This window comes from Psychrobacter sp. Sarcosine-3u-12, assembly GCF_002836005.1.
Taxonomy (GTDB): domain Bacteria; phylum Pseudomonadota; class Gammaproteobacteria; order Pseudomonadales; family Moraxellaceae; genus Psychrobacter; species Psychrobacter okhotskensis.
Window position 1 is genome coordinate 1 of sequence record NZ_PJBY01000101.1, and the last position, 115,343, is coordinate 115,343.

Genomic DNA, 115,343 nt, shown 5'->3' on the forward strand with positions numbered 1-115,343 from the left:
AAAAAAAGATGCGGTTTTTTATTTGCTATAGATTTGGCATATATAGTCAGTGAAAAGTAATATCGAACCATCACGCACTGCTGATATCCATTTTTGTTGCTTGCTGTGCCTGCGCAGACAGAGGCGACAAAAAATTGATATCAGCAATACCGTCGCGATTTTAGGATATTTTGACTATATTTATGGATTTACTAAAAAAATGACAGGTTATTATTTATAGACAGTAGGATCTTTTGATGCCGCATGATCTGTAGATGGCTGCTCTGCCGAGGTATTAAAAAAGGTCTGAGTGACGTTCTGCTTTGCTTGCTGCCAATAGTCAAATTGCTGACAAGTCGCCTCAAGATTACCTTGCCAAACGGGTATCTGCCCGCACATGGTTTTGATACGTTTTTGATTGGGGTAGGGCAAGTTTTGCGCCGCTTCGGCCGCTTCATGAGCCGCAACTCTATCATTGCATACCAAAGCAATGTCGCAACCAGCTTCAATCGCTGCTTTGACGCGCGCGCTAACATCCCCAGCTGCTTGCGCGCCTGCCATAGATAAATCATCAGAGAATAGAACGCCATCAAATTTTAGCTCATCACGGATGATGTCTTGCAGCCAAATTTTAGAGAATCCCGCTGGCTTGTTATCTACCTGTGAAAAAATCACGTGCGCTGGCATCAACGCATCAAGCCAAGGCAGCGTTTGGGCGAACGGCTGCATGTCACTGTGCATAATCTCATCCAAACTGCGGCTGTCGATCGCTTCTGATACATGAGAATCAGGAGCGATGGCGCCGTGACCGGGGAAATGCTTACCAGTGGTTGCCATGCCAGCCGCTTTCATACCGCGCATAAACTGGGTCGCCAAAGCCGTAATGGCTTGCGGCTGCTGATGAAAGCTACGGTCACCAATCACTTGGCTAATACCGTCTGTGTCGAGTACCGGTGCGAAGCTCAGATCTATGCCCACGGCCAGCACTTCTGCTGCCATTAGATAGCCACAGTCATAAGCGCAGCTAAGCGCACGGCTAGGATCTTGATTAAATAACTCACCCAGTCGCCCCATCGCGGGCAATGGGGTAAAACCTTCACGTAATCTTGCGACGCGCCCACCTTCTTGATCAACACCGATCAAGATATCGGCGTTGTGGTAACGTATATCGTCACACAGTGCGCGCACTTGCGCGGCATCTTTGACATTTCGGCCAAACAAGATGATCCCACCAACTTGGGCTTGTTTGATTAAACTCACATCTTCAGCAGTCAGTGCGGTACTATCAATATCAATCATTAAGATGCCATACATCGCGTGATCCTTATTATGTTATATCAGTCATCTATTCTAAAGCCATTATTGCATCAATCAGCGTACAGTACGGTCTGCCTAACTGCACGCAATTTCCTTTGTAACAGAGGCAAATAGAATCGACTATTCAGTGTTATATTATGAGCTCAGCGCACCATCAACCAGGGTAAATAAGCGCAATAATCACTCACTATTATCGATATATTATGACAGCTATTGTGAGCTGCGCATAATCTACTGGTTAAATTGACCGAAATGAATGACCGATATCTGTCAAGCAGCGAGCAGCAGCCATCGCTAATAAATATGCTAGAAAGTTTGGTATGTACCGAGGTAAAGTGTAATATTGCTTATACAGATTGAGACAGTTGCACATTTATGCTCATGCTAGTATTGATTGATTTTTTGCAAGACGTTGGCAGTATTTTGTTCAACGATTAATATGATAAAGCAGTCATTTCATTAAGTAAAAATATCATTACGTAATAGCAATGCTGAAGTCTTATAGTCATTCCACTATAAAAGTATTACAGCGTTAACCTCGCTTGAAGTATCACATATACATCTACACTCGGTTGCCTTGTACTACTTTTAAATTGAATCGACTATATAAAGTATCTTTTTTGGCAGTTGTCAAATTCATAACAAGGTTAATGCAATATAAAGTGAATGCCATAAAGATGGTTTGTGAAAAATCAGCGCTGTAAGAGAATAACTAAATTTGATGCATAGGGAATGACCAAGCAAATTCTTTCGATGAAAATTAATAATACTTTTAACTTAAAATAACTAGGTAGATATGATGAAAAAACAACCAGCACAGTGGTTACTCAGTGCAGCGTCAGTGGGCATCGCCGGTCTTATTCTTACTCAGAGCTACGGTACCGCAGTGGCAGATACCAACACCGAAGGTTTCGTCCAGACACCTGAACAAAAAGTCACCACTCGTCAGGTCGCCGCCTTGCTGGATCGCAGCCATTATCTCAATCAGTCTCTCGATAGCAAAACAGGCAGCGAAATTCTGTCTATGTATATTGATAGCCTTGATCCAAACCATACCTTGTTTTTGCAATCTGATGTTGATGAGCTAAAGAAAAAATATGCCGCCGAGTTCGGTGATCGCCTCAAACGTGGTGATTTGTCTGCAGGGGTAGAGGTATTTGAGCGCTATCGTAAACGCTCGAACGAATATTTTGCCATGGCAAGCAAAATGCTAAAGACGGATCTGGATTTGACCAGCGATGAGACCATCGTCCTTGACCGCGAAAAGCTTAGCCATTTTAAGACCAAAAAAGAACAGCGTGATTATTGGGCGCGTCAGCTGAAGTTTCAGCTGATGAGTATTACTTTGGGTCAAGAAGATGAAAAAGCCAAAGAGCAAGTTTTCTTAAATAATCCAGACATCACTCGTGGTCAGGATTTGATCCGTAATGATGAGCGCACGCCCAGTGAGATTTTGCTCAATCGTTTGTCACGTCAACAAGAGCAGTTTAAGCGTCTCAAAGATGACGAAATCATGGAGACTATCTTAAACACAGCGATGCTGACTTATGATCCGCACAGCAATTATTATGCACCTATTCAAGCGACAGAGTTGCAGATTCAATCCAGTCTACAGTTAGAAGGCATTGGTGTTTCTATCCGGCCAGATCGTAAAAACCCAGACTATACACGCATCGTGACCTTGGTAGATGGTGGGCCAGCGGCAAAAACGGGACAGATTAAGCCCAATGACTTGATTATTGGTATCGCCAAAGACGGCAAAAACATGACCGATGTAGTCGGTTGGTCGACGCGTGAAATCGTCAGTCTCATTCGTGGTAAGCGCGGTACTTCAGTCACGCTCAAGCTACGTCAGGCCAGCGCACCAGAAGCCAGCGCCCGTACCGTCACTGTGGTGCGCGATATTATTCAGCAAGAAGAATCAGGCGTTACCCAGCGCGTCGTAGAAGTACAGCGTCCGAATATCGATAAAACACCCAAGCGTATTGGCGTCCTTGAGATACCAAGCTTTTATTTGAACTATCAGGCGCGCCGTAACGGTGAAGATTATCGCAGTGTCAGTATCGATACCGAAAAAGCGCTCAAAGAATTAAATAAAGAAAACATCGATGGCCTCGTGGTTGATTTACGCAACAACCCTGGTGGCTCGTTAGATGAAGTGGCCAAAATGCTCGGCTTCTTTATTAAGAGTGGTCCACTGGTCCAAATCCGTGACAATCGCGGCAACATCCAAGTATACCGTGACGACGATGGTGGCGAACAACTCTATGACGGCAAGATGGTGGTCATTACTAACTTAGCGTCTGCCTCTGCAAGTGAGATTTTTGCTGCCGCCATTCAAGATTATGGCCGTGGTTTGGTGGTTGGCAGTACCACAACTGGCAAAGGCTCTGCCCAGATTCAGCTGGACAATTTAGCCTTGGGTTCAGCGACCTTAACCCAACGTAAATTCTATCGTATCACCGGCGGCAGTACGCAGAATAAAGGCGTAGTCCCCGATGTCGAATTGGTTAATATCTATGACGATGCTACCTTTGGCGAGCGGGCACAGAAAAAAGCGCTGCCTTGGGATACCATCAAAACCGCGCCTTATAAGCCTGAAGGTAAATTCACTAGCGATACGTTAGCGACGCTGAACCAGCAGTCTACAATTCGTCAGCAAAAGGATCCACAGTTTATTTACTTATCTGCGTTGAATGACATTCGCGATATGGATGATGAGAAAAAGCCTGTCAATCTCGATATCAATAGCCGCCGTGCCAAAATGCAGCTAATCGAAAAGCGTTCATTAGAAGCGGAGAATAAGCGCCTCATCGCTACAGGTGAGCGTCCGTATGCCAACTGGAACACTTATCAGGCGGCGATGGATGCGAAGTTTGAAGAGCGTAGTCAAATGAAAGCCAATGAGCGTCCAGAGCTACCTGAAGACGAAGCTTTTATCAATGAAGCGGCTTATATTATGCTCAGCGCTGATTCAAAAGCAACGGTTAGCCCTGAAGAGAGTCTATAGCAGCCGTATATGAGCGAACCATAAAAGCGGTCATATAAACAACCATGTAAGCATATGCTTACATGGATTGACGCTTCGACCTCTTACTAACCTTGGGTCAATCTGCGATTATAACTGTACGGCACGATTGAACGAAACAGTTCATTGATACTAGGGATTGGTATCTTAAAGATCGCATCAGGGATAGATGGTTTGCTAATTAGGGATAATAAGGCTGGATGCCTGCTAGTTATAGGATGCCTCGGGATTAGGTATCATGTAGCGTTAACATGGATGGTTGGTGATAAAAGCCGCATAGCGCTCGTCGTTATGCGGCTTTGTTACGTTTGGGATAAAGTATTTTTATAGATAAGCCGTAAAACATAAAAAAAGGCCAGTAGACGTATCTACTGACCTTTTACGATAAACGACAAGCTTCATCGTACTCGCTTATCGTTTAAATGTTTTCTAATACTCAAATAGAGATTAGTGCTCAACGCCGCCTGCGCCATGGACATGGCCGTGGTTTAGTTCGTCTTCAGTCGCTGCACGTACTTCTTGAATTTCAACATCAAATGTCAAACGCTTACCAGCTAGTGGATGGTTGGCATCAACGACCACTTCGTCATCATTTACTTCAGTAACCGTCACCAACATTACTTGGCCACCGGCTTCTGACTGGAATTGCATACCAGGCTGGATGTCATCAACGCCTTGGAAGTTATCGCGTGGCACATGCTGTACCGCTTGTTCTTGGTATTCGCCGTAGCCATCAGCAGGCTCAACGACAGCGTTTACTGTTTCGCCAGCAGATTTGCCTTCTAGTTGTTTTTCTAGGCCTGGGATGATGTTGCTGTGACCATGTAGATAAGCAAGTGGCTGACCTTCTGGTGATTGGTCAAGCACGTTGCCTTCGTCGTCTTTTAGTGTGTAATTGAATTTGACGGCAGTGTCTTTTGCGATAGTAGTCATAAGTTATCCTAAATATATCTGTGTAAAAAATTAAATACGGTTGCAATAAACCTAAAAAAGCCAATCGGCAAGCCAGATAGCCACGTCATTAGTCAATTATCATCAGTTTATTAAAGTAACTTTAGCAGTTAGCATCTTTAATTGCGATGGCTCACATAACTTTCAAGGGAAAAGTGATAAAAAATGCAAATTAATATCATAATTTATGAAAATAAACGTTGTTTTCTATCATTTACAGAGTAGCGTGCTTGTTTTTTCTGGTTTGCCCGTTGCGTTTTCGGTTAAGGACTTCTACCATAACGATAAAAATAAAGATGAGAAAGACGATGAATTCATTTACCAATAAAGCTGATATCAATAGTTCTAACACCGACACTCCCAATAATAAGTCAATAAGTACGACTTCAATCAGTGAGAATGCTGAAATCGTAGCCGATAGCAGTTATCGATTCGATTTTGAGCGTTTTTATGAGCACTTAGTAGATGTGTCGCTTACCTTTACAGCAAACGTAGACTCACCAAAGCTGTGGTTGCCAGCATGGATACCGGGTAGCTATCTGATGCGCGAGTTTGCCCGCAATATTACCGCAGTACATTACCAAATCACTGACGACAATAATAAGAGCGTTGAGATACAGCGCGCGGTAAAGACAGACAAAAATACCTGGCAATTACCAAAAGTTAAAGCACGGCAGACCGTAGACGTCCATTATGAAGTCTACTGTTATGACTTGTCTGTGCGCACCGCCTACGTCGATCAGCAGCGCTTATATGGGAACTTTACTTCTTTAGCGCTAGCGGTAGATGGGCAAGAGCAGACGCCTATACAAGTAAGCTTGATAGTGCCAGCCACATTTTTTGCGGATAAACAAGAAAGCCGTGTGCTCTTAGCTTGTGGTCTTGAATCTACCCATTTACGACTTGATGGGCAGCAGTGCTTTGCACTACAGGCAAACAGCTATCACGAGCTGATTGATTATCCTTTTGAAATCGCTGAACAGGACAAATTTGACTTTATTGTCCAAGATAATGCGCATCAGACCCTACCTCACCGTTTTTATCTGTCGGGTAAGCATAGTGCCAATATGGGCAGGTTACAGCAAGACGTCACCCACATTTGTCAGACGTATCTCGATTGGCTGGGTGATGCACCATTCAATGACTATACGTTTATGACGTTTGCCAGTGGGCAAGACTACGGAGGTCTTGAGCACATCAATTCGACCAGCCTGATTACCCCGCGTCGCGACTTGCCCAGTATTGACGAACCCAAAGTACCCAGCAGCGATTATCAGCGTTTTTTAGGCTTGTGCAGCCACGAGTACTTTCATGCGTGGTGGGTCAAAACCGTACGCCCCGATGTCATGTTGGATGTAGATTTGCGCCGCGAAGCTTTTACACCGCTGCTTTGGGTATTCGAAGGTTTTACCTCTTATATCGATGATTTTATGTTGCAAGCGTCAGGGGTGATTGATAAACCAAGTTATCTCAAATTACTGGCTGAACAAATCAATCGTTACTATCAAACCCCTGGACGCGCCTATCAAAGTGTCGCTGAGTCGAGTTTTGATGCATGGATTAAATTATATCGTAATGATGAAAACACAGGTAATGCTGGGATCAGTTACTACAATAAAGGCGCATTGGTGGCGCTTTGTTTAGATTTAACTTTACTCGAAAAGAGCAACGGTCGTTATCGGTTATTTGATGTGGTCAAGGCTTTTTATAACCAAGCAACGCAGAATGACAACCGACGGATTGGTATCAGCAGTGCCGATATGGGCAAAGTTGTCGGGCAATTTATGGCGCTTACTGACTGGCAAGAGTTTGAGCGCCGCTATGTCAATGGGGTGGAAGAATTACCCATTGAAGCATTATTAACGGCAAACGGCATAAAAATACATGTTAATAGCAAAGAAACTGCCGATAAGCATGTGCCTTGGGGTATGCGCTGTAGTGAGACGCCAGCTGGACTGAAGGTCAATCGCGTGACGCGTGACAGTGTGGCTGCCAACGCTGGTATATCGGCGCATGATGTCATCATCGCTATTGACGGTATCAAGGCAGACACCAAGCAATTAGCGTCGCTTATTAAAGCAGAGCGTGAGGTTGAATGTTACCTGTTTCGTCGCGATGAGTTGATGTGCGTCAGCGTACTACCTAAAGCGGTGCTTAATAGTGCAAAACAGCAGAGCATAGACGACAAAACCTTTCCGCACAAAGTAAGCTTGTACTTAGCAAAGACAGAGTCATTATCAGACGATAGTAGTGACCATTCAACCGTACAGCCAAGCTGGCAGGTATGGCTTGATGTCATGGCACGTCAACAAGCGTAAATAGAGCAGTTTTAACATACTTTGAACCGTAGCTATGATTCAATATGTCCGAGTAAAAACAAAAACCCCTGCTAAGCATTTATGATTAGAAGGGGTTTGATGTGATAGCTTGTACATTTATCGGTACCGATTGAACCATATTCAATTTAGATAGCAGGTTGCTCAGCAGGCGCTTTAGTGGATGCCTCATTTTTAACAGTAGCGTCATTGCCAACAGTATCGTTACTAACAGCGTTGTTATTAACCTCGGCGGTTTTGTTAGCGGCAATCCAGTTTTGCATGCGTTCAATTTCAGACTGCTGGGCATCGATGATATCTTGAGCCAATTTGCGCATCTCGGCATCAGTACCGTACTTGAGCTGTATTTTTGCCATGTCTACAGCGCCCATGTGATGGGGCAACATACCTCGTGCAAACGCCATATCAGGGACAGGGTCAGCGATACCTAGCATCATGTCATCATGCATTGCATCCATGCTCTTGGCATAAGCTTGCTGCATCGCTTGAGTATTAGGCTTGGGTTTAGCTGCATCGGGATGGCCAGCGAGCCATTTATTCATAATGTCTATTTCAGCTTGCTGCGCCGTTATGATTTCTTGCGCCAGCTCTCGCATGGCGGCGTCAGTACCATACTTTAGCTCGATTTTTGCCATGTCTAGGGCGCCGCGATGATGTCCCAGCATACCTTTCGCAAAGGCAGTATCAGCATCGTTATAGACCATGCCGATCATCATCTCATCATGCATTCTCGTCATTGACTTGGTGTAGTCTTGGAGGATATCCGTCATTTGCATCTCATCCGCCATTGCATCGCCACCTGTCATATCGTGACCTGCGTGAGCATCCATGTCCATGCCTTCATGATTCGCAGGCATCTCAGTCGATGGTGTCGCCACTTTTTCTGTAGGCATCCCCTCATCGTTCTCGGTTGCTGGCTGACAAGCGCTCAGTATAAGTGCCGCAGCAATGCTGGTGGCGAACAAGGCGAAACGACGCGAAGGAATCATGACATATCCTTAAAAGAGACAAGAGGAACAATAAATAGAGGCAAAGTCAAAGTACGCCACTAATATGGCACTAAGGCAGTGAAGTGCTGAATCTTAGCAGATAAACCTTACCAGTTCGAGACGCTATGTTTAACAGGTCGTAATATATTTGCTCGATTTCATGACTGAGCTCTCTCAAGCAGATACGTGTGTCGATTTATCCATTATCTTATTTATCTTATTTATATTATCTGTTGTTGCTATCTATACTCGAACACGTGATAGTTGGTAGATATTATTCATAAAAGTGATAATTAATGTTAGGGTCTGTTGAACATTCAAATATTAGGACTGCTGATCGCTAAAATCGCATCAAACCTTTTATCAAATCAGGCGTAAACCGACGATAATGTCGAGACCTTAGCTAGGTTTACAACAATGTTTGGGGTGATTTTAGTATCAGCCTTTCAGGGCAGGGCTATTTTTTGCCAATACATGGCGAAATTGTCTAACCTAGAACGACTAGTCGTCAAAAATTTCACTGCGTATTGTCTAAAAAATAGACGCTGCCAGTACCACATTTGAATGTTCAACAGACCCTCATAATACCGACATCAACATGATGTTAGGTTCGATTAATTATGAACACCCAATTCTCGCAGTTTTGCACTGTCTAAATGGATACGCACAAACTCACCAACTGCCAGTTCTCCCAATTCAAAGCCTGCCACTGACCAACGAATAAGACGCAGACAAGGCAAGCCAACATGCGCCGTCATGCGTCTGACTTGACGATTCTTACCCTCATAAATCGTCAGCATCAACCATGATGTGGGTATGCTTTTACGCTCACGAATAGGCGGGTCACGTTGCCAAAGTGGCATCGGTAAATCCTCTTCACTAAGCTGTTTGATGTCGGCAGGCAGAGTTTTACCATCTTTAAGAATCACGCCTTGTCGAAGCTTATCACGTTGCTCGGCAGTAGGAGTACCTTCAACTTGTACTAAATAAGTCTTACCTTGTTTACGTCCAGCATTGGCTTTTGGTGGATGAGTAATAGCTTTATTAACCCTGCCATCACTCGTCAAAATCAGTAACCCTTCAGATGTCGCATCTAATCTGCCAGCAACGCGCAAAGACTTATCCGTGAAATATTCCGATAGGGTGGTGTGGTCGTTGTTGCTGTCATCACGGAACTGACTTTGCACACCGTAAGGCTTATTAAACAGAATGAGACTGGTGGTCGACATAAAATAGCATTTCCTAAATAAAGATATTGATAAAGCATGAAAGGTAAGAATTAGACCGATTATGAAGCGGCTGATAACTTAATTAACGCTATTGTAATCAAAAAAGAACACACAACAAATAATGTATTAACTTATCAGCCATAGCCTATGAAGGTGCGCTTTTATGTCTACAGTAAAACCATGTTATAATAGTGGTATTTATAATATTGATACTTGCACATGAGTTATGCGCTAGAAAAATTGTTACGCAGCCCTTTATCTTAGTACAATGATTAGGATAGCACATCAGATTTTTACAGTTACCTAGGCTTGTAAATTATCAATAATTATTAAGTTTATATAAAGTATTTTTGTTATTTTACTTATTTTCATAATTTTTTTGCTGATGTTATTGTTAACTGGCTTTTCTTTTCATTGCTGCCTATGGCTATTATTAAAATTTTTTTCAATTTTTTATGTTAAAGCATTGAGTGCCATAATGTGAGTTCAGAATGGATTTGCAAAATGCCCACATTTAAGAACCGTAAATATAAGATCGTAAGTAATTGATTTTTTCTCGCTTAGCTAAAGACGTGAATTACGTATAACTATAACCACGCATAGCCATAATAAAGTAGCGCAAGCATAATGGAGCGCCTAGAGTACCAATGAAACTTGCGACATCCAACATACAACCAAGGAGTTTTATCCATGTCATATGATAAGGTTATCGTACCTAGAGACGGCGAAAAAGTAACCGTCAACGCTGATTTATCGTTGAATGTCCCCAATCATCCCATTATTCCCTTCATTGAAGGCGATGGAATTGGGGTAGATATCACTCCGGTCATGGTCAAGGTGGTTGATGCTGCAGTTGATAAAGCTTACCATGGCAAAAAGTCCATCATTTGGATGGAAGCGTATTTGGGCGAAAAAGCGGCCAAAATCTATGATGGTGACTACCTGCCAAGCGAAACGCTAGAGATCTTAAAAGATTACGTGATCAGTATCAAAGGGCCATTAACCACGCCAGTAGGCGGCGGCTTCCGCTCATTAAACGTCGCTGTGCGTCAAGAGCTTGACCTCTATGTATGCCAACGTCCCGTTCGCTGGTTTGAAGGCGTGCCAAGCCCCGTGCAGCATCCTGAGCTGACGGATATGGTGATATTCCGCGAAAACTCAGAAGATATCTATGCCGGTATCGAGTGGAAAGCGGGCAGTGATGACGCTAAGAAAATCATCAAGTTCTTAAAAGAAGAGATGGGCGTGACGAAGATTCGTTTCGACGATGACTGCGGCATTGGCATCAAACCTGTATCCAAAGAAGGCTCGCAGCGTCTAGTGCGTAAAGCCATTCAACACGCTATCGATAACGATTTGCCGAGTGTGACTTTAGTGCACAAAGGCAATATCATGAAGTTCACCGAAGGCGCGTTTAAAGACTGGGGCTATGAATTAGCCGCAGAGCGCTTCGATGCAGAGTTGTTAGATGGTGGCCCTTGGATGACGATGAAAAACCCAAAAACGGGTAATGACATCATTATCAAAGACGTCATTGCTGATGCCTTTTTGCAGCAAATTCTGATGCGTCCTGCCGATTATTCTGTCGTCGCCACGCTTAACCTAAACGGTGATTACATCTCTGATGCCCTAGCGGCTGAAGTGGGCGGTATCGGTATTGCACCGGGTGCCAACAAAGGCGGCGCAATCGCTGTCTATGAAGCGACTCATGGTACTGCGCCTAAATATACTGGTCAGAACAAAGTAAACCCCGGCTCGTTGATTCTATCGGCTGAGATGATGTTACGTGACATGGGCTGGACAGAAGCCGCTGACCTCATTATCAATGGTATTCAAGGCGCTATTGCTAATAAAACGGTCACTTATGACTTTGAGCGTTTGATGCCTGATGCTATTTTGCTCAGCACTTCTGAGTTTGGTAAAGCAATCATTAAGCACATGGATGCCTAGTCATCGCTTTATGATGAGCTAAAAGCAATTTAATATAAGCTGTTGAAAAAGCCATTTACAATCATGTAGGTGGCTTTTTTATGGTGATTTTTTTATGGTGATTTTTTTATGCTGATGTTATAACTATGGTCAAGGAATTTTAGAATCGCTACGATACTGCTGATATCAATTTTTTGTCGCCTCTGTCTGCACAGACCCTATATAAGCACTATTACCTTTTTATCTACAGACAATAAAAAACACCCCACAACTCTATCGAGCTGCGGGGTGTTTTATTGTTTTTAACTGACGCTAGCTGCAAAAGTAACGTTACTTAAGGCTAGCCAGTTAAATCTATTACAACGATGCCAACGCTTCATTGAATAAGGTGCTTGGACGCATGACTTTTTCAGCCAATGCTTCATCTGCGAAGTAGTAGCCTTTGATGTCTACCGCTTTGCCTTGAGCATCATTAAACTGTTTAATAATGGCGTCTTCATTGCTTTCAAGCTTTTGCGCTAGCGGGGCGAATTGCGCTTTAAGATCTGCATCTTGGTCTTGTGCGGCCAGCTCCTGAGCCCAGTACATCGCCAGATAGAAATGGCTACCACGGTTATCTAACTCACCGGTTTTACGTGACGGTGATTTGTCATTTAGCAGCAACGTTTCAGTGGCTCTATCGAGCGTATCTGCTAAGATTTGCGCTTTAGCATTGTTATCGTTTTTGGCCAAATGCTCCAATGACTCCGTCAAGGCTAAAAATTCACCCAATGAATCCCAACGTAAATGGTTTTCTTCTACCAGCTGCTCAACGTGCTTGGGTGCAGAACCACCAGCGCCAGTTTCGAACAAACCGCCGCCTTTCATTAATGGTACGACTGATAGCATCTTAGCACTGGTTCCTAACTCGAGAATTGGGAATAAGTCAGTGAGATAATCTCGTAGAATATTACCTGTGGCAGAGATAGTATCCAGACCGCGAGCGACGCGCTCTAAGGTATAACGCATGGCGCGCACCTGTGACATGATTTCAATGTGCAGACCGTCAGTATCATGGTCTTTCAAATACATGTTAACTTTTTTGATTAGCTCGTTCTCGTGCGGACGGTACGGGTCTAACCAAAAGATGACGGGAGTATCTGACTCACGCGCACGGCGAACGGCAAGTTTCACCCAATCTTGGATAGGCTCATCTTTGACTTGACACATGCGCCAGATATCGCCTTTTTCTACATCTTTTTCAAGCAATACTTCATCGGTATCAATATCTACAATACGGGCGATACCGGTAGCGCTAGACTCAAAGGTTTTGTCATGTGAGCCATATTCTTCTGCTTTTTGTGCCATGAGGCCTACGTTAGGAACCGTACCCATGGTGGTTGGATCAAAGTTACCATGCCATTTGCAGAAGTTGATCATTTCTTGATAAATACGGGCGAAGGTAGACTCTGGCATGACGGCTTTACAATCATATAGTTTGCCATCAGCGCCCCACATTTTACCACCGTTACGAATCATCGCAGGCATTGACGCATCGACAATAATGTCACTTGGCGAATGGAAGTTGGTGATACCTTTTGAAGAGTCAACCATCGCTAGACGTGGGCGATGCTCTTGGCAGGCATGCAAGTCTTGCTCGATCTCTTCACGTTTAGAGGATGGCAGAGTAGAGATTTTGTCGTATAGATCAGCCATACCATTGTTGACGTTAATGCCTAATTCATCAAAAAAAGCACCGTGCTTGTCAAATGCATCTTTATAATAAATTCTAACCGCATGTCCAAACACGATAGGGTGCGAAACCTTCATCATAGTGGCTTTTACGTGCAGTGAAAACAAGATACCAGCTTCGCGGCAGTCTTCCATTTCTTGCTCATAAAACTCTAGTAGCGATTTTTTGCTCATGACCATCAGGTCAATGACTTCTTTATCAAGCAACGCAATTTTTGGCTTCAATACTTTCGTTGTACCATCCTCAAGTAACAGCTCCATACGCACGTTACGGGCTTTATCTAAAGTTATCGACTGTTCGCCATCATAAAAATCACCGCTGTGCATGTGTGATACGTGGGTACTTGACCATTGCTTCCACTCGCCCATAGAATGCGGATGCTTGCGCGCAAAGTTCTTAACGGCTTTCGGCGCACGGCGATCTGAGTTGCCTTCGCGCAGTACAGGGTTGACCGAACTGCCTAGACTTTTACCATAGCGCTGACGAATTTCTTGTTCTTCGTCGGTTTTTGGATCTTCTGGAAAGTCAGGGATAGCAAAGCCTTTGCTTTGTAGTTCTTTGATACAGGCTTTTAGCTGCTGAACAGAAGCACTGATATTTGGCAGTTTGATAATGTTGGTGTCAGGATCTTGCGTCAATCGACCAAGCTCAGCTAGATTATTAGGAACGCGCTGCTCTTCACTTAAATACTCTGGAAATTCAGCCAACACACGCGCGGCAACAGAGATATCAGTGGTTTCCACCTCAACCCCTGCGGTTTGGGTAAAGGCTTTGACAATAGGTAAGAAGGACAAGGTTGCTAGCGCTGGGGCTTCATCAGTTTTTGTATAAATAATTTTTGACATTATAGTAGTGTATCCCTTTAGGCTGTAGTTAATATTAATGCTTAAATCAATGGGTGCTTCTATAGAGACTCTCTGCGATAGTGGGCCATGCTTGGAGCAAATGTAACATGAGTAATCTTTTGGAGAGCCTCAAGGCAACTTAAAAATTTCTGTCGCTAACTGTGGTGAATCAAAACTAAAAATAGTACGTTGAGACAGTATTGTGATTCTCTACACAAAACTGGCTGACTAACAGCAGATTATAGTTGACCCACTATAGATCCAAGGCGATGTCAATCTCGCATAATGAACCAATTGTACTATTTTTATTCATATCTCATGTATACAAATTATATTAAGCTAATAATAGCCTTATTCTACCAGTCATGAGCGTTGATATCATCTTTTCTATACAATTACCGTTCTTTAAACCCTGTTTTTTGAGTCATCAGGTAATAGCAATTAATAGATATATCGTTCACCCTATCATTTATAAAAATAGTGTGCTCATTAGCTGAAAGCGCTCAATTAAAAATAGTACGGCTAGTTTCGTAAAGTCATCTACATTCGTGTGGCTGGCTTTTTTTATGCTATTTTGATATTAAGGCGTGCTACGTAATTTTCAAGAAATATGGCTATTTTTGCAAATTGTGACAGCAAAAGCGCTGATATTTGGTAGGCTAAACCCTTAAGAAAAAACAGTGTGGGTACTATGACTTTACAATATGCGCTACTCAGTGATACCAGTTGGCAGAGCCAAGCACAGTGGCAAGCGCCAGATACTCCTTTTATGTCATTTGATTTTTGGCAAGCGCTTAGTGATACTGGCGCAATTGGTGAGCGAGCAGGCTGGCTACCTATTTATATCTTGGTACATCGGGTAGAGGGTACTCAGAATGATGCCGTAGCAGAATCGGCTAAGTTGAGAGAGGCAGCACTGGCAGACATAACGCATCCGGTAGCCGTCATGCCCGTGTTCATAAAAGGTCATCATCAAGGTGAGTTTGTATTTGACCATTCGTGGGCACAAGCTTATGCTCAATACGGTCTCGATTATTACCCACGTCTGGTGACAAGTGTCCCTTACACCCCGATTACCGGACAGCGCTTGTGGTTAGCAGAAGGCGAGAGCTTAACTGCAGACATTATAAAGACGGCGATTGCTGGCGTTGATGATGTCGCCCAGCAAGTAGGCGCGTCGGGCTGGCATGGATTGTTTGTCACAGATGAGCTGTCCTCGCTTGCTATCAACTCTATGCCGACTAAGATTGATATAGAAAAGGCGCTCGCCGCCCAAAAGAATGACTTAGCGAGCAAACCTATTGGCTCGCCTATCGCTATGCCTACTACCACTATCATTGAAATGCCGATACTTGAGCGTCAAGGTTGTCAGTTTTTATGGCAAAATAAAAACCTTAGCCAAGACAGCCAGCTATTTATGGATTTTGAAGGATTCTTGGCGACATTAAAAGCTAAAAAACGCAAGACTATTCGGGCTGAGCGTCGCAAGGTCAGCGAGCAAGGCATTAGCTGTCAGCGTAAGTGTGGTAACAACATCACGGATGAAGACTGGCAAGCGTTCTATCATTGTTATGTGATGACTTATGCAGTACGTGGGCAAAAGCCATATTTGACCCTTGATTTTTTTATGGCGCTAGCCGACAGCATGCCTGAGCACATCATGTTGGCGCAAGCCATGGATGCCGATGGTGAAATCATCGCGAGTAGCTTATTCTTATACGATAAAGCGGACAGCGACAATGTTGATGATAATGCTACCTTGTACGGCCGCTATTGGGGCGCGCTCGGTGAGTATGATAGCTTGCACTTTGAGCTTTGTTATTATCAAGGGCTTGAGTTTGCTATCGAGCAAGGTCTGACGTATTTTGACCCAGGTACGCAAGGGGAGCATAAACTGGTGCGTGGTTTTATTCCAACGACGACGCACTCGCTGCACCGTATCTATGACCCACGTTTTGTGCCAGCGATTGCAGATTTCTGTCGCAAAGACCGACTATATATGGCGCAGTATCGTCAGCAAGCCTTTGACGCACTACCATTTAATGCCGATAATATGCCTCAGTTTGATGCCAATAAGTGATATTAATAAGTGATTGGCTTAACGTGCCCAGTAATAGCGAATTTGCAACCTTCCTCTATCTATATGTCCAACATTAGCTGTTAATTATGTCTAACAATCAATTGTCTTGTCCTACCCACTTATCAGCTCCTACTGAGCTCTTGCCATGGCTCAATGCTGAAGGTTCTCTGACTGCGATGCTTGAGGTAAAAGCGGGTCAGCCGCTACGTGTCGAGCGTAGCTTTGAAGGTTATCGCTCATTGTCATTGGCACAAAAACGACAGTTGGGTGTACGAGGCGCTATGCTAAATCGTCCGATGCTGGCGTGGGTACGCGAGGCGCAGCTATATGGTAATGATGAGCAACCATGGGTCGAGGCACAGAGTATTTTTCCGTTACCCAGTCTCAAAGGGCGCGCCCGTCGTCTGCAACAGTTAAAAGGTACGCCCATCGGATATGTGTTGTTTAAGCGCAGTCGCACCTTGCCCAATCAGCGCTTTATCCAACACACGGGCGCAGGCTGGCAACGACAAACACGTTATGATTGGTATGGGCGCACGCTACTGATTAGCGAAACGTTTTTAGCTTCATTTTTAAAATGAGCGCGCGTTACTATATAAGTTAGGATATTAATAAAAATATTGTTTTAACCGTATGGGTGAGCCGCCAGTAAATACTTTATTTTATTGGCTATTTATCTGCGTGATATCGTCATTTAAATTGCTCAGCTTGCTGTGAGGTTTTTTTGCGCTCGCAGTACAAATTTTCATGTTACACTTAATCTTTAGCGATGATATCGATGCATTTATATGTCGAATTTATTGCCTATAATGGACAAGTTAATAACAAGGCCAATTGCCTTTGCTTGCCTATTTTACCTCCTTTTACTACTCGCTTCTTTTTCATAAACACTACCATTAACGATAGCCACTACCTAGGACATCACTATGTTTAAAGATATTTCTATCAAAGAGTTTGATCCAGTACTTGCTGAAGCCATGGCCGCAGAAAGCGTTCGTCAAGAAAATCACATCGAGCTTATCGCTTCAGAAAACTATTGCTCGCAAGCAGTGATGGAAGCACAAGGCACTGACCTGACCAACAAATACGCTGAAGGCTATCCTGGTAAGCGTTATTACGGTGGTTGCGAGCACGTCGATGTGGTTGAGCAATTGGCCATCGACCGTGCAAAAGAATTGTTTGGCGCAGAATACGTCAACGTCCAGCCGCATTCTGGTAGCCAAGCAAACTCGGCTGTTTTCTTAGCATTATTAGACGCCAATGACACCGTGCTTGGCATGAGCCTAGACGCAGGTGGTCACTTGACGCACGGCGCGCACATTAACTTCTCAGGTCTGAACTACAACGCCGTACAGTATGGCTTGGTCGAAGGCACTGGCCTTATCGATTATGACGAAGTTGAGCGTTTGGCAAAAGAGCATAAGCCAAAGATGATTATTGCTGGTTTTTCAGCGTATTCACAAGTGGTCGATTGGGCGCGTTTCCGTGAAATCGCGGACGAAGTCGGCGCTTATTTACTCGTAGACATGGCACACGTGGCTGGTCTTATCGCTGGTGGCGTTTATCCGAGTCCAGTACCGTTCGCTGATGTCGTGACAACTACGACGCACAAAACCCTACGTGGCCCGCGTTCAGGTATGATCTTGGCTCGTGATGAAGTACTTGCCAAAAAGCTTAACTCTGCCGTATTCCCAGGCAACCAAGGCGGCCCGTTGATGCACGTTATCGCGGCAAAAGCGGTTTGCTTTAAAGAAGCGTTAGAAGATAACTTTAAAACCTATCAGCAGCAAGTGGTCAAAAACGCCCAAGCAATGGCAAAAGTTATCCAAGAGCGCGGTTATGAAATTATCTCTGGTGGTACTGAAAACCATCTAATGCTTATCAGCCTAGTCAAGCAAGAAATGACCGGTAAAGAAGCAGACAAATGGCTTGGTGATGCACATATTACGGTGAATAAAAACGCCGTACCAAACGATCCAAAATCACCGTTCGTGACGTCTGGTATCCGTATCGGTACGCCAGCGATTACCACTCGTGGCTTCAACGAAGCGCAAGCAAGTGATTTGGCAGGTTGGATTTGTGATGTGTTAGATAGCCGCGGTGATGAAGCCGTCGCTACTGAAGTACGCGGTAAAGTAGAAGCGATCTGTAAAGAATTGCCAGTTTACGAAAAAAATCAGTAATTTTTGTTTGAGCAGTGTTAAACGTTGGTTAAAATAGAAACCGCTTAGCTTTTGCTAGGCGGTTTTTTTGTTAATCAAGATTGAGATATTCGGAGAGTATTCTCAACCTTTCTCTAATGTTTGAAACATCATTGGTACCATGCTGAGAAAGCCTGTCATATTCAAGTAAATCATAGTCAGCATCTTCATATTTTATTTCTGCAAGCTTTCTATTATCTTTGACTGATTTATCAAACTCATAGAGTTCAACTCTTCGAATGTCTTTACCTAATTGAATGGATTTTTTAAACAGTAAGTAATAAACAACCATAATACCTTGAGTTCTCAGCAAGTCATCTTTATCAGAAAAAACAGTGTTCATATTTTCTAAGACACTTGTTACGTTAGCTTGGAAACAAGAAACCTCATCATATCTTTCTTTATAGTTTTTGACCATACTATCTAGATATACTTTTTTAGTATCAATTAATTTATTGTGTTCATGACTTGAAGTTTCAACAAGTAGAAATCTTGCAGAGACTTCCATGTGTTGATACCGTGAATTTCTGAATTTAACCTTTTTAATAAATAATGGATGTTGTGAGATTTCACGAATGGCCGATACCATAGCTCCCCCAAACGCATTTCTTTTTTCAGCAGAATTCAAGGGCACAGCTTCATTAAGTCTAGAAAACATATCTTCAATTAAGTCAATATCATCAGAGCTAACACCTATTATAGGTAGAACGAAAGAATCAAATTTTATTTTTATTTTTGGATGTTTTTGCGCTATATCTTGATAGGTCATTCCAGCTAATTTTAGACTTTCATCATCTTGATACTCAAAGTCATCAGATAATGGAAAACCATTATCCATAAACCACCAAATAGTTTCTAACCGCTGTCTACCATCAATAATAGAGTATTGTTTCCCTGTTTCTTTTTTTTCTTCTCTAGTGAATTTATGAAAATATATTTTAGGTATATCGTAATCATTAAGAATCGAGTCAATCAAAAGCTTTTTCTTCTCGAGAGTCCAAACGCTTCCGTTTCTTTGATACTCTGGTGATATTTCAATCTCATCTTTTTCAGAAAAAACTCTTAAAATTGTAGTGTTTTGCAGAGGGCTTGTTTCAATATAACTCATTTCATCTTATCCTTAAGTAATAGTCCAATACTAGAAAGCTCTGGGAAAAGAGAAAATCTATTAAAGCTTAATAGCTCTAACTCTTTTTTTAATCTCAACTTACTCTCTTTAGGTATCTTATATTTGAAAATTTGTTGGTTAATGTCGCAGTAATCTTCAAGTGGCTTATCTTTTAAATGATGAATAGTGAAAACGCCTTGTTGAGCTTGAATTCTAGCATTATTTCTAGTAGCTATTGTCGCAATAGGATTCATCTGTATACGAGAGTTTCTTAAGCTTTGGATTCCATAGTTTGTAAGATGAACATCATCAAAAGATGGAATATAATACTTATTTTCATCCTCAATATTTGCAAGTTTATTTAACTCGATGGGCTTAAGCATCCAAAGAGTACCATCACTGAGTAAGTGGTCTTCTTCAGATATTGCGAAATATAGAGAAGCTAAAGCACTTTCAGACCAATCTAGCAATCTAGTCTGCACTCCGTAATGCTGCATTAAAAACATCCAATCAAAATCGCTCTTAGGACTCGTATCTATAAGCATTGATGCGGATTGTTTAAACCTAGTTAGTAGTATTTCTTCGCTTATTTTCTTACTGCTACGAAATATTCCAGGTAGTAACTTCCAATCAAAGCAAGCCTCACCTCTAAACCATACATCTTCATCGTAATCACCAATATCTTGGTTTAAGTTTTCAATTAAGCTGCCAATTGATGTAATTTCTTTTTCCATGTTTTTTCCAGATTTCTATAAAACTTTGTTTAGATTCAATGCTCTGTTATCAGTATATCCTATAAGCTTTGAGTGTTAACAAAAATATTACTTCAGTGAAGGTAAAACTAGATCTAAGGAAGCCTGAATAACCAATAAAAAGGCTGGGCTACGATAGCGTAGCCCAGCCTTATTCAGGTTAATTCGACTTTATTGCTTATAAAATTACATAAACGGCAACTTGGTAAATATCTGCAAGATCGTCGCGTTGACGATATCAACGAAGAAAGCACCAACCATCGGCACAATTAAGAACGCTTTAGGCGAGGCCAAGTAGCGATCCGTTACCGCCTGCATATTGGCAATCGCCGTCGGGGTTGCGCCCATACCAAAACCACAATGACCCGCTGACAGCACGGCCGCATCGTAGTCCTTACCCATGACTCTAAAGGTAATAAAGTAAACATAGATAATCATAATCAAGGTTTGCACCAGCAAAATAATCAGCACAGGGCCCGCTAAGTCAGTCAACTGCCAGAGCTTCAATGATAACAGCGCCATCGCCAAGAATAGACTCAAGGACGCATTACCAATGACATCGATAGCACGGTCAAACATATCAAAGTTGAAGACGATAGTTAACGAGTTACGAATAATTACCCCAGCCGCTAGCGCCCATACGAACGTTGGCAGTTGGAACCAAGTGCCTTCTGCGACGATGGTCATTATGTCGGCGAAAGCTAAGGCCGCCGCAAACAGTGCTAATGATTCAATCGTAGATGAGGCGGTAATAAGGCGGATGTTATCAGGTTTTTCAAACATCTCTTCCTGTCTATGATCCCCATCTTCGGTATGTTTGGTGCTGTATAACGACTGTTCGCCAGCCAGTTTTTCGACATCGCTTGGGTTTGGATTAGCCGGAGTCGGTTTTAGACCAAGACGTTGAATCAAGCGACGAGCGACAGGTCCACCAATGAGACCACCGGCCACCAAGCCATAAGTGGCAACAGCGATACCAAGTGTCGTCGCACCGACCACGCCATACTCTTCTTCTAATACCACGCCCCAAGCCCCTGCCGTACCGTGCCCACCAGTGAGCGCGATAGAACCAGTCACCAGTCCAAGCAAAGGATCGAGTCCCAGTGCGCTCGCCATCGCGACGCCAACGACGTCCTGCAAAATGATAAACACCGAGACCACAACCGTGAAAATAAATAATGGCGAACCACCGGCTTTTAGTCGTCCAAAATCGGCACTGAGACCAATAGAGGCAAAAAACATCAGCATAGTCGCTGTTTGCAGACCTTGATGAAAGTTGAAACTGTAGCCCCAAATTAAGTTAAGCGCGTAAACAATCATCGCGGCGACCAAGCCACCCACGACAGGCTCTGGAATATTAAAATCCTCTAATACCTTGATTTTTTTAATCAAAAAACGTCCGAGTAATAGCACGAACGTTGCCAAGATCAGCGTGTAATATCCATTTAAAGTAATTTCCATGAGTTGATCCTTTTTACAAATATAAATTAACCTGAATGTAGGACAGAATCAGTGCTGTCTTACATTTAGGTTTTTTCAATAAGGCACTAAAGCATGTCATCGATGACACACCCCAAATTATTTATCTTTACTCGATACCACAATCCATAACTGCGGCTTACCAAAATCTCTATACGCATCTTCGATGATACTTTTAAATATAGTAAAGTCTTCAGTATTTATGTTTTTTACCCTTGTTAAATCAAGCTTTAACTGCGTGACCTCGCTATCGGTTAAGCAGTCCCATGCACTGTCCCAGTTATGCGAAAAGTAGCTAGGAAAATCACAGGCTTTAGCCAAACTGACTAAAAGTGCGCGCTTATCAAGCACCTCATCGAGTGGAATGTCGATAGCGTGTGCAGGAACAAAAGCGATGTCGTTAAGCTCGCTGTTGGCTGAGTCAATATAATAAATGGCGTCACTCATCTTAATTCACCTCCAGTTTGCTAAAGCTATCATAATGGTCCACCGTCAAATAATAAATGGTCGGCGGGTTGCCACCGGTGACAATGCGCCGCGCCCCGCGATGAGAAACGCCAGGGGTAGGGACGGTATATTCGTGATAGTAGCCTTGCGACTGAGCAGGTAGTAGGCCTTCGCGATTATAGAACGTCGTGCCATCTTTATTTGGATAGGGAAACGGCCCGCCTTGCTTTATCAGCGCAATGGTAGTGTCAATCTGTGCATCACCAGTAATGGCTGACGTCTGTGCTTGACCCGCTGCTATAGAGGAAGTCTGTGATATGGGCGTCGACTGAGCATTGTCAGCAAGAAGGGTGGATTTTAGATCGGCAAAGAAATAAACCGCTACCGCTATGATCGCAATCAAACTAAATAAAGTCGAGAGCGGGCTTTTTTTCTTTTGATGACCACGACTCTTTTTAACATTATTATTTTGAGTCGTGTGGCGTTTATGCTGCTGGCGGTCTCGTTCAGTATTATTGGAGGAGCGGGCAGCAGGTGTGATGTCTGAGGTTTCTAAAATACTCAAGTCGTTGGAAGTGACTTCAGTGGCGCGCAATTGGTTTTTGTCATTACGCTGACTATGAAAATAGACACGTTGGCCTTCGCTGATGGGCTGTGACAAGCGCACTGTACTCACATGAAAAAACACGTCTTCGTTTTGATTGTCCACATCGATAAATCCATAGCCTTTATCTTGGTTCCAGTGCTTGATTTTGCCACTTTGCATCAGTATGTCGTCCTCTAAGCTTCCTGTTTTTATAACTCATAAAAAACGCCAGCAATTAAGCTGACGTTTTTTTTGGATTATACGTTAATTTAGACGGTAGATGATAGGGCGGAGCGCAATAAATTAGGTGCGTGTCTCACCATGACCATAAACGATCCATTTTTGTGAGGTCAAACCTTCTAGTCCAACAGGACCACGCGCATGAATTTTGTCGGTTGAGATGCCAATCTCTGCACCCAGACCATATTCAAAACCATCAGCAAAGCGGCTAGAGGCGTTAATCATCACGCTGGCTGAGTCTACTTCGCGGATAAAACGCTGCGACTTGGTGTAATTATCCGTAATGATGACGTCGGTATGATGACTGCCGTGAGTATTGATGTGTTCGATGGCCTCATTAATGCCTGATAATACTTTGATCGCTAAGATAGGCGCAAGGTATTCGGTATCCCAATCCTCAGCAGTTGCGGCAGATAAATGACCAGCAAGCTTAGCGTTGTCATTTAAGATGGCTTGCGACTTATCATCGAGGCGTAGTTGCATGGCATCATCGGCTTGAATAATAGCTTCAGCGATTTTTGGTAATAGCTCACCCGCGACTGATTCATCGACCAAGAGGGTCTCCATGGTATTGCAAGTACCATAGCGATGGGTTTTGGCATTGACGCTGACTTTGATAGCAATCTCAGGATCGGCATCACTGTCAATAAAGGTATGGCAGTTACCATCTAGATGCTTAATCACAGGAACTTTGGCATCGCGGCTAATACGCTCAATCAAACCCTTACCGCCGCGTGGCACGATTACATCGACATATTCTGTCATCGTAATCAGCTCGCCGACAGCAGCGCGATCGGTCGTTTGTAGTACTTGCACACTGTGCTCAGACAGTCCGACTTTTTTTAGACCTTCTAAGATACATTTGGCGATTGCTTGGTTGGATTCGAATGCTTCAGAACCACCGCGCAATATAATCGCATTGCCCGACTTTAGAGCAAGAGAGGCGGCTTCCAATGTGACGTTAGGACGCGACTCATAAATCATACCGACCACGCCGAGTGGTACACGCATTTTGCCCAAATGAATCCCTGATGGCTGGTAAGTCATGTCAGTGACTTCGCCGATAGGATCAGGTAGCGCCGATACGTCTTTTAAACCTTGTAGCATACCGTCGAAGCGCGCATCGTTTAGCTCTAGACGGTCAAGCAAGGCGGCGTCTAAGTTGTTTTTTTGACCATTGTCCATATCGATTTTATTGGCAGACAAAATATCCTGTTTGGCATTCATCAGGACGTCATAAATCGACATCAAAGCAGCATTTTTGTCACCCGTATTGGCCGCAGCTAAAGCACGTGATGCGGCGCGCGCTTGTTTGCCAACAGATTGCATATAGGCGGTAACGTCTGTGGTGTTCGATTGACTCATAAATCTTTTTCCTTATATTTCTAATTTAACGATTCGTAGACTAAGTAATGATAGACACTCAATTTTTATCAAAGAGTTACTTCTATCAAATCATTGCTTTGATCAAATGATCAGTTTTATTAAATCATTATTTCTATTAACTGATTAAAAGTAACAAAAATAACTAAAGTAGCTGCAAAAATACCTAAAAAGGCAGAAAAACTGCCAAATATCATCAATAGTCTACAAAAAATGGTTCTGAGCGCGATTATGGCGCTATGTCATTTAACATAGAGCAGATTAGGTCGATAGTAAAGTTGAATTTGTGAACAGAACCCGCTTTACAAAGCGCTTATAGAGGTTTTTCATAGTGAAATGGTTGTAATTGCTAACCTAAAATAAAACGATATGAGTGTCATTACAAAACGAATTGATAATTACGTGTTTTTAACAGAACTGCGCTGCAATTACTAAGGACGCCAGTGTCGATGGTCAGTATAGTAACGACTAAGTCTACAAATTGTTGACTATCAATTTATCGATTAACGAGCATGGAGAAGGACAATGGCTATCATTAATGACAAGAATGACAAGGGTAAAAAATGGTTGTATGCCACGCTAGCCGCTGCAACTTTAACGCTAGGCGCTTGTGCTGATAAAGAAGCAACAACGGCTGAGGCCGGTACCGCGACTGACGCCCAAGTCGAAGTCGAGCAAGGCGCCACTGGTGTCTCAACGGCTGACAAAGCGACAGAAAATGATATAGCCATTGCTAGTGCCGACGATGAGGCTATGGCAGTGGGCAATAAAGATGATGTGGCTGTCGCGTCTGCTGATGACGACGTATTAGACGGCTCTGAACAACAAGAGCACGTCTCAACCTATTAAATGAGTACGTCAAAAATCGTCTTAAGACGTCAGGTTGAAGTATGATGACTCGATGCTCAGATAAAACAACGTCTTGTACGCTAAAGTGATAAAATAAAGCCCAGCGCTTAAATGCAGTCTGGGCTTTTTTGTGCCAGTCATTTATTGGCTGATTCATGAGCCAATGCTGTGCAAAGTTTGCGTTTTCTCTGCATTATAGGAGACAATACCTCTCTTATGGCACATCAGTCATCGCGCTATCATATAAAGCGGTCTATAGAGCATTGATTTATACTATATATAGTGCTGTTTTTTATTCTCGTATTCACTCATATTTATTGGAAGTCTGCTGAACCATGCTTGATATTGCAAAAAATCCGACTCGGCCTATCGCCTTAGATTTACAAGACGTCCATAAAAGCTATGGCTCATTGGCAGTACTAAAAGGGGTGTCGCTCACCGCCTATGATGGTGATGTGATCTCTATTTTAGGCTCGTCTGGCTCTGGTAAATCTACCTTATTGCGCTGTATTAATCTGCTTGAAAAGCCCAATCAGGGTCGTATCATCATTGGTAACGACGAGCTGATGTTAAAGCCCAGTAAATCAGGTGAGCTTCAAGCCGCAGATATCAAGCAATTAGAGAGTTTGCGTGCGCGGGTGGGCTTCGTCTTTCAGAACTTCAACTTGTGGCCACACAAAACGATTTTGCAAAACATCATCGAAGGGCCAACGCAAGTTTTAAAGATTAAAAAAGATCAAGCCATTAGCGATGCTGAAAAACTGCTCGATAAAGTGGGCCTGCTGGATAAAAAAGACGCTTATCCTGCCAATTTATCCGGTGGTCAGCGCCAGCGCGTCGCTATTGCCCGTGCCCTTGCTATGCAGCCACGAGTATTATTGTTTGATGAGCCAACGTCAGCGTTAGATCCAGAGCTGGTGAATGAAGTACTGGCAGTCATGCGTGAATTGGCAGAAGAGGGGCGCACCATGCTAATCGTCACTCATGAGATGCGTTTTGCCCGTGAAGTCTCCAGCCAAGTCGTATTCTTACATCAAGGAATCGTTGAAGAGATGGGTACGCCCGAACAAGTCTTTGACAATCCTACCTCTGAGCGTGTCAAAGACTTTATGGCATCGCATCGTCAACACCTATAACCACTGACGCTTGACCAATAATATTTAGCCAATGACATTTAGAATGATGATGCATTCCGATAAAATGCATCGTCGCTCATAGTGATTAAGCTTTTATTGCACATGGGCTTATGCTGCGCAAACTGCTGATTGGTAAGTACCGTTGACCATTTATTACCCAATAATAACAGTCGGTATGCAAAACGTTTGTTTTTGATATTTTACTCAGGTATTATCAAAAGGTTGACAGGCGGTCGTTAATAACGGTTGCTTGCATTTTCTGCTATCTATATTGCTTGTCTGGCAGGGAAGTCAGAGAACAAAATATCAGAACCCTAAAAAACCCATTAGAACTTAAGGAATGTATGATGTCGAATTCTCGCCTATTATGGTCATCGATGACCGTCACTGCAGCGTTAATGCTGAGTGCTTGTAGTCAACCTGCTGATGAAACGGCTGCTACCAACGCCGATGCGCCAGCAGCAGAAACGGCTGGCAAAACCATTCGTATCGCAACCGAAGGCGCTTACCCTCCTTTTAACTACACCAATGCCGATGGTACGCTGGCCGGTTTTGATATTGACGTTGCCAATGCCCTGTGTGATCAGGTGCAAGCCAAATGTGAAATCGTTGCCCAAGATTGGGACGGTATCATTCCGGGTTTGTTGGCACAAAAGTATGATGCTGTGGTCGCTGGTATGTCTATCACCGCTGAACGCCAAGAAAAAGTCGATTTCAGTGAGCCCTATTTTGCCAATACTATGGTATGGCTGACCGATACCAAAGGCAGCTTTGATCCGATGGCAATCAAAAACCTAACCCTTGGCGGTCAACGTTCAACGACGCCAGGCGCGTACCTACAAGACAACTATGAAGGCAAAGACGGCAACACCGTCAAGCTTTATGACAATTATGACAATGCTTATTTGGATCTAAAATCTGGACGTAGCGATGCGGTATTGGCTGAAAAAGTCTCAGCCAAGTCATGGTTAGCAGACAATACTGAAGGCTTCGGCGTCGTTGGTGATGAGATTGATAACGACGATAATATTGCTATTGCTGTCCGTAAAGGCGACCCACTCAGAGACGAATTTAACAAAGCGCTTAGCGAAATCCGTAGTAATGGTGAGCTGGCACGTCTTGAGCAAATTAACTTTGATCAGTAAGCGTTGATGAATAAGCTTTAACGAATAAGCGTCGATCAACGAATAGTGGGTTAATACACGGCTGGTAAATATATTAAGGAATAGCAAACATGACCATTTCAATGACATCATTAATGACCAAAAAAGCCTTTTGGTTTGCGCCGCTCAGCGCTGCCATGCTAATGCTAGCAGGGTGTAATAATAGCTCAGCACCAACAGACAGTGCCGAAGCTGATGCGGCAACTGATACACCGTTGAACATCAAAATCGCCACCGAATCAAGCTATAAGCCTTTTAGCTACACAGATGCCGATGGCAAACTGATCGGCTATGAGATTGAGCTGGTCGATGCACTATGTGCGCAAATGAAAGCAGAGTGTGAAGTCATCTCCCAAGATTGGGATGGTCTGATTCCGGGACTGAATGCACAGAAATTTGATGCGGCCATCGCAGGGATGTCAATCACCCCTGAGCGTAAAGAAGTCGTGGAATTTAGCGACCCTTACTTCCACAGTGGCATCATCTTAATCGGTAAAAAAGGTGATGATATTACAGTAGAGTCACTACAAGGTCAGCCAGTCGCTTCACAGCGCTCAACCGTTGCGTCACAGTACTTGCAGGACGAACATGCCGATGCCGATGTCAAGCTTTATGATACTCAGGACAACGCTTATCTAGATCTCACCTCAGGTCGTGTACGTGCGATGATGTCTGATAAAGTAACGGGTATTGACTGGCTAAAAACGGAAGCGGGCAAAGACTACGAAGTCAAAGGTCAAGAGATCAGCACCAATGATGACGCCATGGGTATTGCCTTCCGTAAAGGTGATCCACTAGTTGCCAAATTTAACGCAGCATTGGCAGAGCTAAAAGCCAATGGCACCTATGATCAAATCACTGGCAGCTATTTTGGTACTAGCACAACGGCTGCTGCACAAAAAACAGCCGCTAATGGTAGTGTTGAGCAAGTGGTTGTCGTTGATGAAGGTAATGTCGATGCCAATGCAGTGATTGCTGAAGAAGAACAAACAGAAACGGCAACCAACTAGGACGAGTTTGGCCTAGGGCATGTCCTAATATGAGACACGCCCTAATAAAAGGCAGGCGTTGTTTTACTAAGCTGTTTTCTACTGTATAAATATCAAGGATGATCATGAGCCACTATCTTATCCCAGCCCTCAATATGACTCGTACCTCAATCAGAACGCTGGTAACGACCAGCCGCTGGTCTATGCCGCTGTTGGGCATGGCTGCTGTCTTTACTTTAGCGGGTTGTAACAACAGTCAAAACAGTGCTGACGACAGCAACTCTGCAGCTAATGAGACCACTGAGACCGCAACTGCGGCGACAGAGGAGGTGCTACGTATCGGTACTGAAGGCGCTTATGCTCCTTTTAACTATACCAATGCAGATGGCACACTCGGCGGCTTCGATGTGGATATGGCCAATGCCCTTTGCGATGATATGCAAGTCACCTGCGAGATTACTGCCCAAGACTGGGATGGTATTATCCCTGGTCTCAAGGCTGGTAAATATGATGCCATCGTCGCGGCGATGTCAGTGACCCCTGAGCGTGAGCAACAAGTTGCCTTTACGAATCCTTACTTTAGTAATACGTTGGTTTTTTTGGCCAAAAAAGACAGCAGCTTTGAGCCAAGCAACAGCGATGATATCAATGCGCACTCGATTGCCGCGCAGCGCTCGACCATCTCTTCGCAGTGGTTAGAGAATACGTATCCAAAAGCCAATATGAAGCTCTATGATACCTTGAGTAATGCCTTTTTAGATTTGGGTTCCGGTCGCGTTGATGCAATGATATCTGACAAACTACCGGCGTTAGAGTGGCTTAGCTCACCCACAGGCAGTAATTATGTGCTAAAAGGTGATGAGATTGATATTAATGATAACTTTGCCATAGCGGTGCGTCCTAATGATGAGGCACTACAAGCAAAGATCAATCAGTCATTAGCCAATCTAAAGGCCAATGGTACTTATGACAAAATCAATCAAAAGTACTTTGCCGTGCCAGCCGCTAGTAACAGCATAGTTACGGACGCTACGTTAGAAAATACTGAGCAGCCAGTGGTAGATAGCACCGCGCAATAACCGTTTAATATAAATATTATCGTAAGGTTTGAAACTTTAGTATTAATAACGAGGACATTACTATAATGGTGATGTCCTTTTTTATTGTTTTATAGAATGCCTTATAACCTTTTGTGTAATAATTTGAACGCTTCGATGACATCTTGCTGATTGAATCAATATTGAGGGTCAACTTTGGTCAAATCTTGCTTATTTATTTTCTTTTTGTAGAGATAAGTGGCGATTTAGGGCGCGCTTTTACGTGTCAGTATTAACATAGCGGCGAGCGAATATGATAAAATCGGCGCTCATTTCTACTGTGTCAATTACCGCTTCTATGATGGTATTAATCTGTTGTCGTGCTATTAAACAGATTGTCCGTATCAATTTGATATAAAATACGGTTATAGGCAGCGCTCAGCTATTGATGCTGATTCTTTTAACTCATATTTTGCTAATATTGCTAATATTGCTAATATAAAGAGACTGAGTGGATAATTGTGTTTGATTTACAAGGATTTGGCGCGCTTCTATTAAGCGGCGCTACCGTCACCATACAACTTGCCATGACCAGTTTAGTCATCGGCATGTTTTTAGGTCTGCTCGGTGCCACAGCTAAGCTGTCAAATATCTGGCTGCTACGTAAGCTTGCGACTGTTTATACCGCCACGATGCGCGGGATTCCTGAGCTGCTCTTGGTGCTGTTTATCTATTATGGCGGTTCTATACTGCTGATGAGCATTCTCAAAAAGTTCGGCTATAACGACTATGTCGAAATTAGTGCTTTTTGGGGCGGCGTCATGGCGTTGTCGATTGCTTTTGGTGCCTATGCGACTGAAATTTTTCGCATGTCGATTCAAGAGATTCCGATAGGCCAACGTGAGGCGGCGCAAGCGATAGGCATGCGTCCTTTTCAGACCTTTTATCGTATTACCCTACCGCAAGTATGGCAGATTGCGCTGCCCGGATTGGGCAATCTATTTTTGGTGTTGCTTAAGGACACGGCGTTGGTATCGGTGGTTGGTCTCAAAGATATCATGTATCAGTCTTCGCGCGCGGCGCAGTCAACACAGCAGCCGTTTACTTTTTATATGGCGGCGGCGATTATCTATCTGGGTTTAACCGTGCTGATTACGGGTTTTATGATGTGGCTTGAATGGCGTGCCAACCCAGCGGCGCGCTATGCTAAAAAGCTGAGTCGTCAATCCGTTCAACGTCAATCGACCATAGGATAGAGGAGAGATACTATGGATTGGAATTGGCAGGTTATTTTTGAGCATATCCCTGACTTACTAGGCGGCGCGGTTTTGACCGTTCAGCTTGTGGTCATCTCAGGTATTATAGGACTGTTCTTTGGTCTGATTTTAGCGCTGTTACGACTGTCTAAAAATTGGGTGGTACAGATACTGCCCTTTTTATATATCTTCTTTTTCCGTGGCACGCCACTACTGGTGCAGATATTTTTGATTTATTATGGTCTTGGTCAGTTCGAAGCGGTACGTGATTCATTCTTATGGGAGCCAGTGCTGAGCCAAGCCTATTGGTGTGCCATCATTGCCTTCACGCTCAATACCAGCGCTTATTTGGCAGAAATCATTCGCGGCGCGATTCAAAACATTCCCGTGGGCGAGCTCGAAGCTGCTGATGCGATTGGGATGTCAAAATGGCAGAAGCTGACTCGTATTACCTTACCGCGTGCTTTTGGCATTGTGATTCCCGCTTACAGTAACGAAGTTATCTTTATGCTAAAGGGCAGCGCTCTGGCGTCAACCATTGCTTTGATGGATATCACGGGCGTTGCTCGTACGATTAGTGCCCGTACTTATACCTTGATGGAATTGTTCTTTGCAGCCGGTATCGTCTATTTGTTGTTATCGTGGGTGATCTTATTTAGCTTTAGACTGTTTGAAAAAAGAATGAACCGTCATGCCAGCTATGTGCCACCAGATGTGATGACCAATACGATTCCTTAATGATTTATTATTAAAGTGATTTATCGCTAAAGTCATATTGGATAATGCTAAATTTGCCAATAAAAATTTCCATAATTTTGCTGTGAGAATCTAGTATGAGCCAATCACCACATATGTCACTAGTCGATGCCATTGCCGCAAATGTCAATGATGATGACGGCGCTGCGAGTGCCAATCAGAGCTTACGCGCACCCATCGGAAAGGTCGTCTGCGTCGGTCGTAACTATGCCGCTCATGCTCACGAATTGGGTAATGAGGTGCCAGCCGCGCCCATGCTATTTATGAAACCCGCCTCTGCGGTGGTCTCTATTCGTCAAGGCGTTATCCGCCCAAATCCAGAAGTATTTGGTGAGACCCATTACGAAGCAGAGTTATGCGTTCAGCTGTCAGCTGACCTGTCGGCTGCGACCATTGGGCAAGCTCAGCAGGCGATTGGTGGCGTGACCTTAGGACTAGATTTGACCTTGCGTGACTTGCAAACTGAGTTAAAAGAAAAAGGTCATCCATGGGAGCGTGCCAAGTGTTTCGACGGTGCTTGTGTACTCGCTGACTGGCTCGATCCACAAGCGTTCGGTGACTTTACCGATGTGCACTACCAACTGACCATCAATGACACGCTTAAGCAAGATGGCGAGAGCGCTTTGATGTTGTTTCCGGTTTATGAATTATTGGCCAATATCAGTCATGCGTTTAGCTTACAAGCAGGCGATGTCATCATGACTGGTACGCCAAGCGGCGTTGGGATATTGCATGCAGGTGATAAGCTCATGCTAAAGTTGGGCGCACATGAATGGCAGGCGCAAGTACAATAAACTTGCTAAAATTAGTCTCAAGTATGAAGTATCAAAAATCCCAAGTTAACGCTTGGGGTTTTTGTTTTATCAGTGTCTATAAAAGCTGTCCATCAGCCATTCTTTATCAGAAATATTGTCATCAAACTGTCATCTGGCTTTCAACGTACTGTAATAAATGCTCGGTAGACTTAAGCGTAATTCGTATTGTTGTGGCGGACAAAATACCGCCGCAACGAGCCTTTTTATGCCAATCCAGCCAACAGCAAGGTGACTGATAATGACCGTATTGAATAATAAGCAACTGCTTGCCCATGAAGTCGTTGAAGACTCTAATCCTACTAATAATATTGACTTTCAAACCATTATTAGCCGCCGCTTGAACCGCCGTAGTATCTTAAAAGGTGGCACGGGATTGACGGCTGCTGCTTTTTTTGGTGCGCTGCCGTTGGTTGGCTGTAGTGACGACGATGACAGCAATACTATCAATAATAGCGCAGGCAACAATGCTGCTATTCCTGCACAGGGCGATCTTAAGCGTCCGGAAGCCTTGAAGTTTACCGCAGTAGCGCATTCGACTGCCGAAACGATGAGCGTGGCTGAAGGCTACAAAGCGGAGATGATATTACCACTGGGTACGCCGCTCATGTCTGGTATCGATGATTGGAAAGACAATCGTGAGCAGTCTGCCGAGTCGTTCGAATGGCGCATGGGTGACAACCATGATGGTATGTGGTTCTTTGGCAAAAAAGGCGGCGCATATGATGCCAAAGCGTCAGACAATGGTCTGCTGGTCATGAACCATGAGTACGTGAATAGTAGCGAGCTTAGCCCGTTTGGCTACTATGTGACTCAAGATAATGATGCTGCGCCGATATTCCAGAACCGTCGCCTCGCGAGCGATGTACGCCGAGAGGTTAATTGCCATGGCGTTGCGGTGGTTGAGATGAGTCGACGCGCCAATGGGATAGGCTATGAGATGGTGACTGATTCAAAATACAATCGCCGTATTACCAGTAGTACCACGACGCAATTGGCGGGGCCTGTTGCTGGTTCTGATTTGGTTAAGACCAAATTTGACCCAACCGGTTTTCAGACTCGCGGCATCAATAATAATTGTGGTGCAGGGCTGTCACCTTGGGGCACGTATCTGACCACCGAAGAGAACTTCCTAGGGGTATTCGCGCGTGGACAAGATGCCAGTCAATTGAGTGCTGAACATAACTATGGTCGTAAGCGCTATGGGGCAACAGAGAACTTTGCTGGTTTTGAATATTTATGGCATACACCTGAGGCCAAAGACGCCAAAATCCCTGACGAATTCTCACGTTGGGACATGACTGCCGTTGGAGCAAGCGCTGCCGATGATTATCGTAATGGCTTTAATACCTTTGGTTATATCACAGAAATTGACCCGTTTGAGCCGCAATCCGTACCACAAAAGCGTACCGCACTAGGGCGTTTCGCGCATGAAAACTGTGCCTACGCGCCTGTTGAGCAAGGCAAGCCCGTGGTCTTTTATATGGGCGATGATGCGCGCGGTGAGTATATCTATAAATTCGTCTCCAAAGCCACATGGTCAAATTCGGATATCGGTGGCGGCCTAAAAGCTGGCGACAAGTATATGAACGAAGGCACGCTCTACGTCGCGACCTTTAATGAAAATGGTCGAGGCGAATGGAAGGCACTTATTCATGGTCAAAATGGACTGGACGCTTCTAATCGCGACCTGCCTTTCAATGGACAGGATGAGGTTTTAATCTTTGCCCGTGCTGCTGCTGACGCGCTAGGTGCAACCAAGATGGATCGACCTGAATGGGTGTCAGTTAGCCCCATGACTGGCGAGGTATACGTGACCTTGACCAATAATAAATATCGCGGCGAGCGTGACGACCAACCCGTTTCAGCGTCCAATCCGCGCAGCTATGAAGCAGGTGGCAAAGCGCGTGGCAATGACAATGGGCATATCATCCGCTGGGCAGAAGCGGGCGGCGATCATGCGGCAACGACCTTTGAATGGGATATTTATCTGTTTGCTGCGCCTAGTGGTTTGTCCGCAGAGAATTTATCGCAGTTAAATGCCAGCAATGATTTGTCCTCGCCAGACGGCTTATACTTTGACCCACGTGGTGTGTTGTGGATTCAGACCGATGATGGTGCGTATACCGATACCACGAACTGCATGTTACTGGCGGCGCTACCGGGCAAGGTGAATGATGGTGCGCTGACCACCACTTCGGCTGGGCAACAAACGCCAGTCGGCATGCTTGCTAGTGATAACAATATCAAACGTTTTTTCGTTGGTCCTGAGGGCTGCGAAGTGACAGGTATTACCATGACGCCAGATTTTAAAACGCTGTTTATCAATATTCAGCATCCTGGTAATACTTGGGGCGCCATCGCTGGTGGCAGTACGCCACGTTCAGCCACGGTCATGATTACGCGCGAGGATGGCGATGTTATACTGGCCGAGTCCTTTATATAAGCGATTAACTATATATAACAAATTTATAAAAAATTAATCAGTCAAAAAAATCCCAAGTAATGGCTTGGGATTCTTTTGTTTTTATGAGATCAATGACATCGTCTAAGGCTTATCTCTATAAAATTATTAAGTTATTTGTCAAGAAACATACGCGAAGGTCAAATCATTCCCTTCTATTTAGCTCATTTAAAGGATAGTATGTAAAACTAACCTTTTTGCTGAATGTTTCACTATTATGAATCGTCCAAATTTATCTTACGCTGATGGTGTTATCCCTGATAGCGCTAACAGCGATGCCCGCAACCGCCATGAACTTGAGGCGCATTTCGTCTCAGACGATAGCATGCCGCTGCATGGTGATTTGTACGAGCAAATAGACCAGCTTGAAGCCATCGATGTCGATGAGTTGGTCAAACTATTGGCAGATGATAATAATGCGACAACGTCGCGTGAGCCTATCTCGTTGGCTGATTTTTTTGAGGGCTTAGCACAGCTGGCGACGATGGGGGTGGTTGAGGTCACTGAGATTGTAGAAGCCATCCACCGCGAAGTTATCTTGCGTCCTTTGGGGCGTTTTAACGAAGGCAATGTTAACAATTGGCAACGTGGTATCACCGGACGCATCTATGGCACGATACGCCATATCATGCTGATGGTGGGCAATAATCTCGCATCGGTGCTGCGTATCTACAAAAACATCATTAGTCAAAAAAGTGCGCGACCACTACCAGATTCGTTAAAAAAGCTGGTCAATGTCCTCAATGGTGTCATGGGCGATCACCTCGTGAATAATGGTAATGCGCTTGCGGTGCCGATGGTGCTATACGACAGAGACGGCAATCTACAACGTGACGCGCTATCAGGGCGTGTCGCTATTTTGTGCCATGGTCTATGTATGAGTCACTTAAGCTGGCAAGCTCAAGAAAATAATGACTTAGGCGCGGCCATTCATACCAGTCAGCCTGATACCACGGTTCTGTACTTGGACTACAATACTGGCCGACGCATCTCACGCAGTGGTCGTAAATTCTCGCAATTGCTAAAAGACTTAGTGGATAACAATCCAAACATCAGTCAGATAGATCTGGTCGGGCACAGTATGGGCGGCTTGGTCGCTCGTAGTGCACTGTTTTATGGTCAGCAAGAACGCTTGGATTGGGTCAAACGGGTGGGCAATCTTATCACGTTAGGCTCGCCGCATCATGGGGCTGTCCTTGAGCGCATCGGCAACCACGTCCAAGATATTATCGCCAAGCTACCCTTTGCAGGCTCACTTGCCAAGTTAGGCGATATGCGAAGTGCCGGTATTATTGATCTGCGTCATGGTAGCATTCGGGATGCTGATTGGAAGTCTCTAGAAGGTCGTAGCGTGCTACCACAAGATTTCCGCCATCCTGCACGGCTGCCAAGTGGTATCAAAACATATTTTGTCGCTAGTGCCTTGGTCGAGACTCATTATGATTCAAAGATGACAGATTTACTTGGCGATAGCTTGGTATCGGTCGCATCAGCGCTAGGCGAGGATGATGCCGAGCATGCGTTATTTGTCCCAGATGGTCATAAAGCGGTGTTTTATGGCGTCAATCATATGAACTTAATTCATAGTAGAAGGGTGCGTGAGCAAGTCGTTGAATGGTTGCTTGATAATGGAAAAAGCGATTATGCTGGTAGAACGCGCATATATTCTTATCCTAGGAGTTTAGATATAGCGGTGTAGAAAGGTACTGAGCTGTTATTCGCAGTCATTTATCATTAAAAAAACTCATCCATTATTAGGGCATGTCCTCAATTCAAGCGCTTGTCTCTAAATGGGCTAAATCTTGCCAAGTATCGTCAAATAGCTGATTAATATCCCGATATTATTTGCGCTATTTTCCTCATTTGACGGCAGTTTATCTCATTTTTATGACCATTTTTAAAATGAGGACACGCCCTAATGACTCTGTTAAAAAACAAAAACCCCTCAAGCAGCATACTTGAGGGATTTTTATAATAATTGGTTTGCATTAATACAAATTAGTCAGCAAATACTGCTGCGACATCGTCTTTATTAAATTTATAAACTTCACCGCAAAAGCCGCAATCCATCTCAAACGTACCGCCTTGCTCTTCGACGATCTCTAAGGCTTCTGCTTCACCGATTTGCTCAATCGCCATTTCACACTTCTCGCGTGAGCAGGTACAACCAAATGCCAAAGCAACAGGATCGGGCGCTACGACGTTTTCTTCGTTATATAAGCGATAAATAATCTCGTTGGCATCCAGCGTGGTCAATTCTTCTGCTTTTACTGTACGAGTTAGCACACTTAAACGTGTCCACAAATCATCATCGATGCCCGCGTCTTCGTTTTGCTCGACCTCATAGGTTTCCTCAGCCGTACGCGGTAGCATCTGTACTAAAATACCACCTGCCTGTAGGCCATCAGACGCCAAGTTAATCAGCGTTGGAATCTGCGCAGATTGCTTTTGATAATGCGCTAAGCAGTCAGCCAAGTTGTCATGACTGCGCTCGACGATACCTTGGTACGGCTCGCCGCCATCAGGCTGGATATTGATAAACAATACGCCTTGTCCCGTCGCGCCCAACTCAGCAAAGGCTTCTTTGGCATGGGTCATATTATTCCAAGCTTGCACTTGTTCATCGGTGTCGCCTTTCCAGCTGGCAAGGGCGCGGATGATACCGTCTTGATCACATTCTGCCATTGCCCAATTGAGCAGGCTATCGCTGTCTGATGATTGCAGTTGAATCGATAGACGACCATTGATTTTAACGGTGCTGATCAGCAAACTTGCCGCTGTCAGCATTTCACCCAATAAGCGTTTTAGCGCTTCAGGATAAGGCTTTTGGGCAATGGTGCTCGCATAGCTGCGTGATAGGCGCACCACGTCACCGCGTACGGGCGAGTCTTCGATAAAAAAGCGTTGGCGGATATCGTTATCAGTAGGGTTGCCAGCAGTTTGGTTGTCCACATTTGGGACTTGAGTATCTTGGGTCATAAGTCATTTGTAGTATTAAGAAGTTGTTAGCTTTATGGGGATTGCTCAGGATTTATCAATCGTATTTACTCGATTGCTTTAAAGTCTGAAGACATTTATTTAGCATAAATGTCATTATTAATTAACCTGATGTTTATCAATATGTCTGTCATTGTGTACTTCAATGTATCTGTTGATATTTCTTGCAATGGCTGGCTTTCATTCAATCGTTGCGTCTTGGTATAGCACTTAAAAATGAAAGTCGTCGTTTCATTAAAAAAAGTTTACCACCATCCGCAAATTTGTTGTACAGTAACATTAAGTTGCATTATGATAAATAACAGCAACAACTGCACGGATGCAGGGCGATACTGTCAAATCAATAAGCTTCATGTCGCTCAAGTATCCTTTCAATATTGTGATAAAAGGATGTATCTCATGACCTACTTATTCTCTAAACCGTTGACTCTGGTTGCGTTTATGGCATTAGCCCTAACGGGCTGTAATAATAGCAGCCAAACCACTGACGAGTCAGCAGCAGGCGATGCGACCACCACAGAAGCGGCAGCAAATCCTAACGGTACGCTACAAAAAATCAAAGATTCAGGCACTATCGTCGTCGGTCACCGTGACTCCTCTATTCCATTCTCTTATATCGCTGATGATCCTAATCAGCCTATCGGCTATGCCCATGATTTAGAAATGAAAGTGGTGGAAGCGGTCAAGCAAAAGTTAAACATGCCCGATCTAAAAATTCGTTATAACCTGATCACCTCACAAACCCGTATCCCATTGGTACAAAACGGTACGGTAGATTTCGAATGTGGCTCAACGACCAACAACGAAGAGCGCCAAAAACAAGTAGCGTTCTCCAATGGTTTCTTCGAAATCGGCACTCGTCTATTGACCAAAAAAGATTCAGGTATCAATGATTTTGCTGACTTAAAGGATAAAACCCTAGTCACCACGTCGGGTACGACCTCAGAGCGTTACATCCGTCAGTACAATGATGATAATAAAATGAATACCAATATTATCTCAGCAAAAGATCATGGCGAAGGCTTCTTGATGCTAGAAAACGGCCGTGCGGATGCCTTTATGATGGACGATGTCTTGCTGGCTGGCGAAAAAGCCAAAGCAAAAAATCCTGATGAATGGGTCATCGTCGGTGAGCCACAATCGTTTGAGATCTATGGTTGTATGATGCGTAAAGATGATCCTGAGTTCAAAGCCGTGGTCGATGAAGCGCTTGCCAATGTTTATAGTTCTGGTGAGATTAATAGCATCTATGACAAATGGTTCTTGAACCCAATTCCACCGAAAAACGTCAATCTAAACTTTGAGATGTCAGACAACTTAAAAGCTTTGATTGCCAATCCGCATGATAGCGCTCAGCCTAAAGCTGCGACTGCGCAATAACGTTCCTTGTCCCACCACATAGCTTGCTGACGTGCTCAGAGTCATAGGTAAAACCCATCTGGCGCGTCGGCTTATCAATCGCTGCTCGGAGAGCCAACCATGAATTATAGCTGGAACTGGGGTGTGCTCTTTGAGCATACCGGTATCGGTAGCGAGCTTTATATCCATTGGATGATGACGGGTCTTGGCTGGCTGCTATTGATTGGTAGTATTGCTTGGACAATCGCCATGGTCGTCGGTACCGTCTTTGGTATCATGCGCACCTTACCCAATAAGACCGCGCGGACGATCGGTACGGCGTATGTGACGTTTTTTCGTAATATTCCTTTGCTTGTCCAGCTATTTTTTTGGTTCTATATCGCCCCCGGCTGGTTGACACCAGCGATACAGGACTGGTGGTATCGGGACCTATCGCCCAACACTTCAGCCATGCTTTCAGCCAGTATTGGTCTTGGTTTGTTTACCGCCGCTCGTATCGTCGAACAGGTACGGACAGGTATCGAGTCATTACCCCAAGGGCAGATCAATGCCGCTTACGCGCTGGGTTTTAGTATTCCACAAGTCTATAAAGAAGTGCTGTTACCGCAAGCCTTCCGCATCATTTTGCCCCCGCTGAGCTCAGAGCTGACCAACTGTTTTAAGAACGCGTCTGTCGCTTCCTTAGTGGGGGTGATGGAGCTGATTAGCCAAACCAAAACCATCAGCGAGTATACGCAAAATAGTATTGAGATTTATACGTATGCGACGATTATCTATTTAGTATTTAACCTGTCATTGATTGCCATTATGGGCTTTATTGAACGCAAACTGCGTGTGCCGGGGCTTATTGCAGGGAGTCAGAAATGAGTATGATGACCGAACTTGCTACTGCTTATCCTGGTCTCATGGGCGGTATGCTCATGACTTTAAAAGTACTGTTTTTGGCGATTGTTGGTGGCATCAGTTTAGGCACGGTATTGGCATTGATGCGCTTGTCAGGTATCAAAGCGCTTGAAATACCAGCAAAGTTATACGTTAATTACTTCCGCTCTGTACCATTGTTATTGGTGCTGCTGTGGTTTTATTTTGCGGTACCGATGATTTATTTTTGGGTAGCAGGTAAGTACCTACAGCTTGATGCCGCTTTTGCTTCTTGTGTCGTCGCCTTTATGATGTTTGAGGCCGCTTACTTTTCAGAAGTGGTGCGTGCTGGTATCCAATCGATTGGTAGTGGACAGGTTAATGCCGCTAAAGCCTTGGGCATGACTTATGGGCAGACCATGCGCCTTGTGATTTTGCCACAAGCATTTCGCAAGATGCTGCCACTGATTTTGCAGCAGTGTATTATCTTATTCCAAGATACGACGCTAGTTTTTGCCATTGGTTTGACGGATTTTTTCCGCGCCGCTTACGTTCGTGGTGAGTTGATGGGTCTATTGACGCCTTATATTTTAGGTGCTGGAGCAATTTACTTTATCATCAGCTTGAGCGCCTCTATCGGCGTGCAGCAATTACAAAAGCGCTTAAGGTTTTAAGCGTTTTAATCAAAGCTTTTTAGTTGAATAGGTTGAGTCTGATACTTTTACTAAAGTACTTTTATTTAATAATGATTACCGAACATAATGTGGTTAGGAGCCAGTGATGAATGAGCCAGTGATAAATAGTGCTGACACTTATACAAATGACTTTGGCGGACTGGTCACAAATAATGGTCATGCGACTGATGAGATGGTCATTGAAATAGACAGTGTCAGTAAGTGGTATGGCGACTTTCAAGTGCTGACTGACTGTACCGCTCATGTCCATAAAGGCGATGTCGTCGTGGTCTGTGGTCCATCAGGTAGTGGGAAATCAACCTTGATTAAAACGGTTAACGGACTTGAGCCTTTCCAAAAAGGACAAATTATCGTTAATGGTATCTCTGTTGGCGCACCTAAGACTAATTTACCTAAGCTGCGTAGCAGTGTGGGAATGGTATTCCAGCATTTTGAGCTGTTTCCGCATTTGACCATTATCGATAATCTGACGGTCGCGCAGATTAAGGTATTGGGTCGTAAAGAGAGCGAGGCCAAACAAAAAGCCATGGCCTATCTTGACCGCGTCGGACTGACGGTACAAGCCGCGAAATATCCTGCGGAGCTATCTGGCGGTCAGCAGCAGCGGGTGGCGATTGCGCGGGCCTTGGCGATGGATCCGGTAGCCATGCTATTCGATGAGCCAACCTCTGCGCTTGATCCAGAGATGATTCAAGAGGTGCTCGATGTGATGGTAGAGCTGACCCGTGATGGTATGACCATGATGTGTGTGACCCATGAAATGGGCTTCGCCAGTCAGGTCGCCAACCGGATTATCTTTATGGATGAAGGTCATATCGTCGAAAACTGTAGTAAAGATGAGTTCTTTGAAGGCGCAAAAAGTGAGCGCGCGCAGATGTTCTTGTCAAAGATTCTCAATCATTAGAGATGGCTACTAAAAACAGCTACTTTGTTATTTGAACCTTTTATAAGTAATATTTATCAATAGCGTCTATTAATAGGCGCTTTTTTTGTGCCCACAGCATATCAGTAGATTTATATAGGACTGACTATATATGAGTGAATGGCTGTTTACTGATACAATAGCAGCCAATATGTCAAAAATTAAAATAATTTATAAACGATATTGGAGCTAATATGAGTGTAGAAAATTCATCAGTAGTGGCGAGCAATCCATCGGCAGGTATTGTCATTGTTGGCGCAGGATTGGCTGGCTGGCACGTGATTGATGCGATCCGGACTAAAGATAAAGACATTCCGATTACTTTAATTACTGCTGATAATGGTGATCGTTATCATAAACCAATGCTAACGATGGCGATTAGCCAGAAGAAAAGCGCCGCCGATTTGGTGCGGGCTACAGGTAGTGATGCCGCAGAGGCTGCGCAAGTGACGTTGCTGGCTAATACGCATGTGATAAATATTGATCCTGTGAGTCAAACATTGCAGATTGCATCTAGCACGCAGTCGGAGACACCGACAGCGATAAGCTATGACAAGATGGTACTGGCAATGGGCGCACATCCTATTTTCCCAAAAAGCTTGCCTAAGGATTTGGTCTGGCACGTCAATCATATTGAGCGTTTTGGTCAGCTGCAAGAAAAGCTAGCAAGCGGCAGTCAGCACGTTGCCATTGTAGGGGCGGGCATGGTTGGGACAGAAATCGCCGAGGATTTACTCAAGGCTGGTCATCAAGTAACGCTGATTGATTTAAATGATGCACCGCTTTCACAAATGCTACCGTCAAAAGCGACGGCACGTATTGCAGGGGCGGTAAAATCACAAGGGATTAACTTTTTGGGCGGCTATCAGATAACTGAAGTTATTCGAATAAGTGATGGCAACAATATTGGAAAGTTACAAGTCAGCTATGAGCCATTAGATGCACAAAACACAGTGTCTTCGCAGTCCGAACCATTAATCGTTGACCATGTCATTGCCAGTACCGGGCTGACGGTTGATGATAAATTGCCTGCTGCTGCTGGCGTTGAATTCAATCGACGTACCGGTATCGTGGTTGATGCGACAACGTTGCGTACTAATACTTCTAGTATTTACGCCATTGGTGATTGCATGTCTATCAATGGCGTCGCTTGTCGTTATGTTGCACCGCTGCGTGCGCAAGCTGCGACCATTGCCGATGATATTTTAGGTCATGACCACGACGGCTATGAGCATAAGCCTCCGATGATTCGTCTAAAAAATAAAGCCATCTCTGTCATGGTTACTGGCGTACCGCAAGCGGCAGGTAATTGGCAGATAACTACTGAAACGGATGAAGAGTTAATCATGAATTTGTTAGATGATAACAATGAAGTCAGTGCGACAGTAACGATTAAAGCGCCCGTTATACTTAAATCGTAATGGTTAAAAGAAAAGCTTCTAACGTTAAGTCAGTGTTGCCATCCTAAGGGAGCGCTGGCTTTTTTTATTCACATGTACCACATCTCTTGTATCGATATTAGACTTAAGAACGCTTCAGTCTAATATCGATACATATCGTATTATTATTGATATTCTTTAATTTAAAGCACTGTATTATTGGTTAGAACTTAGTTTAGTTTAATCACAATCTGTGGTGATAAATCTATAGCGATAAAGAGGATGCGTTAAAAACTGTTCAAGGAAAAATATCACATTTACTTTGGTAGCCTATTTTTATAGCACTGCTAAAAAAACCTCAACCGTAAAACGAAAGGACTCGTTATGACTCAGCTCACCAATGCCGACAATACTTTTAATGACAGTATTCTCAATAATGTTCCCAAAGTTAATATAGGCGCGCGCTCAGCGAATGCACCACTCACCCAAAGCCATGATAAAGGACTTGATGTACCGCTAATTGAAGCGACCATCGGAGATTTTTTCGATGCTATTGTCAATAAATATCCTGAGCATGAAGCCTTGGTTTCTCGCCATCAAAATATCCGTTGGACGTATCGCGAGCTACAGGAAAAAGTCAATCAGCTGGCAAGTGCCATGATTGAGATGGGACTTGAGATAGGGGATCGTATCGCTATTTGGTCGCATAACAATGCTGAATGGTTGCTGATGCAATTAGCAACAGCAAAAATTGGCGTCATCTTAGTCAATATCAATCCTGCTTATCGAACGTTTGAGCTGCAATATGCGCTGAATAAACTGGGCTGCTCGGCCTTGGTATTGATGCGTCATTTTAAAACCAGTGACTATACGCAAATGATTCGTGAGCTATGTCCTGAAATTTATCATAAAGACTATACTCAGCTTGATTTGGTCGAGATTCCTACCATCGAGCGCATTATTTGGATTGATGAACCAGAAAGCGATGATGACTTTAATTTTATGCAGAAGTTCTCTACGTGGATGGCAGAGGGAGATGCAAACGACCCTCGCGTAGCGGAACGCCAAGCCTCGCTTAAGAATACTGATGCTATTAGCGTACAGTTTACCAGTGGCACAACCGGCACACCCAAAGGCGCCACCTTAACGCATCGCAATATCTTGAACAACGGTTATTTTATGGGCGAAGGAATGAGGCTGACAGAGGAGGATAGGCTATGTATCCCATTGCCGCTTTATCACTGCTTTGGCATGGTGGGTGGCAACTTAGCTATTTTGACCCACGGTGGTTGCGCAATTTATCCCAATGATGGTTTTGATCCGTTGACAGTATTGCAAACGGTGGAAGAAGAAAAGTGTACTGCCCTGCTTGGAGTACCGACGATGTTTATCGCGGAACTCGATCATCCAGAATTTGATAGCTTTGATTTGTCCAGTTTGCGCACGGGTATCATGGGCGGCTCTAGCTGTCCGATTGAGGTCATGCGCCGTGTCATGGATAAGATGCACATGAGCGAGGTGACCATTGCTTATGGTATGACCGAGACCAGTCCAGCTTCTTGTCAGACCAGCTCGCAAACGCCACTTGAAAAAAGAGTATCTACAGTGGGGATGGTGCTACCAGCGCTTGAGGTCAAAATCGTCGATACCGAAACTGGAGAAGTCGTCCCGATTGGAGAAACAGGCGAATTACTGACATACGGCTACGCGGTCATGAAAGGCTATTGGGGCAGCCGTTTTAAAACCCGAAAAGCCATTCAGGAGGGTTGGATGCACACGGGTGATTTGGCAACGATGGACGAAGATGGCTATATCACGGTGGTTGGGCGTAGTAAAGATATGATCATTCGTGGCGGCGAAAATATCTATCCAGTAGAAGTTGAGAACTATCTCTATCGTCATCCTAAAATCCGTGATGTGCAAATCGTCGGCGTACCTGATAAAAAGTATGGTGAAGTATTGGCGGCGTGGATTATTCCAAAAGAGCAAAGTAGCTTAAGTGAAGAAGAGGTAAGGCAGTTTTGTCGTGACCATATCGCTCATTATAAAGTACCAACCTATTTTCGCTTCGTTGATGAATATCCGATGACCGTCACTGGCAAAATTCAGAAATACAAAATCGTCGAACAAATGATAGAAGAACTGCTCCTAGAATAAGCGTGTACTATTAATAATAACTGGAAAAGCCAGCTTTATACTATTATGGTATAAGGCTGGCTTTTCTAATGTAATTCATATAAAAGAATGGTCATTTGGTAATCAATGATACGTTAATTTTATATATTCTTTTTAAATGATACGTAGTGTATTACTATTATTGACAGCCTTTCATTGATAACGGTATAGTAGCGACATGCTAGGTAAGAGCTGTACAACGGAAAAAGCTCTAATCACACGCAACTCATTAGCACCGTATAAAGTAAAACGAAAGGACTCGTTATGACTAAAAATCCTGATTTTGATACCATTCTAAATAATATCCCCAGCATCAATATGGGCGCGCGCTCAGCGAATGCGCCACTTACCCAAAGCTATGATAAAGGTCCTGATGTGCCGCTGATTGAGGCGACTATCGGTGATTTCTTTGATGCGATTGTCTCCAAATATCCAGAGCGTGAAGCACTGGTCGTGCGCCATCAAAATATCCGCTGGACGTATCGTGAGTTACAACAGCATGTCAATCAGCTGGCTAGTAGTATGATTGAGATGGGACTTGAGATTGGTGATCGCATCGGTATCTGGTCGCACAACAATGCTGAATGGCTCTTGATGCAATTAGCGACCGCGAAAGTCGGCGTTATCCTCGTCAATATTAATCCTGCCTATCGTACCTTTGAGCTGCAATATGCGTTAAATAAACTCGGCTGCTCAGCACTCGTGCTCATGCGCCATTTCAAAAGCAGCGACTATGCAGGTCTCATCCGTGAGCTGTGTCCCGAGATTTATCATAAAGATTATACTCAGCTTGATTTGGTCGAGATTCCAACCATTGAACGCATTATTTGGATTGATGAGCCAGACTCTGATGAAGCGTTTGGTTTTATGCAGAAGTTCTCTGCTTGGATGGCGGAAGGCGATGCCAACGATCCACGGGTTGCCGAGCGTCAAGCCCAGCTTAAAAACACGGATGCTATTAACGTCCAATTTACCAGTGGCACGACAGGGACGCCAAAAGGTGCGACGTTAAGCCATCGCAATATCCTCAATAACGGCTACTTTATCGGTGAGGCTATGAATCTCACTGAAGAAGACAGGCTGTGTATTCCAGTACCTTTATATCACTGCTTCGGCATGGTGCTCGGCAACTTAGCGATTCTGACGCATGGCGGCTGTATCGTCTATCCGAACGATGGCTTTGAGCCGTTATCAGTCCTGCAAGCAGTCGAAGAAGAAAAATGTACTGGTTTGCATGGCGTACCGACGATGTTTATCGCCGAGCTTGACCATCCTGAGTTTGAAAATTTTGATTTATCGACTTTGCGTACTGGCATTATGGCCGGCTCTAGCTGTCCGATTGAAGTCATGCGCCGTGTCATTGATAAGATGCATATGAGTGAGGTCACCATTGCTTATGGCATGACTGAGACCAGTCCCGTTTCCTGCCAGACCAATGAGCATACGCCGTTAGAGAAGCAAGTATCGACCGTTGGTTTGGTGCAACCTGCGCTTGAAGTAAAAGTCGTTGATACTGAAACGGGTGAGATTGTACCCTTAGGTGAGACTGGTGAGCTATTGACCCGTGGTTATTCAGTGATGAAAGGCTATTGGGGCAGTCGCTTTAAAACCCGCGAAGCCATTCAAGATGGTTGGATGCATACCGGTGATTTGGCCACCATGGATGAAGATGGTTATGTCAAAATCGTTGGTCGTAGTAAAGACATGGTTATTCGCGGCGGTGAAAATATTTATCCAGTTGAGATTGAAAACTATTTATATCGCCATCCAAAAATTCGTGATGTGCAAATTGTTGGTATCCCCGATGAGCGTTATGGTGAGGTGCTTGCGGCATGGATTATTCCTAAAGAGCCTGATTGCCTGACTGAAGAAGAAGTGCGCCAGTTCTGTAGCGAGCATATCGCTCATTATAAAGTGCCTACCTACTATCGCTTCGTGACCGAATACCCGATGACCATCACTGGCAAAATTCAAAAATATAAAATTATCGAACAGATGAAAGAAGAGCTAGGCTTATAGTAAGCTTGCTTATTAGGTCTGAAATAACCAGACCTGAAAATCACGGATTAATCATGTGAGTAACGCTTAAAATAAACAACAGTTAAAATAACTCGCATAACATAAAAAGCTACTCGCATTTACGTATAAAAGAAAAGGGATATCATGAGCGCTATCATAACCAGTAAACTGAGTCCAAACGCTGCTGAATTTCAGCAAAACAGTGCCGCTATGCAAGCGGTGGTCGATGACTTATATGTGCACTTGCGTAAAGTCGTCCAAGGTGGTTCAGAGCGTGCGCGTGCTAAGCATCTAGCGCGTGGCAAGCTGCTGCCTCGTGAGCGTGTTGAGCGCCTGCTGGATGTCGGCACGCCGTTTTTAGAAGTCGCCCCGATGGCGGCTCACGATATGTATGGCGAAGAGATTCCAGCTGCTGGCGTGATTGCGGGTATCGGCCGCATTAACGGCACTGAGTGTATGATTGTCTGTAATGATGCCACGGTGAAGGGTGGCACTTATTACCCAATGACGGTCAAAAAACATCTACGGGCGCAAGAGATTGCTCAAGAAAATAATTTGCCTTGTGTATATTTAGTGGATTCAGGCGGTGCAAACTTACCCAACCAAGATGACGTGTTCCCAGATAAAGAGCACTTTGGGCGTATATTTTTTAATCAGGCGAATATGAGCGCTGCAGGTATTCCGCAGATTGCTGTCGTTATGGGTAGCTGTACGGCAGGCGGTGCTTATGTACCAGCGATGAGTGATGAGTCTATCATCGTTAAAGACCAAGGCACCATCTTTTTGGGTGGTCCGCCACTCGTAAAAGCGGCAACAGGCGAAGAGGTCACTGCTGAAGACTTGGGCGGCGGTGATGTGCATACCCGTCTGTCAGGAGTAGTGGATCACTTGGCGCAAAACGACACTCATGCGTTATCGATTGCGCGTAATATCGTCAGTCATCTCAACCGTCCTGCTAAACAAATCCCAAATCAAATCAAACCACGTCCACCACGCTATGATGCTAAAGAGCTATACGGCGTCATTCCAACGGATAAGCGTAAGCCCTTTGATATCAAAGAAATCATTGCTCGTATCGTCGATGACAGTGCCTTTGATGAGTTTAAAGCGCGCTTTGGTACCACGCTGGTTTGTGGTTTTGCTCATATCGAGGGTATGCCAGTCGGTATTATCGCCAACAACGGTATTTTATTCAGTGAGTCGGCGCAAAAAGGCACGCACTTTATTGAGCTGTGCTGTAAGCGTAAAATTCCACTAATATTCTTACAAAACATCACCGGCTTTATGGTCGGCCGTAAATACGAAAACGAAGGTATTGCCCGTCATGGTGCCAAGATGGTGATGGCGGTGGCTAACGCGAAAGTACCGAAATTTACTGTCATCGTTGGTGGCTCATTTGGTGCTGGTAACTACGGCATGTGTGGCCGTGCTTATAGCCCACGTTTCTTGTGGATGTGGCCAAATGCGCGTATCTCGGTGATGGGCGGTGAGCAAGCAGCCTCAGTACTCGCAACCGTCAAACGTGATAACTTCGACCGTAAAGGCGAGGAGTGGAGTGCAGAAGATGAGGCCGCATTTAAAGCGCCCATTCTTGATATGTATGAAGAGCAAGGTCATCCATATTATGCGACGGCACGTCTCTGGGATGATGGGGTGATTGATCCTGCCGATACGCGTAACGTACTGGCGTTAGGCCTAAGCGCTGCCTATAACGCCCCGATTGAAGAGACTACTTATGGTGTCTTTAGAATGTAGACTGATATTTTACTTTTGATGAGTGAGTGCTTTAGTTTACAAAATAGACTATGTTACTAAGGTCAGCACGCGCTTGGTGAAAAATTTTCTTGTGTGCTGTGCCTACGCCGACAGAGGCTGCGAAAATTTCTACCAGTCACCCGTTTCTTTTCGAAGATAGAATGACGGTGTTAGAAGTAAAAAAGAACATTACGCAAAATTATCCGTAAAAAAAGACATGCAAAAGTTACCACAAAACATTGAGAAAAACCTATATGAATAATTATAAAAGCCTATTGGTCGATATTGAGCAGCACGTGGCTACGGTAACATTAAATCGCCCTGAGATACGTAATGCTTTTAATGACGAAATGATTGCTGAGTTGACCCATGCTTTCAAGACGCTTGGTAATGATGAGCAAGTACGCGTTATCGTTTTAGCGGCTGCTGGTAAAGCGTTCTGTGCTGGTGCGGATCTTAACTGGATGCGCGCGATGGCAGATTATAGCTATGAAGAGAATCTAGCGGATGCTGATAAATTGGCGCAAATGCTTAAGACTATTTATGAATGTCCTAAGCCAACAGTCGCGGCTATTCAAGGCGATGTATACGCAGGTGGCATGGGTCTGGTCGCTGCTTGCGACGTAGCCATTGCGGTCAAAATTGCTAATTTCTGCCTCAGTGAAGTCCGTTTAGGGTTGGCACCTGCCACTATCAGTCCTTATGTTATCCGCGCGCTAGGCGCTAGAGCATCGCAGCGTTATTTCTTAAGTGCTGAAGTGTTTGATGCCAAAAAGGCGCGTCAGCTTGGCTTTATCCATGAGCGTGTTAGCGAAGAGTGGCTAGGCGATGAAGTGGCTGCGTTCTGTAACAAGGTGGTCAAAAACAGCCCTGATGCGGTAAAAACCTGCAAGCAGCTATTACATGATGTTGCTGGTGCGCCTATTACAGATGAGCTGATTGCTGACACGGTCAAAGGTATCGCTGATATCCGCTCATCAAAGCAAGGCAAAGAGGGCGTGCAAGCCTTTTTGCAAAAGCGTAAACCTGATTGGCTAATGGCAGACTAGTAGTAAAAAACGATAGTCAAGCCGATAAATAAAAACGACAAGACACAGGGATAGTTATGTTTTCTAAAATTCTAATCGCCAACCGTGGTGAAATTGCCTGCCGTGTTGCAGCGACTGCCAAGCGTCTGGGTGTAAACACCGTCGCTGTTTATTCTGATGCCGACCGTGAGACTAAGCATGTCGCTGTCTGTGATGAAGCAGTTTATTTGGGCGGATCATCTCCCAAAGACAGCTATCTGAAAGGCGACGCTATCATTGCGATTGCTAAAGAGACTGGTGCACAAGCGATTCACCCCGGTTATGGTTTTTTAAGTGAAAACGCCGATTTTGCGCAAGCCTGTCAAGATGCAGGACTGGTCTTTATTGGTCCATCCGCTGATGCGATTCGCGCGATGGGCGGCAAGTCTGAATCCAAGCGTTTGATGGAAGCCGCTGGCGTGCCACTAATACCGGGTTATCATGGTGACAATCAAGATGCCGAGTTTTTAAAACAGCAAGCGGATAGCATTGGCTATCCAGTACTAATTAAAGCCAGTGCCGGCGGTGGCGGTAAAGGCATGCGTATCGTTGAGCAGAGCAGCGATTTTATTGACTTACTAGACTCATGTCGCCGCGAAGCCATCACCAGTTTTGGCAATGATCAAGTATTGATTGAAAAGTACGCTCTAAAACCACGTCATATCGAAATTCAAGTATTTGGTGATACGCACGGCAACTATGTGCATCTGTTTGAGCGTGATTGCTCGGTACAACGTCGCCATCAAAAGGTATTAGAAGAAGCGCCAGCTCCAGGTGTTGATGCTGCCATGCGTGAAGCGATGGGAACAGCAGCTATTGAAGCGGCGCGTGCGGTTAATTATTTCGGCGCAGGTACCGTTGAATTTATCGTTGAGCAGCGCGAGGATTCCATGAATTTTTATTTTATGGAGATGAATACCCGTTTGCAAGTTGAGCATCCAGTCAGTGAAGCCATTACTGGTGTCGATTTGGTCGAGTGGCAACTCTTGGTCGCAGCGGGTAAGCCATTACCTAAGCAGCAAGATGAGCTGGCAATTAATGGTCATGCGATTGAAGCGCGTATCTGTGCTGAAAACCCTGACAATGGCTTTTTGCCAGCGACAGGTACTTTATTTACTTATCAAAAACCTGAGCATAGCACCTTTGTTATTAATAACGACAGCGCAGGCGTGCGTATCGATGATGGGGTACGCGAGGGTGATGTCATTAGCCCGTTCTACGACTCTATGATTGCCAAGCTTATCGTTCATGCGCCCACTCGTGAGCAAGCATTAGCGAAACTCGATCGAGCACTCGGACAAACACGCATCGTTGGTTTGCCGACTAACGTGGCGTTTTTACGCTATATTCTAAATACTGAGTCATTTAGTCAAGCCAATCTCGATACCGCACTGATAGAGCGTGAGGCGGACGAGCTGTTTAATCAGCATCCGCTTAAATTATCGACGCTTGCTGTGACGGCTATTGCGCAGCAGCTTGCCAGTGAAGGGATTGCACGAGACGCAGATGCAGATCCTTTTAGTAAGCCTACTGGTTTCCGTGCTTATAACGATTACACAAGATCGTTTAGCTTGATATATGATGAACAAGCTTATAGCGCCCGTATTAGTAATTGGCACAATGCGAATGATGCTGACAGCAAAAAGGGTAGCGATACTCTCAGCAGCTTTACGTTGGCCATTGAAAAAGAGATCGCGAGTAACGACACTCAAGATAATGTCAATGTGGCCGCTCAGACAGAGAGTGTTTATGAAGGTGAAGTCAGCTACGCCAGCAGTGACGCACACAATCATACTTTATGGCTAGAAGGCGCACGTATTAGTGCTCAAAGTTGGGTACATAATGAGACCGTTTATGTGTTCACAGATAGCGGTCGGGACGAGATTACGCTGATTGATATTATGGCACATGTGGGCGAAGAGTCTGCAGCGGTCGGTAGTTTGAAGTCACCAATGCCAGGGCAGGTCGTTGCCTTCAAAGTGGCTGTCGGCGATAGCGTGAAAAAAGGCGAGCCACTTGCCGTTATTGAAGCGATGAAAATTGAACATACCATTACCGCACCAACTGACGGCGTGGTGGCAGAATTGTTATTTGCGGCGGGTGACTCGGTTGCTGATGGTGATGAGTTACTGCGCATCGACACAGAAGCTAGCGAAGCTTAAGAACTGAAGTATAAGAACAATAAAAGGATAATAACCATGAGCCATTCGTATCCAGACCATGTCACCATCGTGGATGTCAGCCCACGTGATGGCCTACAAAACGAAGCCATGACGGTACCGACGGCGGTTAAGCAAACGCTTATCAACGATTTAATCGCAGCAGGCGTCAAGAAGCTTGAGGCGACCAGCTTTGTCTCGCCAAAATGGGTGCCGCAAATGGGCGACAACAGTGAGCTAATGACCGCGCTTGCAGATAATAGGCATGATGACGTTATGTATTCGGTACTCGTGCCAAATATGCGCGGTTTTGAAAATGCCATTGTACATCGTCCTGATGAAATAGTAATTTTTGGCTCAGCCAGTGAAACCTTTAGTCAAAAAAACATCAATTGCAGTATTGATGAAAGTATTGAACGTTTTGCACCCGTTGCCGCTGCCGCAAAAGAGCAGGGCATCAAAGTGCGCGGTGTTATCTCTTGCACGGTCGGTTGCCCTTATGAAGGCGAGATTGACCCTAGCCAAGTGGCTTATGTGACTAAGCGTTTGGTTGAGATTGGTTCAGAACAGATTGGTATTGCCGATACGATTGGGGTAGGTACGCCGCTGAAAGTACAGCGCGCGCTACAAGCCGCTTTAGAATATGCCGACATCGCTATGCTATCAGGCCATTTCCATGATACTTATGGTCAAGCAGTCAGTAATACCTTAGCCGCACTACAGATGGGCGTCAGCGAATTCGATACCTCAGTGGCTGGGCTTGGCGGTTGTCCATATGCCAAAGGCGCAACGGGTAATGTCGCTACCGAAGACGTTGTCTATATGCTGCATGGCATGGGTATCAGTACTGGTATTGACTTGGATAGACTGGTCGTAGCTGGCGAGCGTATCAGTGAGTTTCTAGGTCGCCGCAATGGGTCAAGCGTGGCCCGTGCGTTGATCAATAAGCGTCAGTCCTAATTAAATGCGCTAAAAATATAATGGCTTTAAAGACGAATTAATATTTAATATTTAAAACATCAAAATACAAGGAATAGTTATGAGTTTACCTGGATTGAATTTTCAGCTTGGCGAAGATATCGACGCGTTACGTGATGTGGTACAGCAGTTTGCAGCGAAAGAAATTGCCCCGCGTGCGGCTGAGATTGACAGCAGCGATGAATTCCCAATGGATTTGTGGCAAAAGATGGGTGACTTAGGTTTGCATGGTATCACTGTTCCTGAAGAGTACGGCGGTTCTGATATGGGCTACGTCGCTCATATGGTCGCAATGGAAGAGATTAGCCGCGCTTCTGCGTCCGTGGCGCTGAGCTACGGTGCGCACTCTAATCTGTGTATCAACCAAATTAAACGCAATGGTTCAGAGGAACAAAAGCAAAAATATCTGCCGAAACTCATTAGCGGTGAATTCATTGGTGCGCTAGCGATGAGTGAAACGGGCGCTGGCTCAGATGTGGTCAGCATGAAGCTAAAAGCCGAAGAAAAAGACGGTGGCTACATTTTAAACGGCAGCAAAATGTGGATTACCAATGGTCCTGATGCGGACGTAATGGTGGTTTATGCTAAGACCAATCCAGAAATGGGTGCGAAAGGCATGACGGCATTTATCGTTGAAAAAGGCATGGAAGGTTTTGGTACCGCGCAAAAGCTAGACAAATTAGGCATGCGCGGTAGCCATACAGGTGAGATGACCTTTAACAATGTTGAAGTCCCTAAAGAGAATATTTTAGGCGGCCTCAACGAAGGCGTTAAGGTATTGATGAGTGGACTTGATTATGAGCGCGCGGTATTAGCAGCTGGTCCTATCGGCATTATGCAAGCGGTGATGGATAACGTTGTTCCGTACATCCATGATCGTAAGCAGTTTGGTCAAGCGATTGGTGAGTTCCAACTCATCCAAGGTAAAGTCGCGGACATGTATACCATCCTGCAAGCAGGTCGTAGCTTCTTATACACCGTTGGCAAGAATTTGGATATGCTCGATCAACGCGGTGCTGGTCATAGTAGAGATGTGCGTAAAGATTGCGCCAGTGTGATTTTGTGGTGTGCCGAAAAAGCCACTTGGATGGCAGGTGAAGGCATTCAAATCTTTGGCGGTAATGGCTATACCAATGAGTATCCGCTAGGTCGTTTCTGGCGTGATGCCAAACTCTATGAAATCGGCGCAGGTACTAGTGAGATTCGCCGTATGTTGGTTGGTCGTGAGTTGTTTAACGAGACTAAGTAAAGTTTAATGGCGAATTAAAAGTTAACTTTTATCGAATTTTTCTGCTCTAAGATCTAAAAATGTGCTACGTTATATGTCTCATAGCGTGGCACTTTTTAATGATTTGGATAAAAGACTTTTATAATGATTCGCAAACTACATACTAACTTAGCTTTTAATACATCTTCTCCTTTTCGAACCAGTATAAAATCTATCAGTGCTTATGGCCTGTTAGTCAGTTTATTTGCATTGTTTACGATGACAGTGAGTATGTCGCCTGCACAGGCAGAGTTGGTTGATTTGTCTAATTCTGAACCCGTTACTCAAATTTCTATTAGCAATGCAAATTGGGTGGTAAGACCTATTTTGAGAATCGAATCTCATTGTATAAACACTATGAGTACCGGCGATAAGCTCACTCTCTTGTTAGATGGATCGGTTGATAAACAAGGCAAAATTACTAGAGTACAAGTCAAAAAAAGCAGCGGTAATCAATGCTTGGATGAGAATGCTATTCGACAGGTAAGAAGCGGCAGAATGAAACCAGTCATGGTTAAAGGAAAAGCCGTAAGGGCAAGTTTTAGCTTACCTATCATTTTTACAGTGCCATAGGTAGTAATAGAGAAGTTAGACGTATTTAAACCAAAAAAAGCAGTACGCTTAAAACGTACTGCTTTTTTTATGTTTATTTTATATCTCTTAGATTAAAATTGCTATGTCTGTTTACTATGATCAAAATAACGTGCCAGACCATTTAACAGTAAATCATCGCGCAGGCGTACAGGGCGATTGACATGTTGCGCAATAATGGCGGCATCACCACCCGTCATAATGACTTCAAAGTTGGGATGACGATGGCTAATCTCATTGATCGCACCAACGATGGACAATAATATCCCACGATGGACCGCATCTTGCGTGGTAACTCCCTGACTGACGCTATCAAAAGTACCATTAGAGATGGTAATTTGCTTGGTGCCTGAAAATAGTGATTCACGTTGCAGGTAAATACTGGGGAAAATATAACCGCCTAAATGCTCCGCGTGATCAATCAAATCAATCGTCACCGCTGTACCGCAACCAATCACGCACTGGCGCTTTTTCTTATCAACTGCGCCCAGCATTTGTAGCCAACGATCGCAGCCGAGCTGCTCGTCATTGTAGGCGCTACGCATCAATGGGTGTTCAGCATCAACATGGACAAACTCAAACGGAATATCTAAACGACTCAAAGTCTCTGATACTTTTACGTTGAGCTCGTCACCCAGTACCGACGAGATACCGATAAAGTCGGGCGCATAACGCTCAAAACGATCGGTCAGACCCATGAGTAATTCGGCAGGCGCTTGCAAGTGTTGTTTGGCATCGTGCGCGACTATTTGCCCGATATCATCGGTGAGCCAGTATTTTAGACGGGTGTTTCCAAGATCTAACCAGAGCATAAAAATCCTTTTATATGGTGCTCGTTAAGTATGTGGTCTACGCCTCACGAATCACATGAATACGACCGGTAAAAAGCGCAGAAATCTTACCGTTATCTTCACGCAATTGCAAACAGCCGTTTGTATCAATACTGCAGGCGTCACCAGTGATTACATGCGAATTATCATCATGGTCTTGGGTGACCCGTAATCGCAGACCTGCCAGTGCATCCATCCTTGCAAACTCTTGCAAAAAGTTATCTAAATAGTAAGTATGCCCAGTTGGCCTTTCGATATCAAAATGCTCAAAGCGCGTTATAGCTGCCAGTAGTGCTTCACTAATTTGCTGATAAAGCATCTGTAAGGTTGGTAGACTGTTAGCGTTATCTGACGCTAGTATTCCATAAATATCTTGCAAGCTAATTGCTTGATAGCTCATGCCTTCACAAGTTTGCGCGGTTAGCTTTGGCGCAGCTTGTACATTAAGTCCAACGCCCATGACCACGCCGACCAATTTTCCTGCCTTCCAAACTGGTTCAATTAAAATACCAGCAAGCTTATTGAATTGAATAATTTGCGTGTCTGGTTCAGCTTTATCTGATTCAGAAGAATTTTGATAAAAGCCCAGATCATTGGCCCATTTTACGCCGATAGGGGTTAAACCTTGCGCGCGTAATTTCTCATTCAATGTTTGGATAACAGGCGTTTTTGCCAGCTCAACGCCGATGATTAACGATAACAAACCGCTAATGGGCATGTGTACTGGGTGGTATAACGACAGATAGACATTACCGCGCGGTGATTGCCATGAGCGACCTCGCTGTCCGCGTCCTGCACTCTGGGTTTCAGCTGTTAGTAGCTGCAACTTAGTAGCATCCAGCGTGCCATCTTGCACAGCGTCTATCAGCTCACTATTGGTAGAGGCGCTGCTGAGCACATGACGATGCGTAAGCTCAGCTAAATGAACGGAAGGATTGGCTGGTGACGGCATAGATATAGATAACGGCATAAATTTAGTCGCTGTAGTTCATATACTGTTTGATAGAGTCTTTAAGATAGCATTTGATATACTAAGGCCATTGTTAAGAATGACAGCCATCGGCAGAATTGTCACGACTTAGATGCTAATGACGCGCAGGCGCTGGTTATTATCATCTAAAAATAACCATTATAAAAGGTAGTACTATGATGTTGTATGTGTGGTTTGTCATTGCAGGGGCGTTTGCTGGGGTCAGCGCAGGTTTATTTGGCGTCGGTGGCGGCATGGTTATCGTGCCAGCATTGGTATGGATTTTTACTGCGTATCATTTTCCTCCTGAAGTGGTGACCCATTTGGCAGTTGGTACCTCACTGGCGACCATCGTAGTGACTTCTATTAGCTCACTCACGGCGCATAATAAGCGCGGCGGTGTACGCTGGGAAGTGTGGCGAAAAATGGCATTAGGTTTGGTCATAGGCAGTTTGGTCGGGGCAGGCATTGCCGATATGATTGACGGTAAGGTGTTACAAGCCATCATCGGTGTCGGGGCGTTATTGGTCGCTTTAAAGATGTTGTTCTTCTCTAACAAAGAGCAGTTAGGTAAGCCGTTACCGCCTGCTAGTGTACAGTTTGGAGCAGGTATTGGTATGGCATCGTCTATTTTTGGGATTGGTGGTGGCAGTTTGACGGTACCGTTTTTAAACTGGGCGGGACTGCCGATGAAGCAAGCGGTCGGCACTTCAGCCGCTTGCGGGCTACCGATTGCATTGGCTGGCGCGGCAGGCTTTGCATGGTTTGGTCAAGACGTGGTCAATTTACCAGAAGGTACGATAGGCTTTGTGCATATCACAGGATTTTTATGCATTTCCGTTGTTAGCTTCGCTATGGCAAAAGTCGGTGCGAAGCTTACCCATGTATTGCCTGCGCTCACGCTTAAACGTGCTTTTGGGGTGTTGCTATTGTTTGCTGGCGGGCAGTTATTGTTAAGTGGAATTGGGGTGTTGTGATTTTCTTAAATTCGAGGAATAAAAAATGGCAGTACATGATTTGTATTTTAAAAGACAAAAACAGTTAAGAGGTGAATATACGGAGGTCTATCAATATGATCAGATACCTAGAACACTTAAAAATCAAATAGTATTTATTTGGAAAGAGGTTGTAGGCGTCGATACATGGTACGCAAGAACTCAAGAAGAAGGACAGAAAAGTAGATTCTACAAGCAAATATACTCTATTCTACTTAAAGAACTAGGATTAGAAAAATTTAGTACAGAGAAGCATTATCAAGATCCCTTCTTTCGAAGAATAGAGGGCTTTTTTAAAGAAGTTGAAGATGTTGAGATAGAATTGAGCATTGTTGAATTAGTGTTTAGTAATGCAATAAAGTTAAGGAGATTATCAGCAACTGAAAGTCCTAGTAATTTAAATTTTATAAAGGAACTTAATCAGCGTTTCCGGGAAAATGGTGTAGGCTATCAATATGAGAATGATCAAATTATTAGAGTTGATTCTGAATTTATTCATGCTGAAGCAGTTAAGCCAGCTTTACAGTTACTAAGTAATCCAATGTATAAAGGTGCACAAGAAGAATTCTTAAAGGCTCACGAACATTATCGTCATGGTCGTTACGATTCAGCACTAACAGATTGTCTAAAAGCTTTTGAAAGTACAATGAAAATTATAATTCATAAGAGAAGTTGGGTATGTGATAAAAATGCAGCTTCAAAGAAGCTTATTGATTGTTGCTTAGCTAATGAATTGATACCAAAGTTTTGGACAGATCAATTTAATTCATTAAGTAATATACTTACTTCGAGTATAGGTACACCTCGAAACAAATTGAGCGGTCATGGTAAAGGTAATGATGACATAGAAGTTCCTGAGCACCTTATTCAGTATGTGTTACACATGACAGCATCTATCATTGTATTTTTAATCAAAGCGGAAGAAAGTTTGAAATGATTACTTTTTATCAATCGCATCTAGCCCTAAACGCATCCACTGTCGTGCCAGCTCGTCACGGTCAGTGAGCATATTCCATAGCGCATCTTCACTAAAGATAGAGTGCTCTTTGCCCGAGTGCTCAATTGGCAGATCCGCTTCACGATCCGCCATCCATTGCGGATTAAGATAGTAATCTTTTAATTCGTTTTGCAATGTTTCAGCTTTTAAGAACTGCTGTTGCGCCTCAAGCTGTTTACGATGTAGCTCACACCATTCTTCATATTTTTGTTGTAGTTCTTGCGGATTATAATCAGTCATTTTAATTCTCTTAATTTTTAGTGTTTAAATTAATTATGTGGATTCTAAGCCATATTATAGCATCTGTCACAAACCCTAAAAATTTAGCACAATTTCAGGTAGAATAGCCGCCTGTTTTTGCTAAGTTTATCGATTCTTCATGCGCCTAAAATCTCTCAAGCTGGCAGGCTTTAAATCCTTTGCCAATCCAACGATTTTTACCTTCCGTCATGGCATCACCGCCATCGTCGGGCCGAACGGCTGCGGCAAATCCAACGTCATCGATGCCATTCGCTGGGTGCTAGGCGAAACTTCTGCCAAGCAGTTACGCGGCGGGGCGATGAGTGATGTTATCTTTGCAGGTACGCAGGATAAAGCGGCCAAAAGTGTCGCCAGTGTTGAGCTGACCTTTGAGCATACCCAAGATGAGCAAACGGGGATTCGCCATGAGTTTAATTTATATCAAGAGTTGTCCGTCCGCCGTCAGGTAAATTTGGAGGGGCGCTCGGACTACTTTATCAATGGCACGCGCTGTCGTCGCCGTGATGTGGTTGACGTATTCTTGGGAACTGGGCTTGGCGCGCGCAGTTATGCGGTCATCGAGCAAGGTATGATTGGGCGTATTGTTGAATCTAGCCCGTTGCAGCTGCGTGAATTTATCGAAGAGGCGGCTGGGGTTTCTCGCTATCAAGCGCGTAGGATAGAGACGCAAAAGAAGCTCGAGAAAACGCAAGACAACTTAGCGCGTCTGCATGATATGCAAAGCGAGCTGGTCAGCCAACAAAAACGCTTATCTAAGCAAGCAGAAAGCGCTCAGCGTTACGAAGAGCTAGCGTTAACACTTGCTGATATCAAGCAGCAACTTGCCATTCAGCAGTTATATCAAGCAAAGCATAATCAGCAGCAGCAAAAAATCGCCCATGAACGTAGCGCTAATGAAGTCGCCACACTACAAGCCAGCTATGAAACGCTAAAAGCCAAACAAGATAAGCTTGCGGCCCATATCAATCAAGAGCAGTGGCTAAAAGATGATGCGCAAAGCAGCCATTATCAGCAGCAGCTAAGCTATCAACAAGCTGAGCATGAGCTTAGCGATGCAAAGTCGCAGCTAACCGTTATTGAACAGCAACTAGTCAGTTTAGAGCAGCAGCGTGAGCAAGCAGTCGATGAAATTGAGCGCTTAAAAACCGAGCAGGCTGAGCAGCAGAAGGTGCTAGAAGAGCTGCGTCCGCAACTCGATGAACTTAACAGTAAACGCGATTCGCATAAACGCAACGAGCAACCATTACAGCGCGCCTACCATGACGCGCAAAACCAGCTGTCACGCCTGCAAGATAATGCGCGTACGCTTGAGCAGCAGCAAGCCATTAATAACCAAGCGCAAAAACGCCAGCAGCAAAATCATGATAAATGGCAGCGCCGCCAGCAAAATTGGCAAACTTTATGGCAGCAACTACAACAGTCACTAGCACCAGCTGCCCCTACTGAAAGGGCTGATGGTGATGGGCAAGAGCAGGCTGATGCGAACAATTTGCAGCGCACATTAGAGATGCAAGTGACTGAGCTAAATAAACAGTTGCAGCAGATTGAGCGCCAACAAGACAGCGTGGATGAACGTCTGTCAGAGTTACAACCGCAAGCACATGAGTTGCAGCAACGTTTGCACACGCAGCAGCGCGAGTTAAGCGAGGATGAAAAACGTCACGCGGTATTGGCAGGTGAGTACGATACTCTACACCAGATATTGCATCCTAAACCACTACCAAAATCGCAACCGCTCGTTAATACAAAGACTGCTAATGCTAAAAGTGATTTAGAGGGCGAAATAGCCAGCGAGTATAACGAATTGGCAATTACTACCTTACGTGAGCAGATTGAACTCAGCGCAAAAGGGCAACAGCATGCCGAGTTACTCGATAGCGTATTGGCATTATGGTTGGATAGTCATGTGCTGATTCCTAAGCAAGCCAATCAACCAAGCGTTGATAACGCGAGTGATGACTCTGAGCAAACAAATAGCTTATGGCAAACGCTTGAGCATGACTTAACGGATTTGTTCACTTATCAGAATGCGCAAAACGAACAGATTAATAAACAGGACAATTTTTCAATAGAAAATGGTCATAGCCTGTGGCTATCTGCTAAGCAAAGTGATGTAAACGCAAAGCCAATTGTTAGCGAATTGCCTGACGGTTTGACTGATACAATACTGCCTTTATCACAGCTGATTACTGCACCTAACTTAGCGCTTTGGCAGCAATGTTATTTATATGTCGCACAATCTGAGGTCACTAATAATCAGACTCTTGACGCGCTCGCTGATATTCTGAAAATATTACCATCATCAGCAATTCTGCTAACCTCGGATGGCTGGATTATCAGTCGTCAGGGTACGATAAGTCTCAGTAAATTTATTGGGGCGCAAGATGGTCAAAATGAGAGCAATAGTCAATTTTTAAGCCAGCGCTTACAGCAGCGTAGCCGTTTGCAAGCATTAGAAGATCTGCTTGATGAGTTTGAAACCAAAATACAAGAGCAGCAAAAGACCATTGTTAATAACCAGCGTAACTACGATTCGTTAACGATCAGCTTAGAAGAAACTCGCGCACAAGCGGAGCAATTAACCCGCAATAAGCATCAATACCAGCAGCAGCTTACCACTCAGCGCGCCAACGCTGAACGTCTACAAGCAGAAAGCCAGCGTCTAAATGCTGATAAAGTAGCTCTTGAGCAAGAACAACAAGAATTAGAGCAAGAGCAGCAGGCTCTAAATCACGAGCAGCAGCAGATCCAAAGCGAGATAGCAGCGCTGACGCCGCAAATAGACGACGCTCGTGCATTAAGTCAGCAATTACAATCCGAGCGTAGTGAGCTAAATCGTGCGCGTCAAACGGATGATGATGCTTGGCAAGCACTACAGCTTCGTATTCAGCAGAGCGAGATGCGCTTAGAGCATAGCGCTAGTAGTCTTGAACGGGCAACTGCGCAGCATGAAAAATCGCTACAAAGCGAGCAAAGTCTAAAGGCGCGTCATGAGCAGCAGCAAAACAAACTGCCCGCACTGCAAGCAGCATTGCAAACAGCACAAACAGCACGTGATGAGCAGCAAGTAGTATTAACGACGCGCGAGGCAGCATTAACGGTGCTTAAGCAAGAATATAGTCAGCAGCAGACTGAATTAGATACACTGCAAAACGCCTTGCAAACGCAGCAAAGTGAGCTTGCCCGTCTCGCCACCGAGCTGGCATTAAGCGCTGCAAAATTAGATGATGCCAGTGCTCATACGCAAGAAGCGCTAGATGCTTACCATAAAGTCAGTCATAACTATAAAGCGCAATCGGATACAGCGCCGCAGCAGCATCAGCAACAAGTGATGAGCGTCTCAAACTTATTGGCGGATTTTATCGCCCATGACCGCCGCGTACGTCCAGACAAAATCGCAGAATTAGAATCTGAGCGCGCAAAGCTTGAGCAGCAGCTCAGTAAAATTGGCGCGGTCAATCTCGCTGCAGTAGCAGAATTGGCAGAAGTTAATGAGCGCTTAGAGCCACTGGCGCAGCAAACAGCCGATATTGCTGCCAGTATGCAGACGTTGACCGAGGCGATTGCTTCTATTGATGAGACCACCAAGACCTTGTTTATGCAGACGCTTGATGCGGTCAATAACGAGCTTGCCAATTTGTTTGCCAAAGTCTTTGGCGGTGGACAGGCCAGCCTAACGTTAAATACTGACGACATGCCTGCTAATGCACTAAAGTCAGAACAGTGGCGGGCAGGGTTAACCTTGATGGCGCAACCAAAGGGCAAGCGTAATAGTCGCCTTGCCGTACTGTCAGGCGGTGAAAAAACGCTCACAGCGCTGAGCTTAATTTTTGCGATATTTAAGCAGCATCCGGCACCGTTTTGTGTGCTTGATGAAGTCGATGCACCACTCGATGATGCCAACGTTGTACGCTTTACCAGTCTCATTCATGAGTTGGCAGACGATTTGCAGTTTATTTTTATCAGTCATAATAAGCTGACGATGCAGATTGCTGATGAGCTAAAAGGTATTACCATGCCAAACGCAGGTATTTCGACTTTAGTCAGTGTTTCACTTGATGAAGCGGTGCGTTATGTAGAAAGTTAAGACTAAACAAGTTAACATTGAACAAAATGATGTTTCACAGAATGATGTTGACGCTACTATTAGCATGGTCACTGATAGCAGTGTTACTGATTGGCTATAATAAAATTGTACGCCACAATCGTTGCAAACGACTCAAATAAAGCGTGCTGACTATAAAATACACAATGTGGTGACGACATGGGTCAGCCATGCTAGAATATTGCCATTTATGCCTTCTTATGTATTCCCTTTTATCATAGTTATTAGGATATATTTCTCATGACCGCTATTCAGTTTATATTGATTGCCATTGCCGCGTTTATCGTGCTCGCAGGGCTGTTTATGGTCATTCGCAGCTTTAAGCGCCGCAAAACGGCTGAGGCTGCCGCGGTCAATTATGATAAAAACGGTATTCCTATCATACCGCGCCACGAGCGTAATATCGTCGATGAGCCAGACTTAGAAGATACCGTCGCTGGCGAGACTAGCATCGGTCCTGATCGCAGTTATTTGGATGCCGTCGTCGAAGAAGAACCTTTGACCCAGACGCATACCACTGTCGATACGCAGTTGACCGCTGGGCGTGGTGAGACTAATGACGTTAATCATGACGTGATGGCTGATACCGATTATGCGCGCTGGCAGGACGAACAACAGCGTAGCGATAATAGCGAGTTTGCAGAAACGGCGCAGCAGATGCAAATCGAGCAAGAGCCTGATGCCTTTTCTAGCCTGATGTCGGCGACTGACAATTTGATGCCATCGATTGATACGGCAGAAGAGCCAAGCTTTGATGACAATAGTCCAATACTTGATCAGCATCTGTCAGAGCCAGTCGATGACGCGCAAAACGGCCCATTGATTAATGCCAAAGACAATATCAATATCACTATTTTGCCGCATCAATACCGCGACCGTCCAGTAGCGGTGATTCGTGGTCGTGATTTATTAACGTTGATTGATAAATATGGTCTGCGCTATGGCGCGATGAACATGTTCCATCGCTATGAGCAAAAAGACGGCACTGGCATGCTGTGGTTTAGCATGATGGGCATCACCGATAGTGGTATCGCACCTTTTGATCCGCATAGCGTGGCGACTAATACTTATAATGGCGTGGTGGTATTTTTGTCTTTGCCACATCCACAAGCGCTGCGTAGCTTTGACAGTATGATGAGTATTGCTTATATGATGGCAAGCGATTTGGACGCCATTATGCTCGATGAAGAGAACGAACGAATCACCCCTGAATACAAACAGCAGCTACGTAACCAAGTGCGCGATTATGAAGGTTAAAGATTAATAGCGACAAACATTAATAAATAATGGCAGTATTCTAAGAGGCAAATAGCGATTGACGTTATCTGCCTTTTTTAGTTTTCAATGGCTTTGATCTTCTGCAAAACATTACAGCCAGTTTAAGATAATTTAGAGACAAAAAAGGTGAGTGAAAGTAATACACAGCGCAGACTGAGCGAGCCTGACACCGTATCTGATTTATATATGATTGGCTATATCCGAGACTCCTACAAACTTGTTATTATATCGGCATCTTGAATTGCAAAGAAAAGACGCCGATTATGACTGATCCTATCTCACCACTTAACTCTAAAGACATTAATAAAGACATCAATACTGCAAAATCTGCAGACAATGATACTGCTATCATTACTCAAATGCGCACGCTTATCGATGCCCTTAAGAAGCACAATTACGCCTATTATGTCCTTGATAATCCCCTCTTAGAAGACAGCGAATACGATCAGTTGCGTCGCTCTTTATTGGCGCTTGAAGAAAAATACCCAGATTTAGTGCAGCCCGACAGTCCGATTAATCAAGTGGGCGATATGCCATTGTCTGCCTTTACCCAGGTCACCCATGATATTCCCATGCTGTCGCTTGGCAACGTCTTTGAATATGATGATCTGCGTGATTTTATGCGCCGCGTCAACGACCGTCTAAGCGACTCTCAGAAAAATCCTGAATATGAGATAGAGTTAAAACTTGACGGTTTGGCGGTGTCGCTCAAATATGCTTATGGCAAATTTGTACAAGCGGTGACCCGCGGTGACGGGCAAACGGGCGAGGATATCACCCAAAATGCCAAAACCATCCGCAATTTGCCACTTTGGCTCGCTGCTGCCGCTGATATCGAGCTGCTAGAAGTACGTGGTGAAGTGCTGATGCCCAAAGCAGGCTTTGAGCGTCTTAATCGACTGGCAGAAGAGAACGATGGTAAAACCTTTGCCAATCCACGCAATGCGGCAGCGGGTAGCCTACGGCAGCTTGATCCAGCTATTGCCGCCAGCCGTCCGTTAGCCTTTTATTGCTACTCAGTGAATCAAGGTCTGCCAAATAGCATCGACACCCAATCAGCGGCTCTTGCTTGGTTAAAGGACATTGGCTTTACCGTCAGTGCGGTGGAAGTAGTACAGAATCCACGTGAGGCGCAAGCTTATTATGAATCAGTCATTGCAACGCGTAGCGACCTACCATTTGAGATTGATGGCACCGTCATCAAAGTAAATAGCTTAGCATTGCAGCAGCAGCTTGGTTTTTTATCGCGTGAACCGCGCTGGGCAACCGCTTATAAATTCCCTGCCGAAACCGTCATGACACGCTTGCATAGTATTGAATGGCAAGTCGGACGTACTGGCGCGATTACGCCCGTTGGTAAATTGGAACCTGTTAAAGTTGGCGGCGTCACTGTTAGCAACGTCACCCTGCATAATTTTGGTGAGGTTCAACGTTTAGATGTACGTGCAGGTGATATGGTCAGCGTCCACCGTGCAGGGGATGTCATTCCCAAAGTTACCCGCGTCTGGACAGATCAACGCCCAGAAGATTCTGAACCAGTGAAACTTCCATCAACTTGTCCCGTCTGCGATTCTCCTGTGGTATTGCCAGAAGATGAAGCGTTGGCGCGCTGTACGGGCGGTTTGTTTTGTCCCGCGCAGCAGCAAGAAGCGCTCATTCATTTTGTCTCGCGTCGAGCGATGGATATCGATGGCTTAGGCGCAAGTTGGCTGATTAGCTTTTTTGAGCACGGTTTGGTCAAGACCGTTGCCGATATCTATCAGTTGCATAAACATCAAGACGAGCTGATTACGCTTGAAAAACTAGGGGAGAAATCGGTACAAAACATCCTCAGCGCCATTGAAGCGAGTAAGCAGACCACACTGGCACGCTTTATCTATGCGCTCGGTATTCGCGGCGTCGGTGAGACCACGGCGCAGAATTTGGCGCAGCAATTTGGCGACCTTGATAGCCTGATGGCAGCAGATATCGACAAGCTCCTACAAACGCCTGACGTTGGCGCAATCACCGCTGAGCTGACTTATAAATTCTTCCGTGCCCCGCACAATATCGAAGTGATTAATTCATTGCTTGAAGCTGGCGTCTATTGGGATAAGGTGGAGCAAAAAGCTACTGGAGACTTACCGCTTGATGGGCAAACATGGGTTATCACGGGTGCGCTCGATAGCATGGCGCGTGATGAAGCCAAAGCCAAACTACAAGCGCTGGGTGCAAAAGTCTCAGGCAGTATATCGGCAAAAACCACTGCGCTACTAGCAGGGGATAAGGCTGGCTCTAAGCTCACCAAAGCGGAAAAACTGGGTGTGAAAATCGTGGGTGAGGAAGAGTTTTTGACGATGTTGACAGAGGTGTAAAAGTGTAGAGTTTGAATGATGGGGTGGGTTGGTAAGAGTGAAACCCACCGATATTGGTTTCTAACGAATAACTATTCTAGCTATTGAAAACTTGCTTTAAGAAACTAACTTTGTCCTTTTTCATTTTACTCCAGTAATCTTTCAAATCATTAGCTGGTAGAACCTCATAGTAGTATAGCCAATAATCATCTTCGTTATTACTGTAAAGATGTTCAGCTACGACTTTATGCTGTTTAACCGCTTTACTGCGGATTCCATATTTCTTTTTGTCATATAAATAGGCAAGTAATAATGTCAAACAGTCATCTAGACTGCCAGTTTTTTCTAATAGAGTTGAGTTTATATCGAATTCAAAGTCGTATTTCAATGAAAAGTATATTGAGTACGCTACAAGTTCATAACTATTACGCTCAGTACCATAGTGAAGAAGATTCTCAGATATATTTTTAATTGTAGAGATATTTATTTCATATCTCTCAAATAACTGATTCTCAAGTAAACCAACAAGGTATGGATAAATCATAACCAAATGATGAACCGTATCAATCAGGTACTCAACAGCATTAGTAGAAGCTCTTTTTCCAGTTATAACCTTTATACCATAATTTAATATAGTAGCATCATCGTCATTTTTCTTAAGTAAGCTCAATAGAAAGTCTAAATAATTAACCATGACATTATAATTGAGGTAACTTATTAAACTTACTGGATGGTTAGAGATATCAACAATCCAACTTGAGTTTTTTGTCGCCGGTAAGTCTTCTATAGAAACTTTCTTACCATTAAGAATTAGACCAAATTTCCGCAATTCATTAGAAAGGTCTGCTAAAAAATTTTCTGCTTTTTCATAGTTCTTTGTTAAACAGACATAGTCATCAATATGTCTTATAAATTTATAACCTTTTTTAACTAATTGATGGTCAATTACTACTAATATAATTTCAGACACTAAATTATATGCATGTGCACCTATTAAAATACCGTGTGTTTCGCCATTATTCGTATTCATCAAAAGTGTATCTAGCTCATTAAACCAAAATCCGCTACGGTTGACTTTTGCATTAGCTTTACCAGCAACTGCCCAAGTTAAAGAGTGAGTATATATGCTGCCAAAACAGTTAGATATATCTGCATGTGCCTGAAACCTTGATTTAATTTTAAACTTTAATAATGGATCATCGTCTTCCCTATAATCTGAAAAACCCATATCGAATAGTTGTTCTTTATCTATCTGGCGATTTATAACTCTTAACGTGTCATATTTTCCTAAGACCAAAATCTTCTTATTCTCTTTAGTTTTTCTTATATGAATTCTACTTACTTTCCAGTCTTGGTTATCTGTATAGGTTTGGAAGTGTAATAGGATATCATCCCAGTTATTTTTCAAATTTAAACAGAGGTTTCTATATGCTATAGGATTTGGAATTGTAATAAGTCTGGGTATATTTACATTTCTGATGCTTTCATAATAGACAGGAGTCGTTTCTTTTTTCTGAAAGGTAGAGTCCTTTTGTTCTTTGCACCAAGCAAAAAAATCAGCAGATTGTAAGAAAGACGGTAAATTGTCGCTAAACATTCCATAACTTAATAAACCCTCATAAACTTCCTGTGGGCTAAGTGAATGATAGTGTTGATAATATGATTTAAACATCGACTTCCTTGTCTATAAAATCTATATGGTTTTTTTAGTGGAATTACTATTAGCTTAGAGAAGTAAAACCCAACTTCTACTCCGCCATCTCTCCATGTGCCTTCACATCACCTTTCTTACCATCTGGCTGTATCACGATAGGCAACACTAGCCCTTTAGCAAAGTCATCAGACAGCACATAATCGTAGCTGCTGGCAGCGACATCGGGCGTGGTATGAATGATAAGCGTCATTTCATTGCCATCGGTTACCTCATGTGAGACATAGGTCTCACTCAACTGATCCAAGGCTTTCGATAGTGCCTCGTTACTGGCCATGCTGATGGTTAGATTGTGCTGTGCGGTCGCAGCGTGCACCTTGAAATAATCCGCATAATCACGGACGTTTTGACTATCCAGTGCAAACGGATACTGATAGTTGGTGGGGTCAGCAGGCTTTTCACCACTGTCTACTAATGACCAGTCTATCGTACCGACTGCTGATTCGCCTTTTGGCGTCGATGAATCTGCTGCTGTCGCCGCTGCCTCAGGGGTTTGGTCAGTAGCATCAACAGAATCGGCAGCGTTATTGCAGCCTGTCAGCGCCCATATACTTGCAATTGCCATCATACTTATTAGACGCTTAGCCATCGAGTTATCCTTTTTATTATTGGTCATGATTAATATGCCCTAGTTTGACAGCTTTCTTTACGGTTCTCTAGCGAAATGGAGGAAACAAGCGCCTGTTGTAAAAATATTGAATATGAAAATATCGAAGCAACTGGCATATTCTTAAAAAATGCGCACAAAAAAACAGCCACCATATGATGACTGTTTATAGTATTGCTCAGTTTAATAATTGTAGGTTTATCATTATTAATGAACGATTAAACCAAAATTATTATCTGCCTATCTGACAGTTTACTTGATATTCTTTACCGTCAGCCCACTTCATGGCAAAGATACCTTTATCGCCTTTCATGTGCCATGCATAGACGACTTCTGAGTTTGATTCGTTGACATAGCTCGCGGTGTCACCTTGGACGCCACCATTTAAGATGATTGGTTGGTCGGCCCAGTTTACTTTAGGTAAGGTCGCGTTTAGCATGACTTGCTTTTTATTAATGGACTGTTTTGCCATGATTTTACTGTCGTCAGTACAGGTATAAGGGGCTGGTGCCATACGATCATAAGCGGCGTTAGTGACACTTTCTGAAGCAGGCGTATTTGATGACTCTGGCGTAGTAGGGACGGTGGTGGCACAAGCGCTCAATAAGGCAAGGGCAGGTAGGGCAGTCGCGAATTTAGTTAAAGTATGCACTGTTTTCTCCAAAAGTAGCTTTTATATAAAGTAACTTTTATATATCGTTATTCGTTTATGGTCATTTATTTGTTCTTAATAATGCGTTAAGCATATGACGTCATAGTAGCGAAAACGTGGTCAGAGCAATGTTAGAAATTGTTTGTTACCTGTTAGCTTTCTTACTTAACCGATGACTAATGTAATTTCTAATTTTAGTAGGTCGTGAACTAAGCATTAACTGATTTGCAGAACAATTTAATCTTAATAACTTAGATTAGCTCATTGATTAATTTGGTCAATAAAAATCGCCCATCAACGATTAAGCTGATGGGCGATTTTTATTAATAACGAGCGTTGAGCTGTTGCCAACCAAGCTTAGTTTATAACCTTGGTTTGCTAATATAATTATTTTGTTTTGCGCGGTGGCAGACCCGTATGCTGCGTTTGGAAGTTGCCTTTGCTCACTTGCTTCTTGGTGTTTTTTACAGCGCTCGAGCTATTATTGGTGCGCTTCACCGAATCATTACCTAGGCGGCTGTTCTTTTTACGCGCTGATTGATAGCTGTCTTGTGCCGCATCACGACCTTCTAAGCTGGCGTTAAAGGGCGGAATCAAGCAGCCACGGTTTTTGCCAATCAAGTCACTACGTCCCATGTCTTGCAGTGCTTTACGCAATAATACCCAGTTCTTTGGATCATGAAAGCGCAAGAACGCTTTGTGCAATTTTCGCTGCTTGCCCGACTTGACGATATCCATGTCACCTTCACTGCGGCTAATCTTATGCAGCGGATCTTTATGCGTATGATACATGGTGGTCGCCGTTGCCATCGGACTCGGATAGAACGCCTGCACTTGGTCAGCGCGATAGCCATGACTTTTTAGCCACAGCGCAAGATTCATCATATCTTCATCTTTGGTGCCCGGATGGGCGGCGATGAAGTAAGGAATCAGATATTGCTCTTTGCCTGCCTCTTGGCTGTACTGCTCAAACATGGCTTTGAATTTATCATAGCTGCCCATGCCCGGCTTCATCATCTTTGATAGCACGCCTTCTTCTGAGTGCTCAGGCGCGATTTTTAGATAACCACCGACATGATGGCTGACCAACTCTTTGACATATTCAGGGTCTTTTACTGCCAAGTCATAACGCAAGCCAGAAGCGATAAGGATTTTTTTCACGCCTTTGATATCACGCGCTTTACGGTATAGCTTGGTCAAATTACTGTGATCGGTGATCAGGTTTTCGCAGACGTCAGGATAGACACAAGATGGCTTGCGGCAATTCTTTTCAATGGTATCGTCTTTGCAGTTTAGACGATACATATTAGCCGTGGGTCCACCAAGATCCGATATCACCCCAGTGAAGTTGGGTGCGGTATCACGAATCGCTTCCACTTCACGCAAGATAGACTCTTCTGAGCGGTTTTGGATAATGCGGCCTTCGTGCTCAGTGATCGAGCAGAAGGTACAACCACCAAAGCAGCCACGCATGATATTGACCGAAAACTTAATCATGTCATAAGCAGGAATGCGCGCGTCGCCATAGCTCGGATGTGGTAGGCGTGCATATGGCAAGTCAAATACGTAATCCATCTCTTCGGTTGAGAGCGGAATCGGTGGTGGATTGAGCCAAACGTCAATAGAGGTGTGTGAGTTGCCAGCGCCGCTACTATGACGCTGCACCAGTGCGCGCGCGTTGCCCGGATTGGTCTCCAAATGTAAGATACGACTCGCATGAGCATAGAGCACAGGGTCAGATTTGACGTGCTCATAATCAGGCAGACGAATCACGGTTTGCTCACGCGGCGGCATTTTAAGTTTATGCTTGCGTGCTGTCATCGGCTTATTAAAGCCACGCATTTGCACGACTTGCGTTTCTTCATCGACTTGATGCGCATTGATAATTTTATTGGTAACTGGTTCAGACACAAAGCCGGGATACTGTGAAGCCATTCCTGACAGCGCTTGCCCAACGGGCGAGTCGCTCGGCTTTTCTTGCTCGATTGAGCATTGATCCACGTCTTCGGTCATGACGTATGGGTTGATAATCGGATCAACACGACCGACAGTATCGACATCATTACTGGCAACCTCGGTCATATCCGCTTGCCAATGGCGGCGCGTCGGGGTCAACAGATAGGACGTACCACGCAATTTGCTCATTTGCTCAAAGCTATAGCCTTTCGACAGACCATGTACCACATCGACGATGGCACGCTCAGCATTACCATACAATAAGACATCGGCACGGGCATCGAGCAATATGCTGCGGCGAACTTTATCTGACCAATAGTCATAGTGGGCGATACGGCGTAAGCTACCTTCGATACCGCCTAAGATAATCGGCACATCAGGATACGCTTCGCGGCAGCGCTGGCTATAGACGATAGCAGCGCGGTCAGGACGCTTATTGGCGACATTGCCTGGAGAGTACGCATCATCGCTACGAATCTTGCGATCAGCGGTATAACGGTTAATCATGCTGTCCATATTGCCCGCCGTCACACCATAAGCATAGACAGGTTTGCCCAGTTCCATAAAGGCATCTTTGCTCTTCCAGTCTGGCTGGGCAATGATACCGACGCGGAAGCCTTGTGCTTCTAATAAGCGGCCGATAATCGCCATGCCAAAGCTTGGATGGTCGACATAGGCATCGCCTGAGATGATGATGACGTCACAAGCGTCCCAGCCCAAATCATCCATTTCTTTACGGCTCATCGGCAGATAAGGCGCAGGCTCGTAGCAGCTCGCCCAGTGTTTGTCGTAGTCGTAAAGTGGCTTGGTGCCTTGTTTAAAGGCGGTGCGGGCGATGGTATCGGCAGACATGGGCAGACCTGTTAATTAAAAAGTGGCACTAAAAATAAGCCGTTATTGTTATTCATTAACAACGGCTCATTTAAAAGCGCTCATTTTAACATGAATCGCACTCATGATGCGACCTATTCTATGATGGGCGATTAATGATAAGTTATTGATAGTGTAAGACAATCTATGAATAAAAAGGCTTTTAGAAACCAACCATCTTTTCGTTCTAAATCATCGTTTATAGTAAGGAATTACTACTCTAATAACTGGAATGGGAAAGTCACCACATCAAATGCTAGGGCGAAAGGCAATAAAACCAACTTTTGAGCCGTATTCGTACCACTACGAGTGACTTGGTCTTGCTGCGTTTGTGTATGGAAGCTGACCATATAAGGCTTGCTTAAAGCGCGATAATTCGACTGAATTAGGCTTAAATTGCTGACTTGCGGATAGATAGCGCCTTTTACAGGAACGCTAAAGCAAAAGCGCTGAGCGTTGATGCGCAGATCGCTGGCGGATGTACACTCGCGGCCATTATTCTGTAAAAAGAACTGATAGTCAGAACGCTTAAATTCATCCTTTAATTTGGCGTAAGACATCTTCATCTCTCCCTGAAAATACCCATCATTATTGGGCACAGCAAAGCTCATGTCATTATCGACTTGGATGTTCTTTGGCGTCAGATTGGTGAGCAAATTGACCATTTCTGTCCCGCCTTGGGTCAGCACGTAGCTGTTCTTTTCACCGACGATCACCATGGTCGCATTTGGCGTTTTTGGCAATGCTTGCGCAGGACGACCAAAAGCCACGATTTGGTCTTCAGACAACACACTCTTAGTCGTGGTTGTGCTGACACGGTTATTGTCTTCTAACAATGAACTGGTGGCACAGCCTGAGCTGGCGAGCAATGCCGCGAGCGACGCCCCTGTTATCACTGTTTTAAAACTTAATGCTTTTAGTGCTGGATCAGCACTTTCTTCTTTTTTAAGGGCACGGGTATTTTTAGTCATACTACGACTTCCTTGTCTACTGTCAATGGACTATTGAGGTGGCAATTATTGTTTACTGCCAGACTTTCGTTGATATCGTACCTTTTTTAGTAGTAACTTATCTACTTTTAATTAACCCAATAAACCAATGCTTGTTGAGATTGCTAATCAAGCAAAATTTTTGTCCCACTTTTAGTAAAATTCATCACAAATTGGCTTTTAAAGTTGCGTACATTGTTCTCATAGGTGAGCAGACCAGTCGTGAATCGATGATAATCGCTCATATTTCTGGCATTGACCATCAACATAAAATCCGCATCACCGGACACTTCATAGCAGCTCATCACTTGTGGCTGCGCATTCATCAAACGCTCAAATCGATGTTGCATCGAGGTATTTGAGCGCGCCATCTCTATCATTACCACGGCAGTCAGGCCGTAACCAACCTTATTTGGATCCACGATAGCGACTTGCTTAGTAATGACGCTATTGCTTATTAATGCTTGGATGCGGCGCTGGACAGTAGCGATAGACACATGCACGTGTTCTGCCACCGTTTTTAATGGCAAGGTCGCATCATCTTGTAGCAAATTTAAAATCGCTTTATCGATATCATCTAAAATTTGGCTCATTGTATGCTCTCTTCTAAAAAGTATTTTTGTTAAAGATTTTTATAATTATTATCACTATAAGTCAAAATTTAAGAAAATATTTGGTTTTAAGAGTCATAAAAGATAAATTTATTTATAAATAGCTTTATTTGGAGATAATTTATCAATATCGTTCAGTAAAATAGACACCACTAATCAAAGCTTGGCAAACAAAGCCTAGTAATCAAAGCTTAGCCATAATAAATACAGGCTAATAGCGGGTTTTCTAAAATCTATTTACATGTACGGTGTCTTTATGTCTATCTTAATGCTATCTAACGTATTCGCTAATACACTCGCAACGACTGTTTCGCGCTTGCCACTGGCTACTATCTGGACAGCAGGCAGCACACAGCAACGTACGTTAATCATGGGCGTGGCCTTAGCAGTATTGTCGAATTTGTTGTTTGGCGTACTTTATGCTTACAGCAGCTTTTTAGCGCCATTGTCAGGTACGCAAGTCTTTATCTGGCGTATGCTAGCGATGTGGGCGGGACTGATAGGCTATTTGCTAATTAGTGGGCGCTTGGGTTTGCATATTGATAAGTTAAAAGCGCTAGGTACTGTGAAGCAGTGGGCGTGGTTGTTATTGCCAACACCGATATTCCTCAGTCAGTTTTGGTTATTTATGTGGGCACCGGTCAATGAGCAGGGCGTTCAAACCGCAATGGGCTATTTTTTATTCCCACTAATGATGGTTATATTTGGCTGTGTCTTTTTTGGCGAAAAGTTAAGCCGTCTGCAATGGTTGGCGGTTGCCTTTGCCGCTGTCGGCGTCGGTAGTGAAATTATTCGTACCCAAAGTGTCTCTTGGGCCACACTTTGGGTCTGTGGCACGTATCCTATTTATTATATTTTGCGTCGTCTGCAAGGGATTGGCGCGGTGACTGGACTCTTGGTCGATTTAACGATATTCGCGCCATTTGCCTTGGTTTATTTATTTTTATTCGCGCCGAGCAGTTTGAGCGTGGTAAGTGGTTCTGGTTTCTTTATCATGATGCTGGCAGGGTTGGGTGTTCTTAGCGTGCTGGCTATGAAAACCAACGTCGATGCCAGTCAAATGCTCCCCGTGAATGTCTATGGCATGATGAGTTACTTAGAACCAGCATTATTGTTTATACTGGCCATCACCGTCTTGGGCAATCCATTTGAATCAGCAATGATTTATAGCTATGGGCTCATTTGGTTGGGTATTGCTTGTTTGATTAGCCATGGTATTCGTCAACTGCGCCGTGCTCAAAAAGAGTCGAAGATCAATAAAATAGCTCAAGCAATCTGATTTTTAACAATGCAGCTCAGTCTTATCAAAACGCTATTTTTTCAAATAAAAAAGGACGATTCAACAGTATGCTGAATCGTCCTTTTTACGTTAGAGTAAAGTGAATGGTTTCATTCATCTATTAATCTAAATGCTGTTTAAAGCCGCGCTGCTTATCACGTTCCCAATCACGGTCTTTTAGCGTTTTGCGTTTATCATGTTGCTTTTTACCCAGTGCCAAGCCAATTTGACATTTAACCAGCGAGTTTTTCCAATAACAAGACAACGGTACGCAAGCATAGCCCTTTTGATTGACAGCGCCAAACAGCTTTTCAATCTCGCGGCGATTGAGGAGTAGCTTACGGGTACGAATGCTATCAGGACTCACATGCGTTGAGCTAGATAACAATGGCTGGATATGCGCGCCAAATAAGAAGGCTTCATTATTGCGGAAGATGACATAGGCTTCAGTAATCGTCATTTTACCTGCACGAATGGCTTTGACTTCCCAGCCTTGTAGCGCCAGACCTGCTTCAAAGGTTTCTTCGATGAAGTACTCGTGGCGCGCCTTTTTGTTGGCACAAATTTGATTGTCCGGTTTTCTTGATTTTTTTGACATAATTTCTCCATAAGGGGTGCAAAATATATTGCCCTTGTCTAACAGTCCTCATCCGAACCCTTTAATATGGATTGTCTTTTATTATAAATAATAAGAGGGATGAGTCGAACCGCCTATTGTAGCAAAGCAGTTCACAAAAATGTAAGTCGGCTGTTAGGACAAATGTAGCAGATGAGTATTAAGTTTGGGCAAAATTTGCTAGCATATAGCGTAATATTACCGACTACATTAGCCACGTTATGAGCCATCCTACTGCTGCCAATTCCTCAAAGCTACATACCAAAATTTTATATCCTGGTACCTTTGACCCCATTACTAATGGTCATGTCGACTTAGTCAAGCGAGCAACCAAGCTGTTCGACGAGGTCGTCATTGCCGTTGCTTCAGGCCATCATAAAAAACCGCTATTTAGTTTTGAAGAGCGCGTTACCTTGGTCGAAACCGTATTTGCTGATTTACCGCAAGTATCGGTGATTGGTTTTGAAGGTCTGCTGGTCGATTTTATGCGTGAAAAAAATGCCACTGCCGTCTTGCGTGGTCTACGGGCGATGTCGGATTTTGAATATGAGTTTCAGCTGGCCAATATGAACCGTGAACTTGATGAGAACTTTGAAGCAGTATTTTTGACCCCATCTCAGAACTATTCGTTTATCTCGTCTACCATGATTCGCGAAATTGCCAAGCTTGGCGGCGATGTGACTAAATTTGTTCCTCAGTGTGTGTCGCAAGGCTTTGCTGAGAAACTCAATCTTAAATAGACATAGTATTTATTGACGACTATTCGCTGGAACCGTCAAAACGGCCAGTCTTGATTGTTATCCGTAAAATATAAGGAGCAGTTTATGGCGCTATTAATCACTGATGAATGCATCAACTGTGACGTCTGCGAGCCTGCCTGCCCGAATGAGGCCATCTCAGAAGGCGATGACATCTATGTTATCAACCCCGACCTATGTACCGAATGCGTTGGCCATTTCGATGAGCCGCAATGCGTGGTCATTTGTCCTGTCGACTGTATTCCTCATGATCCTGATCATGTCGAAACCGAAAGCGATTTGATGTCAAAATACAAACGTATCACTGGTCAGTAATGCGTTGCCAATCGTGCCTTTGAGTTAATAGTTATTTTAAAATAAAACCGATACGTTAAAAATCGATACATTAATAGATAGGTGCGATTGGTATAAACTTCCTTTGCTTGCTGTTATCACAGAGGCTACGAAAAACTCATCCCAGTCGCACTGTATTTTTTTTAAAGTAAATCCACTATATAAAAATGCTAAAAACTAGGAATAATATGACGAATACGGATATTCAAATGGTAGTACGCTTTTTTAAAAATAAATGCTTGTCGTTTGAGCGCGTACTATGAGTGTCGATGCTGCTACCAGTGATTTTGATCAACAGCACCTTTGGCATCCCTACGCCAGCCTGCCGCCCACCTATCCAAATATCGTTATTGATCATGCAGAAGGCATTTATATTGTCACGCAAGATGGTACGCGTCTGATTGACGGCATGTCATCTTGGTGGGCGAGTGTCCATGGTTATAATCATCCAACGCTCAATGCCGCGATGATTGAACAATTGGGCAAAATGGCGCATGTCATGTTTGGCGGCTTGACCCATCAGCCAGCGATAGATTTAGGCAAAAAGCTGCTAGCTATTGTACCTGCTGGACTCGATGCGATATTTTATGCCGATAGCGGCAGTATCGCGGTAGAAGTGGCGCTAAAAATGGCATTGCAATATCAAATTGCCACTGCGCGTCCGCAAAAGTGCCAGTTTGCCTCAACGCACTCTGGCTATTATGGCGACACGTGGCATGCGATGAGTGTTTGTGATCCTGTTAATGGCATGCACAGCCTGTATGGTAAACAATTACCGATGCAGCACTTTGTGTCTGCGCCGCCTTTAGGATTTGAGCGCGAGCTAAATCAAAATACACGTGATGAATTAATAGTGTTTTTTGCTAAAAATAGCGATCAACTTGCCGGATTTATCATTGAGCCTATTATTCAAGGCGCAGGCGGTATGCGCTTTTATAGCCCTGAGTATTTACAACTACTGCGTCAGCTATGTGATGAGCATAACGTGCTGCTCATTGCTGATGAAATCGCCACAGGCTTTGGGCGTAGTGGCAAGCTGTTTGCTTGCGAGCATGCCGATATTAGTCCTGATATTATGACCATTGGCAAAGCACTGACGGGTGGTTATATGACCTTTGCCGCGACTTTATGTACGCGCCATATTGCTGACACCATCAGCCAAAGTGATTATCCAGCCCTGATGCATGGCCCGACCTTTATGGGAAATCCGCTGGCTTGTGCGGTCGCTTCTGCATCGATTGATTTAATTTTGTCCTATGATATCGAAGCTCGTACGGCAAATATGCAAACCGTAATGGAACAACAACTCGCGCCTGCAGCGACGTTAGCTGGCGTTGAAGAAGTACGTTGTTTGGGGGCGGTAGCCGTCATTGAGCTTAATGACGCGGTTAATATGCCAGTATTTCAATCTTTACTTATTGAACACGGCATCTGGGTACGACCCTTCGGTAAGTTGGTTTATATCATGCCGCCCTATATGACTACTGACACTGAATTAGTAACGTTATGTCAGTCATTGTTAACGGTGGTTCGTGTTTATTTAACAAAGCAAGGTCAACTATGAGCGTGCTATTTATCTCTGGTATCGATACCGATATTGGCAAGACTTACGCTACCGGCATGGTAGCAAAGGCGCTGATGCATCAAGGTGCTAACGTCATCACTCAAAAGTTGGTACAAACAGGCGTTAGCGTCAATTGTGATACTGGTGAGATGAATATTGCCGATGATATTGTCACTCATCGTCAATTGATGAATATGCCGTTGCAGCCTTGTGATTTAGACTTTACCACGTGTCCGTTTCGCTATGAGAAACCTGCGTCACCGCATTTATCTGCTGCGCTTGCTAATGCCGTTCTAGACCCTGAAATCATCACCAAGTTTACGCAGCAATTGCAACAAAGCTACGATATAGTGCTATTAGAGGGCGCAGGTGGCTTGCTTGTGCCCATAACCGAGCAGCTATTAACCTTAGATTATATTGCTACTCAAGGTTATCCGGTGATTTTAGTCACATCAGGGCGGCTTGGTAGTATTAATCATACTTTGCTGAGTTTAGAGGCGATTAAAGCGCGTGGTTTGACGGTACATAGCGTCATTTATAACCATATTCATGACAGTGCTGCCCAGACGGATAAGCAAATAGCTGATAGCACGATTGATTATTTAAAAAACTACTTAGCGCAAAATTATCCAAACACACATTGGTTACAGCTGTCACGCCAAGATAAAGACCAGAAGAATGACAATGATTTAATATTACCGCTGAACTTTCTTTAGATCCTGATTCAAGTCATTTGGTAAAAAAGTGAAATAAACGCAAAAGATATTCCTAGACAGCCATTAGTTTTGCTATACTAGCGCGCTTGGTAGACTAGGCAATCGCCGCTGCACACTGGCAACAGATGCGCAGGGGAGGAAAGTCCGGGCTACATAGGGCAGCGTGCCAGCTAACGGCTGGGCAGGGTAACTTGACGACCAGTGCAGCAGAGAGTAGACCGCCCCGCGCAAGCGAGGTAAGGGTGAAAGGGTGCGGTAAGAGCGCACCGCGTGAATGGCAACATCTCACGGCATGGTAAACTCCACGCGTAGCAAGACCAAATAGGCATCGGCATGGCGCGGCCCGCGTTCGATGCGGGTAGGTTGCTTGAGCGTATTAGCGATGATACGCCTAGAGGAATGATTGTCCACGACAGAACCCGGCTTATCGGTTTACCAATTTTTTATTGTTCGTTTTTATCGTTAGTGCTATGCATATTTGCTATTAATTTGAATTAAATTCCTATTTTTTGCAGATAAACGATAATTAGGGGTTGACGACAGTCTTCTCTATCGGTATTATACCGAGCCTTAAATGGCGATGTAGCTCAGCTGGTTAGAGCGCATGACTCATAATCGTGAGGTCAAGAGTTCAAGTCTCTTCATCGCCACCATTTATAGTAAGAATAGCAGTACGAAAGAAGCCAATCCTTTGTGATTGGTTTTTTTTTGGCTAAAAAACCCAATGAAGACAATATTCTAAAGTCAGTTAGATAAATAACCGTTTATATTTACTTGCTGTTTTCTTGCTAAATCATAGGTTTATCTGTTTAGACACAGATTAATTCTTGTAACTTATGTCCCGCTTACTTATCATAGGGGCTGTTTTCGGTAAAGTCCTGTAACGCTATGTCTGTACAATTACCTCCTTATCGTCCTATTAAGCACCGTAGTGGACTGAAAGTCATGGGTGCGGCATTCCATGCATTGCTCATGCGTGAGCTGCAAACGCGTTTTGGTGGTTATCGCTTGGGCTATCTATGGGCGCCGCTAGAAGTTATTTTTCAAATTCTTATATTTTTGGTTATTTTTGGTGCTATTCGTGAGCGTTTAGTGCCAGGAATGGATTTTTCTTTGTTCTTAGTAGCAGGGATGGTTCCATTTCGTATGTTTCAAAAAATAGCAACAAGGGCATTAGGGGCTGTTGAAGCGAATAAAGGCTTGTTGATGTATCGCTCAATCAAACACATCGATGTAATTATTGCCCGCTCATTTTTAGAGTTAATCATTTATTTTTTTACTTCGATACTACTATTAGTTGGTTTGGCCTTTTTTAATATCTATGCCAACTTAGAAAACCTGCATATTGTATTGTTTTGCTGGATTACTTTGTTCATGTTTAGCTTTGGCATCGCTTTGATTATGATGGTAATAGGGTATTATGGTGGCGAAATTAGTAAAGTAGTGACAATATTTTTTACGATACTTTACTTTACCTCAGGTATTATTTTCCCTATTCACATAGTTCCAGAGCCTTATTTTAGTTACTTATTATATAATCCTCTGATCCATAATATTGAGCTCATAAGACATGCTTTCGCTCCCAATTATCCAGCCTATCATATTGATATAGGGTATTTTTTGAAGTGGATGATCGGTGTTAATTTTTTTGGCCTTTTACTTTATAAATTTACAGAAAGAGATATGCTGCGTTCTCGTTAAGTAGCTAACTTTCTCCTTAGTATTATTGATAGTCATTCAAAAATATAGGTAGATAAATGATCGAGATCAAAAATATTTCCAAATCATTTATGACTAAGCAAGGTCGGCATTATTTATTTAAAGATTTAAACCTGACCATCGGTGATAAAAAAAATGTAGGTTTACTTGGTCGAAATGGTGCGGGTAAATCAACGTTGCTGCGGATTATTTGTGGTCTTGATGAGCCGGATAGTGGTGAAATTATTACCGATTCCACTATTTCTTGGCCAGTTGGTGTAGCAGGTGGATTCCAAGGTAGCTTGACGGGCCGTCAAAACGTGCGTTTTGTTTGTCGTCTTTACTCAAGCGGACCCTATATCGATGAAAAAATTCGTTTTGTCGAAGAATTTGCTGACATTGGTAATTATTTTGATATGCCAGTAAAAAGCTATTCTTCAGGTATGAAAGCACGCTTAACCTTTGGTTTAAGCTTAGCCTTTGATTTTGATTATTATATGCTTGATGAAGCTGGTGCGGTTGGTGACGCCGCTTTTCGTAAGCGTAGTGAAGAGATTTTAGCAGCGCGCCGTCAGCAAGCCGGGTTTTTAATTGTATCGCATAACATCGGTGATATTAAGCGTAATTGCGATATTGGTATTGTGCTAATGGATCAAACAGCACACGTCTTTGATGACACAACAGAAGCGATTGAGGTTTATGAAAAGCATGTCCACAAAGCGAAAAAATAAGATAATTGACTTCTCGCTGTTCATTGGCTTGGTGATCCTCCCTTGGGTGTTGGTGATCTTTTATGTCATGACCCTTGCACATCCGCGCTTTATTTCGACAGCTGATGTGGTCGTGAAACAAGTGAGCGAATCTAGCGTACCTTCTGGTGGCGGTCTATCGGCCTTGTTAGGTGTGAATAGCACCAGTAAAGAAGATGCAACCTATCTGACTGAATATATATTGTCCAATGATATGGTGAAGCGCCTTGATAATAAGTTTAAGTTCCGCGAGGCTTATTATGTAGATGGCTCGGATCCTATTTACGAGATTGATCCTGATGCGTCGCAAGAAGATTTACTCGAATATTTTAAAAGTCGGGTTCATATCAATCTTGACGAACAAAGCTATGTATTGTCAGTATCGACAGAAGCCTTTGATTCAGACTACGCTTTTGAGCTTAACAAAGCGATTTTGAGTGAGTCTGAACAGTTTGTAAACCGCATTTCACAAGAGGTCGCGCGTGATCAACTGGTGTTTGCCGAGACGCAACTCGATGAATCACAGGATCGCTTGAATGATGCCAAAGAACAGTTGCTCAATTATCAAAATGAAAACGAAATTTATGACCCGCAGGCCAATGCCCAAATTGTTAATCAACTGATTGGTAGCCTACAAGCGCAGCTTAGCTCATTACGCACTGAAGAGCGACAATTGCTAAGCTATTTGAACCCAGATGCGCCGCAAGTGGTGTCGTTAAGAAGTCAGATTAAGGCAGTTGAAGAGCAGATTGCTCAAGAACAAACCAAACTAACCTCACCAAATACGACCAAATTGAACCGTCAAGCTGTACAGTTTGAGACGATTAAAGCGGATGTTGAGTTCGCCACTGAGTTATATAAGTTGTCACTATCATCGCTTGAAAAGGCCCGCTTAGAAGCCTTTAAAAAAATGAAAAACTTGATTGTAATCTCAACCCCTTATGAGGCTGAAGAAGCATCCTATCCGCGTCATATTTATATTATTTGGACATCGCTGGCATTGCTTTTGATGCTTTATGGCTTTGTACGTCTAGTAATGGCAGTGGTTCGTGACCATCGTAGCTAGCTTTGAATTTTCTTACAGGGTAAGTTTTAAAATTTTTACCCTGTAAAAAGCTAAAGATTTGATGCGCTTGGCAATCGCGAACGATTTGCCAAACCAAATACCAGTAATGATCGATAGATCTGCAAAGGAATACAACGCATGAACATGAAACCACGTCCTATCGTGACCATGATTAAGGTAATCAGCTTGACGATGGCTGCGACCAGCATCTCGGCAATAGCAGCGACCAGTTATGCGGATCAAATAGCAGGGTCTAGCTTTGGTACTAGTAGCAATAGCATGAGTCAAGACCAAAACCGCAGTAACATTAATGTCTCAACGCAAGCTTTCGCTGGTGGGGTTCCGGGTCAAGCAACGACTCAAGAAGCTGTCAATGCCGCAAGCTTACCCAGTCAGTCAGTGATTAATACCACGCGTCCTTATCAAGATATCGATACTCAAGATATGATGTTTGGTGAGCAGCTATTTCGCGGTGCGTTTTCGACGACTTCTGGTTCTACCTTTAACGACAGCTATGTGATTAATCCTGGTGATAATGTACAAGTACGAATGTGGGGCGCCTATCAATATGCCGCGACCACGACTGTAGATCCGCAAGGTAATATTTTCTTACCGAATGTTGGTCCAGTCCGTATCTCTGGTGTGCAAAATGGCAGTCTACAAAACGTGGTCAAAAGTGCGGTCAGTCGTATTTATCGCTCGAACGTCGGCGTTTATGCGTCATTAGAGCAAGCACAGCCAGTGAAAGTTTTCGTGACTGGCTTTGTCAAACAACCCGGTTATTATGGTGGGCTTGCAGCAGATTCAGTATTGTCCTATTTAGACCGTGCGGGCGGCGTTGATCCAACCCGCGGCAGTTATATTGATATCCAAATCAAACGTAATGGTCAGATGTTGCAGCAAGTCAATTTATATGATTTTTTATTGGCGGGTAAATTACAGTCATTTGCATTCCGTGATGGTGACGTCATTACTGTTGCCCCACAGAAAAAAACCTTTCAAGTGGGCGGGGAAGTTCAGAACGAATACACCTTTGAGTTTGATGTAAACGACTTAACCATCGGTGATGTACTGCAAGTGGCTAGTCCCGCAGCTAAAGCTACCAACGTTAGCATCACTCGCAGTGCAGGACGCGCGCAAACCGCAGAATATTACTCCCTTGCAGAAGCGCAGAATGTTCCTGTCTATAATGGCGATCAGATGGTGGTTACCTCAGATCGTTATGCCGGCACCATCGCCGTACAAGTTAAAGGCGCACATACGGGTAATGGTGCCATGGTTGTGCCTTATGGTGCTCGTCTAAAAGACATCGTCCCCCAGTTGCAACCAAGCCCATTGGCAAAGCTGACGCATTTAACGATTTATCGTGAGTCTGTTGCTGAACAGCAAAAACGCATGATTAACGAATCGCTGGATCGTTTGGAAGAATTAACGCTTGCTAGCCAATCAACGACGCGAGAAGAGGCGGCATTGCGTCAAGACGATGCCAATTTGGTTAAGCAGTTTGTCGCCAAAGCCCGTAATGTTAAAACCACTGGTCAAATCGTCGTCGTACCGAATTCGTGGCAGGATATTATTCTGCAGCAAGGTGATATTATTGAGATACCGGCGCAAACTTCCGTTATTACGGTTAACGGTCAAGTACGAGCACAAGGGGCGCTAACCTTTAACCCAGATTATACGGTTGGTGATTATGTTGCCAATTCAGGCGGTTTCTCTGACAATGCTGATGTTAAAGAGATCTTAGTTGTTCATCAAAATGGGGCCAGTGAAGTGGTTAATACCGCTTACCGTATTCAACAGGGTGATGAGATCATGGTATTACCGAAAGTCAAAACCAAACGTGTAGAAATCGCCCGTGGTTTATCGCAAATACTTTATCAGTTAGCCATTGCAGCCAAAGTTGTACTAGATTTATAGTCACTCCTATATAACTTGAATAAGGTATCGAAAATGGCAAAAAGTGTGATAAATAAGGATAAGATGCCGCTGGCGTCACCCTTTATTGACGCACTATTTTTGCCATCAATGAAATCTAATTTATTGCCATCTAATTTATTAAAACCTGAATGGTTGGAATCTAACGCACCCAAACGTCTGGCGGTAGTCGGCAAAGGGATGCGCCGTAACAACCTTTTACTTTCAGACGTCTTACGAGCAGACCTACAGCGTTGGTATCCTTGGTCAGCTTTACAACAGCGCTTTAACGTAGGGTCTGAAACCCCGGATGCTTTTATCGGTTGGGGTCACAAAAAAAGCTATCAACGAGCAAAGAGCGCCGCCAACCGGCAAGGGCTTCCGACATTGAGTATTGAAGATGGCTTCTTACGTTCGCTAGATTCAGGGCTTAGTAGCCGCTATGGATTAAGCGTCGTTATTGATGATATCGGTATCTACTTTGATTCGACGCAGCGCTCACGCCTTGAACAGTTGATTATTCAACGTGCTCATGATTATTCAAATGCGTACGATCTATTGTCAGACAACAAGCGCGCGCAAGCCTTAATAGCGCGTATTTGCAACGCTAAATTAAGCAAATACAACGCAGTGATTGTAAGCCCATCACTGGATCATTTAGTAATGGAGGAAGAGGGTAGTACAGCGTCCACTGCTCCAAAAACACATGTGTTGCTAATTGATCAAGTCGTTGGTGATGCCTCTATCAAAGGGGCGGGCGCTGATGGTAAGCAGTTCAAGCGCATGTTAAAAGCTGCTTGCCGTAATCACCCTCATGCTCATATTTGGATCAAAGCCCATCCTGCGGCAAAATCAGGATACCTGACCAGCTTAAAACGACCTAAAAACGTTCGACTATTAACCCAAGCGCTTAATCCTATCGAGTTGTTGGCGCAAGTTAGCGATGTTTATACCGTCAGCTCGCACATGGGTTTTGAGGCACTAATGCTCGGCAAGACAGTGCATTGTTTTGGCGTTAATTGGTATAGTGGTTGGGGCCTGACCGATGACAGCGGTGCACCAAAGCGCTTGCTTAAAGTAGTAAAGAAGCGCCGTCAAGCGTTTGCTGCTGCCATGCTGCCGCCTGAAAAATTAACAGAATCAGGGCGACTTTCTAAGTTATTGGCAAAACCATGGAAAATAACTGAGCGCCTGCCTAACCAGCGAAAAAAACAATCCTCTAATAGCCTTACGGTTACGTTAGAAAGCTTATTTTATAGTGCTTATATCGATTATAGTGCCTATGTAGATCCAGCCACCAAGCAAGCCTGCGAGATTGATACCGCCATTGAGTGGTTAATCACCAATCGTTATTGGCAAGGACGTCTTGAGGGTAATTTAACGGTATATGAGTTTAGCCGTTGGAAACTGCCCTTTGTGAAAGCTTTTGTCCATCTACCTCGTACCAATTTGTTTGTAAAACCCAAGCCACGCCTCAAAAATTTACTGCATCCTGATCACTTGCGTGTTAATTATCAGCAGCCGCTACTGGTATGGGGTCTAGCCAAGCGCCAGCAAGTACAAAAGAAACGACAAAGTAAATTGGCTGAGCAACGTTCAGATATTCCAGCTATTTACTGTATGGAAGATGGGTTTATTCGCTCAAATGGTTTGGGGGCTACCTTATTAGCACCGTTGTCTGTCGTTATAGACAAGCAAGGCATTTATTATGATGCAACGCGGCCGTCAGATTTGGAAGCGCTATTACGTCACTGTGAGGCCTTGACGCCAAAGCAGTGTGCACGAGTAGAGTCACTGCGAGGCAAGCTGCTGACTCAGCGGGTCAGCAAGTACAATGTTGGCATGAATGTAGATGGCGCTGATGATCAACAGATCTTTTGGATGCAAGACGCTAAGCTATCTGGGAAATCCCGTGTTCTTATTGTCGGGCAAGTAGAAGACGACTTATCGGTACAGTATTGTGGTTCAACGATTAAAACCAACAGTGGTTTGATTGAGCGTGTACGCCAAGACAATCCTGATGCTTATCTGATTTATAAGCCGCATCCAGATGTTGAGGCGGGATTACGTGCAGGGAAGGTAACCGCCGCGCATCTAAAACAGGTACAAGCGGTCGCTTATGATACCGCAATGCCGGACTGTTTAGAGAGTGTTGATGAGGTGCATACTATTAGCTCATTAACAGGTTTTGAAGCCTTGCTTCGTGGTTTAGACGTTACTTGTTACGGCTTACCATTTTATGCCGGCTGGGGTTTAACGACAGATATGGATGCCCAATTATCACCGAAAGCTGACTATTTAGAGAGACGAAAACGACAGACGTCGTTGACGCTTGAACAACTGCTACACTGTACGTTAATAGACTACCCTTTGTATCGCCTTCCCAATGGTTATGGACTGGCGCAAGTCGAGCAAGTGATTGACTATTTGTACCCGCCGAAAAATAACGATCTTGCCGCAAAGCAAAACCAGATAAATAATGCTTCGGTGAAGACAAGTGCCACGTCAAAAAAACCTTTAGCCATAATCAGCCAGATACCTAGCCAATTTAAGCGTCGTGCTGCCACGCATTTTATGCAACAGCGTCATCAATGGCAGCAGCGCTTACGTAAATTATCTCGTTAATAAACGCCAAGTACCTCTTATAAATCCATTGCGACAAGCAAGGGTTTTTTCGGTATAATTGTTTGTCATTTAGGGTTATTTACTCAATCCCTTTGCCTCTCTTTTGTCTGTCTATTCTTCAATCAATGGTAATCTAATACTATGGCAGCTTCGATGTCTCATTTGCTTACTCATCGACACGTCTTGCTGTTACAGGGAAAGATGGGCGGCTTTTTCAATCGCTTTTCTACATTTTTGCAGACTCAAAATATTCAAGTAAGTAAAATCAACTTTAATGCCGGTGATGCGTTTTTTTATAGCCATCCTAATACACATGAGTACACAGGTACTTTGGCGCAGTTTTCGTCTTGGCTGCAGGCCTTTATTAGCGAGCATAATATTGATGCGATTGTGTGTTTTGGTGACTGCCGCCCGCATCATACACAAGCGTCGTGCATCAGTGAAAAGTTAGGCACTTCATTTTTTGTGTTCGAAGAAGGCTATTTGCGACCCGATTATATTACCTTGCAGGAGTACGGTATTAATGGTAATTCGCGGTTAAAAATTGCCGATATTAAAGCGTTGAATAAGGCCAATGATAAGCCGTTATATACGCACAATCGATTTTATCGCTTGAGTATCGCCGCCATCGTTTACTACATTATTGCTTGGCTATACAAGAGTCGCTATCCCCATTATTCGCATTACCGAGGTATGACAGCGTGGCAAGAGGCAATAGCATGGTTAAAAGCGCCATGGCGTAAGCTGCGCGGCTATGTACCTGACAAACAACTACAAAAGAGACTGACCAAACAAGAAAGTGATAATTACTTCTTGATTAGCCTACAAGTACACAATGACTCGCAGATTACTCATCACAGTGATTATCGTGATGTGGTACAGTTCATTGACGAAGCCATCGCAAGCTTTGCAGGTCATGCTCATGAGGCGCAGTTATTGGTATTTAAGCACCATCCGTTAGATCGCGGTCATCGAGATTATCGAGAATTGGTCTGCAGTTTGGCTGCGCGCTATCAGGTCAGTCATCGCGTTTTTTATGGCTGCGATATGCATCTGCCAACCTTGATGAAGCATAGTATCGGTATGGTGACGATTAATAGTACGACAGGGCTACAGTCGGTATATCATAAAAAACCTACCAAGGTTATGGGTCGCGCGATTTACGACACCCCAAAACTGACAGACCCAAAGCCGCTTGATGATTTTTGGCGGCATCCCAAAAGCCCAGATAATGAGTTTTATTTAAGGTTTCGTGAATATCTGATTGAACAGACGCAAATCAATGGCGCTTTTTATGGCAAATCACCCTGGATGTATAAGTATTTAAAGCCAACGGATGCCACTAGCATAAGTTCTGATACCGCTAAATAACTTATCAGACAGAGCCAGCCAATGATGTCTTGGTTAAATTAAAGCCATTAATATTGCGTTGTAAAATGTTAATCTAAGCACTTATTTAATCGTTAACACTACTCAGTCGTTAATGTCAGTAGCCATTCCAATCCCTGCTAATAAAATCGCCTTACTTTACAGTGGAAAACTGCTAGAATACCTGCATACATCGGTACGCTTTAGCAATGGCTATTATTACCATTGTGCGAACCGATCATTACTCCAACATCCATTATTTAGTAGGCGCTTTGTGACTGCATTAGCCAATATTCGTAACTTTTCTATTATTGCCCACATTGATCATGGCAAATCGACCCTTGCCGATCGTTTTATTCAGATGTGTGGCGCGCTGCAAGATCGCGAGATGCAGGCGCAAGTCCTTGATTCCATGGATATTGAGCGTGAGCGCGGTATCACGATTAAAGCACAGTCGGTGACGCTGTATTATGATCATCCAAACGGTGAGCGCTATCAGCTAAACTTTATTGATACCCCGGGTCACGTCGATTTCTCTTATGAAGTCTCACGCTCACTAGCGGCTTGTGAAGGCGCACTATTGGTTGTAGATGCGGCTCAGGGCGTGGAGGCACAATCGGTCGCCAACTGTTATACCGCAGTGGATCAAGGTTTAGAGGTGATGGCAGTCTTAAATAAGATTGATCTACCACAAGTTGAGCCTGAGCGCGTCATTCAAGAGATTGAAGATATCATTGGCATCGATGCCGTTGATGCGCCGCGCGTGTCGGCGAAATCAGGTCTTGGCGTTGATAAGTTACTTGAGGCATTGGTTGAATTTATTCCTGCGCCAACGGGTGACCGTGACGCACCGCTACAAGCGTTAATTATCGATTCATGGTTTGATAATTATTTGGGCGTCGTATCACTAGTACGTGTCCGCCAAGGCACCATAAAAAAAGGTGACAAACTTTATATTAAATCGACCAAAGATGCGCATTTAGTCGGATCCATTGGTGTATTTACCCCAAAACCATTAGATACAGGTATCTTACAAGCGGGTGAAGTTGGCTTTATTATTGCGGGTATCAAGGATATTGCTGGCGCGCCAGTGGGTGATACCATTACGCATGCCAGTACGCCAGATGTTGATCGTATTCCTGGATTTAAACAGATTACCCCGCAAGTATATGCCGGTATGTTCCCTGTTGAATCGACTGATTTTGAAAAGTTCCGTGAAGCGCTGCAAAAATTGCAAATTAATGATGCGTCATTGTTTTTTGAGCCAGACACTTCTGATGCACTAGGTTTTGGTTTTCGTTGTGGCTTCCTCGGCATGCTGCATATGGAGATTATCCAAGAGCGTTTAGAGCGCGAATATGACTTGGATTTGATTACCACTGCGCCGTCAGTTATCTACGAGATTGTAAAAAAAGATGGCAGTATTATTTACGTTGATAACCCATCAAGATTGCCCGAACCGAATAATATCGAAGAGTTCCGTGAGCCGATTGCCCGCTGTCAGATTTTAGTACCGCAGGATTACCTCGGTAACGTGATGACCTTATGTATTGAGCGCCGCGGCGTACAGGTAGATATGCGCTTTATGGGTCGTCAAGTACAGCTAATCTTTGATATTCCGATGGGTGAGGTGGTCATGGACTTCTTTGACCGTCTAAAATCAGTATCGCGTGGTTTTGCGTCACTTGATTATAATTTTGAGCGTTATCAAGTGGATAAATTGGTTAAGGTAGATGTATTAATCAATGGTGAGAAAGTCGATGCGCTTGCCATGATTGTGCACGAAACCCAATCGCGTTACCGTGGTAATGCGCTCGTTGGTAAGATGAAAGAGCTGATCCCACGTCAGATGTTTGATGTCGCTATTCAAGCGGCAATTGGTAGCCAAATTATTGGACGTAGTACCGTTAAGGCCATGCGTAAAGACGTCTTGGCTAAATGTTATGGCGGTGATGTGTCGCGTAAGAAAAAGCTGCTCTCAAAACAGAAAGCCGGTAAAAAACGCATGAAGCAAGTGGGTAATGTCGAGATTCCACAAGAAGCCTTCTTAGCGGTACTACAGGTAGATTAGATTATTAATAGACGAATATCATGGCTGGTTTTACCGATATCATCGTTGGATAAGTAGCTCGCTAATAGGCAATTAAGTATGGATTTTGATTTTAATTTGATTTTAGTGCCATTAACTATTGGCTTGGGTATTATTTGGCTATTGGATAAGCTGGCGCTAAAACAGCGTAAAACACGTGGCCGCGGCCAAGAGAGCTTACTGGTACGTTGGGCCTATGATTTTTTCCCCGTATTGGCAGTAGTATTAATAGTTCGCTCATTTTTAATTGAGCCTTTTAATATTCCGTCCTCATCCATGGTACCAACTTTATATACTGGCGATTTTATTGCCGTCAATAAATATGCTTATGGAGTGCGCCTGCCGCTGACTTACAATAAGGTATTGGATACTGGCGAGCCGGAACATGGCGACGTGGCGGTCTTTCGCTACCCTGAAAACCCTAGTATTTATTATATCAAACGTGTCATTGGCTTGCCGGGTGACACAGTCAGCTATGATCAAGGTACGCTTGCTATCAATGATGTGCCTGTAACGACCAAATCTATTGATTTTGATGCCAATGCTGAGCTAACTGCACAGCTGTACCCTGCCGGACAAGTTGCCCCAGGACAAGTGCTGACGGAAGAAAATGCGGCAGCAATGGGTCAGCAAGAAGAGGGTGAAGCGCAGTATTTTCAAGAAACACAGGGTGAGCATGAGCATCTCGTTCGTTACTTGAAAGGCATGAATAGCTCACAGTATGCGCCCTTTTTGCAGCAACAAGCACCAGAAGTGGTTAGCTCAGAGGGTAACGAGTGGCGTATTAAAGTTCCTGAAGGTAATTATTTTGTGATGGGTGATAACCGTGATCGCAGTGCCGACGGCCGTTTTTGGGGCTTTGTCCCTGATGAAAACCTAGCAGGCAAGGCTGTTTATATTTGGATGCATAAGCCACCAGGTCTCAATTTGCCCACCTTTGCACGTAACGGCGCTATTGATTAAAGTTCTGAAGCGATTAAATTTATAAAGTGATTAAATTTATAAAGCAATAGCGGCTTGATGCGTCGGTCGTAGGCTGACTTATCAATAATAGTTTCGTGCTAATATTATGATTATCGATTGAATTGAGGGCATGCTGTAGTTAAGTGCTCAATAATAATATAATAATTTACCCGTTGAGAGGTGTTATGGTGCAGCAGTTATCTGGTTTGTCGACCCAGCGCGGAGCTAGTGTGACTAGTATTGTGTTATTCATCATTGTTCTCGGTATTGCCGTCAAATTGATAATTGCTATTGTACCGGCACAGATTGGTGGTTATCAGCTGACCAAGCTTTTAGGAATGGAGCTTAAAGAAGCCAATGACAAAGGTGAGACGGCCAAGCAATTCGTCGAGCGTGTGAATCGGCAGCTATCTATCAATGCTGATTATGATACCAATGCAGAAGAGGTGTTTACTTTCACCAACAAAAAAACCGGTCAGTTGGCTATTTATAAGAAATATGAAGAAACCAACAACCTTTTCGGTAACGTCGATATTGTCAATCGCTTTGAAGGTGACATTGACGCAACCGTGACAGAGTAACCTGAATAGGCAGAGTGCTTATCTGTTATTTATTTAGCAAAAATTATTTACTTTTATATTTTTTAATAGCGATTAGTTATTAACTAATCACTATTAACCAGTCATTATTGACCAATTACTTCAGTAAAACAAAAGGGATAACCACAAGCCTCGCATGAAACCAACTTCGCAGCACTCTCAGGCGCTTCCTACCTCCCAAACAAATGACCCGTCTGTTGACACGCTTATTGTTAGCTCAGAATTCATCCAACGCCTAGCGATATTAACGCGCAAACTGGGTTATGTGTTTAATAACCTTACGCTTCCCAAGCTGGCACTGACTCATCGCTCGTTCGATAGCAAAAAAAACTACGAACGTTTAGAGTTTTTGGGCGATGCGCTATTGGGTATGATTGTGGGTGAGGCTTTATACCATCGTTATCCCAGTCAAAACGAAGGGCGATTGACGCGTATGCGTGCCACCTTAGTACGTCAAGAGTCACTGGTCATCATTGCTCAAAACTTAGAGCTTTCCAACCACCTCATATTAGGGGTAGGTGAGCGCAAGGGTGGCGGTCGTAATCGCGCCTCTATACTAGCCGATGCTGTAGAGTCGCTGATTGGCGCTATCTATCTAGACAGTCAGGATATGACTATTACTCGTGATTGCGTGCTCTCATGGTATGGCGATCTGATCGATAATGTCAACGACCAAAAAGCCCTAAAAGATGCTAAGAGCCGCTTGCAAGAATGGCTGCAATCTAAACAATTCGATTTGCCACATTATGAGCTGATGGAAACGCGTGGCAATGCACCACACCAAATTTTTGTGGTGCGCTGTCAGGTAAATATTAGTAATTGTCCTGATATTACTGAATCGGGTGAGAGTCGCCGTATTGCTGAGCAAAAAGCAGCAGAGCTAATGATTAACCAGCTACATAAACTGCCAAGCTTGCCAAAAACTCGCTCATAATCTAAATCTTAAAGCCATATTTTATAAAACAATAAATTTACATTTTTTTAAGTAAGGGTTATTTTTAAATAATACTTATTTTAAAACCGCAAATATCTCAAGCCAAGCATGGTGCTGCTATCTTATTTACTACTACTTTATTGTAGATAGCAGTAGAACTGCTGAGCTAATGATAAACCCCACAGGATAAATCTATGAGCAATCGTACTGACTTGCCATCAAATAATGAAGATAATACCGACGCTATGACCCAAAAAACAGACGTAAAACCAACGCCAGAAATCGCTGAATCAAAAAGTGCTGAATTAAATTCCGAGCACTCAGAAAACAACGATGCAGAAAACAACGATGCAGAAAATGATATGGCCATCGAAGAGTTTTTTTCGCCAAATAATAATGCGCGTATGGCTGAGGATTTTAAAGCAGGTTATGTGGCAATCGTTGGACGTCCAAACGTGGGTAAGTCAACCTTGATGAACCATTTATTGGGTCAGAAGTTATCTATTACGTCACGTAAACCGCAAACGACCCGTCATCGTATCCACGGTATTTTGTCCAATCATGAAATGCAAGCGGTGTTCGTTGATACGCCAGGTATTCATCGTAATGAAGTGCGAGCTATCAATGAGCGTATGAATAAGGCTGCCGTATCGGCACTGGTTGATGTCGATTTAGTTCTGTTTGTCGTCGACTCAGATCAGTGGCGTGACGATGATTTACTGGTTTTACAAAAGCTTGGCGATACTAATCTAACAGTAGTTTTAGTGATTAATAAAGCGGATACCTTAAAAGACAAAGGCAGCGTTTTACCATTAATCGAAACCTTTAGTGATAGCTTTGATTTCGCTGATATCGTTCCAGTTTCTGCATTAAAAAATCAAAACTTAGATCGTCTGCAAGAAGTTATTGCTTCGCATCTGCCTATTGCTGCGCCTATCTATGACACTGAGCAAATTACCGATCGTTCAGAGCGTTTCTTAGCCAGTGAAATTATCCGTGAAAAAATCATGCGCAGCGCGGGTGATGAAGTACCCTATGACTTAACGGTACAGATTGATGGCTTCAAAGACGAACCTGCGCATACCGATCCAAAGACGGGCCGCCCACGTAAAGCTTGTACCTTTATCGATGCGACGATCTACGTCGAGCGTAGTGGTCAAAAGGCAATTGTCATCGGTGATAAAGGTCAACGTATTAAACAAGTGGGTATGGATGCACGTAAGGATATGGAGCAGCTGTTTGATAAAAAAATCATGCTAACGCTTTGGGTAAAAGTGAAACGTGGTTGGTCTGATGACGAACGTGCATTGACCAGCTTGGGCTATTAACAGTGATTTAAGAATAACATCTTTGAGTGCATTTTATGATCAGCGCTGAGGTAATGATAAATGCGTAATGAAGCATTGATTGGTTATTTGTTACACCAGCGCCCTTACCAAGAAAAACGCGCTTTATATTACCTATTCTCTCAGCAGCATGGGGTCATACATGGTATTGGTAAAAAAGGCGCGCCCTTATTTATGCCCTTGCAATTGTTTGCTACGGGTAAGCGGGATTTAAAGACATTCAGCCAGATTAATATCGCACCTCAGTACGTCGTACAAACAGATGTGCTTCTAGAAGACGCTACCGCGAAAACACTCACAGCCATTCCTTACGAAAACATCACTGGTCAACAGCAATACGCTGCCTTGTATCTAAATGAGATACTCTGGCGCTTATTGCCCACTGAAGATCCGATGCCAATCTTATGGCAGCATTATCAAGACAGTTTAGATAGGCTTAAACAGCCCTTGTCTGCTAATGAGCTGCGCTTGTGTTTGCGGCAATTTGAACAGTATCTATTTAACGAGTTGGGTTTTGCCTTGACGTTAACGCATGACAATGTTCAAGATAGCATTGAGCCTTACAGTGTCTATCGGTTCTTACCTGATGTTGGTTTGGTCCCCATTGTACAAGCTGAGTTTTTAGACAGTGCTAGCCTAGGGCGAACGGTTTTTGAGGGCAACGAGATAGTGCTGATGGTAGAGCAGGGAATAAGTGATGTCACACTTAATGCTTGGTCGCGTTTACATCGGCAACTGATTGACCATCTCTTAGATTATCAGCCGCTTCAAAGTCGCTTGCTTTGGCAACAGCAACAGCGTTATCAGTTATAGCTTAAACCTCAAATCTCAAAGCATGTTAGGGTGTGTCCTCATTTTAAAAATGGTCATAAAAATGAGATAAATTGAAGTCAAATGAGGAAAGTAGCGCAAATAATATCGGGATATTAATCAGCTATTTGACGATGTTTGGCAAAATTTAGCCATTTTTAGCCCATTTAGATACAATCGCTTGAATTGAGGACACGCCCTAGTCACCACAATCAGTAGGATGACTGTCATTAGGTTTAAAACTAATATTAGCGCCTTGACTGAATGATATTTGATACATCGCCTGACTGTATACTGAGCTTGGACAATACTTAAAGTGGCCAAAATGTCCGCGTGGCATACCGCTATCGCCATAGAATCTGACGTAACGACGTCTTCCTGCACGCAGATGTAGGGTGCCATATTTAGGGTTTAGGGTTTGTTCTTGTAATAAGTCATCTGTGTCGCTATCGAAATGCTGATTATCGTTGTTATCTACGAATAGCAACAAGGTTTTATTGCTGTTCTTATCGCAGCGACCATTGCTATCTGACAAACATACCAATATATTTTGACGGCGAATAAGACTCTCTACTTTCGCGAGCTTTAGCGTATCTGTTAAGCCATGCCTGATACGTTTGGCTTCCATGCTTGCTAATTGCGTCAAAATAGCTGGCGCAGCAATCGTTGTGATAATCGCGAGTATTGCAACGGTGACAATCAGCTCTACCAGCGTAAAACCATTTTGACTTGAAAGCTTATAAGCGTGTTTATCGTCGGTGGCATTCTGATTTAGAATCGTTTGTTTATGATTTATAGAAGAGATTTGAGACGTATAAATAAATATGATTGTACGGGCAAGCTTATTCTTAGCTAAGAGCAACTTAAGTAAAATAAATACAGATAGTTGTTGGCAATTTGACGATATTATATGTAATATAGCCATACGAGTATTACCTGTAACAAATTATGTATTTGATGCTATATTGATATGCCTATGATCACTATCACTCATTCTTGTCCGTAAACATGCAAGTTAATAACATTTAAGTTTTTGAGATAATCATCACTCTATACACGTATCATTATCGATCAGATATTCATAATGGATTAATGTTGGTTATTACAATATAAACAGAATATATGTCTACTGTCAAAAAATGTTTCAATTAGTGAATAGATAGTTTTAACAATAGAGAAAAAATACTAGTTGTATTAAAATACCCTCAACCAACAGATACGCTTCGGTTTAGAATCTATTGCGGACTCATACACAAAAGGTAAAAATCGTAAGGTGTGTTAGTCCTCAGTAACTTAAGCTGGTCATTGTGTTTTAGTTACGACATTATCGTGTAATAATGTGTAGCTCGTTAACGAAAAAAGTTGTAAACTGAATTGATAATCGCTAAGCTACTTCTAAATTAGTTTTGCTTTGTAATTTAAAATTCGTAAAAGATGTCTATTTCGTAGCATCTTGAGAAGTAGTTTTGCTTAACGCATCACTAAAATTATCCTTTGGAGGAAGTCCATGAAATTGAATAAAATTGCTCTAGCTCTGGTTGCCGTATCGGTTGCGCCTTTAGCAGCTAATGCTGGCGTTACTATTAGCCCACTATTACTAGGTTATCATGTAACTGACGATATCAGTGACACAGCTGACAAACAGCGTGAAGTGCTTACTACTGGTAAAAATCTATACGAAAACGGTAGTGTTCCTCCGCAGCAAATTGGTGATGGCTCACGTGGCAACAACAACGGTGGCGTAGCTAAAGAAAGCGGTCTATATACAGGTGCTGCGTTAGGTATCGAGTTAACGCCTTCTACTCAGTTCCAAGTAGAATATGGTGTGTCAAACACAAACGGCGAAGCTTCTGAAGATTCTGCAGATGCAGGCGTTAACCGTTTTGATGTTGAACAAACCATGCTTTCTGGTAACTTCTTAATCGGTACTGAAGAATTTACTGGTTACACTGATAGCCCGTTCAAACCATATGTTCTAATCGGTGCTGGTCAATCTAAGATTGAAGTTGAAAACCAAGAAGCCTATAATTCGAATGTAGAGACTAATGCTGATGGTAGTCCAGTTCGAGTTGATGCTGGTACTGAAGTATCAAACTCTAAAGATACTATCGGTAACCTAGGTCTAGGTGCTATGTATCGCATCAATGACGCGCTAAGCCTACGTGGTGAAGCTCGTGCGATTCATAACTTTGATAACAACTGGTGGGAAGGCATGGCCTTGGCCGGTCTAGAAGTTGTACTTGGTGGCCATTTAGCACCTACAGTAGCTGTTCCTCCAATGGTAGAGCCTATGGTTGAGACTCCACCAATCGTTGTTGTTGAATCTGATCTTGATTCTGACGGTGATGGCGTACCTGATAGCATTGATGCGTGCCCAGGCACTCCAATGAATGTTGTTGTTGATGAGCGCGGTTGCCCAGTACCAGTAGATATTACTGACGAGCTGAAAATGGAACTTCGTGTATTCTTTGATAACGACAAATCAGCTATCAAAAACCAATACAAACCTGAAATCGCTAAAGTAGCAGAGAAGATGCGCGAGTATCCTAACTCAACTGCACGCGTAGAAGGTCATGCTTCTAAAACTGGTCCTTCAGCACGTTATAACCAACGTCTGTCTGAAGCCCGTGCCGTTGCTGTGAAATCTATGTTGACCAACGAATTTGGTATTGCTCCAAACCGTCTATCAACCGTTGGTTATGGTTATGACCAACCAATCGCGCCAAACGACACTGAAGAAGGTCGCGCTATGAACCGTCGTGTTTATGCCATCATCACTGGTGACAAAACTATGACTGTTGAACAAACTAAAGACATGGTTGTTCAGTAAATAATAGCTAGACAGCTAACTTCTTAGTTATATCGTTACAAAAAAAGCTGCCCAATGGGTGGCTTTTTTTTATTTATGTACTGAGAAAAGCAACTTATTACGTAAATTAATCGTGCAATAATGTTATACTAGCGACCCAAACACTTTGTAGATTAACAAAGTGTACATTAGCATAGCTATCTGTACGATGGATTTTCCAGCATAGGTATTTGATTTTACTATTATTAATTAAATTAATTCACCAATTGTGTCTTCATTTAAGAGTCAAATAATCGTATCTTTCTGGTTGATAGTAAAAGTTTATCCAGCGGTGCTTACTGCTACTGCATTTTTTTAAGACGAAAAGAGCATTTTATATGGCGAACGATATCAAACACCTGCGTAACATCGCAATTATTGCCCACGTTGATCACGGTAAAACAACTTTGGTTGATAAACTATTACATCAATCTGGCACTTTTGGCGACCGTGCAAACATTGCTGAACGTGCAATGGATTCAGGTGATATTGAGCAAGAGCGTGGCATTACTATTTTGGCTAAAAACACAGCTATTCGATGGACAGATAGTACTGACGATACCGAATATCGTATCAATATTGTTGATACTCCAGGTCACGCCGATTTTGGTGGAGAAGTTGAGCGTGTTATGTCGATGGTAGACTGCGTGCTTTTGGTCGTTGATGCTGTTGATGGACCAATGCCACAGACTCGTTTTGTGACACAAAAAGCCTTTGAACAAGGTTTGAAACCAATTGTCGTTATCAATAAAATTGACCGTCCTGGTTCGCGCCCTGATTGGGTTATGGATCAAATCTTTGATTTGTTTGATAACCTTGGTGCCACAGATGAGCAGTTAGATTTTCCAGTGGTTTATGCTTCGGCATTGAACGGTGTTGCTGGTCTAGAAGCCGATAGCTTGGCTGATGACATGACACCACTTTTCAAAACTATCGTTGACGTTGTGCAGCCACCACAAGTGGATGCAGATGCGCCTTTCCGTATGCAAATCTCAAGCCTTGATTTTAATAGCTTTGTTGGTGTTATTGGTATTGGTCGTATTCAACGCGGTAAGATTAAAACAAATACTCAAGTAACGATCATTGATAAGCACGGTAACACGCGTAATGGTCGTATCTTAAAAATCATGGGCTATCATGGCCTTGATCGTATCGAAGTAGAAGATGCACAAGCAGGTGATATCGTTTGTATCACTGGTATTGACGCGCTTAATATCTCAGATACTATTTGTGATCCAAACAACGTTGAAGCCTTACCAGCATTGACGGTTGATGAACCAACGGTATCAATGAACTTCCAAGTAAACAACTCACCATTCGCAGGTCGTGAAGGTAAGTTTGTGACCTCACGTAATATTCGTGAGCGTCTTGAGCGTGAGTTGATTCATAACGTGGCTTTGCGTGTAGAAGACACTGAGTCCCCTGATAAATTCAAAGTATCAGGTCGTGGTGAGCTACATTTATCGGTGTTGATCGAAAACATGCGCCGTGAAGGTTTTGAGATGGGTGTATCTGGCCCAGAAGTTATCGTTAAAGAAGTTGATGGTAAGCTACAAGAGCCGTATGAAAATGTTGTCTTTGATATTGAAGAAGAGCATCAGGGTCCAATCATGGAGCAAATCGGCTTACGTAAAGGCGAGATGACTAACATGGAGCTTGATGGTAAAGGTCGTATGCGTATTGAAGCGACTATGCCAGCGCGTGGCTTGATTGGTTTCCGTTCTGAGTTTTTAACATTGACTTCAGGTACTGGTATCATGACGTCAAGCTTCTCACATTATGGACCACAAAAAATTGGTGATGTGGGTGGTCGCTCTAATGGTGTATTGGTCTCTATGACCAAAGGTGTTTGTCTAGGCTTTGCTCTGTTTAATCTACAAAAGCGTGGCAAACTATTTGCTGAGCCACAGCTTGAAGTTTATGAAGGTATGATCGTTGGACTTAATTCACGTAACGATGATATGGCGGTGAACCCAACAACTGGCAAGCAGTTGACTAACGTTCGTGCTAGTGGTACGGATGAAGCGTTGACGTTAACACCAGCTGTCAAGTTTACTCTTGAGCAAGCGCTTGAATTTATTCAAGATGATGAATTGGTTGAAGTAACACCAAAAGCGATACGTATCCGTAAGCGCTACTTAACTGAAAGTGAACGTAAGCGTCATGGTCGTAGCAAGAAAGGTGCTTAATAGCTTATATTAATACCAATAAATATTTAAAAAAAGGCTAACACTATGTTAGCCTTTTTTGCATTTTGCTATTATACCCATAATAAATGCATGAAATTTTCCTTATAATACCCAAATAATGCCTATTGTCTGATACTTCGTCGTATACTAAATGGGCTATAGTATAATCCACAGATATTTTTTAGGAGGACACATTATGAGTATGGTATCTGAGTTTAAAGAGTTTGCTTTAAAGGGTAATGTGATGGATTTAGCGGTCGGTGTCATCATCGGTGGTGCTTTCGCAACCATTACCACCTCGTTGGTTGAAGACATTATTATGCCAATTGTCGCCTTTATCTTTGGCGGTGAGATTAACTTTAAAAATATGTTTCTCATCTTGGGTGATGCCCCTGAAGGTATCGCGATGACTTATGATGCCCTTAAAGAAGCTGGCGTCCCTGTATTAGCGTACGGTAGCTTTATTACAGTGCTTATCAACTTTTTAATTTTGGCCTTTATCATTTTTATGATGGTTAAAATGGTCAATAACATGCGTCGTGCTGACGAAGTAGAAGAAGTGGCGGTAGAGGAGCCTTCAGAAGAAGTGCAATTGCTTCGTGAAATTAGTGCAAAGCTTAGCAATACCAATATTGTTAAATAAAGGCATATCATTTGGCTAATAGAATACAAAAAAGGCTAACGCGATGTTAGCCTTTTTTATTGTTAGTTCATAAATTCGTTAGTATGAGGGGATGACTTAATAGTTATACCGTATTTAAAAAGATTTGCATATTTTACGGTCTTACTATCACATAGTCATTGGTATTGATTAAAATCTCTGATGGCTGATCGACGATGATACGCACGACATTGTTATCAGTGACTTGTGACTTATAATAGTTGTCTTCGGCAACGGTACAGCCCAAGCAACGTCCCATCGCATCCCACGGCTCTACAAATAACTTCTGCTGCGCTTGATCGGCGTTGCCACCGATAAGAGAGAAGGGTAAGCTGACAATATACGCTGCTGTACCCGCAATGGCAGTTACCAAACCTAATGGTTTGCCAACGATGGTATCGGCTGCCATTGTGCCATAAGAAGGCCCAAAATCATCTTCATCAATTTCTATCGCTGCCAAAGCAGGCTGCATACTGGCCACAATTAAGCTTAGGCTGGTAATCATAGTGAAAATTTTGCGCTTAACGGTGCGTTGTGTATTGGCCTTAACAGTCATGGTGATATCCTAAAACTCGTAAGCAGTATGATGAATGGCTGCTGCTATTTTCACACAGAGACAATTTCCCTATATAAGCAATGCGGCAACGATAAATAGATTGATTATTACAGATAAATAAATGCTTTGCACTATTTATGTAAGCTCTTTCACTATTAAAGCAAGATGTGCGTCAATAAGCAACAAAAATGCGTGCGATATAATCGCCTTAGTGACAAACCTTACTATCATCAAACGACGAGCAGATTATCGCTATATCGGTGCTGGCTTACAGCATAGATATACAGAATTGATATCATAAAGCCTAACCATAGCAGTGGACTTATTTTAGTGGCTGGCAATCGGGGCAGTATACGCTAGCTCGTCCATTCAGCTTAATATTCTCGAGTGCCGTATGACAGTGCGGACAGGCTTCACCTTGTCGACCGTAGACATTTAATGTCTGTTGGAAATATCCAGTTTGCCCGCTAGCGACTGTGAAGTCTCGTAAGGTCGAGCCGCCCAGTTGTATCGCTTTTTGTAGAATCGTTTTAATATGATCGACCAAAATCGCAATATCATCATACGACAACAGGTGAGCGGGAGTAGCCGGATGTATTTTGGATAGATACAGACTTTCGGTCGCATAAATATTGCCAACGCCAACCACGACTTGCTGTTCCATAATGACGGATTTGATGGCTCGAGTGATTGGCTGTTTTTTAGGTTTTGCTTTACTCGCCATTTTTTTACTAGCTGTGGTTTTGACCGTTGTTTTATCAGATAAATCCGTGCGTTGGATCAGCTGATATAAATAATCTGCGGTAAAGGACTTTGATAATGGCTCAGGACCTAAATGCTCTAGTAGCTTAGGGCCATAATCCTCATACCACAATACCGAGCCAAAGCGTCTAGGGTCATGATAGTGTAATTGTATTAGCCCATCATCAGCACTGTTAAACACCATCACTAAATGGTCATGTTTACGCTTCTCAGTGCCAGCGCTATGCTGTTGTAAGCTACCCGACATGCCCAAATGAATGAGAAGTTGACGCGGTGCTAATGTAGCAAGCCCAGTAGTGACATTACTTTTAGGTAAGGGGGATGAGAAATTCAATATCAAATACTTTGCTCGGCGCTCGACACTATCCAAAGTGCAATCAATCAATTGAGTCAAGTCATCAGGCATCGACCAACGTAGTTTTGGTTGGAAGACTTTAACATTGGTTACTTGCTGACCTAATAGCGGCGCAAGGCTGGTTTTGGTGGTTTCTACTTCGGGTAACTCAGGCATAGTATTTCTTATGAAAACTCTATTATGGATTAAATATATTCTCGGGAAATTGTGCTAGCTTAATAATCAGGCAACCGCACGTCGAGCATGTAAAATGCCATGCTGCTGCTCAAGCTTGGCTAAGAGCTTGGATAAATGTGCCAATCCTGACACTTCAATATGAAACTTTAAAAAGGCAATATTATCGTCATTGCTAAGAGTCTCAACTTGACGAATATTAACATTTTCTTTGTCGATAATTTGGGTTAAGTCGCGCAACAATCCACGTCTGTCATAAGCTTCCACATGAATATCGACAGGTTGATAGCGACCTAATTTTACGCGCCAAGCGGCATCGATTTGACGCTCAGGGTCACGTTCAATGAGGCGCAAATATTCTGGGCAGCCCCGATTATGCACGCTAACGCCGCGTGACAAAGTGATATAACCGGCAATAGGCTCACCATGTACTGGGTGACAGCAGCCTGCTAAGTTGATCTCAATATTGTCTAGACCATCGATATGGATTTTATACGCATCAAGCTTGCCCGCGTCTCTGGCATCGACGCTGGATGTGAAGTCTTCCTCTGGTCTCTCTGGCTCTAAGTGTAGCTGACGAGAAATATGGCTGGTTAGCTGGTTTAAGCCAATCTCACCTGTGACCAAACCGACAACGATATCGTCCGTATTATTAACGTGAAAAAACTGCGTGTAATCGTTAAGATCAATACTGTTGGGGTGGACGGATAAACGCTCAAGCTCTTTACTAAGCATGTGCCGACCAATCTCAATGTTTTTGTCACGGTCTTGTTTATTAAACCATTGACGCAGTTTTGAGCGCGCCCGATTGGTATGAATATAACCGAGTGAGGCAACCAGCCAATCACGATTAGGCTCGCGGGACGCTTTGGTAATAATCTCCACTTGTTCGCCAGTTTTTAGCTGATAAGTGAGTGGTACATAGCGTTGATTGACACGTGCAGCTTGGGCACGGTTACCGACTTGCGTATGCACGTAATAAGCAAAATCAAGGACGGTGGCGCCTTTTGGAAGTTCGGTAATGTCACCATCACGACTAAAGATATAAATACGCTCGAGCTCATCAAAATCAACCAGTTGTTCTTCTTCGTCAAACTCAATTTCGTCTAGCTCATCGCCGTCCAACATGGACGAGCGGGGTTGATTGCGTGTTTCGTTATTAATAGAAAGCAGTTGACGCAGCGAGCTGATTTTTTGATTGAGATAATTGTCTTTTTTGTTCTTTAGTCCTTCTTTGTAATTGACATGAGCGCACATGCCAAGCTCAGCCTCAAAGTGCATTTCATGGGTACGAATCTGTACTTCGAGCGATTTGTTTTCGGCAATGACCGCCGTATGTAGCGAGCGATAGCCGTTAGATTTAGGATTGGTAATATAGTCATCAAACTGCTCAGGAATATAGCGCCACAGACCGTGTACCAGTCCAAGAACATGGTAACAGTCGGAAGGATTGGTCACCAAAACACGCAGCGCACGGATATCATAAAGCTGGTCAAACGATAAGCCTTTGAGCTTCATTTTTCGATAGATAGAATAGATGTGCTTGACGCGCCCCGACACTTCACCAGCGATATCAGCTTCTGCCAGCGCCTCATTGAGCTTATCTTGTACGCGCTCGATATAAGACTCACGCTCGCTGCGTTTTTCAGACAATAGCTTGGCAATCTCTTTATAACGCTCAGGAGCGAGATAACGAAAGGCGAGGTCTTCAAGCTCCCATTTAAGTTGGGCAATCCCTAATCTATGGGCCAGTGGGGCATAAATCGTCATGACCTCACGCGCCACCCGGTTTTGCCGCTCTAGATGAGAAAAGGTCAATTCGCGCATGGCAAAGGTACGTTCAGCCAGCTTAATCAGCACCACACGCACGTCATTGGTGACGGAGATGAGCATGCTATAAATATTCGATAGCTGATCACGCTGATTGTTGACGAAGTGGTCTTCTAAGCGTTTGTTACTTTCGATGATTTCCGACAGTTTCCCCATCGCCAAGGTATCTTTGACCAAGGTGGAGATATCCTTGCCAAATTTTTGCTCAATTTCACCCAGACTGATGATTGATTTTCGGGCACTGCGATAGAGCATCGCAGCCACGAGTGCATCTTCGTCTTGATAAAGATAGGTTAAAATATCGGTCATGCCAATACCAGTAACATAGGCACCAGAGCGTTCAGATTCGCTAGTATTCATATGACTACGGATAAAATTACAGGCAGCGCTAAGGTTGGGGACAGACTCTTGCCCGATACGCTTGGCCACATTATCTAACCATGCCGGCACATCAATATTGGCATTATTTAGATCAATCTCTTCAAGCTCCTCTACTGAGAGAATATGAGCATCATCTAAAAGCTGGTTGTCCAGATATTCGTCTTCGAGGTCAGGGTCATGACTGTGGTAAGCGTGCTGTGCAGAGCGATCAAAAGTCGTATGCAGCTTATGAGTGGTCAGTTGGTATTTGATATCGAGTGGAATTTGAGCGTAACTATTAGCAGACTGATGAGAGCGTTGACTCGCCACCAGTTGTGCCGCTAAAGTCGCACTGTCGGCTTGTGTGGTCTGTCCATCTACCAACGGTAACCCTTCACGAATTTTTACCATAGCCGACTCCTCTTAGCTATTTTGAATTGATTATAATCTTATTGACTGCGTACGGAACTCAAACTTATACAACGCATAAGTAGGTAGCTCAAAATCAATACAGCTGCTAAAAGTCCATTTTTAGCAGCCATAGAGTTGTACAAAAAATGTCTAAGATTATGAGTACTAATATCCGCTATATGCCGATTAAACAGGCATAAGAAGATCACCCGTTATTATCTCACTTTAATATGACAAATCAAGAGAGGCTCTGTAATGCTGATTTCAGTCAGGTTAACATAGCGGTCATTTCAATAGGATGAATCTACTCTCATTTATAAATAGGTGTTAAGTGTCAATAGTAAAGCTAACGCCATTATATATGGAAATACATAAGCAAAATCATTGCTAAGCAGGTGTCTTTTCAAAGCGCGCAATGGACTCGACGTGCCCAGTATGACAAAACATATCCATCACGCCAGCATGAGTCAGGCGATAGCCTTGCTCTAACAGTGCTTTGGTATCGCGTGCGAGCGTTGCAGGGTTGCAAGAGACATAGACAATACGCTCAGCATTAAATTTTGGCAGATACTGCATAATTTCCCACGCACCAGAGCGAGGTGGGTCGATAAGTAATGCATCAAAGCCCTGATTGGCCCAAGGCTTGTCAGTACAGTCTTGCGTCAAGTCTTGGCTATAGAATTCGGTGTTATTGATACCGTTACGACGTGCATTGTCAGCGGCGCGTGCGGTCATCGCCTCGCTACCTTCAACACCAACGACAGAACCAGTCTCACCAACCAAGCGTGCCAATGGTAAGCTAAAGTTACCTAGACCACTGAACAAGTCGAGTACGCGTTCGCCGGCTTTTAGGTCTAATAAGTCACAAGCAAGCTTGGTCATCTGACGGTTCACCGATAGATTGACTTGGGTAAAATCTGTTGGAATAAATTCAAAAGTAAGGTCATATTCTGGCAGTTGGTAATATAAACGTCCAAACTGCTCACTCAGGTCATCAGCAGCTGTCAAGGCGATACGCTGAATACTGTCAACGCCTTTCGACTGTAAATACAACTGCCAATTACGCGCGGCAAAAAACACCTTTAGCTTCTCTACATCAGCGTCTGATAACGGTGCTAAGTTGCGTACAATGAGGGCGACTGGCTGATTGCCATCTGGCAGCTCTGGCATCTCTTCACCCATCGCCAATTCAAGCTGGGCAATCTTGTCACGGCTCTCTAGAGTGCTGATAAGGGTTTTTAAGTTTTCAAGCTCAAAGCCAATACGGGGATCTAGGATATGACACTCATTTAGCTCAGCCAAAAAGTTACTTGAGCGCTCACGAAAGCCCACCAAGGCGGTTTCTTTTTTGGTCACATAACGCACACCCATTCGTGCTTTGGTACGATAACCGAGGCGATCGCCTATCACAGGAGCGAGCCAATGTTCAGGCTCAGCATTGGCTTGGTGCATCAGCATTTCAGCAAGGACAGATTGTTTAAAGTTAATCTGAGCATCTGGCTGCCAATGCTGTAAGTTACAACCACCGCAGACACCGAAGTGCGGGCAGGGCGGTACTACGCGCTCAGGATTTGGGTTGGCAGTGATGCTGATCGCGTCACCTTCTTCAAAGCTGGTTCGACTATTAGTGAGTTTGACCACAGCGCTTTCACCCGGTAAAGCAAAGCTAACAAAGACTTTTTTGCCATGTTTGTCTACGGCATGACCGTCTTCTTCACTGAAGCCATTGCCATATACAGCCACGCCGCGACCATCGTGCGACAGCCCGTCAATAGTAAACGGTAAGGGTTCAGCCTCTTTCAGACGGCGACGAGTCTTTGACGACGGTTTGGATTTTTTCTTGTTTGGTGGAATAGTAATGGTCTTGGTGTCGTTCACTTGCGGCGTCGCATCAGCTGCGGTAGATGTTTTTGAATCGGTGGGTTGCATAAACCTGCCTTAAATAAATAATAAATAACTAAAAGGTGAGTACAGATATTAGTACAAAGAATAATTTTTATACGGGCGGCGTAAATGACCAATCAGCGATGAATTCTTGATGACGGGCACTACCATCGGCTTGCGTGTAATTGGTTAGATAATCATGGCTTTGCTGCTGCCAAGCATCAAAATCTGGTGAAGACAGTTGACCGGTCAAACGCAGCCAGCGCAGATATATTAACCAAGTATTCATCACGTCAGATTCGCAATAAATAGACAGCGTCTGCCAGTCATCATTGCTCACGAGATCGCCAACCATACTGCCATCGACACTGGTTTTGCCTGGCAGTCCGTAGAGGCTGGCGACGATATCCATCGCTTCACGGCGACTGGCACCGTATTGGCTAAATCTGTCCATCAAATCAAGATGACGAGTATGGAAACGATTGACATAATTATCGAAGCGCATGTTTTTGATGCGTGCGCCTTCTTCAAACAGCCAAGGCGCTGACAGATCATATTGCATGGCGCGGTAAATCAATACCGGAATATCGAAACCTGAGCCATTCCAGCTGATGAGCTGTGGTAATTTTTCAATGTCACTAAAGGCTCGAAAGAATTTAACGAGAATGTCTTTTTCGCTAAACTTATCTGCGGTCAACGAAAACAACGATAACTTACCATCTTTAATATATAACGCCGAAATACAAACAATACGTTGCAACGGCAAGCGCATAAAGTCATGCCCAGCTTCTTGTATACGTAACGCTGTCAATGCGCTCAGGGCATCCGCATCATTGAGATCTGCCAATTGTGGATAAATACGGCGAGCCGCCGCTGTATCCGCAACGGTTTCAATATCAAAGACCAATATAGGGTCAGAGGGTAGGGCATGTGACATAGATAAACCTAATTAATTTTGAAATTATGGTGCTGCATGGTCTATGCTGTCATCAACGTTATATAAGCCTGTCGATAGATAGCGATCACCACGATCGCAGACAATAAAGGCGATAACGGCATCAGGGTTTTCTTTAGCCACTTGTACGGCAGCCCATGCAGCGGCACCTGAAGATACGCCCGCGAAGATACCTTCGGTTTTGGCCAGTTTGCGCATATATACTTCAGCGATATGTTGGTCAATATCCATCACTTCATCGACCAAATCTGCATCAAAAATACCCGGCATATAAGCGGCAGGCCAACGGCGGATACCCGCAATAGAAGCTTCCTCGTCAGGCTGCAATCCGATAATTTTAATCGCTGGGTTTTGCTCTTTTAAGTATTGTGAGACACCGGTAATAGTACCAGTCGTACCCATCGAGCTAATAAAGTGGGTAATTTTACCGTCAGTTTGCGCCCATAGCTCAGGCCCAGTCGTTAGATAATGCGCTTGTCTGTTATCAGGATTATTAAACTGATCTAAGACGATACCTTTGCCATCGGCTTGCATCTGCAATGCCAAATCACGTGCCGCTTCCATACCTTCGTCCACTTCGATCAACGTCGCGCCATAAGCCATCATGGCGTCTTTGCGCTCTTGGGTCGAGTTGGTTGGCATCAATAGCGTCATTGGATAACCACGCATCGCTGCGACCATAGCCAAGGCAATGCCAGTATTGCCGCTGGTTGCTTCAATCAGCATATCACCAGGCTTGATATCACCGCGCTGTTCTGCCTGATAAATCATATTAAAGGCCGGACGGTCTTTGACAGAACCAGCAGGGTTATTGCCCTCAAGTTTGGCGAGCAGTACGGCACCATTATTAATTTGCTCCTGCTCAGGCAGACGATGCAATTTGACTAAAGGCGTCTGACCTACGCAGTCGGCAAGATCCGTTACTTGAGTGATAAAGTTGGCGTTTGCCATGGCCGTAGTGGACATAAGGTATCCTTATTTGTTTTTTAGAGGACAATTTATTTAATAATATGTGCTTTTTAGCCCATTTAGATGACTATCGAGTTAATTGAAGACAGGCCCTAATTAATACACTATTTTTATCGTTTAATAAAAGCTTGAGACCATCAGCGTAAATTCTGAAACCGTCATGATAAATCTTGTCCTATGACAAGGTATTGATGGTGACAGATAAAAAGTTGCGTCATTATATCATTTTGTTTTCAGCCGCGCTGATGACATCAGATATTATTGGTAAATGTCTTGCTAACAAAATGAATCGTTTAAACCTTGCAGACGTCAGTGTTATCAATGAGCGATGTTTCTCTTATAAGCGTTATGAAGGTTAAGATAAGCGCTATGAATGTTTAACAGCCATTCATAAAATCCTGTTAAGATAATCTCGAGCGTCAGTGATAGGCTGCGGCGTAATAAGTGAAAACAGCATACGTATTTATTGTAAAAATATCAGTGGAGAGTCAACCCAGCATGGCATACAAAAAACGTTTTGATACCAGTAGCGCCTATGGCCAGCTGATTATATTGGTGTTTTTACCAATCTGTTTATTAGCAGCGGTTGGCGGTACTCTGGTATTTTATGAGACGATGCGTGCCAGCAACTCAGAGCAAGAAGCATTGGCAGAGGCGGTGCTCATCCGCTATACACCCACGATTGCTGAGCGTATTCCTGAATTATTGGAGCAGCGACAACAAGCAGCCAGTAAGGTCAATGCTGGCAATGCAGATCAAGCATCGCAAAGAGCTGCCACTACGCTCGGTGGTATCCAAGAGAGGCTTGGGCGTATACAGTCTGAGCAGCATGTCCAGCGTATTGCTATTATTAATCAGGACAATCAAGTACTCGCAACGGTAGGTTATGGCGTTGAAGAAGCGTGGCCTATGATCGAAACGACCGGCAAGTTTTTATCGCAAAAGCCAACACCTATCGGTAACGCCTATGGCAGTATGCTTGGGGATTTTGACGGTCAGCAACTCTGGCTAATGATTGATATGGACAATGAGCCGCTTTATATTGCTCGGTATCGTATTGCCATGGCGCTAGTCATCACGGGCTTGTTCACTATTTTGATATTACTGCTGAGTTTGAATATTTACTCAAAACGTTGGATTGCACCGATTTATGAGTTGCGCTTGCAGTTACAACGTACCCATGTTGACAATCTCTACCAACCTATTCCGGTTGAGTCAAATGGCGAGCTGAATTTGTTGCAACAGGATTTAGTCAGGACGTTGCGCCGCTTACATGGTAGCTTTCAAGAGCTTAAAGACCACGCCGAGCAGACCGAAGATGACTTGCGTTTGGCGTTTGATGAGATGGAAATGCAAAACATCTCTATAAGAAACGCACGTGATGCCGCTATTTCAACCAGCCAAGCCAAATCTGCGTTTTTGGCCAATATCAGCCATGAGTTACGCACGCCGCTCAACAGTATTGACGGCTTTATTAATTTGCTGGCGCGTCATGGTGAGCTCAATCCTGAACAAGACTTATATGTGCAAACCATACGCAAATCGTCGGCACACTTGCTCGCTTTAGTGAACGATGTGTTAGATTTTTCTAAAATCGAAGCGGGCAAATTGGTGCTCGATCGCCATGAGTTTGACTTGTATGACACCATCTATGATGTGGTCGACATGCTGTCACCGGTATCCTCAGAAAAGGGGCTACGCATGGCGGTCCTGTTCTATAATGATGTGCCCATGCGCGTCAATGGCGATGCTTTGCGTCTCAAACAAGTACTGACTAACATCGTGGGCAATGCCATTAAGTTTACGGACAGTGGTGATGTGGTGGTGCGCGTCAGCTTAGATGACCATCGCGACAATTACTTGATGATTAGCGTGCAAGATAGCGGCAAAGGTATTTCTTTAGCTGATCAAAAAATGCTGTTCCAAAGCTTTAGTCAAGGCGATCCGTCAATCACTCGCCAGTATGGTGGTACAGGGCTGGGTCTGGTTATCTCCAAGCAATTAACCCGTTTGATGGGCGGCGATATTGGTTTTTATGATAATGCACAAGAAAACATCGCCAATCAAGGCGCGACGTTCTGGTTTCGGATGCCAGCCCACGTCGATGTGCTAGAAGCCGCTACTGGTCAGACGATTGCGCTACCCGTGTTAGCGCCGCTGGCAAGTGCCACAGATGAGTTTAATGTGTTGGTATGGATCAATCATACGGCGTCCATCCAAGTGCTCAAAGCCAGCTTGCAATACCTACCAATTAAGCTGACCCAAGCCAACTCATTACCCGGTGTACTTGAGTCGTTAAAAGAGCGCGGTAACTATTGGGATTGGGTCATCGTCGATGATGACACCCAAGACGATATGATGGCATTACTCAAACAGATCCGCCTCCATTACCAAGGCAAGCTGGCGGTATTTGGCTATCAAGTTGCCGCTGATCAAGCGCTACTCAACCGCTATCATGCCAATATATTGTATGAGCCATTAGACAAGCGCCAGCTCTATGCCATGCTCGATACACAAAAACGCAGCGCTCCTAAAGACATGCAAGAGCCGCGCTGGAAGGGCGTGACCGTGCTGGCAGTCGATGATCATTTGCCCAACCTGCTGGTGCTCGATGCCTTGCTCAGCGAGCTTGGCATTCAGGTGATTACGGCCAATAGCGGTTTTGAAGCCATAGAACTTATCAGCAAGCAACAAACCAAAAATATCAAAACCGCCAAAGCTGATAAACAAAGTCTATCGAAAAAGACCCAAATCTCAAAAGCCGAAACCCGTGACGAGGTGGGTAAAACCACTAGCAGTTCTGGGTATTCTGAAGAGGCTAATGAAGACAAAGGCAGCAATCAGGATAAAACCAATAATCAGGATAAAAACAGTATTGACTTGATATTTATGGACATACAAATGCCACGGATGTCAGGGCATGAAGCGGCTCGACAAATTCGTAATATCGAAAATGCTGATAATCGTATTCCTATTATTGCCTTGACCGCCCATGGCTTGGCTGACGAGCGTGACAAGCTGATGGCGAGCGGTATCAATGATTATGTGGGTAAGCCTATTAGCCAACCACAGTTGCTACAAGTGCTGCAAAAGTGGCTAGGACGCACGACGACCGTGCCGCAATTAACCGCTATGCCAGAAGCCCATGCACAACAAGGTACTGATGCTCAAGATTTTAATTCGCAAGATTTTGATGCGCGAAATCATCCTTTAGGCTTGCTGCCAGATGATATATCGCCTGCTTGTCCGCTAGTTAAGGGTAATGACGATAATCGTGATCAGGCGTCCGAAGGTATCAATCAGCAAAAAATTACTCGCCCTTTATCATTGAAAAAAATCCGTGATGACTACTTACGAGACAGCCAGCCTCGTGATGACTATAGACGAGAAACGCTGCGCGAAACTCAGCCACGTTATGCAAGTTTGCGCTATCAACAACAACGCCAAGCGTCGTTATTGTATCCTCCTTACCAAGTGTCAAGCGACACAGATGAAGAGATGTCGGCAAGCACGCAGGCCAAATTGGACGACGACATAAACCTCGACCTAAGCGTTAATGATACGAGCAGCTCCCATATCTTAGACTGGCAAGATGCGCTGACTCGTTCAGCCAATAAACCAGATCTCGCAGCCAAGCTTATTATTATGATGATTGATACGATCAATGAGGAAAAACGCGCCCTCACTCAAGCGTGGGATGCCCGTGACCGTAGTGCCCTTGCGCAAATTGCCCATCGTATCTTAGGTGGTAGCCGCTATACTGGTGTGCCGCAGTTGCGTCAGGCCAGCCAAGATTTGGAAGACAAGTGCTTATTGAATGTCCAACATACCACGCCCGCCCAGTTTGCAATGCTTGAACCCTATTATGACGCATTGCTAAGCGCGTTAAGTAATTTACAAGCGCTAGATTTATCGGCTTATCCGCAGCTGAATTATCATCGTTTGAGTGAAAATGATATGACATGGAAAATGATTTAAGACAGCCACCGACAGTGCTACATTTGAATGTTTAAAAGACCCTAATATATCAGCTAGATTTATCTGCCAAATTGACCATCATTTATTGATTAATAGGAGGGATGATATCCTGACAGTCAGTTATTCATAGGGTATGGTAGATATAACCCTGTTAATATTGGCCTCATTAGCAGGATATTTATTTTATTTATTAATAAGGATTGTTATGAACGCGATTGCCACTTATCAGTATAAGACCTTACAAGTGAGCGTGACTGACCACATTCTCACCGTTACCTTAAACCGCCCTGAGAAAAAAAACGCCATGAGCTTTCAGGTGGTCGATGAGTTGATCAAAGTAGCGGGTCGCATCAGTAAAGATAAGACGATACGTGCGGTGATTTTAAATGGTGCCGAAGGGACGTTTTGTGCCGGTATCGATTTGGGTGATTTAAACCATCCAAAAAACCAAGCATTTGCCCTTTGGGAGTTGGTAAAACCTTGGCAGAGCCTTTTTCAGCGCGTCTGTTTGGTTTGGCGTGATGTGCCTGTCCCTGTTATTGCGGTACTAGAAGGCTACTGTATCGGTGCAGGACTACAACTGGCGCTGGCTTGCGATGTTCGTATCAGTCATCCTGATTGCAAGTTGTCTATTATGGAAGCCAAGTGGGGACTCGTGCCAGATATGGGATTGACTCAATCGGCGTTGGGTGTGGTTCGCGCTGATGTCCTAAAAGAGCTGGCGATGAGTGCGCGTACGATTGATGCAACCGAAGGTAAAGAGTTAGGTCTCGTCAGTCATTGTAGCGAGACACCTTTAGAGCAAGCACAACAGCTCGCTGCTGAATTTGCAGAGCGTTCACCAGATGCGGTATTGGCCAGTAAGCGGGTCATTAATGCGATGTATGAACAATCAGCGTTGACGTTATATCAAGAAAAAGTCTGGCAGTTAAAGATGATGTTCGGTCGTAACCGTAAGCTTGCGCTCAGAAAAGCCAAGCAAGCCAGTACCGTATTCGCTAAGCGCCAATTCCGTTAAAAAGTATTAGTCCTCTCTTGATAGAGTGTTTTTGTTGTTAGCGTTTGTTTTATTAACGTCACATGGCTATTGAAATACATGCAGATAGTAAGATATAACACTGTCTGCTTGTGTAGCTGCGCATAACTTGTTTACCTGTGCATAAATAGGCATTATTATTTTTGCTACCAGTTGTTTTTATTCTTAGTGTTGTTGTCTCAAATAAAAGCTGGTACCAAGCAAAGCGTGAATAATAAAATAATAACCATCATACAAAACGGTCTAACTATGTCTGCTCCAAAGTCTTCCTTGCCCAATAAACCGCTTGTCTCTGAACGCGTGCGCTCTGCTGATTTGCCTGTTGCTTGGATTATGATGCTCGGGCTCATTGTGGCGATAGGGCCGCTGTCCATTGATATGTATCTGCCAGCATTACCCGAGATGGGTAAGAGCTTCGGCGTATCGACCGCGTTTATGGCCAACTCGGTGCCAGCGTATTTCTTAGGTTTGGTCTTTGGGCAA

Annotated in this window: 86 protein-coding genes, 1 tRNA gene and 1 other RNA gene (1 of these 88 running past the window's edge); 59 read left to right on the forward strand and 29 right to left on the reverse strand. The window is 43.9% G+C overall.

Annotated elements, in window-relative coordinates; translation table 11 throughout:
* Positions 1-210: 210 nt before the first annotated feature.
* A complete protein-coding gene (gene nagZ / locus CXF65_RS08700) occupies positions 211-1,293 on the reverse strand; it encodes a beta-N-acetylhexosaminidase (RefSeq protein WP_101211755.1) in 1,083 nt (360 codons plus the stop codon).
* Between the two features lie 802 nt (positions 1,294-2,095).
* Here nagZ and CXF65_RS08705 point away from each other — a divergent pair.
* Entirely contained in the window at positions 2,096-4,306 is a 2,211-nt protein-coding gene (locus CXF65_RS08705; protein WP_101211756.1) for a carboxy terminal-processing peptidase, read from the forward strand.
* 465 nt (positions 4,307-4,771) lie between these two features.
* On the opposite strand, the gene CXF65_RS08710 is transcribed toward CXF65_RS08705, so the two are convergent.
* A complete protein-coding gene (locus CXF65_RS08710) occupies positions 4,772-5,257 on the reverse strand; it encodes an FKBP-type peptidyl-prolyl cis-trans isomerase (protein ID WP_025651686.1) in 486 nt (161 codons plus the stop codon).
* Between the two features lie 326 nt (positions 5,258-5,583).
* On the opposite strand from CXF65_RS08710, the gene CXF65_RS08715 reads away from it, so the two are divergent.
* A complete protein-coding gene (locus CXF65_RS08715; RefSeq protein ID WP_101211757.1) occupies positions 5,584-7,593 on the forward strand; it encodes a M61 family metallopeptidase in 2,010 nt (669 codons plus the stop codon).
* A gap of 146 nt (positions 7,594-7,739) precedes the next feature.
* Here the strand turns inward: CXF65_RS08715 and CXF65_RS08720 are convergent, their stop codons facing one another.
* Complete coding sequence (locus tag CXF65_RS08720; RefSeq protein WP_025651684.1) at positions 7,740-8,600, reverse strand: DUF305 domain-containing protein; 861 nt, start codon at positions 8,598-8,600, stop codon at positions 7,740-7,742.
* A gap of 614 nt (positions 8,601-9,214) precedes the next feature.
* On the reverse strand, positions 9,215-9,829 hold the full coding sequence (locus CXF65_RS08725; RefSeq protein WP_101211758.1) for a pseudouridine synthase: 615 nt from the start codon (positions 9,827-9,829) through the stop codon (positions 9,215-9,217).
* A 690-nt stretch (positions 9,830-10,519) separates the two neighbouring features.
* Here CXF65_RS08725 and icd point away from each other — a divergent pair.
* Positions 10,520-11,779, forward strand: coding sequence for an NADP-dependent isocitrate dehydrogenase (gene icd, locus CXF65_RS08730; RefSeq protein ID WP_101211759.1), 1,260 nt, complete (start codon positions 10,520-10,522; stop codon positions 11,777-11,779).
* A gap of 336 nt (positions 11,780-12,115) precedes the next feature.
* On the opposite strand, the gene CXF65_RS08735 is transcribed toward icd, so the two are convergent.
* Positions 12,116-14,335 carry an NADP-dependent isocitrate dehydrogenase gene (locus CXF65_RS08735; protein WP_101211760.1) on the reverse strand — a complete coding sequence of 740 codons (2,220 nt, stop codon included), beginning with the start codon at positions 14,333-14,335 and terminating at the stop codon, positions 12,116-12,118.
* A 691-nt stretch (positions 14,336-15,026) separates the two neighbouring features.
* Here CXF65_RS08735 and CXF65_RS08740 point away from each other — a divergent pair.
* From CXF65_RS08740 to glyA, 3 genes are all read left to right on the forward strand, one after another.
* The gene (locus tag CXF65_RS08740) at positions 15,027-16,415 is read left to right on the forward strand and encodes a GNAT family N-acetyltransferase (protein ID WP_101211828.1); all 1,389 of its coding nucleotides are present in this window, start codon (positions 15,027-15,029) and stop codon (positions 16,413-16,415) included.
* An 86-nt stretch (positions 16,416-16,501) separates the two neighbouring features.
* Positions 16,502-16,996, forward strand: coding sequence for a chorismate--pyruvate lyase family protein (locus CXF65_RS08745; protein ID WP_101211761.1), 495 nt, complete (start codon positions 16,502-16,504; stop codon positions 16,994-16,996).
* A 345-nt stretch (positions 16,997-17,341) separates the two neighbouring features.
* Positions 17,342-18,598: a serine hydroxymethyltransferase gene (gene glyA, locus CXF65_RS08750; protein WP_101211762.1), complete on the forward strand. Its 1,257-nt coding sequence runs from the start codon at positions 17,342-17,344 to the stop codon at positions 18,596-18,598.
* Between the two features lie 70 nt (positions 18,599-18,668).
* On the opposite strand, the gene CXF65_RS08755 is transcribed toward glyA, so the two are convergent.
* The 6 genes from CXF65_RS08755 to CXF65_RS08780 form a co-directional block, all read right to left on the reverse strand.
* Positions 18,669-19,724, reverse strand: a complete 1,056-nt coding sequence (locus CXF65_RS08755) for a DUF262 domain-containing protein (protein WP_025651677.1) — start codon at positions 19,722-19,724, stop codon at positions 18,669-18,671.
* Positions 19,721-20,458: an FRG domain-containing protein gene (locus CXF65_RS08760; protein WP_025651676.1), complete on the reverse strand. Its 738-nt coding sequence runs from the start codon at positions 20,456-20,458 to the stop codon at positions 19,721-19,723. Before CXF65_RS08760 ends, CXF65_RS08755 begins: the two co-directional genes overlap by 4 nt.
* Positions 20,459-20,662: 204 nt before the next feature.
* Positions 20,663-21,937 (reverse strand): sodium/glutamate symporter, encoded by a 1,275-nt coding sequence (gene gltS, locus CXF65_RS08765; protein ID WP_025651675.1) that lies wholly within the window; start codon positions 21,935-21,937, stop codon positions 20,663-20,665.
* 117 nt (positions 21,938-22,054) lie between these two features.
* Entirely contained in the window at positions 22,055-22,402 is a 348-nt protein-coding gene (locus CXF65_RS08770) for a barstar family protein (protein ID WP_025651674.1), read from the reverse strand.
* A 1-nt stretch (position 22,403) separates the two neighbouring features.
* A complete protein-coding gene (locus CXF65_RS08775) occupies positions 22,404-23,168 on the reverse strand; it encodes a ribonuclease domain-containing protein (RefSeq protein ID WP_101211763.1) in 765 nt (254 codons plus the stop codon).
* Positions 23,169-23,291: 123 nt separating this feature from the next.
* Positions 23,292-24,593 (reverse strand): glutamate-5-semialdehyde dehydrogenase, encoded by a 1,302-nt coding sequence (locus CXF65_RS08780; protein ID WP_025651672.1) that lies wholly within the window; start codon positions 24,591-24,593, stop codon positions 23,292-23,294.
* 543 nt (positions 24,594-25,136) lie between these two features.
* Here CXF65_RS08780 and CXF65_RS15045 point away from each other — a divergent pair.
* The 10 genes from CXF65_RS15045 to CXF65_RS08830 all read left to right on the forward strand — a co-directional run bounded on the left by CXF65_RS15045 (position 25,137) and on the right by CXF65_RS08830 (position 36,772).
* A complete protein-coding gene (locus CXF65_RS15045; protein ID WP_198551985.1) occupies positions 25,137-25,460 on the forward strand; it encodes a hypothetical protein in 324 nt (107 codons plus the stop codon).
* A gap of 335 nt (positions 25,461-25,795) precedes the next feature.
* Positions 25,796-26,596 (forward strand): ABC transporter ATP-binding protein, encoded by an 801-nt coding sequence (locus CXF65_RS08790; RefSeq protein WP_025651670.1) that lies wholly within the window; start codon positions 25,796-25,798, stop codon positions 26,594-26,596.
* A 344-nt stretch (positions 26,597-26,940) separates the two neighbouring features.
* Positions 26,941-27,741 carry a transporter substrate-binding domain-containing protein gene (locus CXF65_RS08795; protein WP_198551986.1) on the forward strand — a complete coding sequence of 267 codons (801 nt, stop codon included), beginning with the start codon at positions 26,941-26,943 and terminating at the stop codon, positions 27,739-27,741.
* Between the two features lie 89 nt (positions 27,742-27,830).
* On the forward strand, positions 27,831-28,769 hold the full coding sequence (locus CXF65_RS08800; RefSeq protein WP_101211765.1) for a transporter substrate-binding domain-containing protein: 939 nt from the start codon (positions 27,831-27,833) through the stop codon (positions 28,767-28,769).
* Positions 28,770-28,966: 197 nt separating this feature from the next.
* Positions 28,967-29,827: an ABC transporter substrate-binding protein gene (locus tag CXF65_RS08805; protein WP_413772500.1), complete on the forward strand. Its 861-nt coding sequence runs from the start codon at positions 28,967-28,969 to the stop codon at positions 29,825-29,827.
* Between the two features lie 479 nt (positions 29,828-30,306).
* The gene (locus CXF65_RS08810) at positions 30,307-31,041 is read left to right on the forward strand and encodes an ABC transporter permease (RefSeq protein WP_025651666.1); all 735 of its coding nucleotides are present in this window, start codon (positions 30,307-30,309) and stop codon (positions 31,039-31,041) included.
* A gap of 12 nt (positions 31,042-31,053) precedes the next feature.
* On the forward strand, positions 31,054-31,779 hold the full coding sequence (locus CXF65_RS08815) for an ABC transporter permease (RefSeq protein ID WP_025651665.1): 726 nt from the start codon (positions 31,054-31,056) through the stop codon (positions 31,777-31,779).
* Positions 31,780-31,874: 95 nt separating this feature from the next.
* Complete coding sequence (locus CXF65_RS08820; protein WP_227523234.1) at positions 31,875-32,591, forward strand: fumarylacetoacetate hydrolase family protein; 717 nt, start codon at positions 31,875-31,877, stop codon at positions 32,589-32,591.
* Between the two features lie 259 nt (positions 32,592-32,850).
* Entirely contained in the window at positions 32,851-35,055 is a 2,205-nt protein-coding gene (locus tag CXF65_RS08825) for a PhoX family protein (protein WP_101211766.1), read from the forward strand.
* Between the two features lie 235 nt (positions 35,056-35,290).
* Entirely contained in the window at positions 35,291-36,772 is a 1,482-nt protein-coding gene (locus tag CXF65_RS08830; protein ID WP_101211767.1) for an alpha/beta fold hydrolase, read from the forward strand.
* Positions 36,773-37,071: 299 nt separating this feature from the next.
* Here CXF65_RS08830 and CXF65_RS08835 read toward each other — a convergent pair whose 3' ends face one another.
* Complete coding sequence (locus CXF65_RS08835) at positions 37,072-38,052, reverse strand: Hsp33 family molecular chaperone HslO (protein WP_101211768.1); 981 nt, start codon at positions 38,050-38,052, stop codon at positions 37,072-37,074.
* Positions 38,053-38,469: 417 nt separating this feature from the next.
* Here CXF65_RS08835 and CXF65_RS08840 point away from each other — a divergent pair, with 417 nt between their 5' ends.
* The 13 genes from CXF65_RS08840 to CXF65_RS08900 all read left to right on the forward strand — a co-directional run bounded on the left by CXF65_RS08840 (position 38,470) and on the right by CXF65_RS08900 (position 55,279).
* Positions 38,470-39,450: a glutamate/aspartate ABC transporter substrate-binding protein gene (locus CXF65_RS08840; RefSeq protein WP_198015427.1), complete on the forward strand. Its 981-nt coding sequence runs from the start codon at positions 38,470-38,472 to the stop codon at positions 39,448-39,450.
* 99 nt (positions 39,451-39,549) lie between these two features.
* Positions 39,550-40,296 carry an amino acid ABC transporter permease gene (locus tag CXF65_RS08845; RefSeq protein WP_025651659.1) on the forward strand — a complete coding sequence of 249 codons (747 nt, stop codon included), beginning with the start codon at positions 39,550-39,552 and terminating at the stop codon, positions 40,294-40,296.
* A complete protein-coding gene (locus tag CXF65_RS08850; protein ID WP_101211769.1) occupies positions 40,293-40,964 on the forward strand; it encodes an ABC transporter permease subunit in 672 nt (223 codons plus the stop codon). The genes CXF65_RS08845 and CXF65_RS08850 overlap by 4 nt, the downstream gene beginning before the upstream one ends.
* A 193-nt stretch (positions 40,965-41,157) precedes the next feature.
* Positions 41,158-41,889, forward strand: a complete 732-nt coding sequence (locus CXF65_RS08855; RefSeq protein ID WP_173239201.1) for an amino acid ABC transporter ATP-binding protein — start codon at positions 41,158-41,160, stop codon at positions 41,887-41,889.
* A gap of 212 nt (positions 41,890-42,101) precedes the next feature.
* Positions 42,102-43,328, forward strand: a complete 1,227-nt coding sequence (locus CXF65_RS08860; protein WP_101211770.1) for an FAD-dependent oxidoreductase — start codon at positions 42,102-42,104, stop codon at positions 43,326-43,328.
* 342 nt (positions 43,329-43,670) lie between these two features.
* Positions 43,671-45,443: an AMP-binding protein gene (locus CXF65_RS08865; protein ID WP_101211771.1), complete on the forward strand. Its 1,773-nt coding sequence runs from the start codon at positions 43,671-43,673 to the stop codon at positions 45,441-45,443.
* 282 nt (positions 45,444-45,725) lie between these two features.
* Entirely contained in the window at positions 45,726-47,480 is a 1,755-nt protein-coding gene (locus CXF65_RS08870) for an AMP-binding protein (RefSeq protein ID WP_101211772.1), read from the forward strand.
* Between the two features lie 144 nt (positions 47,481-47,624).
* Positions 47,625-49,235 carry a carboxyl transferase domain-containing protein gene (locus tag CXF65_RS08875; protein WP_101211773.1) on the forward strand — a complete coding sequence of 537 codons (1,611 nt, stop codon included), beginning with the start codon at positions 47,625-47,627 and terminating at the stop codon, positions 49,233-49,235.
* Between the two features lie 254 nt (positions 49,236-49,489).
* Positions 49,490-50,284 (forward strand): enoyl-CoA hydratase/isomerase family protein, encoded by a 795-nt coding sequence (locus CXF65_RS08880; protein WP_101211774.1) that lies wholly within the window; start codon positions 49,490-49,492, stop codon positions 50,282-50,284.
* 56 nt (positions 50,285-50,340) lie between these two features.
* Positions 50,341-52,464: an acetyl/propionyl/methylcrotonyl-CoA carboxylase subunit alpha gene (locus CXF65_RS08885; protein ID WP_101211775.1), complete on the forward strand. Its 2,124-nt coding sequence runs from the start codon at positions 50,341-50,343 to the stop codon at positions 52,462-52,464.
* Positions 52,465-52,500: 36 nt separating this feature from the next.
* Positions 52,501-53,421, forward strand: coding sequence for a hydroxymethylglutaryl-CoA lyase (locus CXF65_RS08890; protein WP_101211776.1), 921 nt, complete (start codon positions 52,501-52,503; stop codon positions 53,419-53,421).
* 79 nt (positions 53,422-53,500) lie between these two features.
* Positions 53,501-54,688: an isovaleryl-CoA dehydrogenase gene (locus CXF65_RS08895; protein ID WP_101211777.1), complete on the forward strand. Its 1,188-nt coding sequence runs from the start codon at positions 53,501-53,503 to the stop codon at positions 54,686-54,688.
* A gap of 123 nt (positions 54,689-54,811) precedes the next feature.
* Positions 54,812-55,279: an energy transducer TonB gene (locus CXF65_RS08900; protein ID WP_101211778.1), complete on the forward strand. Its 468-nt coding sequence runs from the start codon at positions 54,812-54,814 to the stop codon at positions 55,277-55,279.
* A gap of 101 nt (positions 55,280-55,380) precedes the next feature.
* Here the strand turns inward: CXF65_RS08900 and CXF65_RS08905 are convergent, their stop codons facing one another.
* Together CXF65_RS08905 and CXF65_RS08910 are read right to left on the reverse strand one after the other, a co-directional pair.
* Positions 55,381-56,109 carry a pantothenate kinase gene (locus tag CXF65_RS08905; protein WP_101211779.1) on the reverse strand — a complete coding sequence of 243 codons (729 nt, stop codon included), beginning with the start codon at positions 56,107-56,109 and terminating at the stop codon, positions 55,381-55,383.
* Positions 56,110-56,146: 37 nt separating this feature from the next.
* Positions 56,147-57,097 (reverse strand): biotin--[acetyl-CoA-carboxylase] ligase, encoded by a 951-nt coding sequence (locus CXF65_RS08910; protein ID WP_101211780.1) that lies wholly within the window; start codon positions 57,095-57,097, stop codon positions 56,147-56,149.
* A 179-nt stretch (positions 57,098-57,276) separates the two neighbouring features.
* On the opposite strand from CXF65_RS08910, the gene CXF65_RS08915 reads away from it, so the two are divergent.
* Positions 57,277-58,074 (forward strand): sulfite exporter TauE/SafE family protein, encoded by a 798-nt coding sequence (locus tag CXF65_RS08915; protein ID WP_198551988.1) that lies wholly within the window; start codon positions 57,277-57,279, stop codon positions 58,072-58,074.
* Positions 58,075-58,099: 25 nt separating this feature from the next.
* Positions 58,100-59,029 carry an STM4504/CBY_0614 family protein gene (locus tag CXF65_RS08920; RefSeq protein WP_101211782.1) on the forward strand — a complete coding sequence of 310 codons (930 nt, stop codon included), beginning with the start codon at positions 58,100-58,102 and terminating at the stop codon, positions 59,027-59,029.
* On the opposite strand, the gene CXF65_RS08925 is transcribed toward CXF65_RS08920, so the two are convergent.
* Positions 59,030-59,329 carry a DUF4298 domain-containing protein gene (locus CXF65_RS08925; RefSeq protein WP_101211783.1) on the reverse strand — a complete coding sequence of 100 codons (300 nt, stop codon included), beginning with the start codon at positions 59,327-59,329 and terminating at the stop codon, positions 59,030-59,032.
* Between the two features lie 139 nt (positions 59,330-59,468).
* Between CXF65_RS08925 and CXF65_RS08930 the strand changes: the two genes are divergently transcribed.
* The 3 genes from CXF65_RS08930 to ligA all read left to right on the forward strand — a co-directional run bounded on the left by CXF65_RS08930 (position 59,469) and on the right by ligA (position 67,087).
* Positions 59,469-63,437 (forward strand): AAA family ATPase, encoded by a 3,969-nt coding sequence (locus CXF65_RS08930; RefSeq protein WP_101211784.1) that lies wholly within the window; start codon positions 59,469-59,471, stop codon positions 63,435-63,437.
* A gap of 258 nt (positions 63,438-63,695) precedes the next feature.
* Positions 63,696-64,712 (forward strand): cell division protein ZipA C-terminal FtsZ-binding domain-containing protein, encoded by a 1,017-nt coding sequence (locus tag CXF65_RS08935; protein ID WP_101211785.1) that lies wholly within the window; start codon positions 63,696-63,698, stop codon positions 64,710-64,712.
* 284 nt (positions 64,713-64,996) lie between these two features.
* The gene (gene ligA, locus CXF65_RS08940; RefSeq protein ID WP_101211786.1) at positions 64,997-67,087 is read left to right on the forward strand and encodes an NAD-dependent DNA ligase LigA; all 2,091 of its coding nucleotides are present in this window, start codon (positions 64,997-64,999) and stop codon (positions 67,085-67,087) included.
* 76 nt (positions 67,088-67,163) lie between these two features.
* On the opposite strand, the gene CXF65_RS08945 is transcribed toward ligA, so the two are convergent.
* The 6 genes from CXF65_RS08945 to CXF65_RS08970 all read right to left on the reverse strand — a co-directional run bounded on the left by CXF65_RS08945 (position 67,164) and on the right by CXF65_RS08970 (position 74,444).
* Complete coding sequence (locus CXF65_RS08945) at positions 67,164-68,738, reverse strand: RNA-directed DNA polymerase (protein WP_101211787.1); 1,575 nt, start codon at positions 68,736-68,738, stop codon at positions 67,164-67,166.
* 76 nt (positions 68,739-68,814) lie between these two features.
* Positions 68,815-69,393: a hypothetical protein gene (locus CXF65_RS08950; protein ID WP_227523235.1), complete on the reverse strand. Its 579-nt coding sequence runs from the start codon at positions 69,391-69,393 to the stop codon at positions 68,815-68,817.
* A 223-nt stretch (positions 69,394-69,616) separates the two neighbouring features.
* The gene (locus CXF65_RS08955) at positions 69,617-70,036 is read right to left on the reverse strand and encodes a hypothetical protein (RefSeq protein ID WP_025651635.1); all 420 of its coding nucleotides are present in this window, start codon (positions 70,034-70,036) and stop codon (positions 69,617-69,619) included.
* 387 nt (positions 70,037-70,423) lie between these two features.
* The gene (locus CXF65_RS08960; RefSeq protein WP_025651633.1) at positions 70,424-72,844 is read right to left on the reverse strand and encodes a YgiQ family radical SAM protein; all 2,421 of its coding nucleotides are present in this window, start codon (positions 72,842-72,844) and stop codon (positions 70,424-70,426) included.
* A 233-nt stretch (positions 72,845-73,077) separates the two neighbouring features.
* The gene (locus CXF65_RS08965) at positions 73,078-73,833 is read right to left on the reverse strand and encodes a hypothetical protein (protein ID WP_101211789.1); all 756 of its coding nucleotides are present in this window, start codon (positions 73,831-73,833) and stop codon (positions 73,078-73,080) included.
* A gap of 143 nt (positions 73,834-73,976) precedes the next feature.
* Positions 73,977-74,444, reverse strand: coding sequence for an Lrp/AsnC family transcriptional regulator (locus CXF65_RS08970; RefSeq protein WP_101211790.1), 468 nt, complete (start codon positions 74,442-74,444; stop codon positions 73,977-73,979).
* 274 nt (positions 74,445-74,718) lie between these two features.
* Here CXF65_RS08970 and rarD point away from each other — a divergent pair, with 274 nt between their 5' ends.
* Entirely contained in the window at positions 74,719-75,741 is a 1,023-nt protein-coding gene (rarD, locus tag CXF65_RS08975) for an EamA family transporter RarD (protein ID WP_264754736.1), read from the forward strand.
* A 121-nt stretch (positions 75,742-75,862) separates the two neighbouring features.
* Here the strand turns inward: rarD and smpB are convergent, their stop codons facing one another.
* Positions 75,863-76,339 carry an SsrA-binding protein SmpB gene (gene smpB, locus CXF65_RS08980; protein ID WP_025651629.1) on the reverse strand — a complete coding sequence of 159 codons (477 nt, stop codon included), beginning with the start codon at positions 76,337-76,339 and terminating at the stop codon, positions 75,863-75,865.
* A 239-nt stretch (positions 76,340-76,578) separates the two neighbouring features.
* Here smpB and coaD point away from each other — a divergent pair, with 239 nt between their 5' ends.
* The 18 genes from coaD (at position 76,579) to recO (ending at position 95,895) form a co-directional block, all read left to right on the forward strand.
* Complete coding sequence (gene coaD / locus CXF65_RS08985; RefSeq protein ID WP_101211791.1) at positions 76,579-77,097, forward strand: pantetheine-phosphate adenylyltransferase; 519 nt, start codon at positions 76,579-76,581, stop codon at positions 77,095-77,097.
* Between the two features lie 84 nt (positions 77,098-77,181).
* Positions 77,182-77,430 (forward strand): YfhL family 4Fe-4S dicluster ferredoxin, encoded by a 249-nt coding sequence (locus CXF65_RS08990; protein WP_101211792.1) that lies wholly within the window; start codon positions 77,182-77,184, stop codon positions 77,428-77,430.
* Positions 77,431-77,707: 277 nt separating this feature from the next.
* Positions 77,708-79,012, forward strand: coding sequence for an adenosylmethionine--8-amino-7-oxononanoate transaminase (gene bioA / locus CXF65_RS08995; RefSeq protein WP_101211793.1), 1,305 nt, complete (start codon positions 77,708-77,710; stop codon positions 79,010-79,012).
* Positions 79,009-79,728: a dethiobiotin synthase gene (gene bioD / locus CXF65_RS09000; protein WP_025651624.1), complete on the forward strand. Its 720-nt coding sequence runs from the start codon at positions 79,009-79,011 to the stop codon at positions 79,726-79,728. Before bioA ends, bioD begins: the two co-directional genes overlap by 4 nt.
* Before the next feature lie 86 nt (positions 79,729-79,814).
* An RNA gene (gene rnpB, locus CXF65_RS09005) (RNase P RNA component class A) lies at positions 79,815-80,171 on the forward strand.
* 133 nt (positions 80,172-80,304) lie between these two features.
* A tRNA-Met gene (locus CXF65_RS09010) sits at positions 80,305-80,381 on the forward strand.
* 235 nt (positions 80,382-80,616) lie between these two features.
* Positions 80,617-81,429 (forward strand): ABC transporter permease, encoded by an 813-nt coding sequence (locus tag CXF65_RS09015; RefSeq protein ID WP_101211794.1) that lies wholly within the window; start codon positions 80,617-80,619, stop codon positions 81,427-81,429.
* Between the two features lie 56 nt (positions 81,430-81,485).
* On the forward strand, positions 81,486-82,157 hold the full coding sequence (locus CXF65_RS09020; protein WP_101211795.1) for an ABC transporter ATP-binding protein: 672 nt from the start codon (positions 81,486-81,488) through the stop codon (positions 82,155-82,157).
* Positions 82,135-83,241, forward strand: coding sequence for a capsule biosynthesis protein (locus tag CXF65_RS09025; protein WP_227502344.1), 1,107 nt, complete (start codon positions 82,135-82,137; stop codon positions 83,239-83,241). Before CXF65_RS09020 ends, CXF65_RS09025 begins: the two co-directional genes overlap by 23 nt.
* Positions 83,242-83,379: 138 nt before the next feature.
* A complete protein-coding gene (locus CXF65_RS09030) occupies positions 83,380-85,161 on the forward strand; it encodes a polysaccharide biosynthesis/export family protein (protein WP_025651620.1) in 1,782 nt (593 codons plus the stop codon).
* A gap of 33 nt (positions 85,162-85,194) precedes the next feature.
* The gene (locus CXF65_RS09035; RefSeq protein ID WP_101211796.1) at positions 85,195-87,783 is read left to right on the forward strand and encodes a capsular polysaccharide biosynthesis protein; all 2,589 of its coding nucleotides are present in this window, start codon (positions 85,195-85,197) and stop codon (positions 87,781-87,783) included.
* Between the two features lie 141 nt (positions 87,784-87,924).
* Positions 87,925-89,154: a capsule biosynthesis protein gene (locus CXF65_RS09040; RefSeq protein ID WP_198551987.1), complete on the forward strand. Its 1,230-nt coding sequence runs from the start codon at positions 87,925-87,927 to the stop codon at positions 89,152-89,154.
* A gap of 271 nt (positions 89,155-89,425) precedes the next feature.
* Positions 89,426-91,222, forward strand: coding sequence for a translation elongation factor 4 (lepA, locus tag CXF65_RS09045; protein ID WP_025651617.1), 1,797 nt, complete (start codon positions 89,426-89,428; stop codon positions 91,220-91,222).
* 78 nt (positions 91,223-91,300) lie between these two features.
* Positions 91,301-92,203, forward strand: coding sequence for a signal peptidase I (gene lepB / locus CXF65_RS09050; RefSeq protein WP_025651616.1), 903 nt, complete (start codon positions 91,301-91,303; stop codon positions 92,201-92,203).
* A gap of 185 nt (positions 92,204-92,388) precedes the next feature.
* Entirely contained in the window at positions 92,389-92,784 is a 396-nt protein-coding gene (locus tag CXF65_RS09055) for a DUF4845 domain-containing protein (protein WP_101211798.1), read from the forward strand.
* Positions 92,785-92,938: 154 nt separating this feature from the next.
* Positions 92,939-93,736 (forward strand): ribonuclease III, encoded by a 798-nt coding sequence (rnc, locus tag CXF65_RS09060; RefSeq protein ID WP_025651614.1) that lies wholly within the window; start codon positions 92,939-92,941, stop codon positions 93,734-93,736.
* A gap of 362 nt (positions 93,737-94,098) precedes the next feature.
* The gene (gene era / locus CXF65_RS09065) at positions 94,099-95,064 is read left to right on the forward strand and encodes a GTPase Era (RefSeq protein ID WP_051395131.1); all 966 of its coding nucleotides are present in this window, start codon (positions 94,099-94,101) and stop codon (positions 95,062-95,064) included.
* 60 nt (positions 95,065-95,124) lie between these two features.
* A complete protein-coding gene (gene recO, locus CXF65_RS09070; protein ID WP_101211800.1) occupies positions 95,125-95,895 on the forward strand; it encodes a DNA repair protein RecO in 771 nt (256 codons plus the stop codon).
* A 196-nt stretch (positions 95,896-96,091) separates the two neighbouring features.
* Here recO and CXF65_RS09075 read toward each other — a convergent pair whose 3' ends face one another.
* A complete protein-coding gene (locus CXF65_RS09075; RefSeq protein WP_227523236.1) occupies positions 96,092-96,817 on the reverse strand; it encodes a GspH/FimT family pseudopilin in 726 nt (241 codons plus the stop codon).
* Positions 96,818-97,399: 582 nt separating this feature from the next.
* Between CXF65_RS09075 and CXF65_RS09080 the strand changes: the two genes are divergently transcribed.
* The 3 genes from CXF65_RS09080 (at position 97,400) to mscL (ending at position 101,572) form a co-directional block, all read left to right on the forward strand.
* Positions 97,400-98,722, forward strand: coding sequence for an OmpA family protein (locus tag CXF65_RS09080; protein ID WP_101211801.1), 1,323 nt, complete (start codon positions 97,400-97,402; stop codon positions 98,720-98,722).
* A gap of 356 nt (positions 98,723-99,078) precedes the next feature.
* Entirely contained in the window at positions 99,079-100,929 is a 1,851-nt protein-coding gene (typA, locus tag CXF65_RS09085) for a translational GTPase TypA (protein WP_025650910.1), read from the forward strand.
* Between the two features lie 196 nt (positions 100,930-101,125).
* On the forward strand, positions 101,126-101,572 hold the full coding sequence (gene mscL / locus CXF65_RS09090) for a large conductance mechanosensitive channel protein MscL (protein ID WP_101211802.1): 447 nt from the start codon (positions 101,126-101,128) through the stop codon (positions 101,570-101,572).
* Positions 101,573-101,705: 133 nt separating this feature from the next.
* On the opposite strand, the gene CXF65_RS09095 is transcribed toward mscL, so the two are convergent.
* The 6 genes from CXF65_RS09095 to cysM form a co-directional block, all read right to left on the reverse strand.
* Positions 101,706-102,146 carry a hypothetical protein gene (locus CXF65_RS09095; protein ID WP_101211803.1) on the reverse strand — a complete coding sequence of 147 codons (441 nt, stop codon included), beginning with the start codon at positions 102,144-102,146 and terminating at the stop codon, positions 101,706-101,708.
* Between the two features lie 322 nt (positions 102,147-102,468).
* Positions 102,469-103,419: a bifunctional DNA-formamidopyrimidine glycosylase/DNA-(apurinic or apyrimidinic site) lyase gene (mutM, locus tag CXF65_RS09100; RefSeq protein ID WP_101211804.1), complete on the reverse strand. Its 951-nt coding sequence runs from the start codon at positions 103,417-103,419 to the stop codon at positions 102,469-102,471.
* A gap of 66 nt (positions 103,420-103,485) precedes the next feature.
* The gene (locus CXF65_RS09105) at positions 103,486-106,038 is read right to left on the reverse strand and encodes a RelA/SpoT family protein (protein WP_101211805.1); all 2,553 of its coding nucleotides are present in this window, start codon (positions 106,036-106,038) and stop codon (positions 103,486-103,488) included.
* Between the two features lie 387 nt (positions 106,039-106,425).
* The gene (gene rlmD / locus CXF65_RS09110) at positions 106,426-107,967 is read right to left on the reverse strand and encodes a 23S rRNA (uracil(1939)-C(5))-methyltransferase RlmD (RefSeq protein WP_101211806.1); all 1,542 of its coding nucleotides are present in this window, start codon (positions 107,965-107,967) and stop codon (positions 106,426-106,428) included.
* 67 nt (positions 107,968-108,034) lie between these two features.
* Positions 108,035-108,859, reverse strand: a complete 825-nt coding sequence (locus tag CXF65_RS09115) for a 3'-5' exonuclease (RefSeq protein ID WP_101211807.1) — start codon at positions 108,857-108,859, stop codon at positions 108,035-108,037.
* Positions 108,860-108,883: 24 nt separating this feature from the next.
* Positions 108,884-109,843, reverse strand: a complete 960-nt coding sequence (gene cysM / locus CXF65_RS09120) for a cysteine synthase CysM (RefSeq protein ID WP_101211808.1) — start codon at positions 109,841-109,843, stop codon at positions 108,884-108,886.
* Positions 109,844-110,344: 501 nt separating this feature from the next.
* Here cysM and CXF65_RS09125 point away from each other — a divergent pair.
* The 3 genes from CXF65_RS09125 to CXF65_RS09135 form a co-directional block, all read left to right on the forward strand.
* Entirely contained in the window at positions 110,345-113,824 is a 3,480-nt protein-coding gene (locus CXF65_RS09125) for an ATP-binding protein (protein ID WP_025650918.1), read from the forward strand.
* Between the two features lie 205 nt (positions 113,825-114,029).
* Positions 114,030-114,842 carry a crotonase/enoyl-CoA hydratase family protein gene (locus tag CXF65_RS09130; protein ID WP_101211809.1) on the forward strand — a complete coding sequence of 271 codons (813 nt, stop codon included), beginning with the start codon at positions 114,030-114,032 and terminating at the stop codon, positions 114,840-114,842.
* Positions 114,843-115,109: 267 nt separating this feature from the next.
* Positions 115,110-115,343 carry the start of a multidrug effflux MFS transporter gene (locus tag CXF65_RS09135; protein ID WP_101211810.1) on the forward strand. It continues 1,026 nt past the right edge of the window, so the window shows 234 of its 1,260 coding nt (coding positions 1-234); its start codon is at positions 115,110-115,112; its stop codon lies off the right edge, out of view.

What these genes read in the sequence shown, in the direction of transcription:
- nagZ (WP_101211755.1), bottom strand. Translation starts at nt 1,293, where the DNA reads ATGTATGGCATCTTAATGATTGATATTGATAGTACCGCACTGACTGCT.
- CXF65_RS08705 (WP_101211756.1), top strand. Translation starts at nt 2,096, where the DNA reads ATGAAAAAACAACCAGCACAGTGGTTACTCAGTGCAGCGTCAGTGGGC.
- CXF65_RS08710 (WP_025651686.1), bottom strand. Translation starts at nt 5,257, where the DNA reads ATGACTACTATCGCAAAAGACACTGCCGTCAAATTCAATTACACACTA.
- CXF65_RS08715 (WP_101211757.1), top strand. Translation starts at nt 5,584, where the DNA reads ATGAATTCATTTACCAATAAAGCTGATATCAATAGTTCTAACACCGAC.
- CXF65_RS08720 (WP_025651684.1), bottom strand. Translation starts at nt 8,600, where the DNA reads ATGATTCCTTCGCGTCGTTTCGCCTTGTTCGCCACCAGCATTGCTGCG.
- CXF65_RS08725 (WP_101211758.1), bottom strand. Translation starts at nt 9,829, where the DNA reads ATGTCGACCACCAGTCTCATTCTGTTTAATAAGCCTTACGGTGTGCAA.
- icd (WP_101211759.1), top strand. Translation starts at nt 10,520, where the DNA reads ATGTCATATGATAAGGTTATCGTACCTAGAGACGGCGAAAAAGTAACC.
- CXF65_RS08735 (WP_101211760.1), bottom strand. Translation starts at nt 14,335, where the DNA reads ATGTCAAAAATTATTTATACAAAAACTGATGAAGCCCCAGCGCTAGCA.
- CXF65_RS08740 (WP_101211828.1), top strand. Translation starts at nt 15,027, where the DNA reads ATGACTTTACAATATGCGCTACTCAGTGATACCAGTTGGCAGAGCCAA.
- CXF65_RS08745 (WP_101211761.1), top strand. Translation starts at nt 16,502, where the DNA reads ATGTCTAACAATCAATTGTCTTGTCCTACCCACTTATCAGCTCCTACT.
- glyA (WP_101211762.1), top strand. Translation starts at nt 17,342, where the DNA reads ATGTTTAAAGATATTTCTATCAAAGAGTTTGATCCAGTACTTGCTGAA.
- CXF65_RS08755 (WP_025651677.1), bottom strand. Translation starts at nt 19,724, where the DNA reads ATGAGTTATATTGAAACAAGCCCTCTGCAAAACACTACAATTTTAAGA.
- CXF65_RS08760 (WP_025651676.1), bottom strand. Translation starts at nt 20,458, where the DNA reads ATGGAAAAAGAAATTACATCAATTGGCAGCTTAATTGAAAACTTAAAC.
- gltS (WP_025651675.1), bottom strand. Translation starts at nt 21,937, where the DNA reads ATGGAAATTACTTTAAATGGATATTACACGCTGATCTTGGCAACGTTC.
- CXF65_RS08770 (WP_025651674.1), bottom strand. Translation starts at nt 22,402, where the DNA reads ATGAGTGACGCCATTTATTATATTGACTCAGCCAACAGCGAGCTTAAC.
- CXF65_RS08775 (WP_101211763.1), bottom strand. Translation starts at nt 23,168, where the DNA reads ATGCAAAGTGGCAAAATCAAGCACTGGAACCAAGATAAAGGCTATGGA.
- CXF65_RS08780 (WP_025651672.1), bottom strand. Translation starts at nt 24,593, where the DNA reads ATGAGTCAATCGAACACCACAGACGTTACCGCCTATATGCAATCTGTT.
- CXF65_RS15045 (WP_198551985.1), top strand. Translation starts at nt 25,137, where the DNA reads ATGGCTATCATTAATGACAAGAATGACAAGGGTAAAAAATGGTTGTAT.
- CXF65_RS08790 (WP_025651670.1), top strand. Translation starts at nt 25,796, where the DNA reads ATGCTTGATATTGCAAAAAATCCGACTCGGCCTATCGCCTTAGATTTA.
- CXF65_RS08795 (WP_198551986.1), top strand. Translation starts at nt 26,941, where the DNA reads ATGATGTCGAATTCTCGCCTATTATGGTCATCGATGACCGTCACTGCA.
- CXF65_RS08800 (WP_101211765.1), top strand. Translation starts at nt 27,831, where the DNA reads ATGACCATTTCAATGACATCATTAATGACCAAAAAAGCCTTTTGGTTT.
- CXF65_RS08805 (WP_413772500.1), top strand. Translation starts at nt 28,967, where the DNA reads ATGGCTGCTGTCTTTACTTTAGCGGGTTGTAACAACAGTCAAAACAGT.
- CXF65_RS08815 (WP_025651665.1), top strand. Translation starts at nt 31,054, where the DNA reads ATGGATTGGAATTGGCAGGTTATTTTTGAGCATATCCCTGACTTACTA.
- CXF65_RS08820 (WP_227523234.1), top strand. Translation starts at nt 31,875, where the DNA reads ATGAGCCAATCACCACATATGTCACTAGTCGATGCCATTGCCGCAAAT.
- CXF65_RS08825 (WP_101211766.1), top strand. Translation starts at nt 32,851, where the DNA reads ATGACCGTATTGAATAATAAGCAACTGCTTGCCCATGAAGTCGTTGAA.
- CXF65_RS08830 (WP_101211767.1), top strand. Translation starts at nt 35,291, where the DNA reads ATGAATCGTCCAAATTTATCTTACGCTGATGGTGTTATCCCTGATAGC.
- CXF65_RS08835 (WP_101211768.1), bottom strand. Translation starts at nt 38,052, where the DNA reads ATGACCCAAGATACTCAAGTCCCAAATGTGGACAACCAAACTGCTGGC.
- CXF65_RS08840 (WP_198015427.1), top strand. Translation starts at nt 38,470, where the DNA reads ATGACCTACTTATTCTCTAAACCGTTGACTCTGGTTGCGTTTATGGCA.
- CXF65_RS08845 (WP_025651659.1), top strand. Translation starts at nt 39,550, where the DNA reads ATGAATTATAGCTGGAACTGGGGTGTGCTCTTTGAGCATACCGGTATC.
- CXF65_RS08850 (WP_101211769.1), top strand. Translation starts at nt 40,293, where the DNA reads ATGAGTATGATGACCGAACTTGCTACTGCTTATCCTGGTCTCATGGGC.
- CXF65_RS08855 (WP_173239201.1), top strand. Translation starts at nt 41,158, where the DNA reads ATGGTCATTGAAATAGACAGTGTCAGTAAGTGGTATGGCGACTTTCAA.
- CXF65_RS08860 (WP_101211770.1), top strand. Translation starts at nt 42,102, where the DNA reads ATGAGTGTAGAAAATTCATCAGTAGTGGCGAGCAATCCATCGGCAGGT.
- CXF65_RS08865 (WP_101211771.1), top strand. Translation starts at nt 43,671, where the DNA reads ATGACTCAGCTCACCAATGCCGACAATACTTTTAATGACAGTATTCTC.
- CXF65_RS08870 (WP_101211772.1), top strand. Translation starts at nt 45,726, where the DNA reads ATGACTAAAAATCCTGATTTTGATACCATTCTAAATAATATCCCCAGC.
- CXF65_RS08875 (WP_101211773.1), top strand. Translation starts at nt 47,625, where the DNA reads ATGAGCGCTATCATAACCAGTAAACTGAGTCCAAACGCTGCTGAATTT.
- CXF65_RS08880 (WP_101211774.1), top strand. Translation starts at nt 49,490, where the DNA reads ATGAATAATTATAAAAGCCTATTGGTCGATATTGAGCAGCACGTGGCT.
- CXF65_RS08885 (WP_101211775.1), top strand. Translation starts at nt 50,341, where the DNA reads ATGTTTTCTAAAATTCTAATCGCCAACCGTGGTGAAATTGCCTGCCGT.
- CXF65_RS08890 (WP_101211776.1), top strand. Translation starts at nt 52,501, where the DNA reads ATGAGCCATTCGTATCCAGACCATGTCACCATCGTGGATGTCAGCCCA.
- CXF65_RS08895 (WP_101211777.1), top strand. Translation starts at nt 53,501, where the DNA reads ATGAGTTTACCTGGATTGAATTTTCAGCTTGGCGAAGATATCGACGCG.
- CXF65_RS08900 (WP_101211778.1), top strand. Translation starts at nt 54,812, where the DNA reads ATGATTCGCAAACTACATACTAACTTAGCTTTTAATACATCTTCTCCT.
- CXF65_RS08905 (WP_101211779.1), bottom strand. Translation starts at nt 56,109, where the DNA reads ATGCTCTGGTTAGATCTTGGAAACACCCGTCTAAAATACTGGCTCACC.
- CXF65_RS08910 (WP_101211780.1), bottom strand. Translation starts at nt 57,097, where the DNA reads ATGCCGTTATCTATATCTATGCCGTCACCAGCCAATCCTTCCGTTCAT.
- CXF65_RS08915 (WP_198551988.1), top strand. Translation starts at nt 57,277, where the DNA reads ATGTTGTATGTGTGGTTTGTCATTGCAGGGGCGTTTGCTGGGGTCAGC.
- CXF65_RS08920 (WP_101211782.1), top strand. Translation starts at nt 58,100, where the DNA reads ATGGCAGTACATGATTTGTATTTTAAAAGACAAAAACAGTTAAGAGGT.
- CXF65_RS08925 (WP_101211783.1), bottom strand. Translation starts at nt 59,329, where the DNA reads ATGACTGATTATAATCCGCAAGAACTACAACAAAAATATGAAGAATGG.
- CXF65_RS08930 (WP_101211784.1), top strand. Translation starts at nt 59,469, where the DNA reads ATGCGCCTAAAATCTCTCAAGCTGGCAGGCTTTAAATCCTTTGCCAAT.
- CXF65_RS08935 (WP_101211785.1), top strand. Translation starts at nt 63,696, where the DNA reads ATGACCGCTATTCAGTTTATATTGATTGCCATTGCCGCGTTTATCGTG.
- ligA (WP_101211786.1), top strand. Translation starts at nt 64,997, where the DNA reads ATGACTGATCCTATCTCACCACTTAACTCTAAAGACATTAATAAAGAC.
- CXF65_RS08945 (WP_101211787.1), bottom strand. Translation starts at nt 68,738, where the DNA reads ATGTTTAAATCATATTATCAACACTATCATTCACTTAGCCCACAGGAA.
- CXF65_RS08950 (WP_227523235.1), bottom strand. Translation starts at nt 69,393, where the DNA reads ATGACCAATAATAAAAAGGATAACTCGATGGCTAAGCGTCTAATAAGT.
- CXF65_RS08960 (WP_025651633.1), bottom strand. Translation starts at nt 72,844, where the DNA reads ATGTCTGCCGATACCATCGCCCGCACCGCCTTTAAACAAGGCACCAAG.
- CXF65_RS08965 (WP_101211789.1), bottom strand. Translation starts at nt 73,833, where the DNA reads ATGACTAAAAATACCCGTGCCCTTAAAAAAGAAGAAAGTGCTGATCCA.
- CXF65_RS08970 (WP_101211790.1), bottom strand. Translation starts at nt 74,444, where the DNA reads ATGAGCCAAATTTTAGATGATATCGATAAAGCGATTTTAAATTTGCTA.
- rarD (WP_264754736.1), top strand. Translation starts at nt 74,719, where the DNA reads ATGTCTATCTTAATGCTATCTAACGTATTCGCTAATACACTCGCAACG.
- smpB (WP_025651629.1), bottom strand. Translation starts at nt 76,339, where the DNA reads ATGTCAAAAAAATCAAGAAAACCGGACAATCAAATTTGTGCCAACAAA.
- coaD (WP_101211791.1), top strand. Translation starts at nt 76,579, where the DNA reads ATGAGCCATCCTACTGCTGCCAATTCCTCAAAGCTACATACCAAAATT.
- CXF65_RS08990 (WP_101211792.1), top strand. Translation starts at nt 77,182, where the DNA reads ATGGCGCTATTAATCACTGATGAATGCATCAACTGTGACGTCTGCGAG.
- bioA (WP_101211793.1), top strand. Translation starts at nt 77,708, where the DNA reads ATGAGTGTCGATGCTGCTACCAGTGATTTTGATCAACAGCACCTTTGG.
- bioD (WP_025651624.1), top strand. Translation starts at nt 79,009, where the DNA reads ATGAGCGTGCTATTTATCTCTGGTATCGATACCGATATTGGCAAGACT.
- CXF65_RS09015 (WP_101211794.1), top strand. Translation starts at nt 80,617, where the DNA reads ATGTCTGTACAATTACCTCCTTATCGTCCTATTAAGCACCGTAGTGGA.
- CXF65_RS09020 (WP_101211795.1), top strand. Translation starts at nt 81,486, where the DNA reads ATGATCGAGATCAAAAATATTTCCAAATCATTTATGACTAAGCAAGGT.
- CXF65_RS09025 (WP_227502344.1), top strand. Translation starts at nt 82,135, where the DNA reads ATGTCCACAAAGCGAAAAAATAAGATAATTGACTTCTCGCTGTTCATT.
- CXF65_RS09030 (WP_025651620.1), top strand. Translation starts at nt 83,380, where the DNA reads ATGAACATGAAACCACGTCCTATCGTGACCATGATTAAGGTAATCAGC.
- CXF65_RS09035 (WP_101211796.1), top strand. Translation starts at nt 85,195, where the DNA reads ATGGCAAAAAGTGTGATAAATAAGGATAAGATGCCGCTGGCGTCACCC.
- CXF65_RS09040 (WP_198551987.1), top strand. Translation starts at nt 87,925, where the DNA reads ATGGCAGCTTCGATGTCTCATTTGCTTACTCATCGACACGTCTTGCTG.
- lepB (WP_025651616.1), top strand. Translation starts at nt 91,301, where the DNA reads ATGGATTTTGATTTTAATTTGATTTTAGTGCCATTAACTATTGGCTTG.
- CXF65_RS09055 (WP_101211798.1), top strand. Translation starts at nt 92,389, where the DNA reads ATGGTGCAGCAGTTATCTGGTTTGTCGACCCAGCGCGGAGCTAGTGTG.
- rnc (WP_025651614.1), top strand. Translation starts at nt 92,939, where the DNA reads ATGAAACCAACTTCGCAGCACTCTCAGGCGCTTCCTACCTCCCAAACA.
- era (WP_051395131.1), top strand. Translation starts at nt 94,099, where the DNA reads ATGGCCATCGAAGAGTTTTTTTCGCCAAATAATAATGCGCGTATGGCT.
- recO (WP_101211800.1), top strand. Translation starts at nt 95,125, where the DNA reads ATGCGTAATGAAGCATTGATTGGTTATTTGTTACACCAGCGCCCTTAC.
- CXF65_RS09075 (WP_227523236.1), bottom strand. Translation starts at nt 96,817, where the DNA reads ATGGCTATATTACATATAATATCGTCAAATTGCCAACAACTATCTGTA.
- CXF65_RS09080 (WP_101211801.1), top strand. Translation starts at nt 97,400, where the DNA reads ATGAAATTGAATAAAATTGCTCTAGCTCTGGTTGCCGTATCGGTTGCG.
- typA (WP_025650910.1), top strand. Translation starts at nt 99,079, where the DNA reads ATGGCGAACGATATCAAACACCTGCGTAACATCGCAATTATTGCCCAC.
- mscL (WP_101211802.1), top strand. Translation starts at nt 101,126, where the DNA reads ATGAGTATGGTATCTGAGTTTAAAGAGTTTGCTTTAAAGGGTAATGTG.
- CXF65_RS09095 (WP_101211803.1), bottom strand. Translation starts at nt 102,146, where the DNA reads ATGACTGTTAAGGCCAATACACAACGCACCGTTAAGCGCAAAATTTTC.
- mutM (WP_101211804.1), bottom strand. Translation starts at nt 103,419, where the DNA reads ATGCCTGAGTTACCCGAAGTAGAAACCACCAAAACCAGCCTTGCGCCG.
- CXF65_RS09105 (WP_101211805.1), bottom strand. Translation starts at nt 106,038, where the DNA reads ATGGTAAAAATTCGTGAAGGGTTACCGTTGGTAGATGGACAGACCACA.
- rlmD (WP_101211806.1), bottom strand. Translation starts at nt 107,967, where the DNA reads ATGCAACCCACCGATTCAAAAACATCTACCGCAGCTGATGCGACGCCG.
- CXF65_RS09115 (WP_101211807.1), bottom strand. Translation starts at nt 108,859, where the DNA reads ATGTCACATGCCCTACCCTCTGACCCTATATTGGTCTTTGATATTGAA.
- cysM (WP_101211808.1), bottom strand. Translation starts at nt 109,843, where the DNA reads ATGTCCACTACGGCCATGGCAAACGCCAACTTTATCACTCAAGTAACG.
- CXF65_RS09125 (WP_025650918.1), top strand. Translation starts at nt 110,345, where the DNA reads ATGGCATACAAAAAACGTTTTGATACCAGTAGCGCCTATGGCCAGCTG.
- CXF65_RS09130 (WP_101211809.1), top strand. Translation starts at nt 114,030, where the DNA reads ATGAACGCGATTGCCACTTATCAGTATAAGACCTTACAAGTGAGCGTG.